The organism is Streptomyces sp. NBC_00203 (assembly GCF_045206325.1).
Taxonomy (GTDB): domain Bacteria; phylum Actinomycetota; class Actinomycetes; order Streptomycetales; family Streptomycetaceae; genus Streptomyces; species Streptomyces lutosisoli.
Genome location: NZ_CP108126.1, coordinates 743002 through 856076 on the forward strand (window position 1 = coordinate 743002; position 113075 = coordinate 856076).

At 69.7% G+C, this 113075-nt stretch carries 105 protein-coding genes and 2 pseudogenes (2 of these 107 only partly in view); 40 read left to right on the forward strand and 67 right to left on the reverse strand.

What is annotated here, in order from left to right:
• Both OG975_RS03670 and OG975_RS03675 read left to right on the forward strand, forming a co-directional pair.
• A protein-coding gene (locus OG975_RS03670) for a sodium-dependent transporter (protein WP_406327376.1) crosses the window boundary here: on the forward strand, positions 1-729 show its 3' portion. 324 nt of this gene lie to the left of the window's left edge; the window shows 729 of its 1053 coding nt (coding positions 325-1053); its start codon lies off the left edge, out of view; it ends in the stop codon at positions 727-729.
• Positions 730-801: 72 nt separating this feature from the next.
• The gene (locus tag OG975_RS03675; RefSeq protein ID WP_406327377.1) at positions 802-1512 is read left to right on the forward strand and encodes a dienelactone hydrolase family protein; all 711 of its coding nucleotides are present in this window, start codon (positions 802-804) and stop codon (positions 1510-1512) included.
• Positions 1513-1625: 113 nt separating this feature from the next.
• Here the strand turns inward: OG975_RS03675 and OG975_RS03680 are convergent, their stop codons facing one another.
• The 4 genes and pseudogenes from OG975_RS03680 to OG975_RS03695 form a co-directional block, all read right to left on the reverse strand.
• The gene (locus OG975_RS03680) at positions 1626-2324 is read right to left on the reverse strand and encodes a hypothetical protein (protein WP_406327378.1); all 699 of its coding nucleotides are present in this window, start codon (positions 2322-2324) and stop codon (positions 1626-1628) included.
• 1443 nt (positions 2325-3767) lie between these two features.
• Positions 3768-4841: a sugar ABC transporter substrate-binding protein gene (locus OG975_RS03685; protein ID WP_406327380.1), complete on the reverse strand. Its 1074-nt coding sequence runs from the start codon at positions 4839-4841 to the stop codon at positions 3768-3770.
• Positions 4842-4877: 36 nt separating this feature from the next.
• Positions 4878-5622, reverse strand: a pseudogene (locus tag OG975_RS03690) (SDR family NAD(P)-dependent oxidoreductase).
• A complete protein-coding gene (locus OG975_RS03695; RefSeq protein WP_406327381.1) occupies positions 5595-5813 on the reverse strand; it encodes a hypothetical protein in 219 nt (72 codons plus the stop codon). The pseudogene OG975_RS03690 and the gene OG975_RS03695 overlap by 28 nt, the downstream one beginning before the upstream one ends.
• Positions 5814-6104: 291 nt before the next feature.
• On the opposite strand from OG975_RS03695, the gene OG975_RS03700 reads away from it, so the two are divergent.
• On the forward strand, positions 6105-6542 hold the full coding sequence (locus OG975_RS03700) for a hypothetical protein (protein ID WP_406327382.1): 438 nt from the start codon (positions 6105-6107) through the stop codon (positions 6540-6542).
• A 411-nt stretch (positions 6543-6953) separates the two neighbouring features.
• The gene (locus OG975_RS03705; protein ID WP_406327384.1) at positions 6954-7265 is read left to right on the forward strand and encodes a hypothetical protein; all 312 of its coding nucleotides are present in this window, start codon (positions 6954-6956) and stop codon (positions 7263-7265) included.
• 169 nt (positions 7266-7434) lie between these two features.
• Here the strand turns inward: OG975_RS03705 and OG975_RS03710 are convergent, their stop codons facing one another.
• The 7 genes and pseudogenes from OG975_RS03710 to OG975_RS03740 all read right to left on the reverse strand — a co-directional run bounded on the left by OG975_RS03710 (position 7435) and on the right by OG975_RS03740 (position 14704).
• A complete protein-coding gene (locus tag OG975_RS03710) occupies positions 7435-8340 on the reverse strand; it encodes an aldo/keto reductase (protein WP_406327385.1) in 906 nt (301 codons plus the stop codon).
• 21 nt (positions 8341-8361) lie between these two features.
• Positions 8362-9729 (reverse strand): phospholipase, encoded by a 1368-nt coding sequence (locus OG975_RS03715; protein WP_406327386.1) that lies wholly within the window; start codon positions 9727-9729, stop codon positions 8362-8364.
• 91 nt (positions 9730-9820) lie between these two features.
• Positions 9821-10708, reverse strand: coding sequence for a glycoside hydrolase family 19 protein (locus OG975_RS03720; protein WP_406327387.1), 888 nt, complete (start codon positions 10706-10708; stop codon positions 9821-9823).
• A gap of 276 nt (positions 10709-10984) precedes the next feature.
• The gene (locus tag OG975_RS03725; RefSeq protein WP_406336134.1) at positions 10985-11809 is read right to left on the reverse strand and encodes a hypothetical protein; all 825 of its coding nucleotides are present in this window, start codon (positions 11807-11809) and stop codon (positions 10985-10987) included.
• A gap of 3 nt (positions 11810-11812) precedes the next feature.
• Positions 11813-12628: pseudogene (locus OG975_RS03730) on the reverse strand (family 43 glycosylhydrolase); the annotation flags it as partial.
• A 242-nt stretch (positions 12629-12870) separates the two neighbouring features.
• A complete protein-coding gene (locus tag OG975_RS03735; protein ID WP_406327389.1) occupies positions 12871-14193 on the reverse strand; it encodes an aldehyde dehydrogenase family protein in 1323 nt (440 codons plus the stop codon).
• Between the two features lie 100 nt (positions 14194-14293).
• Complete coding sequence (locus tag OG975_RS03740; protein ID WP_406327390.1) at positions 14294-14704, reverse strand: MarR family winged helix-turn-helix transcriptional regulator; 411 nt, start codon at positions 14702-14704, stop codon at positions 14294-14296.
• 114 nt (positions 14705-14818) lie between these two features.
• Between OG975_RS03740 and OG975_RS03745 the strand changes: the two genes are divergently transcribed.
• The 6 genes from OG975_RS03745 to urtE all read left to right on the forward strand — a co-directional run bounded on the left by OG975_RS03745 (position 14819) and on the right by urtE (position 21027).
• Positions 14819-15931, forward strand: a complete 1113-nt coding sequence (locus tag OG975_RS03745) for a substrate-binding domain-containing protein (protein ID WP_406327391.1) — start codon at positions 14819-14821, stop codon at positions 15929-15931.
• A 280-nt stretch (positions 15932-16211) separates the two neighbouring features.
• Positions 16212-17435 carry an urea ABC transporter substrate-binding protein gene (gene urtA / locus OG975_RS03750; RefSeq protein ID WP_330302324.1) on the forward strand — a complete coding sequence of 408 codons (1224 nt, stop codon included), beginning with the start codon at positions 16212-16214 and terminating at the stop codon, positions 17433-17435.
• A 64-nt stretch (positions 17436-17499) separates the two neighbouring features.
• Complete coding sequence (gene urtB / locus OG975_RS03755; RefSeq protein WP_406327392.1) at positions 17500-18396, forward strand: urea ABC transporter permease subunit UrtB; 897 nt, start codon at positions 17500-17502, stop codon at positions 18394-18396.
• Complete coding sequence (gene urtC / locus OG975_RS03760; RefSeq protein WP_406327394.1) at positions 18393-19508, forward strand: urea ABC transporter permease subunit UrtC; 1116 nt, start codon at positions 18393-18395, stop codon at positions 19506-19508. Before urtB ends, urtC begins: the two co-directional genes overlap by 4 nt.
• Complete coding sequence (gene urtD, locus OG975_RS03765; protein WP_406327396.1) at positions 19505-20335, forward strand: urea ABC transporter ATP-binding protein UrtD; 831 nt, start codon at positions 19505-19507, stop codon at positions 20333-20335. Before urtC ends, urtD begins: the two co-directional genes overlap by 4 nt.
• Positions 20335-21027, forward strand: a complete 693-nt coding sequence (gene urtE, locus OG975_RS03770) for an urea ABC transporter ATP-binding subunit UrtE (RefSeq protein WP_330302328.1) — start codon at positions 20335-20337, stop codon at positions 21025-21027. The genes urtD and urtE overlap by 1 nt, the downstream gene beginning before the upstream one ends.
• 1 nt (position 21028) lies before the next feature.
• On the opposite strand, the gene OG975_RS03775 is transcribed toward urtE, so the two are convergent.
• Both OG975_RS03775 and OG975_RS03780 read right to left on the reverse strand, forming a co-directional pair.
• Positions 21029-22228, reverse strand: a complete 1200-nt coding sequence (locus OG975_RS03775) for an RNA polymerase sigma factor (protein ID WP_406327398.1) — start codon at positions 22226-22228, stop codon at positions 21029-21031.
• On the reverse strand, positions 22228-22581 hold the full coding sequence (locus tag OG975_RS03780) for a YciI family protein (RefSeq protein ID WP_330302330.1): 354 nt from the start codon (positions 22579-22581) through the stop codon (positions 22228-22230). The genes OG975_RS03775 and OG975_RS03780 overlap by 1 nt, the downstream gene beginning before the upstream one ends.
• A gap of 117 nt (positions 22582-22698) precedes the next feature.
• Between OG975_RS03780 and OG975_RS03785 the strand changes: the two genes are divergently transcribed.
• Positions 22699-23781, forward strand: a complete 1083-nt coding sequence (locus OG975_RS03785; protein ID WP_406327399.1) for an acyl-CoA dehydrogenase family protein — start codon at positions 22699-22701, stop codon at positions 23779-23781.
• On the opposite strand, the gene OG975_RS03790 is transcribed toward OG975_RS03785, so the two are convergent.
• The 3 genes from OG975_RS03790 to OG975_RS03800 form a co-directional block, all read right to left on the reverse strand.
• A complete protein-coding gene (locus tag OG975_RS03790; RefSeq protein ID WP_406327401.1) occupies positions 23771-24913 on the reverse strand; it encodes an LLM class flavin-dependent oxidoreductase in 1143 nt (380 codons plus the stop codon). The genes OG975_RS03785 and OG975_RS03790 overlap by 11 nt on opposite strands.
• Positions 24914-25023: 110 nt before the next feature.
• On the reverse strand, positions 25024-25578 hold the full coding sequence (ssuE, locus tag OG975_RS03795) for an NADPH-dependent FMN reductase (protein ID WP_406327402.1): 555 nt from the start codon (positions 25576-25578) through the stop codon (positions 25024-25026).
• A 227-nt stretch (positions 25579-25805) separates the two neighbouring features.
• Complete coding sequence (locus OG975_RS03800) at positions 25806-25889, reverse strand: putative leader peptide (RefSeq protein ID WP_369265308.1); 84 nt, start codon at positions 25887-25889, stop codon at positions 25806-25808.
• A 498-nt stretch (positions 25890-26387) separates the two neighbouring features.
• Here OG975_RS03800 and OG975_RS03805 point away from each other — a divergent pair, with 498 nt between their 5' ends.
• Positions 26388-27119 carry a DUF4142 domain-containing protein gene (locus tag OG975_RS03805; protein WP_406327404.1) on the forward strand — a complete coding sequence of 244 codons (732 nt, stop codon included), beginning with the start codon at positions 26388-26390 and terminating at the stop codon, positions 27117-27119.
• A 17-nt stretch (positions 27120-27136) separates the two neighbouring features.
• On the opposite strand, the gene OG975_RS03810 is transcribed toward OG975_RS03805, so the two are convergent.
• Positions 27137-27604 carry a hydrolase gene (locus OG975_RS03810; RefSeq protein ID WP_406327405.1) on the reverse strand — a complete coding sequence of 156 codons (468 nt, stop codon included), beginning with the start codon at positions 27602-27604 and terminating at the stop codon, positions 27137-27139.
• Entirely contained in the window at positions 27588-28448 is an 861-nt protein-coding gene (locus tag OG975_RS03815) for an MBL fold metallo-hydrolase (RefSeq protein ID WP_406327406.1), read from the reverse strand. The genes OG975_RS03810 and OG975_RS03815 overlap by 17 nt, the downstream gene beginning before the upstream one ends.
• Before the next feature lie 67 nt (positions 28449-28515).
• Here OG975_RS03815 and OG975_RS03820 point away from each other — a divergent pair, with 67 nt between their 5' ends.
• Together OG975_RS03820 and OG975_RS03825 are read left to right on the forward strand one after the other, a co-directional pair.
• Positions 28516-29118 carry a TetR/AcrR family transcriptional regulator gene (locus OG975_RS03820; RefSeq protein ID WP_406327407.1) on the forward strand — a complete coding sequence of 201 codons (603 nt, stop codon included), beginning with the start codon at positions 28516-28518 and terminating at the stop codon, positions 29116-29118.
• Positions 29119-29294: 176 nt separating this feature from the next.
• Complete coding sequence (locus OG975_RS03825) at positions 29295-29735, forward strand: SPW repeat protein (RefSeq protein WP_327426352.1); 441 nt, start codon at positions 29295-29297, stop codon at positions 29733-29735.
• Positions 29736-29869: 134 nt separating this feature from the next.
• Here OG975_RS03825 and OG975_RS03830 read toward each other — a convergent pair whose 3' ends face one another.
• Complete coding sequence (locus OG975_RS03830) at positions 29870-30637, reverse strand: ArsR/SmtB family transcription factor (protein ID WP_406336136.1); 768 nt, start codon at positions 30635-30637, stop codon at positions 29870-29872.
• A gap of 144 nt (positions 30638-30781) precedes the next feature.
• On the opposite strand from OG975_RS03830, the gene OG975_RS03835 reads away from it, so the two are divergent.
• The gene (locus OG975_RS03835; RefSeq protein ID WP_406327408.1) at positions 30782-31297 is read left to right on the forward strand and encodes a hypothetical protein; all 516 of its coding nucleotides are present in this window, start codon (positions 30782-30784) and stop codon (positions 31295-31297) included.
• On the opposite strand, the gene OG975_RS03840 is transcribed toward OG975_RS03835, so the two are convergent.
• Positions 31294-33567 (reverse strand): molybdopterin-dependent oxidoreductase, encoded by a 2274-nt coding sequence (locus OG975_RS03840; RefSeq protein WP_406327409.1) that lies wholly within the window; start codon positions 33565-33567, stop codon positions 31294-31296. The genes OG975_RS03835 and OG975_RS03840 overlap by 4 nt on opposite strands.
• Before the next feature lie 203 nt (positions 33568-33770).
• On the opposite strand from OG975_RS03840, the gene OG975_RS03845 reads away from it, so the two are divergent.
• From OG975_RS03845 to OG975_RS03855, 3 genes are read left to right on the forward strand one after another with little or no spacing between them, the layout of a single operon-like run.
• Positions 33771-35045 (forward strand): aminoglycoside phosphotransferase family protein, encoded by a 1275-nt coding sequence (locus OG975_RS03845; RefSeq protein ID WP_406327410.1) that lies wholly within the window; start codon positions 33771-33773, stop codon positions 35043-35045.
• Positions 35045-35629: a GNAT family N-acetyltransferase gene (locus OG975_RS03850; RefSeq protein WP_406327412.1), complete on the forward strand. Its 585-nt coding sequence runs from the start codon at positions 35045-35047 to the stop codon at positions 35627-35629. The genes OG975_RS03845 and OG975_RS03850 overlap by 1 nt, the downstream gene beginning before the upstream one ends.
• Positions 35626-36168, forward strand: coding sequence for an AAA family ATPase (locus OG975_RS03855; protein WP_406327413.1), 543 nt, complete (start codon positions 35626-35628; stop codon positions 36166-36168). The genes OG975_RS03850 and OG975_RS03855 overlap by 4 nt, the downstream gene beginning before the upstream one ends.
• 19 nt (positions 36169-36187) lie before the next feature.
• On the opposite strand, the gene OG975_RS03860 is transcribed toward OG975_RS03855, so the two are convergent.
• Positions 36188-37642 carry an APC family permease gene (locus OG975_RS03860; protein ID WP_406327414.1) on the reverse strand — a complete coding sequence of 485 codons (1455 nt, stop codon included), beginning with the start codon at positions 37640-37642 and terminating at the stop codon, positions 36188-36190.
• Between the two features lie 212 nt (positions 37643-37854).
• Between OG975_RS03860 and OG975_RS03865 the strand changes: the two genes are divergently transcribed.
• Both OG975_RS03865 and OG975_RS03870 read left to right on the forward strand, forming a co-directional pair.
• A complete protein-coding gene (locus tag OG975_RS03865; protein WP_406327416.1) occupies positions 37855-39036 on the forward strand; it encodes an ROK family protein in 1182 nt (393 codons plus the stop codon).
• A 173-nt stretch (positions 39037-39209) separates the two neighbouring features.
• Positions 39210-41948, forward strand: coding sequence for a glycosyl hydrolase 2 galactose-binding domain-containing protein (locus OG975_RS03870; RefSeq protein WP_406327417.1), 2739 nt, complete (start codon positions 39210-39212; stop codon positions 41946-41948).
• Positions 41949-42045: 97 nt separating this feature from the next.
• On the opposite strand, the gene OG975_RS03875 is transcribed toward OG975_RS03870, so the two are convergent.
• Positions 42046-43494: a hydrolase gene (locus OG975_RS03875; RefSeq protein ID WP_406327418.1), complete on the reverse strand. Its 1449-nt coding sequence runs from the start codon at positions 43492-43494 to the stop codon at positions 42046-42048.
• 227 nt (positions 43495-43721) lie between these two features.
• On the opposite strand from OG975_RS03875, the gene OG975_RS03880 reads away from it, so the two are divergent.
• Together OG975_RS03880 and OG975_RS03885 are read left to right on the forward strand one after the other, a co-directional pair.
• Positions 43722-43985 (forward strand): GlsB/YeaQ/YmgE family stress response membrane protein, encoded by a 264-nt coding sequence (locus OG975_RS03880; RefSeq protein WP_327426363.1) that lies wholly within the window; start codon positions 43722-43724, stop codon positions 43983-43985.
• Positions 43986-44214: 229 nt separating this feature from the next.
• Positions 44215-45096 carry a GNAT family N-acetyltransferase gene (locus tag OG975_RS03885; protein ID WP_406327420.1) on the forward strand — a complete coding sequence of 294 codons (882 nt, stop codon included), beginning with the start codon at positions 44215-44217 and terminating at the stop codon, positions 45094-45096.
• A gap of 252 nt (positions 45097-45348) precedes the next feature.
• On the opposite strand, the gene OG975_RS03890 is transcribed toward OG975_RS03885, so the two are convergent.
• The 4 genes from OG975_RS03890 to OG975_RS03905 form a co-directional block, all read right to left on the reverse strand.
• Entirely contained in the window at positions 45349-46260 is a 912-nt protein-coding gene (locus OG975_RS03890) for an NAD-dependent epimerase/dehydratase family protein (protein ID WP_406327421.1), read from the reverse strand.
• 108 nt (positions 46261-46368) lie between these two features.
• The gene (locus tag OG975_RS03895) at positions 46369-47145 is read right to left on the reverse strand and encodes a GNAT family N-acetyltransferase (RefSeq protein ID WP_406327422.1); all 777 of its coding nucleotides are present in this window, start codon (positions 47143-47145) and stop codon (positions 46369-46371) included.
• A gap of 123 nt (positions 47146-47268) precedes the next feature.
• Positions 47269-48117, reverse strand: a complete 849-nt coding sequence (locus OG975_RS03900) for a fumarylacetoacetate hydrolase family protein (protein ID WP_406327424.1) — start codon at positions 48115-48117, stop codon at positions 47269-47271.
• A gap of 123 nt (positions 48118-48240) precedes the next feature.
• Positions 48241-48906, reverse strand: coding sequence for a carboxymuconolactone decarboxylase family protein (locus tag OG975_RS03905; protein ID WP_406327426.1), 666 nt, complete (start codon positions 48904-48906; stop codon positions 48241-48243).
• A gap of 104 nt (positions 48907-49010) precedes the next feature.
• Here OG975_RS03905 and OG975_RS03910 point away from each other — a divergent pair, with 104 nt between their 5' ends.
• Together OG975_RS03910 and OG975_RS03915 are read left to right on the forward strand one after the other, a co-directional pair.
• A complete protein-coding gene (locus OG975_RS03910; RefSeq protein ID WP_406327428.1) occupies positions 49011-49841 on the forward strand; it encodes an IclR family transcriptional regulator in 831 nt (276 codons plus the stop codon).
• Positions 49842-49978: 137 nt separating this feature from the next.
• Positions 49979-50410, forward strand: a complete 432-nt coding sequence (locus OG975_RS03915) for a DUF4259 domain-containing protein (RefSeq protein ID WP_406327429.1) — start codon at positions 49979-49981, stop codon at positions 50408-50410.
• A 134-nt stretch (positions 50411-50544) separates the two neighbouring features.
• On the opposite strand, the gene OG975_RS03920 is transcribed toward OG975_RS03915, so the two are convergent.
• The 6 genes from OG975_RS03920 to OG975_RS03945 all read right to left on the reverse strand — a co-directional run bounded on the left by OG975_RS03920 (position 50545) and on the right by OG975_RS03945 (position 56404).
• The gene (locus tag OG975_RS03920) at positions 50545-51873 is read right to left on the reverse strand and encodes an MFS transporter (protein WP_406327431.1); all 1329 of its coding nucleotides are present in this window, start codon (positions 51871-51873) and stop codon (positions 50545-50547) included.
• Positions 51874-52176: 303 nt separating this feature from the next.
• Positions 52177-53127: a catechol 2,3-dioxygenase gene (locus tag OG975_RS03925; protein WP_406327432.1), complete on the reverse strand. Its 951-nt coding sequence runs from the start codon at positions 53125-53127 to the stop codon at positions 52177-52179.
• 9 nt (positions 53128-53136) lie between these two features.
• On the reverse strand, positions 53137-54222 hold the full coding sequence (locus tag OG975_RS03930) for a 4-oxalomesaconate tautomerase (protein ID WP_406327433.1): 1086 nt from the start codon (positions 54220-54222) through the stop codon (positions 53137-53139).
• Positions 54219-54923 carry a 4-carboxy-4-hydroxy-2-oxoadipate aldolase/oxaloacetate decarboxylase gene (locus OG975_RS03935; protein WP_406327435.1) on the reverse strand — a complete coding sequence of 235 codons (705 nt, stop codon included), beginning with the start codon at positions 54921-54923 and terminating at the stop codon, positions 54219-54221. The genes OG975_RS03930 and OG975_RS03935 overlap by 4 nt, the downstream gene beginning before the upstream one ends.
• A 2-nt stretch (positions 54924-54925) precedes the next feature.
• On the reverse strand, positions 54926-55675 hold the full coding sequence (locus OG975_RS03940) for a PIG-L deacetylase family protein (RefSeq protein ID WP_406327437.1): 750 nt from the start codon (positions 55673-55675) through the stop codon (positions 54926-54928).
• Positions 55676-55753: 78 nt separating this feature from the next.
• Entirely contained in the window at positions 55754-56404 is a 651-nt protein-coding gene (locus OG975_RS03945; protein ID WP_327426382.1) for a GntR family transcriptional regulator, read from the reverse strand.
• Positions 56405-56631: 227 nt separating this feature from the next.
• On the opposite strand from OG975_RS03945, the gene OG975_RS03950 reads away from it, so the two are divergent.
• The gene (locus OG975_RS03950; RefSeq protein WP_406327439.1) at positions 56632-57066 is read left to right on the forward strand and encodes a cupin domain-containing protein; all 435 of its coding nucleotides are present in this window, start codon (positions 56632-56634) and stop codon (positions 57064-57066) included.
• Between the two features lie 109 nt (positions 57067-57175).
• On the opposite strand, the gene OG975_RS03955 is transcribed toward OG975_RS03950, so the two are convergent.
• The 6 genes from OG975_RS03955 to OG975_RS03980 form a co-directional block, all read right to left on the reverse strand.
• Entirely contained in the window at positions 57176-58030 is an 855-nt protein-coding gene (locus OG975_RS03955) for a carbohydrate ABC transporter permease (protein WP_406327441.1), read from the reverse strand.
• On the reverse strand, positions 58027-59007 hold the full coding sequence (locus tag OG975_RS03960; protein WP_406327442.1) for a carbohydrate ABC transporter permease: 981 nt from the start codon (positions 59005-59007) through the stop codon (positions 58027-58029). The genes OG975_RS03955 and OG975_RS03960 overlap by 4 nt, the downstream gene beginning before the upstream one ends.
• A 21-nt stretch (positions 59008-59028) precedes the next feature.
• Positions 59029-60345, reverse strand: coding sequence for an ABC transporter substrate-binding protein (locus OG975_RS03965; RefSeq protein WP_406327444.1), 1317 nt, complete (start codon positions 60343-60345; stop codon positions 59029-59031).
• A 62-nt stretch (positions 60346-60407) separates the two neighbouring features.
• Positions 60408-61718, reverse strand: coding sequence for a neutral/alkaline non-lysosomal ceramidase N-terminal domain-containing protein (locus OG975_RS03970; RefSeq protein ID WP_406327446.1), 1311 nt, complete (start codon positions 61716-61718; stop codon positions 60408-60410).
• The gene (locus tag OG975_RS03975) at positions 61715-62971 is read right to left on the reverse strand and encodes a neutral/alkaline non-lysosomal ceramidase N-terminal domain-containing protein (RefSeq protein ID WP_406327448.1); all 1257 of its coding nucleotides are present in this window, start codon (positions 62969-62971) and stop codon (positions 61715-61717) included. Before OG975_RS03975 ends, OG975_RS03970 begins: the two co-directional genes overlap by 4 nt.
• 26 nt (positions 62972-62997) lie before the next feature.
• Positions 62998-63633 (reverse strand): carboxymuconolactone decarboxylase family protein, encoded by a 636-nt coding sequence (locus tag OG975_RS03980; RefSeq protein ID WP_406327450.1) that lies wholly within the window; start codon positions 63631-63633, stop codon positions 62998-63000.
• Between the two features lie 238 nt (positions 63634-63871).
• Between OG975_RS03980 and OG975_RS03985 the strand changes: the two genes are divergently transcribed.
• Positions 63872-64822, forward strand: coding sequence for an alpha/beta hydrolase (locus OG975_RS03985; protein ID WP_406327452.1), 951 nt, complete (start codon positions 63872-63874; stop codon positions 64820-64822).
• A 135-nt stretch (positions 64823-64957) separates the two neighbouring features.
• Here OG975_RS03985 and OG975_RS03990 read toward each other — a convergent pair whose 3' ends face one another.
• From OG975_RS03990 to OG975_RS04010, 5 genes are all read right to left on the reverse strand, one after another.
• Positions 64958-66028, reverse strand: coding sequence for an Ldh family oxidoreductase (locus OG975_RS03990; RefSeq protein ID WP_406327454.1), 1071 nt, complete (start codon positions 66026-66028; stop codon positions 64958-64960).
• Between the two features lie 20 nt (positions 66029-66048).
• A complete protein-coding gene (locus OG975_RS03995; RefSeq protein WP_406327455.1) occupies positions 66049-67758 on the reverse strand; it encodes a thiamine pyrophosphate-dependent enzyme in 1710 nt (569 codons plus the stop codon).
• A gap of 13 nt (positions 67759-67771) precedes the next feature.
• Positions 67772-68632 carry an amidohydrolase family protein gene (locus OG975_RS04000; protein WP_327426390.1) on the reverse strand — a complete coding sequence of 287 codons (861 nt, stop codon included), beginning with the start codon at positions 68630-68632 and terminating at the stop codon, positions 67772-67774.
• Between the two features lie 131 nt (positions 68633-68763).
• Positions 68764-69972: an L-2-hydroxyglutarate oxidase gene (gene lhgO / locus OG975_RS04005; RefSeq protein WP_406327456.1), complete on the reverse strand. Its 1209-nt coding sequence runs from the start codon at positions 69970-69972 to the stop codon at positions 68764-68766.
• Positions 69973-70014: 42 nt separating this feature from the next.
• Positions 70015-71463 (reverse strand): aldehyde dehydrogenase family protein, encoded by a 1449-nt coding sequence (locus tag OG975_RS04010; protein WP_406327457.1) that lies wholly within the window; start codon positions 71461-71463, stop codon positions 70015-70017.
• 239 nt (positions 71464-71702) lie between these two features.
• Here OG975_RS04010 and OG975_RS04015 point away from each other — a divergent pair, with 239 nt between their 5' ends.
• Positions 71703-71990 (forward strand): putative quinol monooxygenase, encoded by a 288-nt coding sequence (locus OG975_RS04015; RefSeq protein WP_406327458.1) that lies wholly within the window; start codon positions 71703-71705, stop codon positions 71988-71990.
• Between the two features lie 51 nt (positions 71991-72041).
• Here the strand turns inward: OG975_RS04015 and OG975_RS04020 are convergent, their stop codons facing one another.
• The 12 genes from OG975_RS04020 to OG975_RS04075 form a co-directional block, all read right to left on the reverse strand.
• Complete coding sequence (locus OG975_RS04020) at positions 72042-73082, reverse strand: methionine synthase II (cobalamin-independent)-like protein (protein WP_406327459.1); 1041 nt, start codon at positions 73080-73082, stop codon at positions 72042-72044.
• Between the two features lie 3 nt (positions 73083-73085).
• The gene (locus OG975_RS04025; protein ID WP_406327460.1) at positions 73086-73583 is read right to left on the reverse strand and encodes a heme-binding protein; all 498 of its coding nucleotides are present in this window, start codon (positions 73581-73583) and stop codon (positions 73086-73088) included.
• Positions 73580-74365: an alpha/beta fold hydrolase gene (locus OG975_RS04030; protein WP_406327462.1), complete on the reverse strand. Its 786-nt coding sequence runs from the start codon at positions 74363-74365 to the stop codon at positions 73580-73582. The genes OG975_RS04025 and OG975_RS04030 overlap by 4 nt, the downstream gene beginning before the upstream one ends.
• A 50-nt stretch (positions 74366-74415) precedes the next feature.
• The gene (locus OG975_RS04035) at positions 74416-74787 is read right to left on the reverse strand and encodes a VOC family protein (protein ID WP_327426397.1); all 372 of its coding nucleotides are present in this window, start codon (positions 74785-74787) and stop codon (positions 74416-74418) included.
• Positions 74784-75554 (reverse strand): fumarylacetoacetate hydrolase family protein, encoded by a 771-nt coding sequence (locus OG975_RS04040; protein ID WP_406327464.1) that lies wholly within the window; start codon positions 75552-75554, stop codon positions 74784-74786. Before OG975_RS04040 ends, OG975_RS04035 begins: the two co-directional genes overlap by 4 nt.
• A gap of 6 nt (positions 75555-75560) precedes the next feature.
• Positions 75561-77009 carry an NAD-dependent succinate-semialdehyde dehydrogenase gene (locus OG975_RS04045; RefSeq protein WP_406327466.1) on the reverse strand — a complete coding sequence of 483 codons (1449 nt, stop codon included), beginning with the start codon at positions 77007-77009 and terminating at the stop codon, positions 75561-75563.
• Between the two features lie 70 nt (positions 77010-77079).
• A complete protein-coding gene (locus OG975_RS04050; RefSeq protein WP_406327467.1) occupies positions 77080-78000 on the reverse strand; it encodes a VOC family protein in 921 nt (306 codons plus the stop codon).
• A 98-nt stretch (positions 78001-78098) separates the two neighbouring features.
• Complete coding sequence (locus OG975_RS04055; RefSeq protein WP_406327469.1) at positions 78099-79010, reverse strand: LysR family transcriptional regulator; 912 nt, start codon at positions 79008-79010, stop codon at positions 78099-78101.
• 260 nt (positions 79011-79270) lie between these two features.
• Positions 79271-80224, reverse strand: a complete 954-nt coding sequence (locus OG975_RS04060) for a sugar ABC transporter substrate-binding protein (RefSeq protein ID WP_327426402.1) — start codon at positions 80222-80224, stop codon at positions 79271-79273.
• Between the two features lie 84 nt (positions 80225-80308).
• Complete coding sequence (locus tag OG975_RS04065; protein WP_406327470.1) at positions 80309-81325, reverse strand: ABC transporter permease; 1017 nt, start codon at positions 81323-81325, stop codon at positions 80309-80311.
• On the reverse strand, positions 81322-82857 hold the full coding sequence (locus OG975_RS04070; protein WP_406327472.1) for a sugar ABC transporter ATP-binding protein: 1536 nt from the start codon (positions 82855-82857) through the stop codon (positions 81322-81324). The genes OG975_RS04065 and OG975_RS04070 overlap by 4 nt, the downstream gene beginning before the upstream one ends.
• Positions 82858-82895: 38 nt before the next feature.
• On the reverse strand, positions 82896-83453 hold the full coding sequence (locus tag OG975_RS04075; protein ID WP_406336138.1) for a carboxymuconolactone decarboxylase family protein: 558 nt from the start codon (positions 83451-83453) through the stop codon (positions 82896-82898).
• Positions 83454-83686: 233 nt separating this feature from the next.
• Between OG975_RS04075 and OG975_RS04080 the strand changes: the two genes are divergently transcribed.
• The gene (locus tag OG975_RS04080; protein WP_406327474.1) at positions 83687-84091 is read left to right on the forward strand and encodes a cupin domain-containing protein; all 405 of its coding nucleotides are present in this window, start codon (positions 83687-83689) and stop codon (positions 84089-84091) included.
• Between the two features lie 90 nt (positions 84092-84181).
• Here the strand turns inward: OG975_RS04080 and OG975_RS04085 are convergent, their stop codons facing one another.
• Positions 84182-85036 carry a LysR family transcriptional regulator gene (locus OG975_RS04085; RefSeq protein WP_406327476.1) on the reverse strand — a complete coding sequence of 285 codons (855 nt, stop codon included), beginning with the start codon at positions 85034-85036 and terminating at the stop codon, positions 84182-84184.
• 69 nt (positions 85037-85105) lie between these two features.
• Here OG975_RS04085 and OG975_RS04090 point away from each other — a divergent pair, with 69 nt between their 5' ends.
• On the forward strand, positions 85106-86017 hold the full coding sequence (locus OG975_RS04090) for an EamA family transporter (protein WP_406327477.1): 912 nt from the start codon (positions 85106-85108) through the stop codon (positions 86015-86017).
• A 79-nt stretch (positions 86018-86096) separates the two neighbouring features.
• Here OG975_RS04090 and fusA read toward each other — a convergent pair whose 3' ends face one another.
• Both fusA and OG975_RS04100 read right to left on the reverse strand, forming a co-directional pair.
• A complete protein-coding gene (gene fusA / locus OG975_RS04095) occupies positions 86097-88196 on the reverse strand; it encodes an elongation factor G (RefSeq protein WP_406327479.1) in 2100 nt (699 codons plus the stop codon).
• A 369-nt stretch (positions 88197-88565) separates the two neighbouring features.
• On the reverse strand, positions 88566-90572 hold the full coding sequence (locus tag OG975_RS04100; protein ID WP_406327480.1) for an RICIN domain-containing protein: 2007 nt from the start codon (positions 90570-90572) through the stop codon (positions 88566-88568).
• A gap of 247 nt (positions 90573-90819) precedes the next feature.
• Here OG975_RS04100 and OG975_RS04105 point away from each other — a divergent pair, with 247 nt between their 5' ends.
• Together OG975_RS04105 and OG975_RS04110 are read left to right on the forward strand one after the other, a co-directional pair.
• Positions 90820-91569, forward strand: a complete 750-nt coding sequence (locus OG975_RS04105) for an MBL fold metallo-hydrolase (RefSeq protein WP_406327482.1) — start codon at positions 90820-90822, stop codon at positions 91567-91569.
• A gap of 96 nt (positions 91570-91665) precedes the next feature.
• Positions 91666-92178, forward strand: a complete 513-nt coding sequence (locus OG975_RS04110) for a hypothetical protein (protein ID WP_406327484.1) — start codon at positions 91666-91668, stop codon at positions 92176-92178.
• Positions 92179-92254: 76 nt separating this feature from the next.
• Here the strand turns inward: OG975_RS04110 and OG975_RS04115 are convergent, their stop codons facing one another.
• Positions 92255-92467 carry a DUF4287 domain-containing protein gene (locus OG975_RS04115; RefSeq protein WP_406327485.1) on the reverse strand — a complete coding sequence of 71 codons (213 nt, stop codon included), beginning with the start codon at positions 92465-92467 and terminating at the stop codon, positions 92255-92257.
• A 134-nt stretch (positions 92468-92601) separates the two neighbouring features.
• Positions 92602-93459 carry a GNAT family N-acetyltransferase gene (locus OG975_RS04120; protein WP_406327486.1) on the reverse strand — a complete coding sequence of 286 codons (858 nt, stop codon included), beginning with the start codon at positions 93457-93459 and terminating at the stop codon, positions 92602-92604.
• Between the two features lie 196 nt (positions 93460-93655).
• Between OG975_RS04120 and OG975_RS04125 the strand changes: the two genes are divergently transcribed.
• Entirely contained in the window at positions 93656-94198 is a 543-nt protein-coding gene (locus OG975_RS04125) for a GNAT family N-acetyltransferase (protein WP_406327488.1), read from the forward strand.
• 135 nt (positions 94199-94333) lie between these two features.
• On the opposite strand, the gene OG975_RS04130 is transcribed toward OG975_RS04125, so the two are convergent.
• Positions 94334-94996, reverse strand: a complete 663-nt coding sequence (locus OG975_RS04130; protein ID WP_406327489.1) for a chaplin — start codon at positions 94994-94996, stop codon at positions 94334-94336.
• Positions 94997-95264: 268 nt separating this feature from the next.
• Between OG975_RS04130 and OG975_RS04135 the strand changes: the two genes are divergently transcribed.
• The 3 genes from OG975_RS04135 (at position 95265) to OG975_RS04145 (ending at position 99223) form a co-directional block, all read left to right on the forward strand.
• Positions 95265-96833, forward strand: coding sequence for an alpha/beta hydrolase (locus OG975_RS04135; RefSeq protein WP_406327490.1), 1569 nt, complete (start codon positions 95265-95267; stop codon positions 96831-96833).
• A gap of 166 nt (positions 96834-96999) precedes the next feature.
• On the forward strand, positions 97000-97515 hold the full coding sequence (locus OG975_RS04140) for a DUF4232 domain-containing protein (protein WP_406327491.1): 516 nt from the start codon (positions 97000-97002) through the stop codon (positions 97513-97515).
• 139 nt (positions 97516-97654) lie between these two features.
• A complete protein-coding gene (locus OG975_RS04145) occupies positions 97655-99223 on the forward strand; it encodes an FMN-binding glutamate synthase family protein (RefSeq protein WP_406336139.1) in 1569 nt (522 codons plus the stop codon).
• 46 nt (positions 99224-99269) lie between these two features.
• Here OG975_RS04145 and OG975_RS04150 read toward each other — a convergent pair whose 3' ends face one another.
• Both OG975_RS04150 and OG975_RS04155 read right to left on the reverse strand, forming a co-directional pair.
• Positions 99270-100532, reverse strand: coding sequence for an arginine deiminase (locus tag OG975_RS04150; RefSeq protein WP_406327492.1), 1263 nt, complete (start codon positions 100530-100532; stop codon positions 99270-99272).
• Positions 100533-100580: 48 nt separating this feature from the next.
• Positions 100581-101999: a basic amino acid/polyamine antiporter gene (locus OG975_RS04155; protein WP_406327493.1), complete on the reverse strand. Its 1419-nt coding sequence runs from the start codon at positions 101997-101999 to the stop codon at positions 100581-100583.
• A gap of 129 nt (positions 102000-102128) precedes the next feature.
• Here OG975_RS04155 and OG975_RS04160 point away from each other — a divergent pair, with 129 nt between their 5' ends.
• Together OG975_RS04160 and OG975_RS04165 are read left to right on the forward strand one after the other, a co-directional pair.
• Positions 102129-103223: a chemotaxis protein gene (locus OG975_RS04160; RefSeq protein WP_406327494.1), complete on the forward strand. Its 1095-nt coding sequence runs from the start codon at positions 102129-102131 to the stop codon at positions 103221-103223.
• Between the two features lie 69 nt (positions 103224-103292).
• Positions 103293-104306, forward strand: coding sequence for a Gfo/Idh/MocA family protein (locus tag OG975_RS04165; RefSeq protein ID WP_406327496.1), 1014 nt, complete (start codon positions 103293-103295; stop codon positions 104304-104306).
• Between the two features lie 20 nt (positions 104307-104326).
• On the opposite strand, the gene OG975_RS04170 is transcribed toward OG975_RS04165, so the two are convergent.
• The 3 genes from OG975_RS04170 to OG975_RS04180 all read right to left on the reverse strand — a co-directional run bounded on the left by OG975_RS04170 (position 104327) and on the right by OG975_RS04180 (position 108136).
• Complete coding sequence (locus OG975_RS04170; RefSeq protein ID WP_406327498.1) at positions 104327-106357, reverse strand: phosphocholine-specific phospholipase C; 2031 nt, start codon at positions 106355-106357, stop codon at positions 104327-104329.
• 220 nt (positions 106358-106577) lie between these two features.
• Positions 106578-107024 carry an ester cyclase gene (locus OG975_RS04175; protein WP_406327499.1) on the reverse strand — a complete coding sequence of 149 codons (447 nt, stop codon included), beginning with the start codon at positions 107022-107024 and terminating at the stop codon, positions 106578-106580.
• 41 nt (positions 107025-107065) lie between these two features.
• Positions 107066-108136: a medium chain dehydrogenase/reductase family protein gene (locus tag OG975_RS04180; protein ID WP_406327500.1), complete on the reverse strand. Its 1071-nt coding sequence runs from the start codon at positions 108134-108136 to the stop codon at positions 107066-107068.
• A 116-nt stretch (positions 108137-108252) separates the two neighbouring features.
• Between OG975_RS04180 and OG975_RS04185 the strand changes: the two genes are divergently transcribed.
• Both OG975_RS04185 and OG975_RS04190 read left to right on the forward strand, forming a co-directional pair.
• Positions 108253-108933 carry a TetR/AcrR family transcriptional regulator gene (locus OG975_RS04185; protein ID WP_406327502.1) on the forward strand — a complete coding sequence of 227 codons (681 nt, stop codon included), beginning with the start codon at positions 108253-108255 and terminating at the stop codon, positions 108931-108933.
• 319 nt (positions 108934-109252) lie between these two features.
• Positions 109253-110719, forward strand: a complete 1467-nt coding sequence (locus OG975_RS04190; protein ID WP_406327504.1) for a PP2C family protein-serine/threonine phosphatase — start codon at positions 109253-109255, stop codon at positions 110717-110719.
• 32 nt (positions 110720-110751) lie between these two features.
• Here the strand turns inward: OG975_RS04190 and OG975_RS04195 are convergent, their stop codons facing one another.
• Positions 110752-112248, reverse strand: a complete 1497-nt coding sequence (locus OG975_RS04195) for a hypothetical protein (RefSeq protein WP_406327505.1) — start codon at positions 112246-112248, stop codon at positions 110752-110754.
• Positions 112249-112481: 233 nt separating this feature from the next.
• Between OG975_RS04195 and OG975_RS04200 the strand changes: the two genes are divergently transcribed.
• On the forward strand, positions 112482-113075 hold the 5' portion of the coding sequence (locus OG975_RS04200; protein WP_406327506.1) for an aminoglycoside phosphotransferase family protein. Its footprint extends 549 nt past the window's final position; the window shows 594 of its 1143 coding nt (coding positions 1-594); it begins with the start codon at positions 112482-112484; the stop codon falls past the right edge of the window.

Genomic DNA, 113075 nt, shown 5'->3' on the forward strand with positions numbered 1-113075 from the left:
GCGCTGCGGCAGTCCCCCGACAGTGACGGGGGCAGCGGTCTGGTCGCGGCGATGATCCTGATCGTCGCCATGCCCGTGGCGGCCGGAGCCACCGTGTGGACCAGCAAGGGGGACGGCGACCAGCCGACGACGGTCGGCCTCGTGCTGGCGTCCACTCTTGTCAGTCCCCTGACGATCCCGGTCACCATGACGGCTCTGTGCCCGCTGCTGAGCGGCGAGTACGCGGCGACACTGGCCGGAACGGCACAGACAGCGGGAAACAGCTTCGCGCTCACGGGGGTCCTGTTGCCCTGCGGCGCCGGAATCCTGTGCCGGCTCGCGCTGCCCCACCGGCTCATGGACCGTCTGCTCGGCGCGGCGGTCCCCGCGGCGATGCTCGGCTCGCTGCTGCTGACGTACATCAATGCCAGCGGTGTCCTCGGCCCCTTCGTCAGCCATCCCGAACCGGTGCTGTTCGTGGCCGCGCTGGCCGTCGCCGCCACGGTGTGCGGGCTGTCGTTCACTCTGGGCCGGATCACCGCCCGGGTGCTGCGTCTCGACGCGCCCGCCGGTGCCTCCGTCACGCTGGCCTGCGGGATGAACAACAGCAGCGCCAGCGCGGTCCTCATCACGACGACGCTGCCCGACCGGCCGCATGTGCTGCTGCCGGTCCTCGCCTACAGCCTGCTGCAGAAGGTGGCGGCGGGCGTGGTCGTGCGGGCCGGGCAGGGGCGCCGTACGCGCGCATGACATCGTGGAGATCGACTCGGGGCCGGCCCGCCGCGCCCCACCTGACGCTGCCTCCACAGGAGTTGACTGACAATGTCCGAGCTGCCGAAGTCGACCGGAGCCCCCGCCCATCAGAACGTGACGTTTCCCAGCGCCGGGGGCACCGCGCACGGCTATCTGGCGCTGCCGCCTTCCGGGCAGGGCCCCGGAGTGATCGTCATCCAGGAGTGGTGGGGCCTGACCGACCACATCGCCAATGTGGCGGACCGGCTCGCGGCGGAGGGCTTCGTGGCCCTCGCGCCCGACCTGTACGGCGGCAATGTGGCGCACGACAGCGGCGAGGCCTTCCGCATGATGAAGGAACTGCCGGTGGCGCGCGGTGTCGAGCTGCTCTCCGGTGCGGTCGACCATCTGCTGGCTCTGCCCGAGGTCACCTCGGACACGGTGGCATCGGTCGGCTTCTGCATGGGCGGCGGCTTCGTCGTCTACCAGGCCGCGGCCGACCCGCGGGTCAGCGCGGCGGTCCCGTTCTACGGCGTGATCCAGGGCGAGCTGCCCGACTTCTCCGGCCTGAAGGCGCAGATCCTCGGTCACTACGGCGAGCTCGACACGAGTATTCCGAAGGAGAACCTGGAGCAGCTGAGCGAGGCGATCCAGCAGCAGTCCGGCATCGCCCCGGACCTCCGCCTCTACCCCGCCCAGCACGCCTTCTTCAATGACGGCCGCCCGGCGGTGTACGAACCCGAGTCGGCCGCGCGGGCCTGGGAGAGCACGGTGGCCTTCCTGCACGAGCAGTTGGGCTGACTGCGTCGTCGGCCGGCCGCCCTCCCCACGAGATCCGTCGGGGGCGGGTGGCGGCCGTACCGTCTGCTGAGCGGCTGGACCGTCGATCGCTCCGGAACGTTCCCGGATTCCTCTCAAGGACTGGTCGTACCGGCTTGCTCTCGTGCTGCGTCGAGGCTCGTCAGCAGCGCATCGAGGTCGTCTCCATGGCTGTCGGAGCCGGCGATCACCTCGGCGACGTGACGTCGCACGTTTCCCTTGCAGTCGAGCAGGCTGCTGTCAGAAACCAGGTCGGCGTAGCGGACCAGAATCTGTGCCGCTTCAGGGGGCGACATGAAGGCCACTGTCCCGGCGCTGTGGAACGGGCGGGTCTGGCCTTCGCGGTAGGCGATCTCCGCCCGGTAGATCCTCGTGCGCCCCTGCTCCTTCTCGTAGCCGTCCTCCTTGTCCGGCTCGCCCAGGGTGAACCGGACCGCTTCGGCTTTCCCTGGCGGAATCTGGAAGGACCTGCTGAGAAGTGTGTCGGCCCCGGCCCTGTCCGAGCCCTTTGCGCTGTCCGAGCCCTTGGACTTGTCCGGGCCCGTATCAGGCAACACCACGTCGAAGTTGCCGGTGACGGAAACCTCTCCTCCTGTGGGCGGAAGGTCCGGCGAGCAGGGCTCGCGTGCCAGGTAGACGGCCTTCACCGTGATGCGGAAGTCGGTCACCACAGCCACCAAGTCGCCGTTGTTGCGCAGTGTCAGCAGGACACTGACGCCCTTGGTCGTGGTGCGCTTCACCGTGCTGCTCTCGTCGGTCCGCAACGTCGCCGGAATTCCCGACGTCTGCTCCACGGCCAGTGACAGGGACTCAAGCCCTGGCCTGGGCCGTGTGTCGGCCTCCCAGGGGTTGGGCAGCCACCCGAAGACCACGCTGGTGAAGGCCAAGGCAGCGGCACTTCCAAAAGCCACCAGTGCTGTCCTTATGGAAGGGGAACTGCCCGTCTGCCGCTGCCCGTCAGCGGCTTCCGGCTCGTCCGGCGCACCACTCGATTCCCCCATGTGCGCCCCCCTGCGCAAAACACCCGTGACGGCAGTGTGGCGGTCTCCCGGTGAGGTGCACCAGGGCACACCGGGTGAAGGGCACAGGACGGTCCGGACAGGTAGCACGGGCGGGTAGACGGAGGCTAGAAGGCACTACGGTGACGCGGGTGACACCCCGAACTCCGAACGCCGAGGGCCTCATAGCCGATATCCCTGCCCTGGGGACGTATGCCCGTAGAGCTACCCTGCTCCGCCCGACCGCAGGTGACCCGGGGCTGCTCGACAGCTGCGTCGCAGGACCGTTTCTGTGGCCCGCCGACGAAACCTGGCCCGTGTGCCGGGGGCCGCACCTCGTCGAGGTGCGAGAGGGGCTCTCCGAGGCAGAACGGGAAGCTCTGCAACGGATCAACCGGAATATGCGTGCACGCCACGCCGGGAAGCCGGATGCGGCATGGGAGATCAGCAAGGAGGAGGCCGGTCTCCAGTCCCGGATCATGGACGGCGCCGGCGCGCTGGACATGGTCACGTGAGAGCGGATCCGTCGCGTACCGGTCACGTCTAGAAGTTACGTGGAATCACTGGCGAGGCTAGTGGCCTCTCACGGGGACCCACGGACTGGCCGGGACGAAGCCGCGAACTGCTGCGGATCCAGGAACTGCTTGCGACCGGTGAGCCCGCGTTCGTCGTGGTGACCGGTGAGCCGGGCATCGGCAAGTCCCGTCTACTGTCCGCGTTCCCGCCTTGGCACCCGCCGGTGTACCGGTGCTGTCGGGGCGGGCGCACGAGCGGGAGAGCACGATGCCCTGGGCGCTGGTCTCGGACGCGCTGGACGGCGTGGAGGACATCGCCAGCGGTGCGGGGGCCGGGGGCTTCGGCTGGGTCATCGGGGTCGAGTGGCACCAGACGCTCCGCCGGATCCGCTGGAGGCGGGAGACCACAGGCTCCTCAGGGGTCCTTTTGCTGGATGACGTGCACTGGGCCGATGCCGTGTCCGTCGAGTTCGTCGACTACGTGGTTCGGCATCCGATGCCGGGCAGCCTGCTCACCGCGCGCACGGACCGGCTGCCCGCGCTCGTGGAGCAGTCCCTGGGCTGTGCGGCCGTGCTGGTGGCGCGCCTGCCGCTGGGGCCGGTCGATCCGGTGTACCGGCACAACGTGGCCTGGCTGGCCGGGTACCGGCACCCGCGGCACAACGGCTGGCAGCAGTTGGTCGCGGCGTTCCAGGAGGGTTCGCCGAGCGCACGCCGTGCGAGGTCAGCCGAGGTTGTTGCCCCAGAGGGACGTGTCGTCGCTCTTGAGACTGGGAACCCCACCGTAGGTCCCGCCGTCCGCGGTCACCAGCGGTGCGGACAGCTGGTCCTCCAGCACACCGTCGCGGACTTGGACGATCGTGCTGTCGTGGTCGGTCTTGCCGGGCTTGAACGTCTTGCCCTCGATCGCCGCCTTCAGGTAGTAGAGGGCGTACTTGGCGTAGAGGTCAGCGGGCTGGGAGACCGTGGCGTCGATCTTGCCCTCGGCGATGTCCTTGAGCTCCCTGGGGATGCCGTCGTTGGAGACCACGAACACATGCTTCTTGTCCTCCGGGCCGACCAGCAGACCCTGCCGCTTGAGCACCTGCAGGGTGCCGGAGAGCGCGGAGCTGGCCTGTATGTAGACGCCCTTGATATCAGGGTGGGCAGTGAGATCCGTCTGCAGCTTCTGCGCCGCGACCGCCCCGTCCCAGTTGGTCGCCTCCCCGAAGACCTTGATCTTGGGATAGTTCTCCTTCATGCACTCGTTGAACCCCTCGGTGCGGTCCCGGCCATTGATCGAGGCAAGGTCGCCCTGGAGCATGACGACCTTGCCCTCGCCGCCGAGCTTGGTGCCGAGGAACCGGCAGGCTTTCACTCCGTACGCGCGGTTGTCGGCGCGCACCACCATGTAGACGTCGCCGGTGTCGGGACGGGTATCCAGGGTGACCACGGGGATCTTCTGCGCGGCCAGCTGCTGGAGGGTGGGCGCGATCACGGCGGTGTCCTGCGGGGCCATCGCGGCGCCCTTCACCCCGTGGATGATGAAGGTCTGTGCGTTGGCGGCGAGTTTGGCGACGTCGTTCTCCGAGTGGGTGGTCTTCAGCTCTAGGCCGAGCTCCTTGGCGAACCGCGGGGTGTACTTGATGTACGCGTTCCAGAAGTCGGTGTCGGAGCGGGGGTAGTCGACGCCCACCACCGGGGCACCGTCCGCGTCGACCCCCGAGTCGGCACCGGAGCCGCCGCAGGCGCTGAGCGCGGTGACGGCGAGGGCGGTGACGGCGCCGAGGCCGGGATATCTGAGGCATTGGGTCTTCACGGCTGGTTCTCCATGCGGACGGTTTCGTGCGGGAGGTCAGGCGCGGGGCCGGATCCGTAGTCCGTGTATGCCGCCGTCGACGGCGAGATCATTACCTGTGGTGGAACCGGAGAGCGGGCTCGCAAGGTACGCGATGGCGCCGGCGGTGGTGACACGTCGGCCCATCGGCTGGCGGGCGCCCAGGGCTGCGCGTCGGCCTCGGGGTCGGCTGCGCGGTCCAGCAGACGGCCGATCCACGGTGTGTCGGCGGTGCCGGGGTTGGCACAGTTCACTCGGATCCCGGAGTGCACGAGGTCGGCGGCGGTCGCGCGGGTGAGGGAGAGAATCGCGCCCTTCGTCGATGAGTACAGGGCCCGGTCGGGCAGCCATGCAGTCGCGGCGATTGAGCAGGTGTTGACGATCGCCGCGCTCCGGGAGCGGCGCAGATGCGGCAGAGCGGACCGGGACACTCGCACGATGCCGAAGACGTTGACCTCGAAGACCCGGCGCCATTCGTCGTCGGTGTTGCCCCGATGGAGCCCTGGGCGCCGATACCGGCGATGTCGACCAAGATGTCGATGCCGCCGAGCCGCCGTGCGGCCTCCTCGACCGCCGCCCGTACGGCCAAGTCGGCCACGTCGCCCGGTATGCCGGCCAGCGGTGCGGGCACGTCGTCGGGCCTCAGGTCGAGGCAGGCGACACGGGCCCCGCGGGCGGCGAGCAGCCGCGCCGTGGCCAGTCCGATACCTGATGCGCCACCGGTCAGTACTGCCGTCAGCCCGGCATACTCCGACGCGCCCATGCTGTTGCCTCCGTCTTCCAGACTAGGCCGTCGGGGCGGCGATGAGCGGTCAACGATGCCGGGTGGAGTTCGGCGCTGATGCCGGGGCGGTCCGGGCTGAAAGTAGCCGTCGCGGATGCGGGCCGGGCGGCGAAGTTCTCGTGCAGATGGTCGATGTACTCGATCATGCGGTTCTCGGTGCTGCCACGCATGGCCACATAGTTGAACATCGCCGGGTGGTGCACCATCTCGCACAGCCCACGCCCTGTAGGGTGCCAGAAGTCACGCGCCGCCTCTGATCAGGTAATTTGTCGCGCCTGGCGATCACGGCAGGCCGGGACCGCATGGCGTTGCCCGTGTTCTACCTGGTCTTCCTCCGGCTCCTCAGTCTGCTCCTGCCGCTCTCGCGATCGGAGGAGTCCAAGGATCGAACCGCTCACGCTGCGCCACGAAGTCTCGATGCTGCGCCGCCAGCCACGCGGGGCAACACCCCCGGGAGCATCGTGAAGACCATTCTCGTCAGCGTCGGCACCGGCTGTATCGGCCTCCAGACGGCTAGGGAGTTCGTCGCCCGCGGCAACCGTGTCGTCCTCCTCAGCCGCGATCGACGCAAGGGCGCGGAGGCGATCCTTCGGCGACGCGGGCGACCGGGCATCGCTCATCCCGGTCGACCTGTTGACCCACGACGGCGCACGGACGCCGCCCAGAACGTCCTCGCGGTACAAGACCGCTTCGACGCGAACCTGCACTCGACCGGTGTGCTCGCCTTCAAAGAAATGCGCACGGCGGACGGACTCCACCCGTTCTTACTGGGCCGGCCCACCGCGCGGGTGGTGGTGATCGGTGAGGACCTGGGGCGTTCCGGGGCGAGGGTGCCACGGACCTCCGCCACGCTAGGAGCAATATCCGGCGAATCCATGGCATGTCCATGCTTTGACTGACAGCGGTTGCTGTTACGGCCGAACGCGCTCCCTTGATCTCAATGACCCTGCCTCGGTGATGCGGGCCAGGGTCGACGACGGCCAAACCGCCGTCAACGCATTCCCCGTCGGCTCACCGACATCCCCACCCGCAGGCCCCACACGACGGGAGCTCGGCCGCCAACCCGGGAGTGCTGCAACTTCACGCCCGGGACGTGCCGGCGGCCGCGCGGCCGGAGGGCACGGATGTGCTGCAGGTGCTGTGGTGCCCCAGAGATCACAGCGGCCTTCCGGGGCAGTCGGACTACTGGGGACCCGCGGTGGAGATGCGCTACCGCTCGGCCGCGACCGTGTCGGCCGTGCTGAATCCGCCCGTGCCCGACGACATCGGCGGGCGCTGCACGCCACTACTGCGTACTCGATCCGGTCGAGGTGACCGATCTTCCGGACCAGGACGAACTGCCCGCGGAGCTCCTCGCCGCGGCAGAGTCATGGGCAGAGCGGCACGGCGTCGAGTGCCATCGCGGCCTCGCCTGCCATGAAGGGTGGAAGGTCGGAGACTGGCCGAGCCGGCACCTGACCGACCTGGTGCCGGTCAACTGTTCCTGCGGAGCCACGGCACGGCTGTTCCTCACGATGGACAGCGGTGGCGACCCGGGGGCGAACGTGGGCCGGTTCGGTGAGCTCTGTGGCTTCACCTGTCCGGCCCATGCCTCGCATCCCCACCGCCTGAACATCCAGTAGCCGGAGGTGCCGGGCACGAAGCCCTCACAGACATACGTGAACCCGACAGACGTACTTCTGGGAGACATCCTTCCCCCGCACGGGAGTTACCTGACAGTAATCCCCGGTGATTTGACGCGCGGCGCCACTCAACCCCCTTCGCCCACAGGGAGTTCCAGTGCCGCTCTCCTCACTGCCCCCGCGTGTGGAGCGCGTCGAGGCCGGCCATCTCGACGTCCGTGAGCCGCAGCGCGCCGGCGGCGACGTTCTCGGTGAGGTGGTCCGGGTTGCCGGTGCCGGGGATGGCGAGCACGTGCGGGCCCTGCTGGAGCGTCCAGGCGAGGCGGATCTGCGCGGGGGTCGCGCCGTGGGCACGCGCGACGGCGAGCACCTCGTCGTCGGCGGTGTCGCCCGGGCCGAGTGCGCCGCCCTTGCCCGCGATCGCGAAGAACGGCACGAACGCGATGCCCTGTTCACCGCAGGTGCGCACGAGGGCGTCGGTTCCGGGGTCCGGGGAGTCGAGGCCGTACTTGTTCTGCACGCTCACCACCGGCGCGATGGCCAACGCCTCGGCGAGGTGCCGGGGTTCGACATCGGAGACGGCGAGGTGCCGGATCAGCCCCGCGTCGCGCAGTTCGGCCAGCGCGCCGAAATGCTCGGCGATCGAGTCCTGCCGCATACGGCGCAGGTACACCACGTCGAGGTGGTCGCGGCCGAGCTGGCGCAGGTTCTCCTCGACATGGCCGCGCAGGTCCTCGGGCCTGGCCGAGGTGCCCCACTCCCCCGAGTAGTCGCGGAACGGCCCGACCTTGGTGGCGATGACCAGCTCGTCCGCGTACGGGGCGAGCGCGCTGTTGATCAGTTCGTTCGCGGAGCGCAGCGACGAGAAGTAGAAGGCCGCGGTGTCGATGTGGTTGACGCCCAGCTCGATCGCGCGGCGCAGCACGGCGATCGAGCGGTCGCGGTCGCTCGGAGTGCCGTGGTGGAAGGCCGCGCTGCCCGTCAGCCGCATCGCGCCGAACCCGATGCGGTTGACGGTGAGATCTCCAAGGTTCCAGGTGCCCGCGGCTGCCGCGGTGATCTTCTCTGAGGTCATCGCGGCAGTTTCGCACAGGTTTTACGGATACGTGTATGTGTTCAGGGCGCTCACAGCCGCTGCCGGGTCGCCCAGGTCGTAGCGGTCCACGGCGAGGAAGTTGGGCTTCTTGCGGGCAGCCGGCTGACAGAACCGCTGAGCCCGGTCGGCGAGTTTCGTGTTGTCCGTCGTGGCGGTCGAGGTGATCGTGGCGTCGCGGAAGTGGTTCATGACGAAGAGGGGGCGGAAGCCGGTTTCGGTGCGGGTCAGCGGGATGTTCGTGTCGGCGCCGTACCAACGGCTGTAGCAGGACCAGTCGGAGGAGCCGAGGCCCGAGCCCATGGACCAGTAGTTCTCCACGGTCCAGTCACGCTGGTACATCACTCCGAAGCTGTCCCGGGTGAGGCCCGCGGACTCGTCGGAGGAACGGCTGTGGTCCGTGAAGATCAGCAGCCGGTGGCCGGCGGCCAGCAGGTCGGCGAGTTTCGGCCAGCCGTTCTGGCGTACGCCGGTCTGGTCGGGACGGTAGAGGACGTCCGACAGGCCGTTCACGCGGGCGAGTTCGCCGCGCAGGACGCCCGGGTCGACGTAGTCCTCCAGGAAGACGGTGACGAACTGGTCGGGGTGCTGTTTGAGGAAGTCGACCATGCGCTGGAGGTCGACCCAGAGCGCGACCGGCCTGCTGACGAGGGTGCAGCTGTTGTGGCAGAGGATCGCGCCGTCGGAGGTCTGGTGGATGTCGAGCATGAACCCGCGTACACCGTCGGCGAGTTGCTGGTTGATGCCGCGTGTCTGGTTCGGCACCAGGTTCACGAAGGGCGGGGCGAAGCCGCCGTCGACGCCGTTGGCGAAGGCGTTGTGGGCGGTGAGGAACGTGACCTGGTCCAGGGTGCGTTGATCCTGGGAGGGCATGGGTCTGGTCGCGGGTGTGACCGGGGTGAGGTACCAGGCGGCGAGGCTTCCCGCCGAGCCGATGACCAGCTGGGCGGGGTAGTTCGAGCCGGAGGGCTTGGCGGCCACCGTCAAGTACCGGTCCGCGCCCGGGTCCTTGAGGGTGTACTGGTCCGCTCCGGTCGGCGCCAGTTGCCACCCGGCGTCGGCACTCGTACAGGCCACGGTCCTGGCCTGGTCACCGGAGCGGCCCAGACAACTGCCCGCCGTGTCGGTGCTTTCCAGGACGTACGAGGATCCGCTCGCCCGCAGTGTCCACTGCTGGTGGTCCTCGTTGCCCTTGGGGTTGTGCTGGACGACCGCTCCCCCGCTGTCGGACGCGTTCAGTCCTGTGGTCGCGCTCTGGACGTAGTACGCGCCGGCGCCCGGGACTTCGGCGGCCCGGGCGGGCGAGGGAGCGGTGAGGAGGGTGCCCAGTACGGCGGTGGCGGCGAGCAGGGAGCGTGCGGTCGGTCTCATGGTCACGGGGTCCCTTCCTGTGGGGAGTCATGAGCATGCCACGCCAGGGTCCCGCCGGCGCCGATGCGGCCGCCACGCGCCAGTGCGGGCGTCAGCAGTACAGGTTGGCGCCCGCCGTCGTACCGAGGATCTGCACGAACCGCTGATAGGCGTCCACGCGGCTCTGCACCTGCGCCGGGTTCTTGCCGTCGCACTCAAGGGAGCCGTTGATGCTGCGGATCGTCTGGCCGAACCCCGCGCTGTTGACCATGGCGTTGTGGCCGGTCATCGTGCCGGGGCCGGTCTGGGTGTTCCAGTACCACAGGCCGGTCTTCCAGGCCACGGAGGCGTCGTTCTGCACCAGGTAGGGGTTGTTGAGGAGGTCGATGCCGAGCGCGTCGCCCGCCGCCTTGTAGTTGAAGTTCCAGCTGAGCTGGATCGGGCCGCGGCCGTAGTACGCGGACTGGCCTGCCGGGCAGCCGTACGACTGGCTCCAGTCGCAGTAGTGGGAGTAGTTGGCGGTGTTCTGCTCCACCACGTACACCAGTCCGCCGGTCTCGTGACTGACGTTGGCGAGGAACGCCGCGGCCTCCTGCTTCTTGACCGTGTCGCTGCCGGTGTTGGCGAACGCCGGATAGGCGCTCATCGCCGCCCGCAGCCCGCTGTAGGTGTAGAAGGAGTTCCGGTTCGGGAACATCTGGTTGAACTGCGCTTCGCTCACGACGAAACCGTCGGACGGTGTGGAGCCGCCGTCGCAGGCGTACGGATCCCAGTACCAGGTGCTGATGGTGGGGTCGTAGCCCGGGTTGTCGTGTTCGGCGATGTAGGTCTTGCCGTCGGTGTACCGGACGATGTTGCCGGTGACGTAGGACTTGCCGGCCACCCAGCTCGGGTAGCTCGAACAGGCGGCGGCGGAAGCGCTCGTGGCCGGCAACAGCGCCGGTACGGCGGTTCCGACGACGAGTGCGGCCATGAGGGCGGAGATGTGGCGCCTCGACACGGGATCAACTCCTTCGCGGAGCACGGCCGCACCCGAGACAAGGGCAGAGCGAAACAGAGCCTTGAGCGCACGCGCCGGCAGAGCCGGCCACGGCGTCGGGGGCGGCCGCGGTGGGGGGTGTGGAGGCACACTCAACCGCTTTGGTCTGTACCAGTCAAGGGTGTAGACCAGTCAGATCTGACAACGTTGGCAGCGAAGTGCGGGGAGCCCTGCGGCGGTTGGGCGACCTGCCGTCGGCCCGGACAGACCGACGTGTACGTCACCGGCCTCGGGAGCTCAGGTGGTCAGGTAAGTGGCCCGGCCGAAGTCGGCATGGTGGCCGTGCCCGTTGAGGTCCCACACCCACAGGCCGACGAACGCGCCGGTGAAGCCGAGGGAGCGGATCTGGTCGCCGTCGAACTCCTCGGCGTGTTCGTCGGACAGCACGGTCGCGTCGAGCGCGGGTCCGAAGGACTGCCAGCCGGACCCGGTGTCGAGGCGGAATCGCAGACCCGGACCGTCGAGGTCGAGCCCGAGGTGGAGGCGTGCGAGGTCTCCGAGCGCTACCCGATGGGTGGTGTCGACCGTGGTGCGGCCTCGGTCGCGGGCGGCCAGGCGGACCACCGCGCTGCCGTCGTCGTCCGCGGTGACGTACAGGTAGTACCAGTTCCGGGTGTTGTAGTAGGCGGTGATCCCGGCCAGGTGCTGGAAGCCGCGCGGCCGGTACTCCATCGTGGCCTCGAAGGAGCAGCGCGCCGCGGTCACCCTGCGGGCCACCAGGCTCGGGCCGATCAGGCTCTGCGGTGAACGGCCTCCGCGTACCCGCAGATGGGAGGGGCGCTCGGTCAGCGAGAGCCAGTCGGGGGTCGCGGGGCGACGCAGCGTCGACCAGTGCGGGGCGAGTTCGGAGTGCGCGAAGTCGTCCGCGTCCCTTTCGTGCTCGTCTCCTCCGGTCTCATCACCTCCGCGCTCGCCCTGTCCCTGGTCGTCAGGGGATGCGCTCTCCGATGCGGGGGCGGCGTCCGGAGCCGGTACGAGCAGTTGAGGCAGGCCGGTCTCGACGCGCGGCCACCCGTCGTCCGTCCAGGTCACGGGGGCCAGGGCGGTTTCCCGGCCCAGCACGCAGGGGCCGTGCGTGCCGACGGGCCGGGCGGCCAGGTAGGCGAGGTACCACTGGCCGGATCCGGTGTGTACGAGACTGCCGTGACCGGCCTTCTGCAGCGGGAGTTCGGGGTGGTCGCGCGCGGTGAGCAGGGGACCGTGCGGGTCTCGTTCGTACGGCCCCGCCAGTGAACGCGAGCGGGACACCGTGACCTGGTGCAGATAGCCCTAGCCGCCGTCCGCGGTGAGCAGGTAGTACCAGGGGCCGCGTCTGTAGAGGTTGGGGCCCTCGATCCAGCCGGCCTGGGGTCCCAGCGCGATCGGGACGGGCTCGCCGACCAGACCGCGGGCGGTGCGGTCGTAGCGGGTGGCTTCGAGCCCGGCCGAGCCGCCGTGGCCCGGCCGCCAGTCGTGGACCAGGTTGAGCAGCCAGCTGTCGGGCCCATCATGGAAGAGGGACGCGTCGAAGCCTCGGGAGTGCAGCAGGACCGGCTCGGACCATGGCCCTTCGATCGAGGGCGCGGTCACCAGGTAGTTGGGGCAGTCGGTGAACCCGCCCGCGTACGTGGACACGTTGGAGTAGACGAGGTGGAACAGGCCGTCGGCGTGGCTCAGGTTCGGGGCCCACACACCGCCCGAGTCCGGACAGCCCGTCAGGTCCAGCAGTGCCTCGCTGTCGAGCGCGCCGCCCAACGGCCGCCAGTGCGTCAGGTCTTGCGACGTGTGCAGCCGGACGCCCGGGTACCACTCGAAGGTCGAGGTCGCCAGATAGAAGTCCTGGCCGACGCGGAGCAGCGAGGGATCCGGATGCGATCCGGGCAGGACGGGGTTCCGGATCATGCGGGTGGAGTTCACCGGCGTACGCGATCTCCTTCGTGCCCGATCTGCCGGGTACCCCGGTCGTAGGCAGCGAATTTAGTGTCGAGCACCTTCGCGAGCAACCGCTTCCCGAAGCCGCCGGGGACCCTCCGTCCGCCTCCGGTGTGGTGGCACGCCAACCCGTCGTGGCATCTGTGACGCTTCGCCGCCACGACGGGTGGCTACCGGTTCAGCAACAGCCGGTACGGAGGCGGCCGCTCGGCTCAGCCGAGCGGCTTCTCCAGCACCGCCTTGCGGTGGCTGAACGTCTCGATGGAGTAGCGGCCGTGGTAGTTGCCCATGCCGCTCTCGCCGACCCCGCCGAACGGCAGGTCGGAGACGGTCAGATGGGCGAGCGGCAGTCCGAAGCCGAGGCCCCCGGAGGAGGTCTCGGCGGCGATCCTCTCCCGGGTGGTGTCCGACTCGGTGAAGACGTACAGCGCGAGGGGCTTGTCGCGGTCGTTGATGAAGCCGATGGCCTCGTCGAGGTCCGCCACGGTGACGATCGGGAGGATCGGGCCGAAGATCTCCTCCTGCATGACGGGCGACTTGGGGTCGACGTCGGCGAGGACGGTCGGCGCGATGTACTTGGTGGCGCGGTCGCTGGCGCCGCCGGTGACGGTCCGGCCGGAGTCGAGCAGGGAGCTCAGCCGGTCGAAGTGCCGCTCGTTGACGATCCGCCCGAATTCGGCGGACTGCTGCGGCTCGGTGCCGAAGAGTGTCTCGACGGCCTGGGCGAACTCGGACTCCAGGGCGCGGGCGGTCGCGGGGTCGGTGAGGACGTAGTCGGGAGCGACGCAGGTCTGGCCGGCGTTGAGGAACTTGCCGCGCGCGAGGCGGTCCGCGACGACGGCCAGGTCGGCGTCACGGTCGACGAACGCCGGGGACTTGCCGCCCAGTTCGAGGGCGACCGGGGTGAGGTGCTCGGCGGCGGCGCGCATCACGATGCGGCCGACCGTGCCGTTGCCGGTGTAGAAGATGTGGTCGAAGCGCTCGGCCAGCAGGGCCGTGGTCTCCGGGATGCCGCCCTCGACGACGGCGACCGCGTCGGTGTCGAGGTACTGCGGCAGCAGCCGGGCCACGACGGCCGAGGTGGCGGGGGCCAGCTCGCTGGGCTTGACGACCACCGCGTTGCCCGCGGCGAGCGCGCCGAGCATCGGTGTGAGCAGGAGTTGCAGCGGATAGTTCCAGGGGGCGATGACCAGGACGACGCCCAGGGGGTCGTACTGCGTCCAGGCCGTCGCGTCGTCGCCGAGGTGTGCCGGGACGGGGGCGGACTCGGGGCGCAGCCAGCCGTCGAGGTGTTCCAGGGTGTGGTCGATCTCGCGCACGGTGAAGTTGATCTCGGTGCGGAACGCCTCGGTGGAGCTCTTGCCCAGGTCCGCGTGGAGGGCGGCGGCGAGGTCCTCGCCGTGCGAGGTGAGCAGCTCACGCAGGCGGCGCAGCTGGTCCGTACGCCATTCGACGGGCTTGGTGCGGCCGGAGCGGAAGGTGGCGCGCAGCCGGGAGACGACGTCGGCGGGCTGCTCGGGGGCGGAGTTGTTCACGGTGCCTCGCTGGTCGGAGTAGCTGGATGTATATGCCAACTTTATGTGCGGCCAGATAAATTCCGGGCACACGGAAACTACTTTCCGCGATGATCCAGCTTCAGAGAGTGTTCTCGGCGCTCGCCCCGTCGAGCGTGTCCACCAGGCGGCCCAGCAGGGCCCGCAGCAGCTCGTCGTCGCCGTCGCTCAGCACCGGCCGGCGCCCGCGGACCTCACGGTCGAGACGCCGCCAGTACGTCTGGCCGCGCGGGGTGAGGTGGGCGAGGATGCGCCGCCGGTCGAGCGGGTCGACGCGGCGGTGGACGAGGTTCTGGTCGACGAGATGGTCGACGAGCTTGGTCAGCGTCGCGGGCGGCAGGAAGGCGGCTTCGGCGACCGCCGTCATGTGATGTCCCTGGCCGTCGGAGAGCAGGGCGAGCACCCGCCAGGCGTCGAGCGAGCAGCCGTCCTCGTCGAGCACCGCCTGCAGCCGGCGCGCGGCCAGCCGCTCGGCCCGCGTCAAGAGCTGCATCAGATCCTGGGGCTGACGCGGAGATGGGGTGGGCATCCTGCTCCTCGGTCCAGGGGGATGTACATGGTATGAGACAGATTGGAGTTCACCCGGCGGACCCGAAATCATGACGTCATGTTCCGGCACGATCCGCCTTCGCCCGACTGGTTCACGGCAGACGACTCCGTGCTCAGTGTGGCACTCGTCTTCCCGATGCAGGGGTCGGCCGGGATCTTCGGACCCACCTGTGAGCTGTGCGCGCAGCTGGCCGCCGAGGAGGTCAACCGCGCGGGCGGCGTCCTCGGCCGGGAGCTGCGGCTACTGCCCGTCGACGGCGGTGGAGCGCCGCGCGAAGTCGCCGACCACGTCAAGGCGTTGGTGGACCTGGGAGTCGTGCAGGGCGTCACGGGCTGGCACATCTCCTCGGTGCGGCAGGCGCTGGCGCCGAGGATCGCGCACCGCGTGCCGTACGTCTACACCGCGCTGTACGAGGGCGGGGAGCACACCGCCGGCGTGTTCCTCACCAGCGAGACACCACGCGATCAACTGCGGCCCGCCATGGGCCTGTTGGCGCACGAGCGGGGGGTGCGCCGCTGGTTCGTCGTGGGCAACGACTATGTGTGGCCCCGGCGTACGGCCCGGGCCGCGCACGCCTACGCGCGCGACTCGGGCGGGAGCGTCCAGGGGGAGGTCTATCTGCCCCTGGGTACGCACGACTTCGACGCGGTGCTGCGCCGGATCGAGCGGTCGGACGCGGACGCCGTGATCATGCTGCTCGTCGGCAGTGACGCGGTGCGCTTCAACCGGGCGTTCGCCGCGGCCGGGCTCGACGCGCGCTGCCTCCGGCTGAGCACGCTGATGGACGAGAACATGCTGATGGCCAGCGGACCGACGGCCACCGTGGACCTCTACAGCACCGCCGGGTTCTTCGCCTCGCTCGCCAACCAGGACACCCTCGACTTCCACGGCCAGTACGCCGGACGGTTCGGTGTCGAGGCACCGGCCCTGGGCAGCCTCGGCGAATCCTGTTACGAGGGCGTGCTGTTGCTGGCCGCGCTCATCGGCCGCGCGCGGACCCTCGACATGTCCGCGATCGGGGCGGCGGCCGAGACGGTGTCGTACGAGGGCCCGCGCGGTCTGCTCCACCTGCGCGGCAGCCACGTACGCCAACGCATCTATCTGGCACGGGCGGACGGCGTGGACTTCGACGTCGTCGCGCAGCTCGATCTTCACGAGTCCCGCCCTTGACAGGGCCACTCCCCCGCCAAGATACTTCCCACAGGAAGTAATTAGAATGCCTCGGGCGAATTGTGAATTCAGGTGACGAATTCCGCCCCGGGCATTTTTTGTTGCCCCGCGAAAGCCCCATGAAAGCTTGATGAGAGCGGGAAGATACCGCCGGGAAAGTATCGCGAAACACCCTGGAAACAGGGTGACTTGAGGCTGTGGACCGCACTTCAGGAGGTTGTCTCCTCCACAGCCCGAGGGGGTTCTTTTGTCCAGCGGTTCCAGTATTCTCCGACGCCGGATGGTGGCCGGTGCCGCCGCGCTCGCGGCGGTCGTCGCGCTCTCCGCGTGCGGCGCCAAGACCAACGCGGGCGGTACGTCCGACAAGGCCGCCCAGGCGGACGTCAGCGGCGACACCGTCAAGGTCGGCCTGCTCAACTCGCTGTCCGGCACGATGGCGATCAGCGAGGTGACCGTACGCGACTCACTGAAGCTGGCGATCGACGAGATCAACGCCTCGGGCGGAGTGCTCGGCAAGAAGATCAAGCCGATCAGCGAGGACGGCGCCTCCGACTGGCCGACCTTCGCGGAGAAGGCACAGAAGCTGATCAAAGAGGACCGGGTCGCGGCCACCTTCGGCTGCTGGACCTCCGCCAGCCGCAAGGCCGTCAAGCCGGTCTTCGAGAAGAACAAGTCGCTGCTCTTCTACCCCGTGCAGTACGAGGGGCTTGAGGAGTCCCCGTACATCTTCTACACGGGCGCGACCACCAACCAGCAGATCATCCCGGCCCTCGACTACCTCAAGAGCCAGGGCAAGAAGAAGATCTACCTGGTCGGCAGCGACTACGTCTTCCCGCGCACCGCCAACAAGGAGATCAAGGCGTACGCGAAGGCCAACGGCATGACGGTCCTCGGCGAGGACTACGCCCCGCTGGGCTCCACGGAGTTCAGCACGATCGCCAACAAGGTGAAGGCGTCCAAGGCGGACGCGGTCTTCAACACCCTCAACGGCGACTCGAACGTGGCCTTCTTCAAGGAGTACAAGTCCGCGGGCCTGACCGCCAAGAGCATGCCGGTGGTCTCGGTGTCGATCGCCGAGGAGGAGGTCAAGTCGATCGGATCGCAGTACCTGGCGGGCCAGTTGACGGCCTGGAACTACTACCAGACGACCGCGGGTGCGGCGAACACCAAGTTCGTGAAGGCCTACAAGGCCAAGTACGGCCAGGACAAGCCGACCAGTGACCCCATGGAGGCCGCGTACACCTCGGTCTACCTGTGGAAGGCGATGGTCGAGAAGGCGAAGTCCTTCGACCCCGAGAAGGTGAAGGCGGCCTCCGACGGCATCACCTTCGACGCTCCCGAGGGCAAGGTCACCGTCGACGGCGCGAGCCAGCACATCTACAAGACCGCCCGCATCGGCAAGATCGGCTCCGACGGTCTGATCAAGCAGGTCTGGGACTCCGGCAAGCCGATCAAGCCGGACCCGTTCCTGAAGGGCTACTCCTGGGCCTCCGGCCTCTCCTGATCACCCGTCACGCGGGGGCCTCACACGTCGAGGCCCCCGCGTCCCGCCTCCCCGGAGCCGCCGCATGACCGTGATCCTCGGGCAGATGTTCACCGGTGTCAGCATCGGTGCCGTTCTGCTGCTCATCGCGCTCGGCCTCTCGCTCACCTTCGGCCAGATGAATGTCATCAACATGGCCCACGGCGAGTTCATCATGGCCGGCGCCTACACCACCTATGTACTCCAGAAGTCCATTTCCAGCGCAGGAATTTCACTGATCGTCGCGCTGCCCGTCGCTTTTCTCGTCTCGGGTGCTCTCGGCGCGCTGCTGGAATGGCTGCTGATTCGCCGCCTGTACCTCCGTCCCCTCGACACGCTTCTCGTCACATGGGGCGTTTCGCTGATGCTTCAGCAACTCGCCCGTGACATCTTCGGCGCGCCGAATGTGCAGACCCGCGCGCCTGACGTACTCACCGGGCACATCACCGTCATCGGCGGCGACGACCCGCTCACCTTCGCCAACAACCGGCTGTTCATTCTGGGGCTGGCGATCGCGGCGGTCGTGGCACTGTCGCTGACGCTGCGGCTGACGCCGCTCGGGCGCCGCATCCGCGCCGTCGTGCAGAACCGGGACCTGGCCGAGGTGTCCGGCATCTCCACCGGTCGCGTCGACCGCACCGCGTTCTTCATCGGTTCGGGGCTCGCCGGAGTCGCCGGGGTCGCGCTGACGCTGGTCGGTCCGATCGGGCCCACGATGGGCACCAACGTCATCATCGACGCTTTCCTGGTGATCGTTGTCGGCGGTATCGGCCAGCTCAAGGGCAGTGTGATCGTCGCCTTCGTGCTGGGTGTGCTCCAGTCCGTCCTGGAGTACTCCACCACCGTCAGCGTCGCGAAGGTGCTGGTCCTCGTGGCCATCGTCGCGTTCCTCCAGTGGCGGCCCCAGGGGCTGTACACGCTGCGCACGAGGAGTCTCGTATGACCACCACCACTCCTGTCGCCACGAGGACGAAGCAACTCACCGGCGTCAAGGGCCGGTTCGCCGCGACGCGTACGGCGGCCGGTTTCGCCGCGGGTGCCGTCGTGCTCTTCGCCGTCGCCCCGCTCGCACTCTCCGACTTCCGGCTCGGGCTGCTCGCCAAGTACCTGTGCACGGCCATGGTCGCGGTCGGCATCTGTCTGGCCTGGGGCCGCGGCGGGCTGTTGACGCTCGGGCAGGGGGTGTTCTTCGGGCTCGGCGGCTACGCCATGGCGATGCATCTGAAGATCGCGGACGCGGGTCCCGGCCAGGTCCCCGACTTCATGCAGCTGTACGGCACCGCCACCGAACTGCCGTGGTGGTGGCGGCCGTTCGCGAACCCGGGCTTCGCGCTCGCGGCGACCGTACTGCTGCCGATGGCCGTCGCGGCGATCCTCGGGTCGTTCATCTTCCGGCGCCGCGTCAAGGGCGCGTATTTCGCGATCCTCAGCCAGGCGCTCGCCGCGGCCTTCGCGATCTGGCTGATCGGCCAGCAGGCCACGACCGGCGGCACCAACGGTCTCACCGACATCCAGGGCTTCTTCGGCTACGACCTCAACGACCCGGTCAACCAGCGGATGGTGTACTTCGTCATCGCCGCGGCCCTGCTCCTGCTGATCGCCCTGGCCCGCCAGCTCATCCACAGCCGCTACGGCGAACTCCTGGTCGCCGTACGGGACTCGGAGGAGCGGGTGCGCTTCCTCGGCTACAACCCGGCGAACGTGAAGCTCGTCGCGTACGTGGTGGCGGCGGGCATGGCCGGGCTCGCGGGCGCGCTGTTCGTGCCCGCGGTCGGCATCATCTCCCCCGCACTGATCGGGATCGTGCCGTCCATCGAACTCGTCATCGGCGCCGCGGTCGGCGGGCGGGCGAGCCTGGTGGGCGCGGTGCTCGGCGCGGTCGGCGTCGCCTGGGCCAAGACGGCACTGTCGGAGGAGTTCCCCGCGGCCTGGACGTACTTCCAGGGGCTGCTGTTCATCGTGGCCCTGGCGTTCCTGCCGGGCGGTCTCGCCTCACTGGTGGGGATCGTGCGGCGGCGCAGGTCGAACCAAGCACTCGCTGGAGACGCGGCATGACTGAGCTATCGGGTATCGGGCCTTCGGGTCTCAAGTCTTCGGGCCTTGAGCCCTCAGGTCTGGAGATACGCCAACTCCGGGTGTCCTTCGACGGGTTCACGGCCGTCGACGGAGTGGACCTCGACGTACGCCCGGGCGATCTGCGCTTCCTCATCGGACCGAACGGCGCCGGCAAGACGACCCTGGTCGACGCGGTCACCGGCCTGGTGAAGGCGGAGGGATCGGTGCGCTTCCGGGGCGAGGACATCCTCGGCCGCAGCGTGCACAGGATCGCCCGCTCGGGGATCGGCCGGACCTTCCAGACCGCCACCGTCTTCGAGGAGTTGACGGTCCTTCAGAACCTGGACATCGCGGCGGGCGCGGGCCGGGGCGCGCTGACCATGCTGCGCCGCCGCAAAAACGTTCCGGAGTCCGTCGCGCGCGCCCTGGAGACGGTGGGTCTGACGGACCTCGCCGACAGCCCGGCCGGGACGCTCGCGCACGGCCAGAAGCAGTGGCTGGAGATCGGCATGCTGCTCGTGCAGGACGTACGGCTGCTGCTGCTCGACGAGCCGGTCGCGGGCATGAGTCACGACGAACGGCAGGCCACCGGCGAGCTGTTGGAGCTCATCAGTCAGGAGCGCACAGTGGTCGTCATCGAGCACGACATGGACTTCATGCGCTCCTTCGCGCGCAGCGTCAGCGTGCTGCACGCGGGCAAAGTGCTGAGCGAGGGGACGGTGGCCGAGGTGCAGGCGGATCCGAAGGTGCAGGAGGTGTACCTCGGGCACACGGCCGCCGAGGAGGTACGCGACACCGCGGCCCCGGCCGCCGTACAGGAGGCGTGATGCTGGAGATCGACAACGTCCGCGTCGGCTACCACCGCAGCACCGTCCTGCACGGGGTCACTGTCGAGGTGCCGAAGGACGGTGTGGCCGCCGTGCTGGGACACAACGGCGCGGGCAAGAGCACCCTGCTGCGGGCGGCCGTCGGACTGCTCACCCCGCAGAGCGGCGCCGTCCGCCTCGACGGCGAGGACATCACCCGCCGCAAGCCCCATGAGCGGGTGGCGCGCGGCATGGCCTACGTCCCGCAGGGCCAGCAGGCCTTCCCGCACCTCACGACCGCCGAGAACCTCCAACTCGTCGCGGACGGGCGCAAACGCGGCAAGGAGGCGATCGCCGAGGCGCTGGACCTGTTCCCCGCGCTGCGCGCGCTGTCGACCCGCCGCGCGGGACTGCTCTCCGGCGGTCAGCGCCAGCAACTCGCCATCGCCCGCGCCCTGGTGACGGAGCCTCGGATCCTCCTTCTCGACGAGCCCACCGAGGGCATCCAGCCTTCCGTCGTCGCCGAGATCGAGGAGACGATCCTCGCCCTGGCCGCCCGCGGCGGCCTCTCGGTGCTCCTGGTCGAGCAGCACGTCGGCTTCGCGATGCGGGCGGCGCAGCGCTACTACGTCCTGGAGGCCGGCCGGGTCACCTCGTCCGGCGAGGGCGGACAGGACGCCGAACGGTCGGTCCGGGAGGCACTCAGCGTCTGACTCAGGCTGATGCGAGCGCGGCGCGCGTCCGTTCGAGGTAGGCGCGCTCCGCCGTGCTCTCGGTGAGCGCGATGGCCGCCTCGTAGGCCTTCACGGCCTCGCTGCGACGGCCCAGACGCCGCAACAGATCCGCCCGTACGGCGTGGAAGGCGTGGTAGCCGTCCAGGTCGAGCGCGTCGACGAGAGTGAGGGCCCGCTCCGGCCCCTCGACCTCGGCCACCGCGACGGCGCGGTTGAGGGCGACGACCGGGCTGGGGGCGAGGGCCATGAGCTGGTCGTACAGCTGGAGGATCTGGCCCCAGTCCGTGGCGGCCGCGGTCGGGGCGTCGCTGTGTACGGCGTTGATCGCGGCCTGGATCTGGTACGGGCCGGGCTGGTTGCGGCGCAGGCACTGGCGTACGAGTGACTGGCCCTCGGCGATCGGTTCGCGGTCCCACAGGGAGCGGTCCTGGTCCGGGAGGAGGACCAGGTCGCCGTCGGGTGTCGCGCGGGCGGGCCGGCGGGACTCGATGAGGAGCATCAGCGCGAGCAGGCCGAGGGCCTCGGGCTCGTCCGGCATGAGTTCGGCCAGGAGACGGCCCAGACGGAGGGCCTCGGCGCAGAGGTCCTCACGACCGCCGTACCCCTCGTTGAAGATGAGGTAGACGACCGCCAGCACGCCCGTGACGCGGTCCGGGAGGTCGGCGTCGCGCGGGATGCGGTACGGGATACGGGCGTCGCGGATCTTGGCCTTGGCCCGCACGATCCGCTGGGCCATCGTGGGCTCGGGGACCAGGAAGGCACGGGCGATCTGCGGAGTGGTCAGTCCGCCGAGGAGTCTCAGGGTGAGGGCGACCTGGGCCTGGGTGGCGAGTGCGGGGTGGCAGCAGGTGAAGATCAGACGGAGCCGGTCGTCGCGCACGGGACCCTCCTCGGGCGGTTCGTCCTGCGCGTACAGCTGGGCGGCCTCGGCGTGGCGGGCCTCTCGCGTGGACTCGCGGCGCAGCCGGTCGATGGCCCGGTTCCGGGCGGTGGTGATGATCCACCCGGCGGGGCTCGGCGGTATGCCGGTCTCCGGCCACTTCCGCACGGCCGTGGCGAAGGCGTCCTGGACGGCTTCCTCGGCGAAGTCGATGTCGCCGAGGAAGCGGATGAGGACGGCGACCGCGCGGCCGTATTCCGCGCGGAAGACGGCCTCGATCTCCGCGGCGGTGGCCGTCATCAGTCCTCGGCCTCGTGCATGAACGGCCGCACCTCGATGGGGAGCGTGGTCGCCAGCGTCGCCTTGCGGCCCCAGTCGAGCGCCGCGTCGAGATCGGGGGCCTTGATCAGGCAGATCCCGCCCAGGTACTCCTTGCTCTCGGTGTACGGGCCGTCGGTGACCAGGACGTCTCCGTCCCTGGCCCGCAGCACCGTGGCCGTCTCCGGTCCGTGCAGTCCTCCGGCGAACACCCAGGCACCGGCTTCGCGCAGCTCCGCGTGGAAGACATCGAGGTTGTGCATGATCTCTTCCAGGACCTCGGGCGCGGGCGGTTCGCCCTGCGGCTGCATCACGCTCAAGAGGTAGTACTTCATGAGGTGTCCTCCTCGGTGGTCTCTCATTCCCGGTGGTCTTCACTGACTACACGAACGCGGGACCGCCGGATCGACACACGCCACGACGACACACGACGACAGTGGGAGATTCCTTCGATGACCACCCCACCGCATCCGCTCGTCGCCCGGGCCCGGCAGCTGGCGGCCGAGGTGCTGGCGCCCCAGGCGGAGCGCGTGGACCAGGAGGGCGTGCCCGCGAGCAGTATCGAGGCGGTCAAGCGGTCGGGGCTGCTCGGGGTGAGCGCGCCGGTCGCGTACGGCGGGGCGGCGGCGCCGGCCTCGGTGGCCCGGGAGACCGCGGAGATCCTGGCCGGGGCGTGCTGCTCGACATGGTTCGTGCAGACCCAGCACCACACGCCGGTGATGACGCTGGCAAGAAGTGAACTCCCGGTGAGGGAAAGGCTGTTGGGACCCCTCTCGAAAGGGGAGCTGCTCTCCGGGGTCGCCTACGCCCAACTGCGCGCCCATCCCCGTATCCCGGTCCGGGTCACGCGAGAGCGCGGCGGCTGGCGCTTCGACGGGACGGTGCCCTGGTACACGGGCTGGGGGCTCAATGACGTGATGCTCCTTGCGGGGGTGACGGACGCGGACGAGGCGCTGTTCGCGTTCGCCGAGGCACGCGAGCAGCCCGGTCTGCGCCCTTCCCCTCCGATGCGGCTCGCCGCGCTCACCGCGTCCCGGACCGTTTCGCTGGAGCTGGACGGTCTGTGGCTGCCCGAGGACGCGGTCGCCCTGCGCACCCCGTACGAGATCTGGGCGGCCACCGATCGCCCGAAGAACACCAACGCCTCACCGGCCGTCTTCGGAGTCACGGCGTCGGCGCTCGATCTGCTGGACTCGGTGGACGGCGATCCCGCCGCGAAGGAGGCCGCGCGCGTGCTGCGCGCCCGCCTCGACGAGGTACGACGGCAGGCGTACGCGCTGGCCGATCACCCCGTACCGACTGAACGGATCGAGGAACGACTGGCGTCCAAGACACGGGCGTACGACGTCATGCGCGCGGCCACGACCGCGGCGGTCGTGGCCGGTGGCGGGCGGTCCATGGACCTGGGCAGCCCGGCGCAGCGGCTGGCCCGGGAGGGGATGTTCCTGCTGGTGCAGGGGCAGACGGCCGAGGTGCGCGGCGCACACCTCGGTGCGCTCGGCTCTCTCGGCTGTCTCGGCTCGCTCAGCTCGTGAAGGGCACCTGCGCGGCGGGCACGGGCGCGGGCGCGAACGGGTGCTGCCACAGACCTTGCGCGGCAAGGCGCGGCAGGACGCCCTCGCCGAACCAGTACGCCTCCTCCAGGTGCGGATAGCCGGAGAGCACGAACTCGTCGATGCCGAGGGCGTGGTACTCCTTGATGCGCTCCGCGACCTCGTCATGGCTGCCGACCAGGGCGGTGCCCGCGCCGCCGCGGACCAGGCCGATCCCGGCCCACAGGTTGGGGTGGATCTCCAGGCGGTCGCGACCGCCGCCGTGCAGCGCGAGCATCCGCTGCTGACCCTCCGACTCGCTGCGCGCGAGCCCGGCCTGGACCGACTTCACGGTCTCCGGGTCGAAGCCGTCGAGGAGCTTGTGCGCCTCGGCCCAGGCCTGCTCGGAGGTGTCGCGGGTGATGACGTGCAGCCGGATGCCGAACCGGAGGGTACGCCCCTCCTTCGCCGCCAGCCCACGGATCCAGGCGATCTTCTCGGCGACCTGGGCGGGCGGTTCGCCCCAGGTGAGGTAGACGTCGACGTGGCGGGCGGCGACTTCTCCGGCGATGGGCGAGGAACCGCCGAAGTAGACCTCGGGGACCGGGTCGGGGACCCTGGCGAGCTTGGCGTCCTCGACCTGGAGGTGTTCGCCGGCCAGGTCGACGGTCTTGCCGTCCCACAAGTCCCGCACGATCTGGAGGAATTCGCCGGTACGGCGGTATCGGGCGTCCTTGTCGAGGAAGTCGCCGTAGGCGCGCTGCTCGTGGCTCTCGCCGCCGGTGACCACGTTGAGCAGCAGCCGACCACCGGTCTGCCGCTGGAAGGTGGAGGCCATGTGCGCGGCGAGCGTGGGCGAGACGAAGCCGGGGCGGAAGGCGACCAGGAACTTCAGCCATTCGGTGTGCTGGCTGACCATCGCGGTGGTCAGCCAGGCGTCCTCGCACCAGGCGCCCGTGGGGGTGAGCGCACCGACGAAGCCCAGGTCCTCGGCGGCGCGGGCGATCTGGCTCAGATAGGCGACGGTCGGCGGCCGGTCCCGGCCGGAGGCGGTGGCAGGGGTGCCGTGGCCGCCGCCGACTACATGCCGGCTGTCGCCGTTGGTGGGCAGGAACCAGTGGAAGGTGAGGGACACGGCGGCGTTCTCCGATCATGGGGGCCGGTGGGCCAGGGCGTTACAGGAGGCCGTGACGGGGCGGCTTGGTGCCGCTCAGCGCGCGACGGCCGATGCGCCGGCGGTCACGGTCACCCCGCCGCGGCCAGCAGGGACGTACGCCCCAGGGCAGCCGAGAACTGGTCGACGACCTGGGTCAGGGCCTCGGCTGTGCCCGGTGCCACGGTGACGCTCCCGTCCTCACCCGTGGTGATGTCCTTGTCGAGGGTGAACCAGCCCTGGACTATGTGCGCCGCGCCCATGGAGTTGAGCACCGGGCGCAGGGCGTAGTCGAGGGCGAGAACATGGGCGGTGCTGCCTCCGGTGACGAGCGGCAGGACGGTCTTTCCGGCGAGGGCGTACTGCGGGAGCAGGTCGAGCAGGGCCTTGAGCACGCCGGAGTAGGCGGCCTTGTAGACGGGGGTGCCGATGACGACGCCGTCGGCGCGGGCGAAGAGTTCGGTCGCCTCGACGATGGCGGGGTGGGTGAAGTCGGCACCGAGCAGTGCCTCGGCGGGGATCGTGCGGACGTCGAGCGGGATCACCTCGTGGCCCTGCGCGGCGAGTCGGGTGTCCAGGTGGCGCAGCAGTCTGGCGGTGCGGGAGGAGACGGAGGGGCTGCCGGAGACGGACAGGACGGTGGCCATGAGCCCTCTTTCATGAGGTACGGAATCTGTCGCGGATTCAGCCGGGGGCACGCACAACTCCCGGCATGCGGAACAAGGGCATGACGAATTGAGGCCCGGCAATTCACAGCGAATGCGGGCGGCGAAATGGGTGCGGCGGGCAAGGCAATGGGTCTAGGCGCGCCGTGCGGGGAGAGAGCACCGGGGGCGAACCGGCCCGTGCGAAGGGGGCCCTACCGTCGGGATCGTCAGGCTTCGCGACAACAGAAGGAGCTGGAGACACGCGCGAGGTCGACATGGCGTCGTCGCGTGAGGTCCAGTCGCGTCTTCATGTCGCCGATGGTCGCAGCCCCCGGTCCGGACCGTCAAGGAATGGCCGACCGGTCTCGCATCCCGGACCGCCGAGTTTCACGAAGGCGTCATAGGGAAACCCTTGAACGCGGCGCGAGTTCATCGGCAATCGGCTGCGGTGCGAATTGAGCAGCTGGAATACATCGCGGCGGTCACCCGGCTCGGCGTCGATCTGCTGGAAACTTCGAGAGCACCGAACTGCCGTGTGGGCGACCGGTGTTGTACGTACGCCCGGACCGTCCCCCGGCCTCACTGGGCGCGGTGTCGGCGTCCGGCCTCCTCGACGGGCGAGAGCCGCTGGGCACCTGCCGGCCGCGCGATCGGGCGCCACGGATTTTACCCGGAGTAAAGATTTCCCTCGCGCGTACGACCGTACTGGTGGGCGTCCGAACCACCCGTACCGGATCCATCGGCACCGGATCCACCACGCGGCGGCGCAGAGCGACCGGCTCTGGGCTGCCGCCCCGCCAGGAGGCTCAATGCGCATCGCTCGGAACGTGGGAACCCTCTTCGTGGCCGGCGCGTTGAGCATGACCATCGCCGCACTCGCCTACCCCGCCGTGCTCGGGTTGCAGAACACGGCCAGCTCCCCGACGCGCGTCATCGCCCATACCTCCTCGGGCCCGTTGACCGAGGCCGACCGCGACTTCGTCGTCAAGGTGCGCGCGGCCGGACTGTGGGAGTACCCCTCCGGGCAGCTGGCCCTGCAGAAGGGCACCACCCCGGCGGTCAGGACCGCCGGTCAGCACCTGGTCAAGGGCCATGCCGCGCTGGACGCCACCTGCCGCAAGGTCGCCACCCAACTCGGTATCACCCTGCCCAACAAGCCGTCGCCGCAACAGCAGGGTTTCGTGGCGACCTTGAGCGGGGACAGCGGCAAGCAGTTCGACAACGACCTCGCCAACATCCTGCGGGTGACCCACGGGCAGATCTTCCCGGTCATCGCGAAGATCCGGGCCACGACCGAGAACACGCTGGTACGTCAACTCGCCGACCAGGCCAATGACACCGTGCTGGACCACATCACGGTGATGGAGAAGACCGGGCTGGTCAACTTCGATCAGGTGCTGTTCCAGGAGACCAAGAACCCGAATCTGCCCGCGCAGGACGTCACGCCTCCGGTACCGCAGCAGGGCGAGCCGACCGTCGTGCTCAGTCCGCCCGCGGACGGCGCCTCGGCTTCCCTGTCGCCCACACCGACGGTGGGATGAGCTGACGCCCTCTTCCGTCAGGCACGTCCGGGCCGTACGCGCTTGAAACCCAGCAGGGTGCGGTAGCGCTCCCGAGCGGTGAACTCTTCCAGGGTCCAGACGGCCGGACGGCCCGCTTCCCTGCACAGGTGAAGGATCTTCCCCTCCCCCGCGGCCACCCCGACGTGGGCGCCCCACGCGGTGTCGTCGGCGTTGAAGAGGGCCAGGTCCAACGGCCTGGGAACGCGTACCCGCTCGGTGAGTTCGGTGTCGGCCCACAGGTCGCTCGACCGCCACGCGGGAATGTCCAGGCCGAAGTGGCGGAGCACTTCGTAGGCGAAGAACTGGCAGTTGGCGCCCTCGGTGAGGCCCGGCTTCTCGGCTACGGACCGTGAGCCGGGAAAGCGTCGGCCGACGTACGGCGTTGTCCAGACCGGCTCGGGCAACCGCAGCGGCAACTCGCCCTCGCGCAGTGTCGGCAACTCGCCCTCATGCAGCGTCGGCATCTCGTCCTCCCTCGGTTCCCGCATCCCTGCCTCCGCCCGTGAACCGTGCCAGTTCCCAAGGGTCGTGCGCGCTGAAGACGTCGACCTCGTCGCCGTGCAGACGCACAAGTTCCCGCAGACGGGCATGGTTGCCGAGCCGCAGCGCCCTGTCCACCTCGGTGATCTGCTGGAGGACGTCCATGCCGGGGTGGCCCTGGGGTCGGTCGGGATCGATCTCGCGGTGGAAGTAGTAGGCGTCGCCGCAGTGCAGGAGCCATCGGTCCGGAGCCTCGACAGCGATCGCGCTGTGGCCGGCGGTGTGGCCGCCCAGCGGAACGAGCAGGATGTCCGCGTCCAGGCCCTCCAGAGGGCGGACCGCGTCAAAGCCGAACCAGGGGTCGCCCTGGGGCCGCGCGTACGTCACCCAGTGCGGCCGGTGCGCCCACTGGGCCGGGCGGTAGCGGAGCCGGTCCTCGGGGTGGGCGCCGGGTGCCGCCATCGCCGCGCGGTGTTCGGCCTCGCTCAGATGGACCTTGGCCCAGGGGAAGTCGGCGAGGCCTCCCGCGTGGTCGAGGTCGAGGTGGCTGAGCACGATGTGCCGGACGTCCTCGGGGCGGAACCCGAGCGCGACGACCTGGTGCAGCGCGCTCTCGCCCAGGTCGAGGACGGGCTGGGCCCGGCCGAGGAACTCCGCGCCGAGGCTCTCCTCCGGCCGCGCCACATCGGCCGTACCGATGCCGCTCTCGACCAGGACGAGTCCGTCGCGGTCGGTCTCGACGAGCAGGCAGTGACAGACCGCGGGCAGGCTCCCCTGCTCGGTGTCGATCGTGCGCATGGAACCGCAGTTCAGGTGGTGGATCTTCACAGTGCACCCCTTAGATAACGAACGATCGTATGCTAAGTGCGAACGGTCGTTAGGTTAAAGTGGGTGCATGAGCCCGCGCAAGTCCGTTGCCGAAACTGCCGCCACCCGCGACCGGATCATCGAGAGCGCCCTCGCGCTGGCCTCCGCGGAGGGCCTCGAAGGCCTCACCATCGGCCGGCTCGCGACCGATCTGGAGATGAGCAAGGCGGGGGTGATCGGCCACTTCGGTAGCAAGGAGGCGCTGCAACTCGCCGTTCTGGAGGCGGCGGTCGAGCGGTTCCGGCTGCGGGTGCCGGCGCGCGCCGTGGGCGCCAGGCCCGGTACCGAGCGGCTGGCGCGCGCCTTCGACGAGTGGATCGACTACATGGCCGGGGGCGAGGGCCACGGGGGCTGCTTCCTCACCTCGGTGGCGACCGAGTTCGACGGCCGCCCGGGCCCGGTCCGCGACGCGGTGCTGGAAGCGCTCGCCGCGTGGTCGGCGTACGTCGCGTCGGAGCTGAACACCGCGGTCGACAACCGCGAACTCCCGGAGCGCACGGACGTGGACCAGCTCGTCTTCGAACTCAACGGCGTTGCCCTGGCGGCCGATCAGTCCATCCAGCTGCACCACGATCCGCGGGCACCCACGCGGGCCCGGCGCGCCATCGCCCGCCTGCTCATCGCCCCCTGAGGCGACCCTCTTCGGCCCCGCGGAGCGGCGGAGCGCATCACTCATGTCCCTTCGGACCCGCCGGCTCTACACATAAAGAAGAAATAAGCGCAGAATGGATGTACGCGGCGCTTACCGCATACCGCACCGGACGCGGTCGGGCCGTGGAGATCGAGAGCGATCGAAGGAGACGAGTCATGGCCAACGTCTCGCACCCCAGGGGTGACATCACCAGCCACCCCGATGTATCCGAAATGCGGGCTCGGTATGACCGCATGGTCGGTGGTCGCGATGTGGCGCTCGTGGACGGGCCGGTGTTCCTGCTCGGTCTGTACTGCGCCGTATCCCCGTGGATACTCCACTACTCGACGAGCCAGCCCGCCCTGGTGACCCACAACCTGGTCATCGGCATCGCGATTGCCGTGCTGGCCCTCGGATTCACCGTCACGCCGGAGAGGATGTACGGCCTGAGCTGGGCCATCTGCGCGATCGGCACGTGGATGATCATCTCGCCGTGGATTGTCGGCACCAGCCCGGACACCGGAGTCGTCCTCAACAGCATCATCATCGGCGCGCTTGCCGTGGTGCTGGGGGCGATGTGCGCGGTCACGGCGACGAAGAGCACTCCCCGGGCGTAGACCCGGCAGCCCGGAAGGAAGCGGAAGGAAACAGAAGGAAGTGGCGGAAAGCAACGAAAGCTGAAGGCGAAAGCTGAAGGCGAAAGAAGTCGGAGGCCGGCCCGCCCCGCGCGGACCGGCCTCTCCTTGGCAGTTCAGCGGTTCGGCACCAGCCACGGCTCCTGCGGCAGCGGGCTGCCGGTCTCGATGAAGGACTTCAGGTTGGACAGCACCGCGGCCCAGCCGGCGGCGGTGTCCCGCCGCATGTCCTCATGGGCCAGGTCCTCATGGGTCACGGTGAGCCGGACGATGTCGCCGTGCGGCTGGATGTCGAAGGTGGCCCGGGAGTACTTGTCCTCCTGACCCTCCTCCTCGGGCGCGGCCCAGGTGGTCACCAGCCGGGTGGGACGGTCGCTCTCCACGACGGTACCGACCACATCGGCGATACCCGAGCCATCCGCACGCCGGTGTTCCCAACGCGAACCGGGCTTCCAGTCCGAGACATTGCGGTGGCCCCAGTAGACGGCGGTCAGGTCGGCGTCGGTCAGCGCGTCCCAGACCTTCTCGGGTGTGCTCTCGATGTAGATGGCGTACACGAAGCTCGGTTTGCCGGCCATGGTTTCCTCGGCTCGTCGCTTGAGGTCGCCGAGCACGCGCAGCCGCGGGCGCTCGAACTTGTCGATCCACCGCTCCTGGATCTCGTGGAGCGGCACCGGATTGAGGTAGTGCAGCTTCTCCCGCCCCCGGCGCACGGTACTGACGAGGTTGGCGGCCTCCAGGACGGCGAGGTGCTGCGTCACCGACTGACGTGTCATGTCGATGCGCTCGCACAGCTCACCGAGCGTCTGACCACTGTGCTCGTGCAGCCGGTCGAGGAGCCGCCTTCGTGTCCCGTCGGCCAGCGCCTTGAAGACCTGGTCCATCGCAGAGTCGTCGTCTGATCGCACGCCCCACGTTATGCAGGCAATCACTTGCATGTCAAGGATGCCACCGCCACTGTGGACCCGTCGGCCTCAAGATTCACAAGACGCACAGGAATCCGGGCGCCGTGAAGCTAGCCTCACCGCATGGATGGGTCTCTGATGCTGAACCTGCTGGCCCTCGGGGTGTCCGTCACCGCCCTGGCCACCTCGATCGCGATGTCGCGCGGACAGCTGCGACTGGCACACAACTCCAACGTCCTGCCGATCATCATCGACATGTTCAAGGAGACACGCAGCCCCGACTTCCTGCGATCCGTCGAGTACATCCGCACCGAACTGGATCCGCAGCACCCCCATCACGACGGCTACCGGAACCTGCCGCCAGAACCGAAGGAGCACATACGGCGCGTCGGACAGTTCTACGACGACGTCGGGAAGCTGGTCGCCCACGGGGTCGTCGACGAGCATCTCGTACTCGGGTCCTACAGCGTCAACGTCCAGAGAATGTGGGAGGCACTGAGCCCCTACATCTACAACGAGCGGGCCCTGCACGGCACTTTGACCATGACGTACTTCGAGGATCTCGCGGCTCGCGCCAAGCAGACTCCCGGACCGGCCATCCACAGCGCACTCGATCTCCGGCGCCTGCCGCCCGCCTAGGACAGGGCCTGGACCGGGCCCAGGGCCTCCAGGCGCGCCGGAACATGCTTGTGCCACGGGGTTCCGGCCAGCCAGTCACGGTGGTGGAGGGAGGTGAGGTCGTTGGGGGCGACCCCCACCGTGCCGTGGTCGGGGTGGTCGACACCGAGGCCGTTGGGCAGGGAGATATGGCCCTCGCGCATCATGTCGGTGACCTCGACGACCACGTGGGCACTGCCGCGTTCGGTGTGCAGGCGGGCCGCGGACCCGGTACTCAGGCCGAGTCGGCCGGCGTCGGCCGGGCTGACCCGCAGGGCACCCTCCGCGTCGCGGCGGCGCCAGGTCGGGTCACGGTAGATGGTGTTGGCGGTGAAGGAGCGGCGCTCGCCCGCCGAAAGGACTAGCGGGTACGCGTCACTGGTGAGAGAGCTCTCGGGACTCCCGGGGTCCACCAACTCCCGCAACTTCTCGATCAGCTCGGGAACCTCCACCGTGAAGCGGCGATCGGGTCGGCGCACATAGGCCCATACGTCGTCCCAGTCGTCGACCGTGAAGGTGACCCCGGAGGGCGTTGCCGCGATCGCGTCGAAGAGGGCGTCCCCATCGGGGAATCCGGCGCGGCGCACGGCGTCCGGGTACGTCATCGCGCACAGCTGGGCCAGTCCCCACACCGGCGCCGTGGCGCGCCGCCCTTCCGGGAGCGCGGTGCCGAGTGTCTCGTACAGGAGGTACGGGGCGAGACCGAACAGCGTCGGGTCCTCGCCCACCGCGGCGAAGAAGGCCTGACCGAACGCGGCGCGCGAGGTGTGGGCCGCCTTGGTGAGGGTGGTCAGGAGTCCCTCGTCGGCGGCGCCCAGGCGGCGCAGCAGCCGGGCGTAGATCTCGGGTTCCGGGAGGGTGCCGGGCAGCGGGTCGAGGACGGGCGGGCGGAGCTGGAAGGCGTTGTGCGGGAACTCTGTGTTGAAGAAGGTCGCCTCCCACTTCTCGAACTGGCTGGCCGCGGGCAGGACGTAGTCGGCGCGCCGGGCGGTCTCGGTGAGCGCCACATCCACGACGACCACCAGGTCGAGGGCGTCCAGCGCCTCGGCGAAGGCGCGTGAATCGGCAAGCGAGTGGGCCGGGTTGGCGCTCTCGATCCACATCGCGCGGAACCGGTCGGGGTGGTCGGTGAGAATCTCCTCGGCGATGGAGTTGCACGGCACCAGACCCGAGATGATCTTCGCTCCGGTGACCGGGGTACGGCGCCCGCGACCGGACTTCCCGCTGCCGCCGGCGAGTGCGGCGAAGGCGGAGTGCAGGAACATCGTGCCGGGCCGCCCGAAGTTCCCGGTCAGGATCCACAGCAGCTTGTTGAGATACGACACCAGGGTGCTGTGGGGTGCCTGCTGGACGCCCAGATCCTCGTAGGTGGCGACGCTCGCGGCCGTCGCGATGCGCCGTGCCGCCGACCGCAGCAGCTCCTCGTCCACTCCGCAGCGGGCCGCGTACTCCGTCACCGGTACGCCGGCCAGCGCGTCGAGCACCGAGGCGGTCCCCGTCGTGTGCGCTTCGATGAACTCGGCGTCGCACAGGTCCTCTTGGACGATGACGGCGAGCATGGCGGCCAGGCACCACGCGTCCGTGCCCGGCCGTACCTGGAGGTGGTAGTCGGCGAGCGCGGCGGTCTCGCTGCGCCGCGGGTCGAGGACGATCATCGAACGGCCGGGGTCCTTGGCGAGGGCCCGCAGGGTCGGCCTGGCCCGCGGAAAGCTGTGCGACTGCCAGGGGTTCTTGCCGAGGAAGACGACGACCTCGGCGTGCTCGAAGTCGCCCTTGGTGTGGCCTCCGTAGAGCTTCGCGTCGACCCACATCTCGCCGGTCTTCTCCTGGGCGAGCGCGTTGGAGAAGTACAGGCTGCCGAGGGCCGCCTGGAGCGCCTTGGTGTGCAGGCCGCCCAGGTGGTTGCCCTGGCCTCCGGCACCGTAGAAGAAGATCTTGTCGCCGCCGTGCTCGTCGCGCACGGCCATGAGCCGCTCGGCGATCTCATCGAGCGCGGTGTCCCAGTCGATCTCCTCGTACGTCCCGTCGGCGCGGCGGCGCAGCGGGGAGGTGAGCCGGTGGCGGCCGTTCTGGTAGTGGTCGAGGCGCAGGGCCTTCTCGCAGGTGTAGCCGGCCGAGGCGGGGTGCCTCTTGTCGCCGCGGATCCGGGCCAACCGCCGCCCGTCCAGCTGGACTTCGATTCCGCAGTTGCACTCACAGAGGATGCACGCGGAGGTCTGCCAGGTCTCTTGTCCGGTGTCGGCCACGCTCATCGGCTCCTCACGCCCAGCGGGTTCCAGTGAGTCCTGTGTCTGCGCTCTGTATCTGCGCCCTGCGCCTGTGCCGTGTGTCGGCGTCCTGCTGTCCCGCCGACAACTTACTGGACGGTAGCGCCGTCAGTCCTATAGAGCAACCCACTTGGCGGAGGCCCGGAATTCGCTCGCCGACGACAGCCGTAGCCCCTCACACTGGCGCCGTGAGCCGAACCGTGAGCGTATGGGTGACCTCGGGCGGGGACTTCCTCGGTGTCGCCGGACCCTTCCCCGTGGACATCCCCTGGTGGTCGGAGGTGGAACCGGTCATCGGCCATCTGGAGGGGCTGCTCGGCGTTCCGGTGCTGGTCCTGCGTCTCGTCGACGTCGACGGCGGTGCGGGCGGACGGGACGGCCATGTGACTTACCACGCCGAGGCGTTGGCGCGCCCAGCGCCGGGACTGCTCGACCGACTCCCCGTCGATCAGGGCCTGTTGAACGGTCCCCAGGTGTTGCGTGCGCCGTGGGCGCGGGCCGACGGTCTGCGCGACCTCCTCGCCTGGGCGACCGACACGCTGGCCGCGGCGGGGCGGCCGGTGACCGGTCCGGTCGAGCAGCGCCGTACGTGGAATCTGGCCGGGCTCTTCCGGCTGCCCACGGCGCGGGGCACGGTCTGGCTCAAGACGACACCGCGCTTCGCGGCCGACGAGGCCACGGTCGTGGGCGCGTTCGCGCAGGTCGACCCCGGTCTGGTCGCGACCGTCCTCGGTTCCGGCGAGCACCGCATGCTGATGGAGCACATCCCCGGCGAGGACTGCTGGCAGGCGTCGTCCGAGACGGTCGCCGCCGTCATGGAGCGCTTCGTGGCGGCGCAGACGGCGCTGGCTTCCGCACCTTTGCCCGGCATCCGGGACTGGCGTGCGCCGGTTCTCACCGCACAGCTCCAGGAGCTGCTCGACGGACCGGTCGCGCGGGAGCTGGACGCTCAAGAGGTCGCCCGCGCACGGGAGTTGATGAACCGCTGGGACCTCCTCGCCGAGTGCGGACTGCCCGACACGCTCGTGCACGGCGACTTCCATCCCGGCAACTGGCGCGGTGACGGTGGCGCACCCGTGGTCGTGGACTTCGCCGACGCCCACTGGGGCAACCCGGTCCTGGACGGACTGCGCGTCCACGACTTCCTCCCCGAGTCGCGGCGCGCGCGGGCCGCCCGCGCCTGGATAGACGCCTGGAAGGCGCGGGTCCCGGCCGCCGATCCGGCGCGCGCCCTCGCCCTCGCCGAGCCACTCGCCCATCTCACGTACGCCGTCCGCTACCAGGAGTTCCTCGACGGCATCGAGCCTTCGGAGCGGCGCTACCACCAGGGGGATCCGGCGGACGAGATCCGCGCGGCGGTGCGGTGCGCCGAGCAGCCGAGCCCGTACCTCGGCGCCGCCCCGGACCTCGGCCCCGTGAGAACCTCTTGGCCGGCAGCCGCCCCGCACGGCAGGATCAACTGATGGACAGCCGACCGACGTTCGACGTTCCCAGGCCGCTGCGCATCGAGGGGCTGGGGCTTCAACTGCGCGAATGGTCCGCCGACGACATGGCGGACCTTGTCGCGATCTACGACGATCCCGAGATCGACCGGTGGACGCCGGTCGCGTCGCCGTTCGACACCGAGGCCGCGCGGGCGTATCTGGCCGCCGCCGAGCAGAAAGGTGCCGAGGGGCAGGTGGTGCAGCTGGCCATCACCACGGACGGCGGGGCGCCGCGGGGTGAGATCCTGCTGTTCCGCAGCGCGGCCGACGAGCGGGACGTCGAACTCGCCTATGGCGTAGGGGCCGCGTACCGGGGCCGGGGGCTCGCAACCCGCGCGGTCCGGCTCGCGGTGGACTTCGCGAAGGGGCGTGCCGCGGTGCGGCGGGTGGTCCTGTGCATAGAGGACGGGAACGGGGCGAGCGAGGCGGTCGCCAAGGCCGCCGGGTTCGCGCTGACCGACGACGCACCGGTCGTTCGTGAGGCGAAGGGCCGGGTGGTCGTCCTGCGGACCTGGAGCCATCTCGAAAGCGACGACATCGCGGGCGAAGGGCGCCCCCGGTGACCCGCGCGGAGGTCCTGCTCATCGGGGGCCGCGCGGGCGTCGGCAAAACGACCGTGGGCTGGGAGATTTCGGCGCAACTGCGTGCCGCGGAGGTCGCCCACGCGGTGATCGAGGGCGACTACATGGGTCACGTGCACCCCGCGCCGGAGGGCGATCCGCACCGCGCCGCCGTGACCGAGCGAAATCTGCGGGCGGTGTGGGGGAACTTCGCCGAACTGGGCTACCGGCGCCTGATCTACACCAACACCGTGAGCGTGCTGGACCAGTCGACGGGCCTGTTCGAGCGCGCGTTGGGAGGAGACGTACGACTCGTACGCGTGCTGCTGACCGCCACCGACGAGATCACCGCCGAGCGGCTCAAGGGGCGGGAGATCGGCTCCGAGTTGAAGCGGGAGATGGAGAACAGCGCCCGCAAGGCACGGCTGTTGGACGAGCGGGCGCCCGCGGACACCGTGCGGGTGGCGACCGACGACCGCGCGGTGACCGACATCGCGCGTGAGGTCGTGGCCGCCACCGGCTGGATGTCCGCCGGTTCCTGAAGAGGGCGGCACCGCCGCGTCACGTCCCGGCGGGCTCCGTTTCCGGAGTCGGCGCGGTCAGGTACTCCTCGCTGAGCTCCTTCGGCCCGAAGGGCCATACCTTCTCCAGGCGCGCCCAGACGACGAAGGCGACGCAGCCGAGGGCGAGCCAGGCAAGGGACCATTCGATGGGGTGGCGGCCCGGGGAGTTCTTGTCCGCGTATCCGTAGATGGTGAGCCAGCCCGCGAGCGCGAGGAAGCTCGGTACGGGGTAGAGCCACATCCTGTACGGGCGGCGCAGGCCCGGCTGCCGCTTGCGCAGCACCGAGAGGGCGACGATCTGGGCCAGCGCCTGGACGATCACCATGACGGTGGTGAGCAGCTGGATGAGCGTGGCCAGGTCGGTGTGGCGGCCGATGAGGAAGCCGATCGCCGTGATGACGCCCATGGTCGCGAGGCCCAGCATCGGGAAGCGGTGCTTGGGGTGCAGCTTGGCGTAGGGGCGGAAGAACACACGGTCGCGGGCGGCGTCGTACGGCACCCGGGACCCGCCGAGCAGTCCGGTGAAGACCGAGGCGAACGCCGTGATGAGGATGAGGACCGTGACGGTGTCGGCGGCGCCCTTGCCCCAGGTCTCCTCCAGGACGGCGGACGCCACGGATGTCGAGGCGATGTCCCCCGGATCGGTCATCCGGCGCCAGTCGATGACGCCGAGCGTGCCGATCTGCAGCAGCAGGTAGATCGCCATGATGCCGAGGATGGAGAAGATGATGGACCGGGGCAGGATGCGGCCCGGGTCCTTGATCTCGGCGCCCATGTACGCGGTGGTGTTGTAGCCGAGGTAGTCGTAGATGCCGATGGTCAGGCCCGCGGCGAAACCGAGCCAGAAGTGACCGCTGGTCAGCTCGAAGGCGTGCGCCGGATAGGTGAAGGCCAGGTGGGCGCTGAAGTCGGTGGCTGCGGCGAGGATCACCAGGACGACCGAGGTGATCATGACGGCCCACATGACCGCGGTGATGCGGGCGATGTGCTCGATGCCGCGCCACAGCAGGATCACCACGAGGGCGACGATGCCGAGCCCTATGAGGTCTCCGGTGCTCCTGCCCATGTCGGGGGCCAGGTAGCCCAGGTACTGGACGAAGCCGACCACGCCGGTGGACATGATCAGCGGGATGAAGAGCATGGCCGTCCACACGAACAGGAACGGCATCAGCCGTCCGGTGCGGTACTGGAAGGCCTGGCGCAGATAGACGTAACTGCCGCCGGAGCCGGGCATCGACGCGCCCAGCTCGGCCCAGATGAGCCCGTCGGCGAGTGCCAGCAGGGCGCCGGCGACGAAGCCGATGACGGCCTGCGGGCCGCCGAAGGCGGCGACCATCAGCGGGATCGTCACGAACGGTCCGATGCCGCACATCTGGCTCATGTTGATGGCGGTGGCCTGGAACAGGCCGACGCGACGGACGAAACCGCCCTTGGGTGGCGGGCTGCCGGACATGGGGCCTCCTGAAGCGGGACGCGGGGAGAGGTATGTGATGACGGCCGGCCTCAGTGGCGACCGACGGACGAAAGGCGGCGGATCAAGGGCGGCGGGTGACCGGCCGACGCTGGGCTCCCCTTGGCTCGCCCGGCGAGGCTGACTGGGCGATAAAGTTAAGGAGCCTTACTAGATGCGTCAAGAGGGTGTCATGAATGCGTGAGAATGGTGCGATGCCCGCCAGCGACGCCGCAGAGCAGCCCGAACAGCCCTGGAACCGCCGGCGGCTGCGCAGCACCAACGAGCGGTTGCTGCTCGACCGGCTGCGCACCGGCGGCGCCGCCTCACGCGCCCAGCTCGCCCGCGAGACAGGTCTGTCCAAGCCGACGGTCTCCAGCGCGCTCGCGGCCCTGGAGGAGGCCGGACTGGTCCACGAGGTGGGCACCCACACACCGGAGCGCGGCCGGGTCGCCGTCCTGTACGCCCCCGATCCCGCGGCCGGTTACGCGCTCGGCATCGACATCGGCCGCGGCTGGCTGCGCGTCGCGGTCGCCGATCTCGACGGCGCGGTGGTCGCGCGGGCCGACGTACGCAACCGGGCGCGCACCTCCGGCGCCATGGCCGACCTGGTGGTCGCCACGGCCCACCAGGTCGTCGCCAACTCCGGTGTCGGCGCGGACGAGGTGGCCCACGCGGTGGTGGGCACGCCGGGCGTGTACGACGAGAAGCAGCGCCGGGTGCGGTACGCGATGCATCTGCCCGGGTGGGGCCGCGCGGGCCTGTTCGACCGGATGCGCGAGGAGCTGGGCATCCCGCTGGAGGTGCACAACGACGCCAACCTCGCGGCGCTGGGCGAGTACACGTACGGAGTCGGTGCGGGCAGCCGGCTGTTCACGTACATCATGATCGGCACCGGTCTCGGCATGGGTGTCGTCAGTGAGGGGCGGCTGTTCACGGGGGCGCACGGCGGGGCCGGGGAGATCGGGTTCCTGCCGTGGCCGGGGCAGCAGAAGCCGGAGACCCTGGAGGACGCGGTGTCGGGTGTGGCCGTCGTCGAGGCGGCGCGGCACTTCGGGATGACCGGGCAGCTCACCGCGAAGGCCGTCTTCGACGCGGCACGTGAGGGTCATCCCGCGGCGGTCCAGGCGGTGCAGCTGGAGGGCGAGCGGATCGCGCACACGGTGGCCGCGGCAGCCGCGGTCCTCGACCCGGATCTGGTGGTCCTCGGCGGGGGTGTGGGCCACAGCGTCGATCTGCTTTTGCGTCCGGTGCGCGAGACCCTGCGCGCCCTCACTCCGCTGCGCCCGAAGATCGTGCCCAGCCGGCTGGGTGAGGACGCGGTGCTGCTCGGTGCGGTGGCGACCGCGCTGGGGACGGCGCGTGATGTGGTGTTCGAGCGGCGGTCGGCTTCCTGAACGGGGCGAACTCCCCGGTCATGGTCGCGGCGGTCGGCTTCAGGAGCGGGGCGCGCGCCCTGCGGTGATTGACATGACTTACTCAGCCACCTAGCTTGTGGGCCCAGTTAGTAAAGGTTCCTAACTTGCAGAGTCGATGCGCGGATGCTCCCCCACCTCCCAAGGAGACCACCGTGTTCCACCGCCCTGCCTCACGACGGCGCTGCGCCACGGCCGCCGTCGCCCTGGGCCTCCTGTACACCCCGTCCACGAGCGCGTGGGCCGGAGCCGAGGACGAGAGGCCGATCAGCGCGCCGGTCACCGCGCCGGGCGCCAAACTCACCGCGGTGGCCTCCGCGCCGGGCAGCACCACCGCGCTATCGGGCTACACGATCCAGTCGACGGCGAAGGTCACCGACTCTGCCGCGGTCCTCTCCTCCCCCGGCTACCCGGCACGCGGCTGGTATCCGGCCGGCTCCCGCTCCACGGTCCTGGCGGCGCTGCTCGCGAACGGGAAGTACGCGGACCCGTTCTACTCGGCCAACCAGCAGAAGATCCCGAAGGCAGACTTCACGGTGCCCTGGTGGTACCGCTCGGACTTCACGGTCACGGACACCTCCGAGCGCAGCTACCTGGACTTCAGCGGGGTGATCTCGGCCGCCGACGTCTACGTCAACGGCCATCGGGTCGCCAAGGCCGCCGACGTGACGGGCGCCTACACCCACCACGAACTCGACATCACCTCGCTGGTGCGGGCGGGCACCAACACGGTCGCCTTCCGCATCCAGCCCAACACCCCGAACAAGAACCTCACCATGGGCTGGATCGACTGGCTGCAGCCGCCGCCCGACGAGAACATGGGCATCGTCCGCGACGTCCTCGTCCGCCGCGGCGGCCCGGTCGCACTGCGCGACGCACACGTGGTGACCAAGCTCGCCGTCCCGTCACTCGCCTCGGCGGACCTGACGGTCAAGGCGCAGGCACGCAACGAGACGGGCGCCGCCGTCACGGCCACGGTCTCCGGCACCATCGGATCGACGTCCTTCACGAAGACCGTCCCGCTCGCCGCGCACCAGACGAAGACGGTCACCTTCGCACCGGCCGACTCCCCCGGCCTGCGCCTGAAGTCACCGAAGGTGTGGTGGCCCGCGGGCATGGGCGGCCAGCCGATGTACGGCCTCGACCTGACCGCCTCCGTCGCCGGCACCCCCTCGGACACCACGCACGAGAGCTTCGGCATCCGCGAAGTGAAGGCCCCGCTCAACGCCGACGGCGCCCGGCAGTACAGCATCAACGGCCGCAGGCTGCTCATCAAGGGCGGCGGCTGGTCACCGGACGAGTTCCTGCGCTGGGACCGCACCTATGTCGAGGACCGGCTGAAGTACGCGCTCGACCTGGGCCTCAACACCATCCGCCTGGAAGGGCACATCGAACCGGACGAGTTCTTCGACCTCGCCGACCAGTACGGCATCCTCACCCTGCCCGGCTGGGAGTGCTGCGACAAGTGGGAGGGGCAGGTCAACGGCAGCGAGACGGGCGAGAGGTGGACCGCGGCCGACTATCCGGTCGCCAAGGCGTCGATGGCCGCCGAGGCCGCCCGGCTGCGCGACCACCCGAGCGTCATCTCGTTCCTCATCGGCAGCGACTTCGCCCCGGACGCGACGATCGAGAAGAACTACCTGGCCGCGCTGAAGGCGGCCGACTGGCCGACGCCCGTGGTCGCCGCCGCCTCCGACGGCTCCTCGCCGGTTTCCGGCAGTTCGGGCATGAAGATGACCGGCCCGTACGACTGGGTCCCGCCGAACTACTGGTACGCCAAGCGCGAGGGCGGCGCCACCGGCTTCAACTCCGAGACCAGCGCGGGCCCCGACATCCCCACACTCGACACCCTGCGCCGCATGATGTCCCCCACCGAACTGGACACCCTCTGGAAGAACCCCGGCACCAAGCAGTACCACCGCTCGCCGTCCTCGACCTTCGCCACCCTCAAGCTCTACGACGCCGCCCTGACCGGCCGCTACGGCGCACCGACCGGCCTCACGGACTACGTACGCAAGGCGCAGCTCGCCCAGTACGAAAACGTGCGCGCGCAGTACGAGGCATACGGGCGCAACGCCACCGACTCCTCGCAGCCCTCGACCGGGGTCGTCTACTGGATGTTCAACAGCGGATGGACGTCACTGCACTGGCAGTTGATGGACCGTTACCTCGACCAGGGCGGTGCCTACTTCGGCGCCAAGAAGGCCAATGAGCCGCTGCACATCCAGTACTCGTACGACAACCGCTCGGTCGTCGTGGTCAACAACCGGCACGCGTCCGCGTCGGGTCTCAAGGCCCGGGTCACCCTCTTCAACACCGACGGCAGCCAGAAGTACGACACGACGGCGACCGGTGTGAGCGTGGGCGGGGACGGGGCGCGCCGCACGGCGCTCACGGTGCCGTCCTCGGTGAGCGGGCTGTCGACGACTTATCTCGCACGCCTGATCCTCACCGACGCCCAGGGCAAGGAGGTCAGCCGCAACGTCTACTGGCTGTCGACGAGGGCCGACACGCTCGACTGGGCCAACACCGACTGGTGGTACACGCCGACGACGAGCTACGCGAACCTCAAGGGGCTCAACTCGATGGCGCGGGTGCCGGTTTCGGCTTCGGCGTCGACCTCCGTGGGCCCGGACGGCATTTCCATGACAACGGTCACCGTACGGAACACCGGGGCCGGGAAGACGCCGTCTCTCCTCACCGATGTGCACCTCGTGGACGCGAAGGGCAAGCCGGTGCTGCCGGTTCAGTGGTCCGACAACCAGGTCAGCCTGTGGCCCGGCGAGTCGATGACGCTGAGGGCCACGTACCGGACGGCCGATCTGCACGGGTCGGCGGCTCGGGTGCGGGTCTCGGGGTGGAACACGGCGGAGATGACGGTTCCGGCTCCGTAAAGCACGTCGGGCGCGCACAGCACGTCAGCGCCTGGAGCAGGAGGGGCGGGCCCGATTCCGGGCCCGCCCTCTCGCTCAGCTCGTGCTCAGCTCCTGCTCAGCTCACGTTGAGCGCCGTGTCGTCGATGACGAACGACGTCTGGAGCGTGGAGCCTTCGGTGCCGGTGAACTTGATGGTGATCGTCTGCCCGGCATAGGTGGTGCCGAGGCTGAAGGTGCGCTGCGTGTACCCCGAGGCGGCGTTCAGGTTCGAGTACGTGGCCAGGGTCGACAGCACCGTGCCGCTGCTGTTGACGACCTGGGCCTTCAGGGTGTCGTACGCCGTGCTGGTGGTCGTCTCGGCCGTGTCCACGTGGAGGTAGAAGCTCAGGGTGGCCGAGCAGCCGGACGGGACGGTGACCGCCTGGGAGAGCGTGTCGGTGTTGGCCGAGCCGTAGCCGTTCAGCCAGGCCTTGTACGAGCCGGTGCGGGCGGCCTCGCTGCTGCTGTTGGTGATGACGCCGCTGGTGGCGGTCCAGGACGTACTGCCGGACTCGAAGCCGGGGTTGGCGAGCAGCTGGGCGGCCGTGCAGGTGCCGCCACCGCCTCCGCCACCACCGCTGCTGCTCGCGCCGGCGAGCCAGTCGGTGGCGTTCAGGGCGAGCGCGGCGTTCGTGGCGCCGGTGTCGTTCCATCCGTCGTACAGCGTGTTGCCGGACTGGCCGGTGCCGTCGTCGATCGGGGAGCTGTCGCCCCAGAAGGCGACGCGACCGCTGCCGAAGGTGCTGGTGGCGAAGAAGGCGCCGGTGTTGCCGGAGTAACCGGTCCGGTAGAGCAGGCCCTTGACGGCCGAGTTGTCGGCGGGCTTGAGCGTGGCCGTCGTACCGCTGGCGATGAGGCTCTTGGTGACCGTGCCGAACGAGCCGTGCAGGATCGCGTTGGTGCTGTCGCTGATGGCGCTCGGGTAGTCGGAGCTGATGCTCAGCGAGTCGATGGAGAAGCCGAACGGGTCGGTGGAGTCGACGCTGTTGTTGGTCATCAGGTCGTTGAAGATCTCGACCGCGTCGTAGCCGTCGTTGTTGCGATCGGCGCCGGTGTGGTCGGAGACCATGAAGAGGCCGCCGCCGTTCTGCACGAACGTCATGATCGCGGTCTTCTCGGCGGTCGTGAAGAGCGTGTTGGGCTCGGGCAGCACCAGCTCGTCGAAGTTCGACAGGTCGGTCGCGGCCGAGCCGCCGTAGGTGAGGCTGGAGCCCGAAGGCAGCGTCTTGAGGCTGTAGTTGCCGGTGTTCTGCAGGGCTACGCCCCAGGAGGAAAGGGCGCCGGTCCAGTCCGTCTCGGAGGACGGGGAGGAGTCCTGGCCGAGCGGGTCGGGCTGGCTGGTGGAGATGATCCAGTCGGCGTTGCCGGCCGTCTCGGCGTGACCGTTGTCGAACAGGACGCGGTGCGTGGTCGCCGCGTGCGCGGGAGCGGCGGTGGCCGCCTGGACGGCCGCGCCCGTGACAAGCAGTCCGAACACGGCCAGCGCCGTGGTGAGTCTGTGGCGGGATCTTCTGAATCCGAGCATCCGGCGAACCTCCGTGAGGGGTGGGGAGAGGCGGTGCGGGCGCCAAGTCTCCGCGCGTAGAACGGTGGTTGGCCGTCTTCCGCGCGACAGATTCTTGAACGGTACATGTCGAAACGACGGCTGAACAGGAGCGGCACCGGAGCGCATCCCGGGGCGCGCGAAGCGGACTGCCTCCGCGCCCAGGGGGCAGATACATAACTGCGGGGGACCGACAAAGAGGGGCGGAGATGGAGATCTCAGGCATCATCAGTGCCATCCTCATCGGCATCATCATCGGCGTACTGGGCAGGCTCGTCGTCCCGGGACGCCAGCGCATCGGCATCCTCTGGACGATCGGCGTCGGCATCGTGGCCGCGTTCGTCGGCTCGGGGATAGCCGCCGCGTTCGGCGTCGCCGACACCAAGGGCGTCGACTGGATCGAGTGGCTCATCCAGATCGGCCTGGCGGCGCTGGGCGTCGCGGCGCTGGACCGGGCGAGGGTGCGCCGCTGACGCGCCGAGCAGAGGCGTTCGCGGACAGCGGTTGCGGATCCGCATCCCGTCCGGGTGGCGATGCGGGTACGGATCCGGGTGCCCATGCGGGTGTGGATCCCGGCGCCGACGCGGATGCGGATGTGGGCCGGCGTGTCTCTGTGCCGGCTCAAATCCGTTGCGGGCGGCGCGCCGGTGCGGCTAGGTTCTGCGGGCTTCACCCCCGCACACCCGACACCACGGAGAGACCTTGCCGCCGCGCATCACGCCGCTGACCGATCCCGAGCCCACACCGTCGAGCCGCCGCCTGGCCTGGCTGGCCTCCGGCACCGAGGGAGCCCCCGTGGGCTCCGCCTTTCTGCGGTTGTTCACCAAGGAGGGGCAGGATCATCTGGCGGAGCTGGAGGTCGCCGTACACCCTGCCGAGCGGCGGCAGGGTGTCGGCGGCGCTCTTCTGGACGCGGCGGTCTCCGCGGCGCGGGACGAAGGGCGGCGGTCACTCGTCGCGCAGGCCGAGACCGGCTCCCCCGGCGATCTGTTCCTGGCGGCGCGCGGCTTCCGCCGGGTGCTGGCACTGACGTACGCACGACTCGTGCTGACCGACGTGGATTCCGCGCGGATCTCCGAGATCGCCGAACGGCCGTATCCGGGCTACGAGTTGACGCACTGGGACGGCGCCGTGCCGCCCGGGCTGGCGCAGACCTTCGCCGACTCGCGGCGCGCCATGGACGACATGCCGATGGAGGGCACCGACTACGGGACCGTAGCGTGGGACGTGGAGCGGGTCCTGTCGGTGGCCGAAACCATCGCGAAGCGCGGGGAGTTGCTCCACACGGTCGCCGTGGTGGACCGCTCGGACGGTTCGATCGCCGGCTTCTCCGAACTCGTCGTTCCGGGCGACGGCCGGGGTGACGGCCAGCACTACGGCACCGGCGTGCTGCCCGAGCACCGCGGTCACGGCCTCGGACTCTGGATGAAGGCGGAGTCGATCCGGCTGGCGCGGCGGACGTATCCCGAACTCGGCGGCCTGCTGACGGACACCGCCGACAGCAACGCTCCTATGCGCTCCATCAACGACGCGCTCGGCTATCTGCCCACGCACGGGGCGGTGGAGTACCAGCTCGATCTCTGAGCGAGCCGGATGCGCGGTGCCGGATGCGGAGTGCTCAACGCCACGAGTGGGTCCAGGCCCGCCGACGTGGCTCCCCCTCGACAGCCGGCGGGCCTGCCGCCTCGACCGAGCGCCTGGCGCGGGAGAGTCGAGCGCGACGGGAGGCAGTCCCTGGGACGGCTTGCGTCCACACCCTCAGCATGCCGTCCCGTACCCTCGCCCGCAGGGGGCCGGTTGGCCCTCGACTCCGGGCCGTTCGGCCCCGTTTGTGTGTCAGGCGGCTGCCTTGAGCGCGGCCAGTCCGTCGTAACTGGACGGGTAGGCAGGGGTCCAGTCCAGCTCCCGCTCCGCCTTCGCCGCGGACACCCGCATGGTCGTCCGCATCATGACGTGCGCGTACGACATGGGCTTCAGCAGCCACAGCGGTACGGTCATCGGCTTCGGCAGTCCGAACTGCTGGGCCGCGGCGCGGACATGGGCGGCGAATCCCAGCGGGGTGCGGTCGACGATGTTGTAGGCCTGGCCGGGGCGGCCGTGTTCGACGGCGGCGGCGACCGCGCTCCCGGCGTCGACGAGGTCGATCCACGGCAGGACCCGGCCCTGGTCGTCGGCCACGGGAAGCTGCCGCTTGCGCAGCATGGGCAGAATGGCGTCGGTGCCGCCGGGGCCGTAGAAGAGTCCGAAGCGCAGCGCGATTCCCTCCAACCCGCTTGCCTCGAAGGTGAGTTGTTCCTTGATGCGCATGGCCGCGATGTGCTGTTCCAGCTGCGCGGTGGCGCCCTTCGGGCCGAAGGTGTCGTCCTCGGTGATGACGTGGTCGCCGTGGTCGCCGTATCCGTACCCGAAGACCATCGACTCGGCGACGAGTCGCCGTGCGCCGGTGGCCCGCGCGGCCTCGATGAGGTGGACGGTGCCGTCGGTGCGCAGCGCGTTGGTCTCGTGCATGTCGCGGTGGCGCAGGGGCGCCTTGCGCAGGGCGGTGGCGGCAAGGACGACCGTGTCGAAGTGCCGCCCGTCGACGGCACGCAGCAGCGCGTCGCGGTCCATCAGGTCGGCCTGGACCCCGTTGGCGGGGCCCCGGCCGAGGCCGGTGACCTTGTGGCCCGCGTCGGTCAGGGCCCGGGTGATGTGCCGGCCGAGAACTCCGCTCGCGCCGGCCAGGAGGATGCTCTGGTTCGTCGTCATGACGATGCGACGGATCGAGCGGGCCGGGATGTGACATCGGGCCTGAAAATCTTTCCGGGCGTCACTGTCCGCGCAGGGGCGAGCACCGTCGGACATACGGCCCGGGCGTCACCGCGTATACACGTAGGGCGTCGTCGTGGTCAGCGGCTGGAAGCCCAGGCGGGCGAGGATGGGGCGGCTCTGGCTGGAGGCGTCGACCTGGACGTAGCGGTAGCCGCGCTCGGCGGCGACGCGGGCGCGATGGGCGACCAGTGCGCGGTAGATGCCCCGGCCGCGCCAGGCCTCGACCGTGCCACCGCCCCACAGTCCGGCGAACCGGGTGCCTGGCAGGAGTTCCATCCGGGCCGCGCTGACCGGTGCGTCACCGGCGAGGGCCACGACGGCGACGACCGTGTCCGCGTCGCCGGTGAGCTGGGCCAGCAGCTGGTGACGCAGGCGCGTGCCGTCGGTGCCGAAGGCCTGTTCATGGACCTCGGCCACGAGGTCGACACCCGCGCGGTCGGTGACGGGAAGCAGCCGTACGCCCTCGGGCGGCTCCGCGTCGAGTGTCAGATCGCCCAGCTCGGCGACCATCAGGGTCTCCTCGGGCTCGGCGGTGAATCCGGCGGTCCGCAGCCGGTGCCCGAGGTCCTCCGGCTTGTCGTGCCCGTACAGCTTCCATTCGAACTCTCGCCCGAGGTCGGAGAAGTACCTGACCTGCTCGGCGATCGCCGCGTCCGCGCCGGCCCCGTCCAGGTCCGACCAGATCACCCCGTTCCAGCCCCGCTCGGCGCCGACCTGGCGCACTACCTTGCCGACGCGCTCGACCCGGGCATCCGGGGCGTCCGGCCGTGCTCCTTCCCGCATGTCCCGATCGAACAGAGCCAGTACCGCAACGTGATCCATGGGCTCACTCCAGCACCCTGGGGCGGCTGGGGCAACGCATATGAGGTAACCCACAGTGAACCGATGGCCCAAATACTCCCTGTTCTCGATCTCGGGGCACTACGGCACGCCCCATGACACGGTTCAGGCCGCGGGTCCCGTGAAGTACTGGCGCAGTTCGCCGATGCCGCCGATCCGGCTGACGAGTTCGTCGCCCTCGGTGAGATAGCGGGGCGGGGTGCGGCGGTTTCCGACTCCGGCCGGGGTGCCGGTGAAGATCAGGTCGCCGGGGAGGAGTCGTACGACGGCGGAGAGGCGGGCCACCAGGTCCGGGACCGGGAAGATCATGGACTTGGTGCGGTCGTGCTGGACCGCTTCGCCGTTGAGGAAGCCGGTGATCTCCAGGTCGTCGGGGTCGTCGAGTTCGTCCGGGGTGACCAGCACGGGGCCGGTGGGCCCGAAGCCGGGGAAGGACTTGCCGAGGCTGAACTGGGCCGGTTTTCCCTGGAGTTGGCTGACACGCTCCGAGAGGTCCTGGCCGACGGTGAGCCCGGCCACGGCGTTCCAGGCCTGTTCCTGACTCACTCCGTGGGTCTCCCGGCCGATCACCGCGACGAGTTCGACCTCCCAGTCCACCTTGCCGGGAGGCAGGGCGACGGTGGTGCGCGGGCCGGTGACGCAGGTCGGGAACTTCGTGAAGACCAGGGGCTCCTCGGGTGGCGTGAACCCCGCTTCGGCGGCGTGCGGAGGGTAGTTGAGCGCGACGGCGAACACCTGCCGGGGCCGCGGCACGGGCGCCTGGAGGGCAGCCGGGTCCACTGCCATGTCGTACGCGTCTTCGGGGAGGCCGGCCGCCCAGTCGCGCAACGCCGGCCACTTCTCCAGCAGGGCCATCGGGTCGGACGGCAGCCGGTGCTTCGAGGCGGTGGCGACGTCCGCGGCCCGGCCGCCGCGCAGCAGGACGGCCCGGTCCGCGACGACAGCGAGCCTCACCGGTCCGCCCTCTGCCGTACGGAAGTTCCGTGGCCCCCGGCCTCCAGTCTGCTCGGGCGTCCATCGTCAGCGGTGACCAGCATCATCGGGGTCTGCCTCCCTGTACTTTCACTGAATGAAACCTCACTTCACTCCATGAACTCGGTCGAGTATTGGGGCACCCTGACGGCCTGTCAAGGTCCCGCCGGATGCCGGGACGCGACGGCATTCCCCGAGGCCGGATTCGGGTCGTTCACCAGCGAAGACGCGCAGTTGGAGGGCGAGCATGGCGTAGTAGCCGACGAGCACCGTCAGTTCGAAGAGGCCACGCTCCCCCAGTGCCGTCACCGCGGCGTCGTACTCCTCGTCCGTCAGCGCGCCCGAAGTCGCCAGCGCGGTCGCGGCGCGCAGTGCCACACCCTCGTCCGCGTCCGCGAGTTCGGGCAGTCCACCGGCGCGCACGGCGGCCATCTCCTCGTCGGTCAGACCGCAGGCACGCCCCACCGCCTCGTGGGCCTCCCGCTCGAAGTCGCTGCCCCAATGGGCCGCCACCGCGAGAATGGCCAGCTCCCGGACGCGGTCGCTCAGCACGGAGTTGTAGCGAACCGCGGCACCGACGGCCTGCACGCGCAGACCGACCGGGGGGCTCAGCAGCATGGCGTTGAAGGGGCCCCGCAAGCACCCTTTCTCGTCGACGAGCGCGAACGCCTGCGGTCCGGCGGCCCGGGGGCCGCCCGTGATGGCCCGATAGACCTCAGCCTGCTCGTCGGTGAGTTCGTCCGGAGTCATTCCGGCCAGCCGGTCGGTCATCGGGCGCCCTTTCCACTGACGAACCTCATGTGATACCTGCTTCCATGGAATGAAAGTGCCAGCCCAACCTTGCTGAACCCTGTGCAGAAAGCGAGCCGTCCGTCGTGCCCCCGCGCAAAGAGACCCGCAGCGAGTCGCCGCCCACTCCCGCCGACCAGCCCGCGCCACCGAAGCGCGGTTACCAAGTGGAGGCGCTGGCCAAGGGGCTTCGCCTCCTCGGACTCTTCTCGGAACAGCGCCCGTCGATGAAGCTCTCGGACATGGCCGCCGAGACCGGAGTGCCGCTGCCGACAGCGTTCCGCATGGCCGCCACGCTGGTGGGCGAGGGGTTCCTGGAGCAACTGCCGGACGGCGCCTACCGACCGGCGTCCAAGGTGCTCACCCTCGGTTTCTCCGCCCTGCGCGGCCTCGACCTCGTACAGCTGGCCGACGCCCCCTTGCGCAGGCTCGCCGAGGCGACGGGGCAGACGGTCAACCTGGGCACTCTGTCGGACGACCGTGTGCTGTACCTGATCCGGCTGCGCAACACCGACCTGGTGACCGCCAACATCCAGGTCGGCTCCCGCCTTCCGGCGGTCCGTACCTCGATCGGCAAGGTGCTGCTCAGCGGCCTCGAGGACGCCGAACTCGACCGGCGCCTGACGGACGCGTCCTTCGCCGGGGCGGCGGGACCTCACGCCGTCAGGTCGGAGGCCGAGCTGCGGTTCGCCCTGACCGAGATCCGCAAGCAGGACTGGGCACTTCAGGACGAGGAACTCGCGTACGGGCTGCGCTCGGTGGCCGCGCCCGTCCGGGACGCCTCCGGCGCGATGGTGGCCGCGGCCAATGTGGCCGTACCCGCCATGGAGTTCCCTCCGTCCCGGCTGGCGGACGAGCTGCTGCCGCCGCTGCGAGAGACGTGCCGGGAGATTTCCCGGCTCCTGGGCGGCAGTTGACGCGACTGACGCCGGGAGGGCGCAAGACCCTCCGTCCCCTGGTGCTCCCCGGTGCTCCCCGCGGAACACCGGGGATCGTGCGCCGTTGTCAGTGCCTGCCGGCAGGATGCCCGGACATCACACGAGCAGGAGCGATCATGGGAACCTGGGACGTCGGACCCTTCGACAACGACACCGCCGCGGACTTCTCCTACACCCTCGACGAGGCAGCCGAAGGCGAGCGGGAAGGCATCATTCGCGCGGCGCTGGTCCGCACGGTCGACGCCCACGGTTACCTCGACCAGGACATCTCGGTGGAGGCAGTCGCCGCGGCGGCCCTGGTCGCCGCACAGTGCCCCGCAGGCGAGCCCATCACCACCGCCTACGGGCCGGACCTGCCCATCCCCGAGCTCCCTGCCGACCTGCGTGAACTCGCCATCCTCGCCCTCGACCGAGTCGTCGCCGAGCCGTCCGAGCTCATGGAACTCTGGGGTGAGAGCGACAAGGGCGGCCCTTGGCGAGCGACCATCTCCGCGTTGCGGAACGCTCTCCTGCCACCGGCTCCGGGAGAACAGCTCAGTCTGATCTGACGCCCCCTGATCTGGCACACCCTGTACGAGGGCTCAGAGGCCGGTACGCGTACGCGCACCGGCCGTATACACGCACGCGCCCGGGCCGGGCCCCCTCAGGCCCTGCCCAGACGCGTGTCCCTCGCCCTTCCGGATCAGCCGGTGGGCGTCAGCTCCTGCTGCTGCGTGGTGCTCTGCGGCTCCGCCGAGTGGACGCGGCGCAGGCCGGTCAGGCTGACCATCACCATGGCGAACACGCCCGCGATGGCGAAGGCCGTGAAGCCCGCGGTGGTCGAGCCGGTGGCGAGCAGCTGGCCGCCGAGCCACGGGCCGAAGACGGCACCGAAGCGGCCCATGCCGGAGGTCCAGCCGACCGCGGTGGCGCGGTTGTCGTCGTCCGAGCGGTGCGCCACGGTGGCGTAGATCATCGCCTGGGCGCTGAAGAGGAACATGCCGGTCAGGAAGACGACGGTGTAGGTGAGCGGCAGCGCCATCTTGATGCTGAGCGAGTAGATGCCGATGGCGGTGGCGCCGAACCAGATCGCGGAGATGCGCGAGCCGCCGAACTTGTCGGTGAGCCGGCCGCCGATCAGCATGCCGACGATGCCGCCGAGGTTGATGACGATGACGAAGCCGATCGAGGAGCCGAGGTCGTAGCCGTTGGCCTTCATCAGCGAAGGCAGCCACTGGGAGACGCCGTAGACCAGCAGGAGGCCGCCGAAGGAGGCCAGCCAGAAGAGCAGGGTCTGGACCCACTGGCCACCGCGGAACAGAGCGGTGAGCGCGCTGAAGCGTTCGGTCGCGGCCGGGCGCTCCTTGTCACGGGCGGCCAGCTCGACGCCGTAGCGGTCGGCGAGCGCCTGGGCGTCCGCGGTGCGGCCCTTGGCCTGGAGGAAGGCCATGGACTCGGGCAGGAACTTGATGGCCAGCGGGACACCGATGAACAGCGGGATCACGCAGATCCAGAAGGAGACGCGCCAGTCGCCGGTCCACAGCGCCACGAAGCCGGCGACGATGCCGCCCGCCTGGTGGGCGGTCATCAGGGAGCCGACGATCAGGGCGCGGCGACCGCGGGGGGCGTACTCGGTGACCATGGTGATGGCGCTCGGCAGCAGGCCGCCGAGACCGAGGCCCGCCAGGAACCGGCCGAAGCTGAACATGCCGAGGCTGGAGGCGGAGGCACAGACGGCGGAGGCCAGGGAGAACACCGCGGTCGACACGATGATCGTCTTCTTGCGGCCGACCCAGTCGCTGACGGTGCCGGAGGACAGGGCACCTATCAGCATGCCGAAGGTGGCGTACGAACCGACGTCGCCGGCCTTGCCGGGGTCGATGCCGAGGGCCTTGGTCTCCATCATGTGCGGGAGCACGGAGCCGTAGATGAACATGTCGAGGCCGTCGAAGAGGACGACCAGCCAACAGAGGCCGACGACAAGCGCGGCCATTCTGCCGCCGCGAGCGGGCAGGGCGAGGGAGGAGGACATCGTTGTTTCCTCTCGTCCAGGAAGCGTGGGCCCTGGAAGGGGGATCGGTGAGGCGGGTCGACGCGGCTCGTGCGGCTAACCCGATTGTGCCCCAGACGCTAAGGATTGAGTTCGAGAGTGTCAACGGTTTTGTCAACAATCTTAGAAACGATCCGGCCACCGTCGCGACGGTGCCACAAGCAGCTGAAGAACAGGTGAAACGGGCGTGGGCGGCACAAAGTGATGCGCCGCCCACGCTTATACGATGGCTTGTTTTGTTCGCTCAGATGACCAGACGGTCACCAGCGGGCACGGCTCAGCCGGTCAGCAGACCGGCGGCGTGCCGTGGGTGTGGAAGGACTCGATGGTCTTCAGACCCCAGGCCTGGCCCTTCTTCCGCTCGTCCTCGGTCCAGGTGACCAGTGGCCAGTCGGGGGCCAGGACAAGGCGGGTGAGCGGGTTGCACAGCTCGATGCGGTTGCCGCCCGGCTCATAGACGTACAGGAAGAACGTCTGCTGGATGGCGTGCTTGTGCGGGCCGGTCTCGATGAACACACCGGTGTCGATGGCGAGGTCGGCGGCGCGCAGGATGTCCTCGCGCGTGTCCGTGGCGAATGCGATGTGGTGCAGGCGTCCGTTCGAACCCGTCCAGTCCTCGGTGTAGACGATGTCGTACGACTTGCTGCTGAAGGTCAGCCACTGAGCGGCGATCTTGCCGGTGTTGAGCTGGATCTGCTCGGTGGGGCGGGCCCCCAGCGCGTCGCGGATGAAGTCGCCGTTGGGTGCGACGTCGGAGGCTAGGAAGTTGACGTGGTCCAGGCGGCGCACGCCCACCCCGTGGCCGGGCTTGGCCTGCGGCTGGTTCTTCAGGCCCGGCTTCAGATGCTCCGGCGCCTGGTACCACTCGCTCTCCCAGTACAGGGCGATCTCATGGCCGTCGGGGTCGGTGGTGACGTAGAGCGGGCCGATACCGGGCTCGTCCTCGACCCAGCGGCCCTGGCCGCCGGAGCTCTCGATCTCCTTGACCCGTCGCTGGAGGGCTTCCTCGCTGGAGGCGCGCAGGGCGGTGCGGCGGATGCCCGATGTCGTATGGGCGGTGAGGGTCAGACTGTGATGCTCGTAGTCGTCCCAGGTCCGCAGATAGACCGAGTCTCCGGAGCGGCCGTTCTCGGTCAGGCCGAGGTACTCCGTGAAAAACCAGACACTGGCGTCCAGGTCGGGGGTGAGCAGTTCGACGTGCCCGATGTGGGCGATGTCGCCAAGCGGCGGGGCCATGAGGCCTCCTTAATGGTGATGTGCGGCTCCGGCCGGCCGGGGGAAGACCGTGCCGTCGAAGATCTTTCGGGCGGTGCGTACGACGGCGGTGCGCCGGGCCACCGGGGCGCCGTCAGGGCCGTACTCGATACCGGCCTCGATGTCGAGGAACCCCGTGGGGTGCTCGATGCGCAGCCGGTCCCCCCGCTCGGGCAGGCGTGCCATGGCCTGTCCGACGCCGCCCTCCACCCGTAGCCCGGCGGCGACGCTCGCGGCGCCGAGGACTCCGATGGAGGTGTGGCAACGCACCGGAATGAAGGTGCGGGTCATGACGGCGCCGTCGTCGCGCGGCGGCGCCAGCAGGGTGAGCTTGGGCACGGTGGCGCTCTCGACGTCACCAAGGCCCATCAGCTTGCCCGCCTCCAGCCGGATCTCCCGGAGCCGGTCGGCGAGGGTCAGGTTCTCCTCAAGGTCCTTGGGCGCCTCATAGCCCGTGACATCGAGGGAGGAGGCCGCGATCAGGACGGTCGGCATGCCGTTGTCCACGCAGGTCACCGGGGTGTCCGCGACAAGGTCACGGGCGTGGCCGGTGGGCAGCAGCGGACTGCTCCCCTGCGGGAACTCGATCACGACCGGCGCCGCGGTCCCCGGCACTCCGGAGATCTCGGCGGAGCCGGTGTACACGACGCGTCCGCCCTCGGTGGGGAAGCTCGCGACCGCGAGGTCACCGGTGTTGACCATCCGGATCCGTACCGACGTCTGCCCCTCGCCCGGGGCGACCAGTCCGCGTTCGACGGCGAACGGGCCGATCCCGGCGAGGATGTTGCCGCAGTTCTGACGGTCCGACACCTCCGCCCTGTCGACGACGACTTGGAGGAAGAGATAGTCGACGTCCGCCTCGGGGTGGGCCGAGGCGGAAACCACGGCCACCTTGCTGGTCAGGGGGTGCGCCCCGCCCAGGCCGTCGATCTGGCGCGGGTCGGGGCTGCCCATGACACGCAGCAGCAGGTCGTCGCGTTCGGCGGCGTCGGCGGGCAGGTCCCCGGCCAGGAAGTAGGCGCCCTTGGAGGTGCCGCCGCGCATCAGCATGCAGCGCACCTCCTCGGGCCCGGTCACGACCCGGCTCCGGTGTACTCCTCGTACGTCTTGTACTCGACGCCGAGACGCTTGAGGGTGTCGCGCAGTCCGTAGCGGTCGAGACCGAGCTGTCCTGCGACGAAGGCGGCCCGGGTGGCGGCCTCCTTGGCCTCGCGGGCCTCGGACTTCTCCGCGATCTCGCGGGCCTTCTCGCGTGGTACGACCACCACACCGTCGTCGTCGGCGACGAGCACGTCACCGGGCCGGACGACCTGGCCGTCGATGGCGACCGGCACATTGACCGACCCACCTGTGGCCTTGACGGTGCCCTGCGAGGAGACGGCGCGGGACCAGCCGGCGAAGCCCATGTCCCGCAGTTCCTGGGTGTCGCGGATGCCGGTGTTGATGACGACGCCACGCACCCCGCGCTGCTGGAGCGCGGTGGCGAAGAGTTCGCCGAACAGGCCGTCCGTGCACGGCGAGGTGGTGGTGACGACCAGGATGTCTCCCTCGCCGCACTGCTCCACGGCCGCGTGGATCATGAGGTTGTCGCCGGGCCAGCTGAGCACGGTGACCGCGGTGCCCGCGACCCGTACGCCCTGCTGGACCGGGCGGATCTCCGGCCCGAGGAGACCGGTGCGGCCCATGGCCTCGCTGACGGTGGCCACGCCGAAGGCGGCCAGCGCCTCGACGTCCTTGGCGTCCGCCTTCGGGGGGTTGGTGACGATCACGCCGCCCATGGTTATGCCAGCTCCTTCGCGATCTGCGGGTACGGACGCATGTACGCCTCGGCCATGGTCTTGTGGGCCAGGCCCAGGTTCGGACCGGCGTTGCGCTTGAGCTGGACACCGCGGCGGACGGCGAGGTCGGTGTAGTAGTCCCACAGGTGCTGCTGGGCGCCGAGGCACTCCATGGCCTTGCGCTTGGTCTCCCAGACCTCGGTGATGTCGAGAAGCACCTCGGGCTTGAAGCCGCTCATCTCGGGCTGGTGCGGCTCGAAGTAGAAGACCGGCGGGGCACCGATGATCTCGCCCGGGCCGGGGTAGCCGATGGCCTGGGCGAGGACGCGGGCCTCCAGTGCCATCCGGTTGGCGGCCGGGTGGTCGCCGTTGTAGGGGTCCTCGACCGGGTGGGTGAGGACGACGTCCGGCTGGGTCTCGCGGTAGACGGCCACCAGCTGCTCGGTCAGCTCGGCGGTGGCGGTCAGCGGGTAGTCGCCGGCGTCGAAGAAGCGGACCTCGGCGCCGAGGGTGGCGGCGGCCTTCTCGGCCTCCTCGCGGCGTATCGCCTTGATCTCCTCGAGCTTCTTGCCCTCGCGCCACGCCTTGGCCGACTCGCCGCGCTCGCCGAAGGTCAGGCACGCGATGGTGACCTTCTCACCGCGGGAGGCGGCCAGGGCGATGGCTCCCCCGGCCCTCCACACGAAGTCCCCGGCATGCGCGGTGACGACCAGCGTCGATCGTGGGGTGGCGGGCGCTTTGCCGTGCGTCATTGCAGAAATCTCCTTGGTGGACAGATGCGCGCCCGCCTCGGCCTCGCCCGTCGCACAGCGCGTCAGCCGCGCGGTACGTCAGTCGCGCAGCGCGTCGATCACACTGCCGAGGTGGACGCGGACGGCCGCTTCGGCCGCCTGCGGGTCCCTGGACTTGATCGCTTCGATCATGTCCAGGTGTTCACTCAGGGACTGCTGGGCACGCCCCGGCCGCAGGGCCAACTGGAAACGGTGGCGCACCAGTTGAGCGTTGAGGCGCTCCAGGAGCTCCACGGCCACCTGCTGACCGGAGAACTCCCTGATCCGGGCGTGCACTTCGTGATTGAGCTCGGAGTACGTCACCGGCTCACCGTCGGCGACCGCCTTGGACATCGCCTTGCCCAAGTCGCTCAGCTCTGCGAGCTGTTCATCGCTGGCCGCGACGGCCGCCTTGGCCGCGCACAGTCCTTCGAGGGCCATGCGGCACTCGGTGATGGCCACTGCTTCCTCGACCGTCACCACCCGCACCCGCGATCCGCGGTTGCGGATCCGCTCGACCAGTCCCTCCGATTCCAGCTCGATCAGCGCCGCCCGGACGCTGGCCCGAGTGACATCGAACTGCTCGGCGAGTTCGTTCTCCACCAGCCGCTGGGCCGGTGCCATCTCGCCTTGCAGGATCGCCTGCCGAAGCCGCACCAGTGCGTGCTGCTTGGCCTGCTCTCCGGTGCCTGGACGGGCTTCCTTCTGCATTGCGCCCTCCCTGAGTGAGTGCCTGTCGAACGTAAATCTAGACCAACAAGATTGTCAACAATTTTGTTCGGCATGTTGCCGACATGCTTCATCCGTCACATCGATACGACCCCATGTTCCACTGACGCCGATGGTGTCGATGTGACCAAGTCCGGGAATCCCTCGGTTCGGTTACGTCACACTCCACGAAGAACGCCGACTCGTCGTCCGCTGAAGGGACTTCACGTATGCGCGCGCTGCTCCGCTCCGGGCTGGCCACCACCGCGGCCCTCTGCCTGTCGCTCGTCGCCGTCCCCGCCCACGCGACTCCTCCCGGACCGGGGGTCAGCGGCAGGATCATCGCGCAGACCACCGTCGACGGCACCGACTACACACTCCGGGAGATCACCATCCCGCCCGGCCAGGCGACCGGCTGGCACTACCACGACGGAACCCTGTACGCCTACGTCAAGCAGGGCACCCTGAGCCACTTCGACTCGACCTGTTCACTCGACGGCCGCTACCGGGCCGGCGCCTCCCTCACCGAGCCTCCCGGTCCCGATCACGTCCACATAGGACGCAACCTCGGCACCACCCCGCTGGTCCTGGACGTCCTCTACGTCCTGCCCCACGGCGCGCCCTTCTCCGAGGACGCCGCCAACCCGGGCTGCGCGTTCCAGTGACCGACCGTGCGTGACGTATGGCGGAGTGTCACCGGGGCACGAAAGGCGGCCTTGGTCCGGGCGAGCCGCCCGGACCAAGGCCGTGATCACACCGACAGGTGCGGGGTGGTCAGCCGGTCACCCCGCCTTCGGTGAGGCCGCCCAGGACCCGGCGCTGCAGGACGCCGTAGACGGCCAGCAGCGGGAGGCTGGTGAGGACGACATGGGCGAAGACCAGATTCCAGCGCACTCCGTGTGTGGACGATGACGCGAACTGGAACAGCGTGAGGGGCAGGGTCGCCCGGTCGGATCCCTGGAGGAGGAAGAGAGCGAAGTAGAAGTCGTTCCAGACCGAGATGATCAGCATGACGGCGCCGGTGAAGAGGATGGGTGCCAGCAGCGGGAGGATCATGCGCCGGTAGATCTGCCATCTGCCGGCGCCGTCGATCTCGGCGGCCTCCTCGAAGTCCACGGGCAGGGTGCGGATGAACCCGGCGGCGAGGAAGACGACGACGCCGAGCCGGGTGCCCGCGACGGTCAGCATGTAGCCGAGGCGCGAGCCGTTGAGGCCGAACTGCGTCAGGACGTAGATGGTCGGGATGATGGCGGGCGGCAGGACGATCGACAGCGCCGAGCCGTAGTAGGCGAACCGCAGGGAACGCGAAGTGGAGCGGGCATAGGACCAGGCGGCCATCGAGCCGAACAGCAGCACCGCGAGGATGGTGGGTACGGCGACGAGGGCGCTGTTGCGCAGTCCGACGAGGTACGAACCCTGGTCGATCACCGTCGAGTAGTTGGCACCGGCGTTCCAGTGCCGCGGCCAGCTCATCGACAGCACGCTGGCGTCGCCCTCGGTCTTGAAGGAGTTCACCAGGAGCAGCCAGAACGGCAGGACGATCCATGGGACGGCGAAGAGAGTGAGCAGCAGATACCGCGCTCCGGTCCGCAGACGCGGACGGCGCACGCCGACAGTGGTTCCGGTCACATCTGTACCTCCCGTCGGCGCAGCCAGCCGATCAGCGGGACCGCGGTCACGATGACCATGAGGGTGATGACGAATCCCAGCGCGCTCGCCGTGCCGAAGAAGCCCTGCCCGTACTGGTTGTAGACGGCGACGTTCAGCACGGTCGTCGCGTCGCCCGGTCCGCCCCCGGTGGTCGAGAAGACGACGTCCAGGGCGCTGAACGAGCCGACGAGCGTCACCACCACGTTGAAGGTGAACGAAGGGGCGAGCAGGGGGAACTTGACCGACCGGAAACGGCGCCAGGCTCCCGCTCCGTCCAGCGTCGCCGCCTCGATGACGGACCGGGGTATCCGGTTGAGTCCGGCGATGTAGACCAGCGTGACCAGCCCGGTCCACTTCCAGGCGTCGACGGACGCGACGGCGACGAGCGCCGAGGTGTCGTGCCCCAGCCAGGCATAGTGGTGGCTGCCCGGGAGCACCGCCGTGAGGAAGGCGTTGACCGGGCCGTGCGGGCTGAGCGCGGCGGCCCAGATGTATCCGGCGGCCAGCGGCGAGATGAGCACGGGGATGAAGAACAGCGAGCGGAACACGGTGTTGACGCGGTTCGTCTGCTGCAAGGCCGTCGCGAGGGCCAGGCTGACCGCGTTCTGTACGACCATGGAGACGGCCGCGTAGATCACCGTGACCCTGATGGCGTGGCTGAGCGTGCCGAGTTCGTCGAGCAGCCGGAAGTTCGTCAGACCGGTCCACCGGATCGTGTCGCTGTATCCGGTCCACTGGAGGAACGCGAACACGCCGTTGGCGACGAACGGGACGGCGAAGAAGACGAGGACCAGCACGATCGAGGGCAGGGCGAACAGGTAGTGATACAGCGTCCGGCGCGCACGGCGGCGGGGTCCTGGCCGGCCGGGCGGCCCACTCTCCTGGGAGAGTCGGTCGCCCTGCTCGACGAGCCCCCTGGTCCGTGACGGCCCGGTCGGCTTTTCCAGGGACTTCATTCTCTGATCGGCCGCCTCGGGTCAGTTACCGGCCGCCGCGGCGGCCTGGAGGTAGTAGGTCTGCATCTTGTCGGCCACCTGCTGAGGGCTCTGCTGACCCGCGAGCAGCTTGGCCGACTGGGGGCCGAAGTTGCCGGAGCCCGGTATCTGGGAGTTGAACGAGAGGGTGGCGCCGTCCTCGTACGCCTTCTGAGCGTCCTGCATCAGGCCCTGCAGTTGGGGAGTGGGCGCGCCGGACAGTGTGGGAATGGTCTTCGCCTCCTTGACGTAGTCGGCGTAGCCGTCGCCGGTGATCCACTGGATGAAGTCGGTCGCGGCCCGTTCCTTCTTCGTGTTGCCGGTCTTGGGCACGTAGTACGTGCCGAGGGGGCTGGGCGAGTAGTTGGCGACCGCCTTGGTGGCGGAGACCCCGACGAAGCCCACGGCCTTGTCGACCTTCGCCGTGTCTCCGCCCGCGTCGGCGTTGAGCAGGGCGATGCTGTCGGTGTTCTGCGCCACCATCGCGGCCTTGCCGCTGAGGACTGCCTTGAGGGAGTCCTCCCAGGTCGCCGTGGCCGAGTCCTTGTTGAAGCATCCCGATGTGCGCAGGGAGTCATAGGACTTGAGCCCGGTGACGAACGGCCCGTCGGAGTCGCTGAGTTTGGCCTTCTTGCCGAGGATCGACTTGTCGTAGGCCTCGTTCACGTTGTACTGGCCGAGGTAATTGAAGGCGCTGAGGACCTGCTGGGACCAGCCGGAGCCGCCGGCCTCGAAGATCGGTGCGACATCGGGCAGCTTCGACTTCAGGGTCTTGCAGTAACTCGCCAGATCCGCGTAGGACGTGGGCGGTTGCAGACCGGCCTTGGCGAATACCTGCTTGTTGTAGAAGACGCCGAACACGGAGGGCATGCCGATGGTCGCCGCGTAGACCTTGCCGTTGACGCTGCCGGAGACCTCCGCGAGGTGCCCTTCCTTCTTCACGAACGGGAGCGCGCTGAGGTCGGTCATGTTCTGCGCGCCGTTCAGGGAGAGCAGATCGGTCTGGTTGCCGTGCCATTCCAGGATGTCCGGCCGCGCTCCGGTGGCCCACTTGGTCTGGACGGTGGTGGGGAAAGTGCCCGGCGGGATGTCGACCAGGGAGATCTTGTTGCCGGAGGCCTTTTCGTAGGCCTTGTACAGGCTGAGCAGTGCGGGCGAGTCCGCGGTGTTGTGCCAGAGCGTCAGGGTGACGCCCGTCGGTGCCGGCCCTTCGGTGTTCGCGGCACTCGGCGTTCCGCCGCCACTGGAGCAGGCGGTCAGGGTGAGAGCGAAGGCGAGGGTGGCGCCGTACACGGCGAATCTCTGCTTGGACGTCTTCATGGATTCGTTCCTCTTCCGGAATGTGGACAAGAGGGGCCTGGTCAGGGCGTGCTTCCGCCCTGTCAGGGCTTGTTGTGGACCGTGTGCAGCGTGTCGAGGATCTTGGCGGTGACGGTCTCGGCCGCGCCTTTCGCGTACCTCGAGTTCATCGCCCCATAGGTGATCCGGTCGTAGTCGCGCGCGTCCGCCATGTACTTCGCCGCGCCGTCGACCATGGTCGCCACCATGGTGTTCGGGAACGGCGAGTTCTCTTTGACGTGGAGTCCGGACGTGCTGGACAGCTCGGCCTGGACGCCGGCGAGCACGATGTCCCCCAGCCGCACCACCACGACGGGGGCGTCGGCCATGCCGTCCGGGCGGTACGGGTAGTCCCTCGTCGGGCGCAGATCGCTCAGGCTCGCGGGCGGGACCTGTGCGGGCACTTCGACATGGGTGTGGATCACGGCCAGGGTTCCCTCGGCGGGGGCCGTGGTCCGGATGCCCTCGCCGACCCGTACGGCCTCGGCGCCCAGGCGTTCTCCCAGCAGGTCGACCAGAAGGTGTCCCGCTTCATGGGCGTCGGTCCGTGCGCGGGCTCCGTCCCGGTCCAGGGTGTGCCGGTTGGCCGTCAGGTAGGGCGCCTGGTCGCCCGCCGCACCGACGAGGAAGAGGGCGACGGTTCCCTCGCCGTACTGGCGCTCGACATGGCCGGTGGCCGCGCCCGCGAGGTCGGCGGAGACCAGCCTGCCGCCGTCCCGGGTGACGGACTCGTGCAGGACCGACGACTGGACGGCGTAGTTGATGAGCAGGGCGATCGGCCTGCCCTCGGTGTCATCGACGCGCACGACACCGACGCTCCGGTCGCAGGGTCCGCTCTCGTCCGCGCCGAGCCACCAGCCGTCCGCCGTGAGCACGTTCCTGTTGACGTTCGCGTGGCACACCCCGCTCCCGAACCCCAGCCGTGCGGGGCGCAGTTGGCGTACGGCCTCCTCGGCGGCACGGTGCACCGCCGCGAGGACGGCCTGCCGTACGGCTTCGTTCTTGGCCGCCGCCTCGCCGTTCAGCCGCGCGGCGGGCAAGACGTGCGGTGCGCAGAAGGTGTGACTCGCGGCGATGACGACGTTCTCCTCGGCGACATCGGCCGCCCGGCCGATGAGGTGCTTCATCTCGTCGAGGAGCTCGTCGAAGACGGAGGTCAGATCGACCACGGCGAGGGCCACACGTTGGGTGCCGTCGTCGAGGAGTACGACCCTGGCCCGGAGCTTGTCGCGCTCGGCGGTGAAGCCGTCCACCGGGTAGACGGACGCGGGAATGCCGATCCCGCGCTTCCCGGCTCCCGCCAGGAGAGTCGTGCCGGCCGCCTCGACGGCGAGGGGCCGGTCCGGCGCCGTCATCGCGCCCGTGCCCTGATCATGTCGACGACTCCGTCGACGATGCCGTTCTCGGCGTAACCCCGTTGGACGGGGCAGCCGTTGACCTCGAAGGTGCGCCGGTCGTAGGCGGCGTCGTCGGTGAGGTAGCCGATGCGGTCGTTCGCGAGGGACATCAGGATGGTGTTCGCGAGAGGTGACTCCTTCCTCAGGCGCCGGTAGATGTCGGTGACCACCTCGCCGGAGACACCGGCGAGCGCGACCTCGTTGATCGTGAGGAGTGCCAGGCGCAGGTCCACCGATGCGACCTTCTCCTGCCTCATGTCGGCCATGACGTCCACGCCTTCCTTCATGGGGCAGGCGAGGACGCGTTCCTGAGCGCCGATGCGGGCATGTGACGTCAGGTGCCGGATACGGCCCGCCACCCGGACGGCCTCCGCCCCGACGACGAGTCCCTGGGCCTCCATCGCCTCATAGGCGGCGGGCCACTCCTCCTCGGGTGCCCCGAACGCCTTGTCGAGGGCGATGCGCGGAGCCTGATCCCCGACGGGTCCGAGGGTCCACAACGCGACGGCGTCACCGCCCAGTTCGCGTTCTATGTGGCGGGTCGCAGCGCCCGCGAGGTCGCCGCTGACCTCGCCGGTGCCGAGGGTGACGGTCGAGTGGACGGCGTAGTTGACGACGACGGCTATCGGCTCGCCGCTCCGGGTCTCGAACTTCAGCACCCAGACCGTCTTGTCGGACGGTCCGTCGGGGTTGAAGCCGAGCACCCACTTGCCGTCGACGTACTCGTCCCGGTTGACGTTGACGTCGGCCGTGCCCGTGCCCAGTCCGAAGCGGGCCGGCCGCGACGACTCCCGGGCCTGCTTCAGCGCGGCGAACAGTTTGTCGTAGACCTCGGCGGTGTAGGCCGCGGACTCGGGACCGCCCTCGTGGGCCAGCGCGCCGGGTGAGACCAGCCCGATCCTGGGCGCGTTGTGGCTGTGCGTCGCCGTGATGACGATGTGGTCGAAGGGGATGCCGAGCTCGCGCTCGATCCGCTCGCGCACCGGCGTCATGTCCCCGGCCTCGATGAGGTCGGCGGAGACCAGAGCCACCTCCCGCATCCCGTCGTCCAGGACCAGGACGCGGAGAAACAGGGGGTCGTGCACGTCCGTGAAGGAACGTCCGCCCATGGGATTGAGGTTGGTCAGATCCGCGGGCGTGATATCGACTTTGGCGACTCCGGCTCGCAGATTTCCGGGTTCCAATACACACTCCTGTGAATGCTTGTTCAAAGCCTGGACTTTTTCGGAGGACTGACTTACAGCGCGTCCCGAACCGCCACGCGCGTGAATCCCTCGATGTCAGGAAAGGGCGGCTCGCGGTCGGGCTGGAGATCGACCTGGAATGCGTTGAGCACCATGGCGAACATCGAGAAGCAGCCGAGGGCGGCGAGCAGGTCGACCAGTCCGCGCTCACCGAAGCGTTCCAGCGCTTCGGCGTAGGTCTCGTCGCCCACGAAGTGGTGCTCCAGCGCTTCGGTGGCGAAGCGGTGGAGCGCCCGTTCGTCCGCTTCGCTGAACTGCGGGTCCTGCCGGTGCGCGAGGCGACGCAGCGCGGCGGGGTCGAGTCCGGCGTCGATTCCCTTGTCCACGTGGGCGTTCCATGAATGCTGGGCGTCGCAGTGGCGCGCCGCGATCAGCAGGGTCAGTTCGCGCAGCCGGAGCGGGAGCGCGGAACTTCGGGTGCAGTACGTTCCGAGTTCCTCGACAAGTTCACATAGTTCCGGACTGCGGAGAAATGCTGTGAACGGGCCTTTCACTCCGCCGCGTTGATTCACCATGCGTTCGACGAGATCCGCCTGCCGCGGATTCAACTCGGTCAGCGGCCTCAGACGCATGCGCACCTCCGTAAAGACGTGATCGGCGGGGTATGCATGAACACTGTTGAAAGGCACGTTGCTTGTCCACGGCGGTGACCGGATTCAGAGGGTTCCCCGCGCAACATTAGATTTCACATCCGAGCGGGCAACGCACCCTTGCGGCCCGGGCGTTCGAGCGTCTGCACCAAGTTCAGGGAGCTGCCCGAGCATGACCGCAAGCGCCTAAGAAGATTCGGCCGCCCGTGCTAGCATCACCCCACCAATCGCCAGGAATCCTGTTGATTGACGGACGCGGCTCGACGAACGGAACCGTATGTCTCTCCTCGCCCGGCCCGCGGTGGCCTCCTTCGCCGCCAAGTCGATGCAGCGTCTTGCCCTGATGGCGGACCGGCGCCCGAGCGGCCGTGGTTCCGCGGCCGCTTCGCATGACCGCCTCCCCGAATTCCCGCGCACCGTAAGCGAGTTGACGGTGCCGACGTCGTTCGGACCGGCGCGTGTCGTGGTGTACCTGCCCAAGAGCGAGGGTCCGCCTCCGCCGGTGCACGTCAACTTCCACGGCGGCGGCTACGTCCTGCCCCTGACGGAGCTCGACGATCCGCTGTGCCGCTGTCTCGCCGCGGAGGCGGGGGTGGCCGTGCTCAACGTGGACTACGTCGTTGCCCCGCAGCACCCGTTTCCCGCCCCGCCGCGACAGGCGTTCGAGGTCGTCCGGTGGATCGCCGGGCACGGCGGCGAGCACGGCTGGGACGGCAGCCGGCTCTCCGTGGGCGGACAGAGCGCCGGCGGCGGTCTCGCCGCGGCCGTGGCCCGTCAGGCTCTTGAGGAGGGCGGGCCGTCGATCGCGCTCCAGGTTCTCCACTACCCGCCGCTCGACCTCGTGACGAGCGCCAAGGACAAGCACGCCGCCATCGCCAAGCCGCTGCTGCGCCCGTGGATGGCGGAGGTCTTCGACACCTCGTACGTGCCGGACCCGCGCGAGCGCGCCGACCGGCTGGTGTCGCCCGCCCATCCGTCGGACACCGCCGATCTCAAGGGCATCGCCCCGGCCCTGGTGATCACGGCGGCGTTCGACCTCCTCAAGGCGGAGGGCGAGCGGTACTCCGAGCGCCTTCAGCAGGCCGGAGCCCTCGTCGAGCACCATGACGTACCCCAGGCCGATCACGGGTACGACGGCAAGGACGACGGGAAGGCGCGGGAGGTCTACGCCCTGATCGCACGGCATGTGCGGCAGGCCCTCAACGCCGAGGAGCCCGACGCCGGTTGAGCGTCGGGCTCCCTCAAGGCCGCCGCAGCGGCTGGGCCTGCCTGAACGGACGAGGCGGCCTGGGCGCCCGCCGCACATCGGACGCCCCGGCCGTCTGCCCCTCCATCCCCCTTCGTGGAGTCTGTGCCAATCCCTCTACTGGGCCTCGGGCGGCGTGATGCCGAACCTGCCCGCGCTCTCCGTCAGTTCACGCCACACCTTCGGCGCCACGGGCACCCCCTTCTCGGCCCGCTGCACCGCCACGGAGGCGCTGCGCTCGCCGGGGTAGAACACACCCTCCGCGCCGTCCGCCGGCGCCAGCCCCTTGAGGGTGCTCAGCGTGCCGTCGACGGCCGCGATGAAGCTGTCCGCGTCGCCGAAGGCCGCCGGGTCGATCGCGATGAGCAGGGCGTTCTGGCGGTGCTTGCGGCCCTGGGGATCGTCGGAGTGGAACCCCGCGAAGATCGGTGCTCCGACCAGCACGCTGGTGAGCAGCTCGAAGGCGAGCGACATGCCCGACCCCTTGGCGCCGCCCAGCGGCAGCGGCATGACCGCCATCGAAGGGTCGGTGGTGGGAGTGCCGTCCTCGGTGGCGGCGGCGCCCTCGGGCAGCGGGGTGCCGCTCGCCTTGGCCTGGCGGATCTTGCCCAGGGCGATGGTGGCGGTGGCCATGTCGAGGAGCAGCGGGGCGTGCGCCTCGGCGGGTACGGCGATGGCGAGCGGGCTGGTGGCCACGGCGGCGCCCTTGACTCCGGTGTAGCCCATGTTGGGCATCCCGGCGACGAAGGCGATGCCGACCAGGCCCTGCTCGGCGATCTTCGACACGTAGTAGCCGATGGCGCCGGTGTGGACGGTGCGGCGCACCCCCACGGCGGCGATGCCGGCCGCCCTGGCCCGGGTCACCGCCTCCTCGGCGGCGGCGCTGAGGGCGACCGGGCCGGGCGCGCGGTCGGCGTCGAGGACGGCGACGGCGGACGCGCCCGACTCGACCTTGATCTCGGGCTTGGCGTTGGCCACGCCCTTGGCGAGCAGCTCCAGGTAGGCCGGAACGCGTGCGATGCCGTGGGAGTCGACGCCGCGCAGCGCGGCCCAGACGAACACATCGGCGGTGGTGGCCGCGTGCTCGGGGCTGAGACCGCCCTTCTCCAGGAGAGCGGCGGCGAAGGTGCGCAGGTCCTCGGCGGGGACAAGGACCTTGCCCGGCTTGGGCGTTGGGGTGTCGGTCATGGTGGCGGGAGCCTCCTGGGTCAGCGGGTGACGAGAACGTCGACGACGGCGGTGGTGCCCTCCGCCACAGCCTTGAGCGCGCGCTCCAGGGCGGGGGCGAGCGCGTCCGGCGCGTCGATGGTCTCGGTGTGCATGCCGAACGGCTCGGCGAACTGCGCGAGTCGGGGCAGCCGGTGCAGGTCGGTGCCGAGCCACTCGCCGGTGTCGGCCGCCGCGCCGTCGGGGTAGAACCTGCGGTGGTTGAGGTTCATCGACTTGTAGACGCGGTTGTTGAAGACCACGATCAGCACCGGCAGCCCGTACGCGTTGGCGGCGTCGTACGACTGGATCACCGGGTTGTAGGTGAACGCGCCGTCGCCGATCGTGAGCACCACGGGCCGGTCCCCGGCAGCGAGTTTGACGCCGAGAGCGACCGCCATGCCCTGGCCGAGCCCGCCCTGCACATAGAAGTACGAGTCGGGGTCGGAGGTCAGCGCATGGCGCTTGACGACGCGGCTGTGCGTGATGGTCTCGTCGACGACGATCGCGTCCTGCCCGTCGAGCAGCTTGCGCAGCGTCGCGGCGACGAGCACCGGGTCGATGCCCTCCGCCTGGGCCGCCTTCGCCTCGGCCGCGGCGATCGCGGCCTGCTCGTCGGCGTGCCGCTCGTCCTGGGCCGCGCGCCGCGCGGTGACGGCGGCCACGTCGAGATCCTTGGCGCGCTTGGCGAGCTGGCGCAGGGTGTTGGCGACGTTGCCTTCCAAGTACCTGTCCGCGAACAGGACTTGGTAGACGACGTGCGGGCGCTGCGGCACCTCGTCGATGACGACGATCTGCGCCTTCGACGGGCGGCGCGACGGCGGGTAGAAGGGCGCCCGGCAGTTGACGAGGAGGATGAGGTCCGCCTCGTCCATCCACGGGCCGATGTCGCTGCCCGCGTGCAGCGGGTGGGTGCGCGGGAAGTTGCCGCACACGGCCGAGTCGGGCTCGACGACCGGGATGTTCCACGCCTCGGCGAAGGCGACGAGTGCCTCGAAGCCGCCCGCCTCACGGCCGGCCGTCTCCGTGACGATCACGGGGTTCTTCGCCTCGCGGATCATCTGGGCGACCGGGTCGACCTCTTCGGGCGAGCTGTGCGTGGAGCCCGGCGGCACGATGGGCTTGGCCTCGCGGCCGTCCCACTCCTCCAGCAGGATCTCCAGCGGGATGTTCAGGTACGCCGGGCCCGCGGGGGCCCGCCAGGCCAGTTCCGCCGCCCGCGTGATCATCGTGGGCAGGGTGTGGACGCTGGCGGCCTCGTTGGACCACTTGGTGAACGGCTGGGCGATCTGGTGCGGGCCGCCCACGATCGACAGGTTGCGGTACCACTGGCCGCCCGGGTCCTGGCCGGGGCCGTCGCCGTAGGTGGTCGACTCCGAAGAGGTCACCACCATCGGAACGCCGGCCAGGAGCGCGCCGTGCACCGCCATCGAACCCTGGAGCAGGCCGGGGGCCGCGTGCAGGAGCACGGCCTGCGGGCGGCGGGTGACGAGCCCGTAGCCGGTGGCCATGCCGACCGCCACCGTCTCGTGGGTGAGGTCCAGGTACTCCGGCGCGGGCTCACCGTCACGGTGGCGCCGGGCCAGGGACTCCCAGACCGGGGCCCATTCGGACCCCGATGAGCAGAAGATGTAGTCGGCGCCGACGGCGTTGAAGGCGGAGACGACGGCGTCACCGCCGTCGACGCCTGGAGTGTTCTTGGTGTCCGTCATCTCTCTTGCTTCCTCAGCCCTCGATCGGCCAGTCGAGGACCTCGCTGATGCCGCGGCCCATGATCCACTCAAGCTCTTCGGGCGTGAAGTCGTAGTGCTTGGTGAACTGCTCGACGGTGTCGGTGTACGTGATGCCGTGGCCGAGCAGGCGGGTGATGTCGGTGCCGTAGAAGCAGCGCTCCGGGCCCATCTTGTCGACCATCTCGCGCACGTACTGCTCGATGTTCTTGTTCGGGAAGGGCTGCGTCGAGTAGCCGGGGAGGGCCGAGACCTTGACGTAGATGTTGGGGTGCTTGGCCAGGTCGGCGGTCTCCGCCACCCAGTAGCCGATCGCGTCGTCGACGCAGCGGGCCATGATGCCCATGTGGTCGATGATGATCTTCAGGCCGGGGTGCTTGGCGGCGATCTGGCCGAGCTCACGCTTCCAGATCGGGGCGTGCACCATGGTCGGGACGGCGAGCTCCTCGGCGACCGGCCAGTACCAGTCGTTGGTGCCGTCGATCATCCAGTTGCGGTCCTGCGGCCGGTGGAAGGTCAGCCGGGTTCCCTTGATGTACGGGTTCTGCGCGAAGTCCTTGAGCATCGCGGTGCCCTCGACCTCGTTGTCCTGCGGGACGCGGGCCATGATGCCGAAGCGGTCCGGGTGCGCCTCGCACGCTTCCAGCGCGTAGTCGATGCGGTTGCCCTCCCAGGAGGGGGGCAGGATCAGCGCCCGGTTGATGCCGGCCTCGTCCATCAGCTCCAGGGCCTCCTCGTAGGAGAAGGCCTCCTCGCGGTGGCCGTTGAGGCGGATGCGCTCCCGCGCGCCCGGGACCCAGGGGCGGTCCGGGGTCTCTTCCTTCCAGATGTGGATCTGGGTGTCGACAACGAACATGTCTTCAACTCTTTCTGCCGAAGGGGGTGGTGAGGTGGTGCGGAAGGAACGCTAGGCGGGTCGTGAGGCCTTGCCGAGCCCTGGGGATGCAAGCAGTACTTGCGCGGAAGTGCGCTCTACGCAGGGCATTTTCAGGTTGCGCGGGCGTCGCCGAAGACGGCGCCCGCGATGTGCTCGGCGATCGCCATGGAGGCCGTGGCGGCCGGCGAGGGCGCGTTGCGGACGGCGGTGATCCGGCCCGTCCGGTGGATGCGGAAGTCGTCCACGAGCGTGCCGTCCGGGTCCAGCGCCTGGGCGCGTACACCGGCCCCGCCGCGGACCACGTCCGCGACCCCGACGCCAGGGACGTACAGCTTGGCGTCCTTCATGAAGGCCGCCCTGGACAGCGAGCCGCGGTATTCCTTGATGCCCGTTTTCCAGTGCTGGGCGGCCATCTTCCACGAGCCGGGGTAGGCGGCGAGCCCGGCGAGGTCCTTGAGTGAGACGCTGCTGAGTCTGTAGCCCTCCCTGGCGAGTGCCAGGACGGCATTGGGGCCGACCTCCACCGAGCCGTCGACGCGCGGTGTGAAGTGCACGCCGAGGAAGGGGTAACGCGGGTCCGGGACCGGGTAGATGAGCCCGCGCACCAGGTCCGTCCGCTCCGGCCTGAGGAGCATGTACTCACCCCGGAAGGGGATGATCTTCGGCTCCTTCTTGTCCTGGGCGAGCTTGGCGACGGCGTCCGAGTGCAGGCCCGCGCAGAGGATCAGCCGGTCGACCCGGATCCTCTCCTGCCCGGAGCCCACCTCGATGCCGCCCGGGACATTGGTGATGGAGGTGACCGGGAAGCCGAGTCTCACCTCGCCGCCCGAGGCCTCGATGTCCTTGGCGAACTCCCGGGCGATCGCCGGGTAGTCGGTGATCGCGGTGCGCGGGGAGTGCAGGGCCGCGATGCCGCCGGCGTGGGGTTCGAGCTCCTTGATCTCCTCCTTGGAGATCTTCCGCAGATCGGGTACGTGGTTGTTCCGGGCCCGCTCGTAGAGGCTCTCCATCCGGCCCAGCTCGTCCTGGCGCACCGCCACGACGAGCTTGCCGATCTCCTCGTACGGCAGTCCCCGGTCCTGGCAGTACTCGCGCAGCACGGATACGCCCCGTACGCACAGGTCGGCCTTGAGGCTGCCCGGCGCGTAGTAGATCCCGGCGTGCACCACGCCCGAGTTGTGCCCGGTCTGGTGGGCGGCGACCTCCCGCTCCTTCTCCAGCACCACGACACGGGTGCCGGGGCGGCGCAGGGCGATCTCGCGGGCCGTGGCCAGACCCACGATGCCGGCCCCGACGATGCCGATCGTCTCGTCAGCCATCGGCTTCCTCCTCATCCTCGCTGAAACCCGTCCTCAAGAGCGTCAGGCACCGAAGTGGATGGCGACAGTCTTGACGCGGGTGTAAAAGCGCAGGGCCTCCTCGCCCTGCTCCTTGAACGGCGACCCGGAGTCACGGAAGCCGCCGAAGGGGTGGTGGACGTCCCAGCCGGAGGTGGTGGTGTTCACGGCGATCTGGCCGCACTCGGCCTCGTCGGCGAAGCGGTACGCGGCGCCGAGGTTCTGGGTGAACACGGCGGCGGCGAGGCCGAAGACGGAGTCGTTGACCGCCTCGACCGCCTCCTCGAAGGAATCCACCGGGCGCAGCGCCACGACCGGTCCGAACACCTCCTCACGCCAGATGTCCAGGTCCCGGGTCACGTCACCGAGCACGGTCGGATTGACGTAGCAGCCGTGGCCGAGGGCCTCGTCCACCGGCTGGTCGCCGCCGGCGAGGACCGTCGCGCCCTGCTTGACGGCGCGCTCGATGTCGGACACGACGCTGTCGCGCTGCTTGGCGCTGACCAGCGGCCCCATCGTGGTGCCCTCGGCGAGGCCCGGACCGACGCGCAGCGCGGCGGCCTCGGCGAGCAGCAGAGCAGTGAACTCCTCGTACACCGGCCGTTCGACGATGACCCGGCTGGTGGCGGTGCAACGCTGCCCGGCCTGCGCGAAGCCCGCGGCGACGACGGCCTTGGCGGCGGCGCCCAGATCGGCGTCGGCGAGGACCACGGTGGCGTTCTTGCCGCCGAGTTCGCCCTGGAAGCGGACGTTGCTGTTGGCGAGTTGGGCGCGCAGGGTCTCGCCGACCTCGTTGCTGCCGGTGAAGGTGAGCGCGGCGAGGCGCGGGTCGGAGAGCAGCGGCTCGGAGATCTGCGCGCCACGGCCGGTGACCACGTTGAGGACGCCGGCGGGCAGGCCCGCGTCATGCAGGGCGCGGGCGAAGTGCAGGGCGGCCTGCGGGGTGTCGGTGGCCGGCTTGAGTATGGCCGCGTTGCCGGCCGCGAGGCAGGGCGCCAGCTTGCGGGCCGGGGTGATCAGCGGGTCGTTCCACGGGGTGATCGCGAGGACGATACCGAGGGGTTCGCGCTGGTGGTGGGTGCGGGTGTCCGGGCGTACGTCGTGTATGAGCGTGCCGTAGCCCTGGCGGGCGATGCCCGCGTAGTACTCCAGGAAGTCGGCGGCCTTGATGGTCTCGCCCGTCGCCTCGGCGCGGGTCTTGCCCATCTCGGTGGCCACGTCCTCGGCGATCTGCTCGACACGCTCGCGCAGCAGCCGGGCCGCCTCGGTCATGATCCGGGCACGCTCGAAGGGGCTGGTGCGCTTCCAGACGGCGAAGCCCTGCTCGGCGTGGTCGTAGGCGCGGGTGACGTCGGCGGCGCTCAGCGCGGGAACTCGGGCGACGGGGATGCGCAGGTCGGAGGGGTCGTGGACGTCGATCCACTCGCCGGTCGCCACCCACTCTCCGCCGGAGAGCGTTTCCAGGGTTCGCATGAAGATCACTTCTCTCGTCTGCCGCGGTGCGGGGCCGCGGTGAACCAGATGGACGGCCGTGGGCCGGATCGGACCGGATCGGACGGGACGGCCAGGGGTCGGAACGACAACACACGACAGAGGGGCCGGGCGACCAGCCCCGCGGCGGCAGACATAGCTTTCGCTCCGCGCAGGTCGCTCATCAGGGGATTCATGCTGGAATCGGCGGGCATCGCCGCACATTCATCCGGAGGAAACACATGGCATTCGCTGTCGTCGCCCACTACCGGTGCGCACCCGCCGACGAGGCGACCGTACGCGCCGCGCTGCTGAAGATGCGCGACCTCACGCCGACCGAGCCCGCGAACCTCGCCTACGAGGTGCACGCGGAGGTCGACCAGCCGGGCTCGTTCGTGCTCTACGAGCAGTACACCGACCGTTTCGGCTTCGAGGCGCACAAGGCGGCGGACCACTTCGCCGAGCTCATCCTGGGGTGCGTGCTGCCGCTTCTGACGGAGCGGACCGTGACCTTCGCCGAGGTCCTCTGAGGCCCCGCCGGGAAGCGCGGTCGCGCTTCCCGGCCCCCCGTTGACCAGGGGTCAGAACTCGTTGCCCCAGCAGTAGCGGGCGAGGGTCTCGATCAGGACCAGCTTGCGCCGCTGGTCCTCGGCGCCGAGCAGCGGCCCGGTGGCCGAGTCGGCGAAGCCGCGGGACGGCGCGAGGGCCATGTCCTCGATGTCCTTGAGCTCGGCGCCGGCGTCGATGCGGGCCATCACCGTGTCGAGGTCCTCGAGTTCGGGAGCGGTCGCGTCCACGACGCCCAGGCACGCGTCCCGGTCCTCCGGCAGCGCCCTGAGCAGGTCGAGTTCGGCCGCGGTTCCCTTGTCGTACGGCAGGATCCAGCGGTCCGCCGGTACCTCGCCGTACAGGCGCTCGGCCCGGGCCCGGTCCACCGCGGCGGGCGCCTGCCAGCCGGGAGAGACGCCGATCCGGACACCCTCGGGGCGCTCGTCCAGGCGTACCGCCAAGGCCTCCACGGCCAGCGCGTCCTCGAAGGACAGTGCGCCGGCGGCGGCCGGGTCCGCGGCGATGTGGCCGAGGAGCAGCGGGTTGTTCAGCTGGATCAGGCGCACGCCCCGGGAGACCAGCAGCTCGATCTCCGCGTGGATGATCTCCGCCAGGGCCTCGCCGAGTTCGCGGGCCGAGGCGGGGCCGCCCGACGCCGCCAGCTCGGGCTCGAAGGTGGTGGCGGCCAGGTAGGCCGGGGACGGCAGGGACGCCTTGGGGGCGATCACCGTCAGCTCGGCGAGCCGGCCGGCCCAGTCGGCCAGCAGCGGGCCGTTGGCCTTCGGCAGGGACTCCGCCACCCAGCGGGGCAGGCCGTCGGGGGTCTTCTCGTCGGTCCGCCGGAAGCCGGAGACGCCGTCGAAGACCGCGCTGCGGAAGTCCTCACGGGGGAAGTCGCCGTCGGTGACGACCGTGGTGCGCAGCCTGCGCTGGTAGGCCACCACCTCCTTGACCGCCTCGAGTTCGGCCTCGGCCAGGGCCTCGGTGTCACCCGCGGCTCGGGCCGTCAGGAGCGTGGCCGGGCGGATCAGGCTGCCGTGGTGGTCGATGCGGTAGTTGAAGGTATCCGCCATGGTTCAGGCCCCCTTCTCGGTGTTCTCCGCGTGGTCCGCGTGCTCCGCCGGCTTGCCCGCGACGCCCCAGGCGGCGAACTCCAGCTCGTAGCCGAGGGATTCGAGGACGTCGTCGGCGACCTGCTGGTCCTCGTCCGCGGTGCCGCCCGCGATGCCGAGGCCGCCGATGATCTCGCCGTCCTTCTTGATGGTGACGCTGCCCTCGGCGGCCATGATCGGCAGGGCCGCGCCGGGCAGCTGGGAGAGCTGGGAGAAGAAGACCGGCTGGCTCTCCTGCCACTTCTTCAGCATCTTGCCGGGCCGCTGCATCACGGCCGCGGTGTAGGCCTTGGCGCGGGCGATGTCCGGGGTGAGGGGACGCGCCCCGTCCGAGCGGCGGACACTGATGACGAAGCCGCCGGCGTCCACCACGGCCACGCTCACCGCCTTCCCGAGCGACTGGGCGCGCTTCAGGGCGGCGTCGACGATCTCTTCGGCGGCGTCGAGGGTGAGGCTGCTCATGCGGTTTCCTTCTGTGCGGTGAGGGTGCGGCGGAGGTCGGCGACGGCCGCGTTGTACTGCTCGGGCGTCTCCCAGTACATGGAGTGCGGGCCGTCCTGGACGATCTCCAGGTGCGAGCCGGCCAGCAGCTCGTGCGCGCGGGTCACGGTCTTCACGCTGAGCACCGCGTCCTTCTCACCGGCCAGGAAGGCGACCTTGACGCCCGAGTTCTGGATGTCCTCCAGGGACGGGCCGTTGGTGTCGAGGTTGCGCAGATCCTGCATCTTGGCGACGTTGAAGGTGCCCATCTGCTGGAAGAGGAAGGTGAGATCGGCCCGTTCCTGCTGGAACTTCTTGGTGAGCAGGCGGTCGATCACCGGCAGCTTGACGGCCTCGGCGCGGTCGGCGGCGGCCAGTTCCTTGAGCTCGGGGTGGCTGATGCCGCCGAGCGAGTGGCCGAGGACGACGGAGCTCACCCGCTCGGGGCGCAGCAGACCGGCGCGCAGCGCGGCGACGGAGCCGATGGACTGGCCGACGAGCATGACGTCGGTCAGGTCCTCCTGGTCGAGTACGGCGATGAGGTCGCCAGGGAAGTCCTGGCCGTCGAATTCAGGCATGGACGAGTCGGACTTGCCGAAGCCGCGCAGGTCCACGGTGACGACCGTGAACTCATCGCGCAGCGCGGCTACTTGCTGCCACCAGATGGCGTGATGGCCACCACTGCCGTGCACGAACAGGATCGCCGGACCACTGCCGTGGCGCTCGTAGTAGATGGAGGTGCCGTCGGAGTCGGCGATGGGCATGGGGGTGAACTCCTCGTGGTACGGGGAAGTGAAGTCCTTGCGGTGCGCGGTCAGTTGGGGCGCTTGCCGTGCCAGACCAGCTCGATCATGGTGTGGTCGGGGTCGTGGATGTAGCAGAACTTGGACTGGTTCTCGGGGCGCTCGATCGGGCGGGTGTGGCGGATACCCAGCTCCTTGAGGTGGGCGAGGAAGTCGTCCCAGTCGTCGACCTCGACGGCGAAGTGATAGGGCGCCATGCGCTCCATCTCCTCGACCGGGGTGAAGTGCAGGTCGAAGTTGCCACGGGTCATCAGCACCACACGGGTGTTGGACTTGGGCATGATCCGCTTCATCCCGAAGACCTTCGCGTACCACTCGGCGGTCCGGTCGGAGTCGGTGGTGGGGAAGTTGACGTGGTGGATGTAGCGGGGTGCGTTGCTCATGCGTGTTTCCCTTCGGGATGTACGGGGTTGGAGAGCACGCCGATACCGGTGATCTCGACGTCGACGGTGTCGCCCGCCTCGATCTGGCAGGTGGACTCGGCGCCCATCCACAGCACGTCACCCGGGTGCATGGTGATGTGCTTGGTGATCTCGACGATGTAGTCGAAGGGGTCGAAGACCATGTCGCCGGTCGGGAACGAGGCGCGGACCTCACCGTTGACGCGAAGCGTGGTCGTCTGGGCCAGAGCGTCGACGTCGGTCTCGATCCAGGGCCCCATGGGCTTGAACGTGTCGCTGTTCTTGCTGCGCCAGAACGTGCGGTCCTCGTGCTGCCAAGTGCGGGCGCTGACGTCGTTGCCGATCGTCCAGCCGAAGACGGACTTGCGGGCTTCCTCGTGGGTGGCGTTCCGCAGGGTGCGGCCGATCACCGCGACGAGTTCCGGCTCGGCCTCGAACCGGCCCGCTACCTCTTCCGGCTTCACGATGGGTGAAAGGTGGCCGGTCAGCGCGTTGTTGGCCCGGTAGCCCACCTCGGGGCGGGAGGGGACCTCGGCGCCGGCGTGCTCGATGTGCCGCGGGTAGTTGAAGCCGACGGCGTAGAACACGGGCGGTACGACGACGGGCAGCCAGGTCGCGGTGGCGCGCGGCACTGTCCCGATGACGGTGGGGTCGCCGTCCAACGGGGACTCGGACAGCAGCTCGATGTCCTCCTCCCCCACGCGGCCCCACACCGCTCTTCCGCCGACCGAGACGCGGGTGTACTTCATGGCGCCTCAGCCCGCCAGCAGGTGGGAGACACGCTTGGTGATCAGGTAGGCGTCCAGGGCCTCGGGCCCGCCCTCCCTGCCGTAGCCGCTCTCCTTGACGCCGCCGGAGGGGGCCTCGCTGACGGAGCCGCCGCAGTGGTTGACGGAGAGGATGCCGGCCTCCAGTTCGTTCGACAGCTTCTCGGCGGTGGCGGCGGACTCGGTGAACCCGTAGGCGGCCAGCCCGTAGGGCAGGGCGTTGGCGGTCGCCAGCGTCTCGTCCAGGTCGGTGAACGGCACGATCGGCGCCAGCGGGCCGAAGGGCTCCTCGTGCAGCACGTCCGCGTCCGCGGGGACGTCGGTGAGCACGGTCGGGGCGAAGAAGTAGCCCTCCCGCTCCAGGCGTTGACCGCCGGTCAGCACCTTGGCACCGCGGCTGACGGCGTCGGCGACCAGGCGCTCCATGGTCTGCAGCCGGCGCTCGTTGGCCAGCGGGCCCATGGTGGTGTCCGCGTCGAGGCCGTCGCCGACGGTGACCGCCTGGGCGACCTTGACGAACTCGGCGGTGAACTCCTCCACGATGCTCTCGTGGACGAAGAAGCGGCTCGGGGAGGTGCACACCTGGCCGGCGTTGAAGAACTTCGCCTGGGCGGCCTTGCGGGCGGCCTTCACCGGGTCGGCGTCCGCGCACACGATGACCGGGGCGTGGCCGCCCAGCTCCATCAGGGTCGGCTTCATGACCTCGCCCGCCTTGGCGGCGAGCAGCTTGCCGACCGGGACCGAGCCGGTGAAGGCGACCAGGCGGATCTTCGGCGAGGGGATCAGATGGGCCGAGACCTCGGCCGGCTCGCCGAAGACGAGGTTGAGCACACCGGCCGGCAGCCCGGCGTCGGCGTAGCAGGCCACCAGCGCGGCGGCCGTGCCCGGGGTCTCCTCGGACGCCTTGATGACGATCGAGCAGCCGGCGGACAGGGCGGAGGAGAGCTTCCGGTTCGGGCCGCCCACAGGGAAGTTCCACGGCACGAAGGCGGCCACGGGGCCGACCGGTTCGCGCCGCACGGTGAGCAGGGTGCCGGGCGCGGACGGGATGATCCGGCCGTAGGCGCGGCGGGCGTCCTCGATGTGCCAGCGCAGCGTGTCGGCGGTGCGCAGGGCCTCGGTGGTGCCCTCCTTGAGGGGCTTGCCCTGCTCCTGGGCCATGATCCGGCCGATCTCGGGGGCCCGCTCGGTGATCAGGTCGGCGGCGGCGTGCAGGATGGCGGAGCGCCTGGCGATCGGGGTGTCGCGCCAGGTCCGGAACCCCTCGGTGGCCGCGTCGAGGGCGCGGTCGAGGTCGGCGATGGTGGCGAGGGGTACTTCTCCGATCACCTTCTCGGTGGCCGGGTTCACGATCGGGGCGGTACGTCCGGTGCCGCCCTGGCACCACTCGCCCGCGATGTACATGCGGACGGCGGGGTAGCCGTGGTCGGAGGTCATGAGTGGGTGCCCTCTCAGGCTGGCGTGTGAAGCGAAATGGGGTCACCCGGCGGAAGGCCGGGGAGGTCGGTCAGGAGGCGGGGGCGTCCTGCTGGTCGCGGTTGGTGCGCAGCGCCCAGATGTGGTGGGGCGGTGTGGTCTCGTGCACGCGGGTCTCGTACGAGTCGTCGACCCGGTCCATGTCGGCGGCGTACTCGACCCGCCCGCCGCAGGGCGCGTGCACGAACCGGAAGACGTTCGAACCGACGGTGTGGCGGCCGAGCCTGCGGGCCTCGCGCCAGCCGTGGTCGATCATGTAGTTGCCGCCCTCGATCACATCGTCGAAGCCGGGAACCTCGTACGCGATGTGGTTGACGCCGGCTCTGTCGGGTCGGTGACACAGCAGCATCGTGTGCTGGTCCTCGTCGCCCGGCGCCTGCATGAAGACACCCATGGGCTCGACCACGTCGGTGGGCCGGAAACCGAGGCGCTCCACATAGAACGCGACGGCCTCCTTCCGGCCCTCCTTGAGGATGTTCAGGGCGACATGGCACATGCGCAGGGGGTGTACGCGGGTGATCGGTTCCAGGGCGGTGTTCCAACGGCTGACGCTGCCCAGCGCGTTGGCGGTCCGGGGGGCGAAGACCGCGGGCTTGGGCCGGGCCAGGGTCAGACCGACCCCGAAGCCGGTCTCGTCCACGGTGTGGAACACACCGGCGGCATCCTTCTGGACCGCGCGGTCGCGGCCTGCCGCCGCCGCCAGCCGCTCCAGCTCCTGCGAGGTGTCGACGCCCCACACCACCTCGCGCAGTGTGGGTCCGGCTTCCAGTGGCGGCGGCAGCAGCGGGCCGGGCTCGGTGTCGAGGTGCAGGGTCTGCCCGGTGAGCGTCTCGAACACCGCGTGCTCGTCCGTCTGCTCCACCAGGAAGAGCCCGAAGTCGTCGAAGAACCGGACGCATTCGTCGAGATCCTCGACGCTGTAGGTGACCGATTCGATTCTCTGGATTCCCATGGGCTCCTCGTTTCGCGGGTCGCCTGGTGAGCGTAGATTTCGGGTCGCGGCGGCCTCAATGCTCCAGGCTCGACAGAATGTGCAATCGTTTCTTGCGGCTACGGCCGGATGGCCGGAATGGGATTCTGCGAGAACCAAGTGGTGAGGAAGTCCAGGAATACGCTGATCTTGCGAGGGGTGTCCTGCCCCGGGCCGTAGATCGCGTACAGCGGACGCTCGGGCACCGCCAGTTCCGGCAGCAGCACCTGAAGAGCGCCGGAGACGAGGTCGTCGTACGCCGGACGCTGCGGCAGCAGCGCGACGCCGCGCCCGTGCACGGCCGCCTTCTGCAGGGCGAGGTACGAGTTGGACGAGAAGGCGATGTTGCGGATCTTGTGCAGGGTGGACGCGTGTCCGTGGCCGATCCGCCAGACCGGGTCGTTGACGTGCACGAGGCAGTCGTGGTGCGCGAGACCGTTCGGCTCGGTGAGCGGCCCCGACCGCTTCAGGTAGTCCTCGGAGGCGCACAGCACGAAGGGCAGCGAGGCGATCTTCTTCAGGCGGACGCTGGAGTCCCTGAGGTCGCGGGTGTGGAATGCGACGTCGAATCCGCTGTCCAGAAAGTCATAGGTCCGGTCGGACATCCCGCCGAGTTCGAATCGGACCTGGATTTTCGGATGCGCGGCGGAAAACGCGGCGATGGCGTCCCCGAGGTCGAGGCTGCCTATCCATTTGGGACAGATGATGCTGAGCGTCCCTTCGGCGCGGTCGTGGAGATGGGCGATGCCGGCGTCCTCGGCCTCGATCTCCTCCAGGATGCGCGCGGCGAACTCCGCGTAGCGCTGCCCCGGCTCAGTGAGGCTCACCGAGCGGGCGGTGCGGTTGACCAGCCGGACGCCCACCTGCCGTTCCAGCTCGGCGACGTGCCGTGACACCAGGGAGCCGGACGAGCCCAGCTTCTTGGCGGCTCCACTGAAGCTGCCGGCCTGCGCGACCGTGACGAAGCTGTGCATGAGGAGCAAGCGGTCCATGTTTCCTCCGGAGGCCCACGACTGCCAGGGGTGGGCCCCGGCGGCGTTGCCGGTCGTACGAGTGTGCGGATGGTGCGCCCGCCCGAGGGTGGGCCTCACGGCGGTCGGTGCAGGGGGTCGCGCAGGGCCGGAATGTCCTCGGTGGGGGGTCTCCCCACTCGCGCGAAACCGAGAGTGGGCAGGCTCTACCAGGACATTCCAACGATGCGGCGGACGGGCGGCTCAGGACGCTGTGAGGCAGGCACCGTTCCCCAGGTCGGCTATGACTTGGGGCAGTACTGGGGGGCCTTGGTCAGGTTGTCCTTGGTGACCAAGAGAAGAGGAATGTTGGCAATTTTGTCAACCTTTTTCTTGTCCAGCAGACCGATCGCGTTCTTCACCGCCGTCTGGCCGATCGTCATCGCCGAGTTGGCCACGGTGGCGGAGAAGCGGCCGTCCTTGACGGCGGCCAGGCCCTCGTCGGTGCCGTTGGCGGTCACGATCTTGACGTCCTTGGCACCGGCGGCGTCGAACGCCTTGCGGACGGCGAAGGCCATCTCCTCGTTGGCGACGAAGGCGTAGTCCAGGTCGGGGTGGGCCTGGATCATGTTCTCGGCGACGTCCTGCGCCTTGGCGGGGTTGAACATGCCGGGCTGGTTCGCGACCACCTTGGCGTTGGCGGGCAGGCCGCCCTTGAATCCGCCCACGAGCAGGTCGGAGGCGGCGCCGGGGGCACCCGCGACGATGCCGACCTGCACGTTCTTGCCGGCGGCGTCCGTCCCGATCCAGCCGGCGTCCAGGCTGCCGACCTTCTTGAGGTCGACGACGGCCGCGCCGAGGATGTCGTTCACGTCGCTGGTGGCGACGGACGTCAGGTAGATCGGGATGTTGGAGGCCTTGGCCTTGGCTATGTCGCCCTTGAGCGAGTCGACGTTGACCGTCTGCACGATCAGCGCGCTCACGTTGCGGGAGATCATGTCCTCGATGTTGGACAGCTCGGTGCCGGCATTCTGGTGCGAGTTGGACGTGTAGACCTTGGCGTTCTCGGTCTTCGCCGTCTGCTCGACGGCTTTCTGCAGACAGCTGTGGAAGTTGGTGTCGCCACCGTTGACGAACCCGAGGGTGACGTCTCCGGAACCGGTCGAGCCGTTGTCCTTGCCACAGCCGCTGAGCACCAGGGTGCTGCAGGCGACCGCGGCGAACAGGGCGTAGCGGGAGCGAGCGGAAAGTCTCATGGTGAACCGCCTTTCATGATGGGGCTGTGAGCACGACGAGCCGTGAGCTCGACGAGCCGGGAGCAAAGACGAGGGGGGTGGTGATCAGTGCCGCGAGGAGCGGGCCTTGTTCATCTCGTTGGCGATGGCCGCGATGAGCAGCACGGCGCCGACGGAGACCGGCTGGTAGTTGCTGGAGAAGTCCAGGAGGTTGAGGGCGTTGGCCACCACACCGAGGAGCACCAGGCCGAGCGCGGTGCCGATCACGGTGCCGTAGCCGCCGGCGAGCGAGGTCCCGCCGATGACGACCGCGGCCACGACGGAAAGCTGTAGCGAGAGACCGGCGGTGCCGCCCGGGCTGCTGGAACCCAGCCGGGACAGCAGCATCAGACCCGCCAGCCCCGAGAGGGCGCCGGTCGTGGCGTAGAGCACGAGTTTGCGCGCCGTGACGTTGATGCCGCTGAGGCGGGCGACGTGCTCATTGCCGCCGATCGCGAAGGCGTCCCGGCCGAACACGGTGAACCTCATGACCAGGGCGGTGGCCACCAGCACCAGGACGGCCACGACCAGCAGGTACGGCACGCCGAGGATCTTGTTGTTGCCGAGGGCGAACATCCGGGTGCCGATGGAGATGGTGTTGCCGTCGTGCACCAGGAGGGCGACGCCGTCGAGCAGGGTGGCCGACGCCAGGGTCGCCACGAACGGTGCCACGTTGGTGAACGTCACGACCAGCCCGTTGACCAGTCCTATGGCCGTGCCGAGCAGCAGCGCGACGATCACCGCGTAGGCGGTGGGCCGGCCGTCCGCCAGCAGCTTCGCCGCGACGGCTGCCGTGACCGCGACGTTGCTGCCCATGGAGAAGTCCATGCCGCCCGCGGTCATCAACAGCGTGAGGCCGGCGGCGAGCACGGCGTTGACGCTCACCTGGCTCAGGATGTTGACGATGTTGCGGTCGGTGGCGAACGTGGAGGACTGCACCGCGGTGAAGACCACCACGATCGCCAGGACCGCGATCAGACCGGCGTGCGGCACGCTCCGCAGAGCGTCGAGCGAGAACCGGGACCGGGGTGCCTCGGGCGGGTCGGAGACGCCGGGGGCATCGGGAAGTGTCTTGACGCTCACTGCGGTTGACCTCCGAGAGCGGTGGCGACGAGCTCGTCGCGCGTGATGGTGGTGATGTCGTGAACGGCGACCGTGCGGCCGGCGCTGACGACGACGACCCGGTCGGCCAGCCGCATGACCTCCTCGGCGGAGGAGGAGGCGAGCAGTACGGCCACACCGCGCGAGGCGAGGTCGTCGACGAGGGTGTGGATGTCCGCCATGGCCGCGATGTCCACACCGTTGGTGGGGTCTTCGAGGAAGCACGCGACGGGCTCGGTCTCCAGCCATTTGCCCAGCAGGACCTTCTGCTGGTTGCCGCCGGACAGCGAGCCCACCGGCGGATTGCCGGTGAGGGCGACCACGCCGAAGCTCTCGCGCAGCGGTGCGGCCCGTCGGGCGAGTTCGGCGCGCAGATGCAGCCGCCGCCGTGCGAAGCGGTCGCCGGCCAGCATCAGGTTCTCGTCCAGGGACATGTCCGGGACGAGCCCCAGGGTCCGCCGGTCACCGGTGACGCAGCGCAGGCCGCTGGCCAGCGAGGCCGTGATACGGCCGAAGGGCACGGGGCCACCGTCGACGCTGAGTTCCCCGGCGTCCGGGCGCTGCCGCCCGGAGAGCAGGTCGAAGAGGCAGGACTGCGCGTCCCCGGCGGGGCCGAGGACGGCGACGATCTCGCCCTTGCGCACCTCGACGGTGAAGTCCTGGACGGCCCGGCCCTGGCTCAAGCCGCGCACGGCCAGCCCGATCTCGTCCTTGGGTGCGGGGCGGTCGGGGCGGCGTGAGACCACGTCCCGGCCCACCATGCTGCGGACCAGCCCGGCGGGATCCATCTCACCGGCCGGAGCGCTGGTCACCACTTCCCCGTCGCGCAGGACGGTGAGGCGGTCGGCGACGGCCATGACCTCGTCGATGTAGTGCGAGATGTAGACGACGGCGACGCCCTCGTCGCGGAGCGTGCGCACCAGAGCCCTGATCTGGTTCGCCGCCTCCGCGCTCAGGCAGGCGGTCGGCTCGTCGAGGATCAGGATCCGTCCACCGCGGCGCACCTCCCGCGCCACCTCGACCATGGTCTGCTCGGCGACGGTGAGGGAGCCCGCGGTGCGCTCCACGTCGATGTCGATGCCGAGGCCCGAGAGCGCCCGCTTCGCCTCGGACTTGAGCTCTCTCCAGTGCACGGCACCGCGCCGGGTCGGCAGATCGCCCATCATGACGTTCTCGGCCACGGTCAGTCCCATCGCCAGCTCGCGGCGCTGGGGAACCGAGGCGATGCCCTGGCGGCGGGCCTTGCGCACGGTCAGCCCGTGCTGGGCGTGCCCGTTGACCTCGATGGTGCCGCCGTCGGGCTGGTGCACTCCGGAGAGGATCTGCACCAGCGTTGACTTGCCGGCTCCGTTCATGCCCATCAAGGCGTGCACTTCGCCGGGGTACAGGTCGAGATCCACGCCTTTCAGCGCGGCCGCCCCGCCGAAGCTCTTGGTGACGCCTCGTACCCGGACCACGGCCTCGGGCGTCGTACCGGCACCGCCGTCGGCCGTAGTCGGTGTCCTGGGTGTCACAGCGGTGCCTCCCTGCGTGTCCCGGTCCGTAACGGCTGTCACGGCCGCGGTCCGTCGGCGGCGACGCGCTCGTAGCCGCGGATGTCGGGGAAGGGGGGCTCGCGGTCCGCCTGGAGGTCCACCTGGAAGGTGTTCAGGCACATGCCGAGCATCGTGAAGTTGCCGAGCGCACCGATGGTGTCGACCAGGCCCTTGGAGCCGAAGTGCTCCAGCGCGCGGGCGAAGGTCTCGTCCGAGACGAAGTGCTCCTCGAGGATCTCCCGGCAGAACTGGTAGAAGGCCTGGTCGGCTTCGTTGTCGAAGACCGCCTCGCGCTTTTCGGCGACGGCCTTGACGGCGGCCTCCGGGATGCCGGCCTCGATCGCCTGGTGCACATGCGCGTTCCAGGAGTACTGCGCGTCCCAGTTCCGGGCGGCCATCAGCAGCGTGAGCTCACGCAGGTGCTTGGGGAGGCTGCAGTCGAAGCGGGCGAAGGCACCGAGGGACTCGGCGCGCTCGCACATCTCCGGGCTGTGCAGCCAGACCCGGAACGGGCCACGGACGGCGCCGCGCCGGCCGGCGATGCGGGCGGCCAGTTCCTGCTGGCGCGGATCCATTTCGTCATCGGTGAGAACGGGGAGCCTCATGTGGCCGATACCTGCCTTTTCTTTCCGGCGTGTTTCAGGCACGTACTGGGAAGCCGTGCGATGCCAGCCGACGGTACAGCCGGGTTCGAGAAGCTCACCCCTCCGGTAGTGCAAGGTAAAACTGCACGCCAGAGAGCACCCATTTACGCGGGCGCAACCTAACGTCGGTCGACGCATCACCGTTGATTGGAGAGGAACTCCGGATGACCACGATCATCAAGGCCGCGTCCGTGCCCCTGCTCGACCGCGGCGGTTCCGTCGTGACGACTCCGCTGATCACGACGTCGTCGGCGGGCGGGGAGAACCGGATCACCAGCGGGATGAGCGTGTATCCGGTCGGTTCCGGGGCGCCGTTGCACTCGCACAACTGCGACGAGCACGTGACGATCCTCGAAGGCGAGGCGGAGGTGGTGGTCGACGGCGAGGTGACGAAGCTGGAGCAGTTCGACACCACCTACGTTCCGTCGCCCATCCCCCATCTGTTCAGGAATATCGGCGACCGGCCGCTGCGCATCCTGTGGGTGTACTCATCTGGCCATGTGACGCGGACGTTCACCGAGACCGGCAAGACAGTGGAACACCTTTCGGACGCGGACCAGATGGGCTGAGCCGGTGTTGAGGGCAGTCGATGGGAGCTGCCCTCAACACCCTTTCCTCAAGGCATCACTGACCAGGCATCAGGGACTTCCGGCCACGGGTCACCCCTCGCGGTACAGCTCGGAGAGGAGCTCTATCGCGGCCGGGGCGGCGGGATGCGCGTCGTCCCGCCACCAGGCCAGCCGCACCGCGATCGGCTCGGCGTCGCGCACCGGCCGGTAGACGATGCCGGGGCGCGGGTACTGGTTGGCGGTCGACTCGGCCGTCATGCCCACGCAGCGGCCCGTGGAGATCGCGGTGAGCCAGTCGTCGACATCGTGCGTTTCCTTGGTCACCGGGCGGGAGTCCGCCGGCCACAGGTCCGTCGTGGTGGTGCCGGTCCTCCGGTCGACCAGCAGGGTGCGTCCGGCGATGTCGGTGAGTCCGACCGAGCGGCGTACGGCCAAGGGGTCGTCGGAGGCCATGGCGCACAGCCGGCGTTCCAGTCCCACGATGGCGGAGTCGAACCGCCGGTCGTCCAGTGTCCTGCGGACGACGGCCAGGTCGCACGCCCCCTCCGCGAGTCCGGCTGTGGGGGAGTTGACGCGCACGAGCCGCAGGTCCGTCTCGGGGTGCGCGTCGGCCCAACGGCGCTGGAAGACCAGTGTGTGACGGCCGAGTGCCGACCAGGCGTACCCCATCCGCAGCGCGGCGTGACCCGACCTGGCCTCCTGGACCAGGTCGTCCACCTCGCCGAGCACCCGCCGGGCCTGCGCCACCACGCGCAGCCCGGTCACCGTCACGGTCACCTCGCGGGAGGTGCGCCGCAACAGCCGTACCCCCAGGGCGCGTTCGAGCGACGCCAGCGTGCGGGACACGGCCGCCTGGGAGACGCCCAGCACGATGGCGGCGTCGGTGAACGTGCCCTCGTCGACGATCGCGACGAGACAGCGCAACTGCCGCAGCTCCACATCCATGACTGAAGCGTATAGATAAACCGCTGGATGCATTGTGCGCAAGAGGTGTCCCCGTCGCACCATCGCGGCATGGACGCAACGCCCACGACCACAGCAGCACCCGCGCTCCCGAAAGTCCCGGTGCCGTCCGGTACCCGGCTCGCAGGCCGGCGGCTCGCTGTGGCCACGATGTTCGGCAGCGGCCTGTCCAACCAGACCGGGGCCGCGATCGGCTCGCTCGCCTTCCCCACCCTCGGACCTGTCGGTGTCGTCGCCGTACGCCAGTACGTCGCCGCGATCGCCCTCGTGGCCGTCGCTCGGCCCCGGCCGCGCACCTACACCTGGCGGCAGTGGTGGCCGGTGCTGCTGCTGGCCCTGGTGTTCGCGGCGATGAACCTGTCCTTGTACAGCGCCATCGACCGCGTCGGCCTGGGGCTCGCGGTGACCCTGGAGTTCCTGGGCCCGCTGACGATCGCGCTGGCCGCCGCACGGCGACAGGTGGACGCGTGCTGCGCGGTGATCGCCGCGGCCGGCGTCGTCACCCTGATGCGCCCCACGCCCTCCACCGACTACGTCGGGATGGCTCTGGGGCTTCTCGCCGCCACCTGCTGGGCGTCGTACATCCTGCTCAACCGCACGGTCGGGCGACGCATCCCCGGAGTGCAGGGTTCGGCGGCCGCCGCCTGTCTCTCCGCCCTGGTGTTCCTGCCGGTCGGACTCGTGATCGCCGTCCGGAATCCACCGTCCGGCGCGGCTGTCTGCTACGCCGTCGCCGCGGGCGTCCTCTCCTCCGCCGTGCCCTACCTGGCGGACCTGGTCACCCTGCGGCGCGTGCCCGCGCAGACCTTCGGCCTGTTCATGAGCGTCAACCCGGTTCTCGCCGCCGTGGTCGGGTGGATCGTCCTGGGCCAGCACCTCGGCTGGATCGAGTGGACCGCCATCACGGCCGTGGTCTGCGCCAACGCGCTCAGCATCCTGACTTCGCGTGCGTCAACCTCCTGACATCGCGTCCGTATGAGCGCCGCCCAGCGTCGCACGCCAGGACGGCCCCGCCCTCGGAGGGGCGGGGCCGTCGTCGGAGCTACCGGGCCGGGGTCCCATGGGACGCCGGGCTCGGTGCCGGGGCGTAGCCGGTGGGGCGGGTGGTGAAGACTCCCCGGCCCTGGGTGCGGCTGCGCAACCGGGTCGCGTAGCCGAACAGTTCGGCCAGCGGCACGGTCGCGGTGATCACCGTCGCGCCGACCCGGGTGAGCGAGCCCGAGACCCGGCCGCGCCGTGCCGCCAGATCGCCGAGCACCCCGCCCACGGCGTCGGCGGGCACGGTGACGGTGACCTCGACCACCGGTTCCAGGAGCACCATCGCGCTGGCGCGCAGTGCCTCGCGGAGCGCCAGTCGGCCGGCCGTGCGGAACGCCATCTCCGAGGAGTCCTTCGGATGGGTCGCCCCATCGGTCAGGGTGACGCGCAGCCCGGTCACCGGGTGACCGCCGAGCGGTCCCTCGGCGAGAGCGTCCCGGCAACCGGCCTCCACCGCGCGGACGTACTCCTGCGGCACCCGGCCGCCCACGACGGTCGAGCGGAACGCGAAACCCGTCGCGCTCCCGTCGGCGCCGCTCGGATCGGCCTCCAGCGGCTCGACGTCGAGGACCACGTGGGCGAACTGACCAGCGCCTCCATCCTGTTTGACGTGCCGGTACACCAGCCCCGACACCCCGCGGGCGACCGTCTCCCGGAAGGCCACCTTCGGCCGGCCGACACCGATCTCCAGCCCGTGGGCGCGCCGGATCTTCTCCACCGCCACCTCCAGATGCAGCTCGCCCATGCCCGACAGCACCGTCTGGCCGGTCTCGGAGTCGGTGCGGACGACCAGCGAGGGGTCCTCCTCGGCCAGGCGTGCCAACGCCGAGACCAAGCGGTCGGTGTCGGTGCTCCTGCGCGCCTCGACCGCCACGGAGACAACCGGATCGGCGACGGCCGGCGGTTCGAGGAGCAGCGGCGCCGTGGAGGCGCACAAAGTCGCCCCCGCGCGGGCCGACTTCGGCCCGATCAGCGCGACGATGTCACCGGCCACGGCGCGCTCCAGCTCCGCGTACCGGTCGGCCTGGACGCGCAGAATCCGGCCGATCCGCTCGGTGCGTCCCGCGCCCACGTCCCTCACCGCCTCTCCCTTTCCGACTGTTCCGGAATACACGCGCACATACGTCAGCCGCCCCGTGGCTGTCGCGTTCACCTTGAACACCAGCCCCGCGAACGGCTCCGCCGGGTCGGCGGCCCGCTCGTGCACCGTGCCGTCGTGCGTACCGCGTACCGCCGGCACGTCCAGCGGCGAGGGCAGATAGGCCACGGCGGCGTCCAACAGCGGCTCGATGCCGCGGTTGCGGTAGGCCGAGCCGCACAACACCACCACGCCCTCGCCGGTACGGGTCAGGTCGCGCAGCGCGGCGGCCAGCGTCGCCGCGGAGACGGTGGACCGGGCGCAGAACTCCTCCAGCGCGGCGGGGTGGAGTTCCGCCACCGCTTCCTCCAGCAGCCCGCGGCGCCGCTCCGCTTCTTGGCGCAGGGCTTCCGGTACCGGTCCCTCCTCGACCGTTTCGCTGCCGTCGGCCCAGACCAGCGACCGCATACGCAGCAGATCCACCACGCCGGTGAAGGTGTCCTCCGTCCCGATCGGCAACTGGACGACCAACGGGGCCGGATGCAACCGCTCCCGGATCGACTCGACCGCGGTGTCGAGGTCGGCACCGGCGCGGTCCAGCTTGTTGACGAAGGCGATCCGCGGTACGCCGTGCCGGTCGGCCCGCCGCCACACAGACTCGCTCTGCGGCTCGACGCCCGCCACGGCGTCGATCACCGCGATCGCGCCGTCGAGGACACGCAGCGAGCGCTCCACCTCGTCCGAGAAGTCGACGTGGCCCGGTGTGTCGATCAGGTTGATCCGGTGGCCGTCCCAGGCACAGCTGACGGCGGCGGCGAAGATGGTGATCCCACGGTCGCGCTCCTGGGAGTCGAAGTCGGTGACGGTCGTGCCGTCATGGACCTCGCCACGCTTGTGGGTGGTCCCGGTGACGTACAGGATCCGCTCGGTGACGGTGGTCTTCCCGGCGTCGACGTGGGCGAGGATGCCCAGGTTGCGGACGGCGGTCAGCGGGTTGGTGAGGTGACGGTCGAGGTTGGTGCGCACGGCCCATGGCCTTTCGGGGTGATCCTTCAAAGGGCGGCGCGATTCCCGGACGAGGGGCCTGTGGTCAGGCGCTGATGAGACGTCCGCGGCAGGCAGCACACCGCATCGAGAGGTGCGGAGGCGGCAACTGACAGGCGGAGATCAGAAGTTCGTCGCGGGCATCCGGTTCCGGCCGCGCAGCCGGCACCGGACGCGCGGAGACACCAGGATCACCTCGAACTGTGACCGGGGAACGACGACAGCGGTGCGGTAACGCACGGCCCGGCTCCCCTCACTCGTCACGACGCGCACCGCCGACAGGGGCGGCGCGCGCTTTCGTGGCGAGTGTAGGGAACCTGGCGCGTGCGGCGCACCGGAATTAGTGGGGGCTCAGTTGCGGGTCCACTGCTGGTTCGTTCCCCCGTTGCACGACCACAGGTCGATCAGCGCTCCGTTCGCCGTGCCGTTGTTGTAGACGTCGAGGCACAGGCCCGAGACGTTGTTGGTGATGGTGCCGTTGGAGTTGACGGTCCACTTCTGGTTGGTGCCGCCGTTGCAGTCCCAGAGGACCACCTTGGTGCCGTTGGCGGTGCCGCTGTTATAGGCGTCGAGGCACTTGTTGCCGTAGACGACGAGTTCGCTGCGCGAGGTGTACGTGAACGTCTGGTTCTGGCCGCCGCCGCAGTCCCAGAGTTCGGCCTGGGTGTTGTTGGTGATGGAGCTCTTGAAGAAGTCGAGGCAGCGGCCCGACCCGGTGCCGACGACCGCCGTGCCGTTGGTGCCGGGGATGGCGCGGACCGCGACGGCGTCGATGTCGGGTGCCGTGCCGGACGTCCCGAAGGTCAGCGTGTTGGAGCCCTTCGCCAGACTGGCCAGAACGGAGACCGTGCGGTACGTGGTCGACGACCCGGTGGGCGGGAAGGCGAGGGTCTGTGTGTACTGGCCGTTGACCTGGAGGGTCGCCTTGCGGGCGGTGGAGCCGCTGTTGGCGTAGGTGATGTCGACGAGCTTGGTGCCCGCGGCGGCCGTGGTGACCCCGGTGAACGTCGGCGTCGTGGCCGAGGTCGTGTCCTCGTACGTCGTCCCCGAGCCCTCCGTGCCGGAGACGGTGAGCAGGACGCCCTCACCGGCGGGCACGCTGGTGGTGTAACTCGTCGTGTACGAACCGGCGTTGGAGGCCGACCAGACGTTGCGCACCGCGGCGGAGGCCGTGGTCAGACCCATGTCGGCCCAGCGGGCGGTGATGTTCGCCGCTGCGGACGTACGGTTGAGCAGCAGGACCGCGCGCTTGCCGGTGCCGGAGAGGATCTTGCTGTAGACCTGCAGCCCTGTGCTGTCCTCGGCGACCTTGACGCCCTGGAGTCCACGGGTGTCCTGGTCGATGGCGATGACCTCGGAGTTGGTGAGGATCGAGGCGGTCGTCGAGCTCATGGTGGCGAGGTTGTTGCCCGCGAGCAGCGGTGCGCCGGAGATCGCCCACAGGCCCATGTGGGTACGGTTCTGGGCGGCGCTCAGACCGGTCATGCCGACCGTCATCATGTCCGGGTCGTTGTAGTAGCCGGTGTGCTGGGCGGCCGGGTGCAGCGACTTGTCGAAGTTGGCGAGGATGCTCGACATCGTCGGGTTGTCGGGGTAGTAGACGATGTCGGTGCTGGTGCGCCACATGTCACCCGTGCCGGCGGCCCAGTTCCAGGGGTTGCCGGTGCCCCACTCGCACAGCGACAGGACGAGCGACTTGCCGGTGACGGCGGTCGCGGCCACGTTCGCGTCGCGGATCGCCTTGTACGTCGTCTCCTGGTCGAGGCCCTCGACGTTGCCTCCGCACCAGTCGATCTTGAGGAAGTCGAAGCCCCAGTTCTGGAAGGTCTCCAGGTCCTGCTGGTTGTGGCCCTCCATCCCGGTGTTGGGCGCGGCGGGCGTCGTCGAGGGGGTCGGGTAGTAGTAACCGCAGCCGTTCTTCCCGGCGTCGGTGTAGATCCCGGCCTTGAGGCCCTTGCTGTGGATGTAGTCCACGATGGCCTTCATCCCGCCGGGCCACTTGGCGGTGTCGACGGTGATGTTGCCGCTGCTGTCGCGGGTGCCCAGCCACCAGCCCTCGTCGATGTTGACGTACTTGTAGCCGGCGGCGGCCATGCCGGACGAGACGAGGGCGTCGGCCTGGGCCTTGATGGTGTCGTAGTCGATGACGCTGGCGAAGGTGTTCCAGGACGCCCAGCCCATCGGAGCCGGGTTGACCCCGATCTGGGTGGTGCTGACGGCGGTCGGCTCGGCCGGGAGCGGCGCGGCGGAGCGCCCGACTCCGGCCAGTCCGGCGACGGCGAGGCACAGGACGGCGCACTGAACGGCTGCGCGCCTCAGGAGGCCTCTGAGGCGCGCGGTGTGCGAATGGGGGGACATGCGGCTCTCCCTTGAGCGGTTTGTTCGCAGACTCGAACAAAAGTCAACGAGACTCGCCATATGGGAGCCGCCATTCCGGAGGCGCGTCAAGTACCTTGCCGACAGCGCCCGTTCACGTTCGGCCAGTGCCGTCGGTGAACGCGCCAGGTGTCCGAAAGGGCGCCGGCCGAGCCGCCGTGCGCACGCGATACCTTCGCCTCACACGGCCCGACCCGGCCGGGGAAAGATCTCAAGCATCGGGATGGTCATGCGCGAGGACGCGATCGTTGAGGCCGCCGCCGGAGTTCATCTGGTGCACGGCAGCAACACCAACTGGGTGATCCTGACCGACGGCGACGCCGTCACCCTGGTCGACACCGGATACCCCGGCGACCGGGAGGAAGTCCTCGCGTCGCTGGACGCGCTGGGCCACTCCCCCGAGGCCGTCAGCGCCGTACTCATCACGCACGCGCACAACGACCACCTCGGTTCCGCCGAGTACCTCAGCGGCACCTTCGGCATCCCGGTCTACCTGCACGAGGCGGAAGTGCCGCACGCGCGCCGCGAGTTCCTCCACCAGGTGAGTGTGGGGCAGGTCATGCGCCAGGCGTGGCGCCCCGGCGTGCTGCCCTGGGCGTTGCACGCCATCAAGTCGGGCGGCACGGCGGACGTCCGCATGACCCGTCCCGAGGCGTTTCCCGCGGAGGGGCCGCTCGACCTGCCGGGCCGTCCGGTGCCGGTGCACACGCCCGGCCATACGCCGGGGCACTGCGTCTACCATCTGCCGGACGCCGGAATCGTGATCTCCGGTGACGCCCTGGTCAGCGGCCATCCCACCTCACGGATCCGGGGTCCGCAGCTGCTGCCGGCGATGTTCGACGCCGAGCGCGCCGGGGCCCTCGCCTCCCTCAAGCGCATCGAGGCCCTCTCGGCGGACGTCCTGCTGCCGGGCCACGGTTCCGTGCACCGCGGTCCGGTGCACGAGGCGGCACAACGCGCGCAGGAGCTGGCCGGCTGACGCCACCCGGCCCGACCGACACCGCACACGCAGGCCTGGGCGCTGCCTCCCCTGACGCGTTTGTCGGTTCGCACAGACCGTCAATAGATTGACCCGATGGGCCTTTTCGACAAACTGACCGGAACCAAGCACCCCAGCGAGGGTGTCGCACCGCGTGCGGCCGACGACGTCCGGGCGGCGCTGCTCGGTCTGGGCGGTCCGGACGTGCCGTACGCCGTGCGCAACGGCATCCCCTCCGAGGGCGCCGACCTGGTGGCGGAGTTGCGGATCCGGGACCCTGCCTGGCGCACCTTCTTCGTCCGGACCCAGGTGAGCCGGACCCTCAAGATCCGGATGCGCCTGGTTCCAGCGACCCACGAGGTCCGTGCCCTCGACGAGCAGTGGGAGGTCACCTGGGTCGGGGACACGCCCAGGCTGGCGCGGTCGCGCGAGTACGGCCGTGGGCAGGTGACCACGGTGTCCCGGGACTGGACGGTCGAGCGGGGGGCCGACGGCCGCCCGCGGATGACGGAGGTGTCCCACTTCGACCCCGCGGAGATGAAGGCCCCCTTGCGGGACGCGGTCCTCGGCGCGGGTTGGACATGGCGCGGAGTGGTGTTCAAGCTGTGACCGGCCCGGTGGGACGCCGATGCGCCTTGCCGTCGCGGCGCCCCGCAGGCGGTCGGTCACACCTCCGTCGGGCGGCTCACTTCCCGCTGTCCTCGGCGAGGGTGTGCGCCACGAGGGCGCTGGCATGACCGTGTCCCAGCCCGTGCTCGGTCTTGAGCCATGCCACGAGTTGCATGTGCCTGGTGAGCGGTGAGGAACGGATGAGTTCCTTCCACTCGGCGATGGGGCGGCCGTACTTCTTCTCGATCGAGGGGAAGTAGCTGGCCGGGCCCTTCACGGTTTCCGTCATGTCGTGTTGTCCCTGTCCATCGAAGCGGAGCCGATCCTGGCGCACTCGTCGCGCCTGCCCATATGACCGCGGAGGGCGCGGGAACTCATCGGCCCTCCGCGGACGGGTTCCCACGCCCGCGACGACGGGCGGCTCTAGCCGAGCTCCAGCGTCGTGACGCCGTAGACACGCTCCTGGGCGAACGGCCTGACCGGTCCGGTGTACATGCGGGCCGTTTCGAAGGACGGGGCGAGGCCGAGTTCCTCGACCAGGGCGATGCCCGCCGTGTTCGTCTCCGGGACGTCGATGGCGACCGCGCTGCCCGCGGCGTCGGCGGCCAGCGCGGAGAGAAGCGCCCGGGCGTCGTCGGCTGTGTCCGCGAACAGCGGACCGATGCGCAGGGAGTCGCGGGCCGGGCGGATCACCCCGTAGCCGGTGAGTTGCCCGTCGTCGGCGAGGCGGACGAAGGTGCGGTGCTCCGGGCCGGTCAGCCAGCTCTCCACGAACGCCGGCCGGTCCGCTGGGCAGCAGGCACTGTCGTACGCCGTGACCGCCGCGAAGTCCGCCTTCTCGGCGGGCCGGACTCCCGGCGGCGTCTCCCCCACCGGGGCCACTCCGCCGAAACGGACCGTGCGATGGGCGAGTTCGAAACCCGACTGGCGGTAGTTGTCCTGCTGCGCGACCACCCCGTCGAGGCCGACGGTGCGGCCGCCGGCATGGGCGAGGGCGGTCTTCCAGGTGGTGATGCCGTAGCCGCGCCCGCGCAGATCGGGGCGTACGAGGTAGAAGCCCAGGAAGGCGTAGTCGGCGCCGTAGTTGACCACCGAGATGGCCGAGACGGGCTCCCCGCCGATCCGGCCGATGAAGAAGCCCTCGGGGTCCTGGGCGAAGAAGCTCGCCCTGTCGGACAGCCCGGGATTCCATCCCTCGTCCGCCGCCCAGCCGCCGACCACCTTCCAGTCGTCGAGCGTGGCCTGGGTGACGACGAGGTCTTCGGGTCCCGGAGAAGTCATGTGGGCGCTCCATTCCATACGGGGTCGCGTCGTTGCGGTGGTCGGTGGCACCGGCAGCATCCTTCCCGATCTCCGTGCCGTTCGCAGCGGCAATCACCCGGCGTGGGAGGGGATTTGGCCAGGATCCCTCGCACCGGTGAGCCGGTCCCCCGGCTCCCGCGCCGCTGCCCGCGGGTCCGGCCTAGGGTTGCCGTTCATGAACATCGAACATGTGACACTGCGCCCGGTGGCCGAGGACGATCTGCCCGTCATCGAACGGTTTCTGACAGAACCTCAGTCATCTGCGCCCTTCCAGTGGTTCGGCTGGTGGGACCCCCGGCGCTGGCGGCGCCAGTGGGCGGAGAACGGTCTGCTCACCGACGACGCCGGCCAGCTGATGGTCGTGCGGGACGACGAGCGACTGGGATTCGTCTCTTGGCGGAAGATTGCCGCCACTCGAACCACGCACTACTGGAACATGGGTATCGCTCTGCTGCCGGAGGCACGCGGCAAGGGCGTGGGCACCGAGGCACAGCGGCAACTGGTCCGGTATCTCTTCGCCCACACCAACGTGGTGCGCATCGAGGCCGACACCGATTCGGAGAACATCGCCGAGCAACGCGCCCTGGAGAAAGTCGGGTTCACCCGCGAGGGCGTGCTCCGCAGTGTCGTGTTCCGCGACGGGCGGTGGCGCGACGGGGTGCGGTACAGCATCCTTCGCGATGACATTGACGCGGATGCGGACGCGTCACGCGGTTAGCCTCTGGGACGCCCTCGCACCTTCCCTTCTCAAGCAGAGGGGCTCGACCCGCTGAGCGCCACCGGGTGAGGGAGCCGAGGAGGCCCCACCGGTCACGAGCCCGGTGGGGCCTTCCGTCCTCGCTGGGCCAGTGGGTCAGCGCACCGCGACCGGTCGGAAGCGCCGGTAGAGAACGGCTCCGCCCAGGACCAGGGCCGCGCTCGCGGCGATGGCGGGCACTGTCTGGTCCGTGCCGGTGTGGGCGAGGGAGGCCATGGGCTGTCCCTGCGGGGCGTGCCGGGGCGCCGGGGGACCCGGGTGCGCCTTGGCCGGGGCGGTCGGCCTGGGGGCGGGCCCGACGGGGTGGTGGGGCAGGCCTCCGGAGATGTTCGTGGACTCGTTGCCGACGGACGCGTTGCCGAGGCCGACGACCGTCACCGAGTTGCCGGTGACGTTCACCGGGAGATGCACCGGAAGCTGTACGCCGTTGCCGGAGAGCACCCCCGGAGAATCCTTTCCGCTGCCGTGCGCGACGGCACCGCCGTGCGTGTCACCGGGCGCGACGGCCCCGCCGCCCTCGCTCTCGTTGGCGCAGCTGTTGCCCGCCGCCGGGTTGAGCAGCCCGGCCACGTTCACGGTGTTCCCGCACACGTTCACGGGAACGTGTACCGGGAGCTGGATGGTGTTGCCGGAGATCAGCCCGGGCGAGCCGACGGCGGTGCCGTCGGCCGCGGAGTCGGCGTGCGCCGGCATGGTCACGACCAGCGCGCCCGAAGCGGCGGCCGCGACGATCAATCCATTTCGGGTAACCCGTTTCATAGGTTCCCTGCCTTCCAGACATGGTCACGAGCACTCGCCCGCATGGCGTAAAACGCGGAAGAACCATCCGAGTTATGGCTTATCGGCCTTTCACCCCATCGAGCGTCATGGTTATCGAACTGGCGCAGCGGTTCGTACGAAAGATGCGGGCGCGCAGGATAAGGCATGCCGGCCCGTTCCGCTCGCCCAGAGGCGTGGCCCCTGACCTGTGCTTATCGTGATCCGGGGGGTATCGCCGGTCCACCGCCGGGGGTCCCTGGAGGCATGCATGCTGTCCGTGCACCAACGCTGCGCGTTCGCCGGAGCCGCGACCGCGACGCTGGCCCTGCTGGCGGCCGGGCTGCCCGCGGTGGCGACGGCCGCCGGCGGTCCGGACCTGTCCCGTTTCTACCGCCAGAAGATCAGGTGGGCGGCCTGCGAGGGCGAGAGCATGCCCAAGGACCTGCAGTGCGGGAAGGTGACCGTCCCGCTGGACTACGCGAACCCGGGTGGCGGAACGCTCGACGTGGCGATGGCCCGCTACCGGGCGACGGGCAGGTCGAGGGGTTCCGTGCTGTTGAACTTCGGTGGCCCCGGAGGCGCGGGAATCAGTGAACTCGCCCTCGGGGGCAAGGATTTCATGGGCCTGACGAACGGCTACGACGTGGTGACCTTCGATCCCCGCGGCGTCGGTCAGTCCTCGCCCGTCAGCTGCGGCGAGGGCGCCGACGAAGCCTCCGACGCGACGAGCGGCACCGTCGACAGCACTGATCCCCAGGCCGTTCTCAATGAGGTGAAGAAGGCCGCCGACCAATGCGCCAAGCACTCCGGCCCGGTGCTGCCGCACATCGGCACGGTCAACGCCTCCCGCGACATGGACGTGATGCGCCAGGCGCTCGGCGACAAGAAGCTCAACTACCTCGGCTTCTCGTACGGAACACGGCTGGGCGCGGTGTACGCGGCCCAATTCCCCAAGAAGACCGGCCGGTTGGTGCTGGACGGCGTGGACACGCTCACCGAATCGCTGTCCGAGCAGGGCCTGGTGGGCGCCGCGGGGCAGCAGACGGCCCTGGAGGACTTCCTCACCTGGTGCACGAAGGATGTGGGCTGCCCCTTCGGGCAGGATCCGCGCAGCGCACGACAGCAGGTCGTCCAGCTCGTCGACTCGCTCGACACGGACCCTGTCCCGTCGGACCTCGGCCAGCAGTTCTCCGGCCAGGACCTCGTGGGCGCCATCAGCCAGGCGCTGTACAGCAAGCAGCTGTGGCCCACCCTCGAAGCGGCCCTCAACCAACTGGTCCAGGACGGCGACACCCGCGGCCTCATGCAGCTGTCGGGAGGCGTCACCTTCCCCGGCGCCGCCGCGGGGGCCCGTCGGGACGGCGGACTCGTCGACGCGCAGGACGTCCCCATCGACAACCTCCCCGCCGCCCTGATGGCGATCGACTGCGCGGACGACCCCGACCGGCCCACCGCCGACCAGGTCACCCAGGACATCGACAAGATGCGCGCCTCGTACGAGGAGGCGTCCCCCGTCTTCGGTCAGTACCGGCTCACCCAGGTGCTGATGTGTTACGGCCGCCCCAAGGGCACCGACTACATCCGCGACAAGGTGCGCGACGTCCACACCCCGAAGATGCTGCTCGTCGGCACCCGCGGCGACCCCGCGACCCCATACCGCTGGACCCTGGAGACCGCCAAGCGGCTCGGTTCGTCGGCCGTCGTGCTCGACAACAAGGGCGAGGGGCACACCGGGTACGCGACCTCCAAGTGCGTGCACCGGAAGGTCGACGACTTCCTGCTGTACGGCTCCCTGCCGGACAGCGGCAGCTCGTGCGCGCCGGACGACGACACCTGAGTCCTGTGAGTCCTACTGGGGACCGAAGATGACAGAAAGGACGCGAACCGGTAACACGGACAAGTCGGGTACAACCTCTCGTGCGCCCCGGCCGTCACACTGGGCAGGCGTCGCCCTGACCCGGCGCGCCGCACCGTATGTGACCACACCAGGGGGAACACCACCGATGCGTATCCGAACCGTCCTCGCCCTTTCGACCGCGGCCACCGCGCTGCTCCTGGCCGTACCCCAGAGCGGCTCGGCCGCCCCGCAGCCCGCGCGGCCCGCGAAGTGCGCGGAGAAGGTCCTGGGGCTGCGGGCCGGGCAGTCCGCGGACCCCACCGTCGTCCACATCAGCGTGACGAACCGCTCCTCCCGCACCTGCACCGTCGACCGCATTCCGACGGTCACCTTCGGTGACCTCGACGGCGCGGCCCTGCCGACGCCCGCGGGTGAGAGCGGGCCGTACCGGATCGGCGCGGGCAGGACGGCGTACGCCGCCGTGCGGACGATCGCCGACCCGGCCGACCCGGAGGCCCGCCGGGTGGACGCGATCACCGTGTCCGCCGACCCGTCCCGCTTCGGGCGCACCTTCACCGCGCGCGAGCTGGGCGCCGGTGACGCCGTCCTGGTGTGGGAGCCGCTGACGACGTGGTGGAAGCCGTCCGTGGCCGCCGCGGACAAGGCACTGGACAACAAGTAGCCGCCGGCCCAAGTGCCCCGGTCGCCGTTCCGCGCGCGCGTCAGGCGTCCGCCACCTGATCGGCTCAACCGAGCCGCGTCCCACGCCCCGCGGAACGGCGGAATCCCTCCCCATGGATTTGACTCATGGGGTGCGCCGGATGCTCTTGCTGCTGCTCGTCGTCCTCGGTGCGGCCGGGGCGCTGGTCCTCGTGTGCGCCGTCTCGCCGTGGTGGTGGTGCGCGGCGGGCCCCCTGCTGGCCCTGACCGGGCTCGGCGCCTGGGACCTGGCGCAGCGCCGCCACGCGGTGCTGCGGAACTATCCCCTGCTCGGTCATCTCCGCTTCCTCCTGGAGGCGCTGCGGCCGGAGCTGCAGCAATACTTCGTCGAGCGGAACTTCGACGGACGCCCGTACGACCGAGAGGTGCGCAGCCTCGTGTACGAGCGTGCCAAGGGCATCGAGGCCGAGGAGCCGTTCGGCACCGAGCGTGACGTGTACGTGGACGGGTACGAGTACCTGGAACCGTCGATGCGCCCGGTCGACGTGCCGGACGAGCCGCCGGTGGTGCGCGTCGGAGGTCCCGACTGCACCCAGCCGTACGACATGGCCCTGCTCAATGTCTCCGCGATGAGCTTCGGGGCGCTGTCCTCGAACGCGATCCTGGCGCTCAACAGGGGCGCGGCGCTGGGCCGTTTCGCGCACGACACCGGTGAGGGCGGTCTGTCGGAGCACCACTTGCGGGGCGGCGGCGACCTGATCTGGGAGATCGGCACGGGGTACTTCGGCTGCCGTACCCCCGAAGGGGGCTTCGAGGCACGGGAGTTCGCCGACAAGGCGGCACTGCCCGAGGTCAAGTGCGTCTCGCTGAAGCTCTCCCAGGGTGCGAAGCCGGGCATCGGCGGGGTGCTGCCCGGCGCCAAGGTGAACGCCGAGATCGCCCGGGCGCGCGACGTTCCGGAGGGTGAGACGGTGATCTCACCGCCGTATCACCAGGTGTTCTCGACCCCACGCGAACTCGTGCGATTCGTCGCCCGCATGCGGGAGTTGGCGGGCGGCAAGCCGACCGGCCTCAAGCTCTGTGTCGGCTCACGCCGCCAGTTCCTGGCGGTCTGCAAGGCGATGCTCGCGGAAGGCGTCACGCCCGACTTCATCGTGGTCGACGGCTCGGAGGGCGGAACGGGGGCCGCTCCGCTGGAGTTCGCCGACAACATCGGTACGCCGCTCACCGAGGGGCTGATCACGGTGCACAACGCGCTCCTCGGCACCGGGCTGCGAGACCGTATCAGGATCGGCGCGAGCGGCAAGGTCGCCACCGGCACCGACATCGTCAAACGGCTGGTGCAGGGCGCGGACTACACCAACGCGGCCCGCGCGATGATGTTCGCCGTCGGCTGCCTCCAGGCCCAGCGCTGCCACACCAACACCTGCCCGGCGGGCGTCGCGACGCAGGATCCGCGCCGGGTCCGGGCCCTGGACGTGGCCGACAAGTCCGAGCGCGTCCACCGCTACCAGCGGGCGACCGTGCGCAGCGCGAGCCGGATCATGGCCGCCATGGGGGTACGGGATCCGGGCGACCTCACACCGCATCGCCTGCTGCGGCGTACGGACCCGACGACCGTACGGTCGTACGCGGAGCTCTACGAGTGGCTCGCGCCCGGCGTCCTGCTCGCCGAGCCGCCCGCGTCCTGGGCCGCGGACTGGGCGGCGGCGCATCCGGACACATTCTGAACGTCCTGAACGCGCTGGGCGTTCTGGGCGTTCTGCGACCGGGGCTTCAGAACTCGACGGCGTCCCGCACGATGGGGCAGGTCATGCAGTGGCCGCCGCCCCTCCCCCGTCCGAGTTCTGCTCCGACGATGGTGATGACCTCGATCCCGGCCTTCCGCAGCAGCGTGTTGGTCTGGGTGTTGCGGTCATAGGTGAACACCACGCCGGGCTCCAGAGCGACCGCGTTGTTGCCGCTGTCCCATTGCTGCCGCTCGGAGGCGTACACGTCTCCGCCGGTCTCGACGACCCGCAGCTCGGACAGGCCGAGCGCCTTCGCGACGACGTCGGTGAAGGGGCGCGAGCCCTCGTCGGTGAGTTCGATGCCGGGGGCCTTGTCGCTCGGGCGGAGGGAGAAGGTGTGGACCGCGTCCATGATGGTCGGGTAGAGGGTGACCAGGTCGCGGTCGGCGAAGGTGAAGACGGTGTCGAGGTGCATCGCGGCGCGCAGCTTCGGCATGCCGGCGACGATGACGTGCTCGGCCGCCCCGTTCTGGAACAGGGAGGCCGCGACCTGGGTGATGGCCTGGCGCGAGGTCCGCTCACTCATGCCCATGAGCACGATGCCGTTGCCGACCGGCATGATGTCACCGCCCTCGAACGTGGCCTGACCCCAGTCCAGTTCGGGGTCGCCCCACCACACGGTGGAGCCCGCGAAGTCCGGATGGAAGGTGTAGATCGCCTTCATCAGGAGCGTCTCGTCGTGCCGGGCGGGCCAGTACAGCGGGTTGAGCGTGAGGCCGCCGTACAGCCAGCATGTCGTGTCGCGGGTGTAGAGCGTGTTGGGCAGCGGCGGCATCAGATATTCGCGTACGCCGGTCGACTCGCGGGCCAGCGCGAGATAGCCGGAGCGGAAGTCGTCCGGGAGATCGGCGGTGGCCAGACCGCCGATCAAGTACTTGGCGAGCCGGGCGGGTTCGAGGGACTCCAGGAAGGCCCGGGTGTCCTCGATCAGGCCGAGTCCGACCTGGTTCGCGATGATCTTCCGGTCCAGGAGCCAGTCCCTGGCCACGGGGAGCGCCATCGTCTGGGCGAGCAGCTCGTGCAGTTCCACGACGTCCACGCCGCGCTCGCGCAGCTTGTTGACGAAGTCGGCGTGGTCGCGCTGCGCGTTCTCCACCCACATGACGTCGTCGAAGAGCAGGTCGTCGGAGTTGGTGGGGGTGAGCCGGCGGTGCGCGAGTCCGGGCGCGCACACCAGCACCTTGCGCAGTCTGCCGACCTCGGAGTGGACGCCGTACTCCGGACGGCTCGTGGTGTCTTGACTGGTCACGGTAGGCCTTTCTCCAGATCGGAGACGGACAGGTCACAGACGGACGGGTCAGAGGCTGATCCAGCCCACCGCCAGGGCGACGATCCCGAGGATCGCGCCGGCGATCGAGACGGCGAGGATGACGAGTTCACGGGGCGAGAACAGCCGTCTGCCCTGCTCCCGCCGGGCCATCACGAACAGGGCCGTGGCGGGCGCGTAGATGATGAAGGAGACGAGGAGGTACTTCAGCCCGGCCGCGTAGAGCAGGAACGCGGTGTAGACGGTGGCGAGTGAGGCGATGACGAGGTCGCCGCCGAGACGCCCTCGCGCGATCTTCACGGCGAAGGCCGCCGCCAGCAGGAACGGGATCAGCGTCAGCGCACTGGTCAGATCCAGCGCGAAGTTGAACGCGTCGTCCGAGAACAGCGTGACGACCAGCACGACTTGGGTGAGCAGGGTCGTCATCAGCAGCGCGGGCACGGGCACGTCGGCCGCGGTTGAGCGGCCGAGGAAGCGGGGCATGTCCTCGTCCTTGGCGGCGACGAACAGCACCTCGGCGGACATCAACGTCCAGGCGAGATAGGCGCCGAGCACCGAGACGATCAGGCCGACGCTGACGAAGACCTGGCCCCAGGTGCCGACGGCGTGTTCCAGGACCCCCGCCATGGAAGGCTGCCGCAGCTCGGCGATCTCGCCCATCGGCATGATCCCGTACGAGACGATCGTGACCGAGGCGAAGACGGCGAAGACGCTCAGAAAGCCGAGGACGGTGGCCCGGCCGACGTCCTCGCGGCGTTTGGCGTGCCGGGAGTAGACGCTCGCGCCCTCGACTCCGAGGAACACGAAGACCGTGGCCAGCATGGTGCCCTTGACCTGCTGGAACAGAGAACCGGCGTAGTCGGCGCCGCCGAAGTTCTCGGCGAAGACATGGGGGTTCAGGTAGAAGAGCGCGAGGATGATGAAGACGAGGATCGGCACGATCTTGGCGACGGTGACGATCCGGTTGATGGCCGCGGCCTCCTTCACCCCTCTGCGGATGAGGAAGAAGAACGACCACAGGCCCACCGACGAAAGGACGATGGCGAGGACGGTGTCGCCGTCGCCCAGTGCCGGCGCGATCGCCCCGATGGTCGACATGATGAGCACCCAGTACGTCACGTTGCCGACACAGGCGCTGGCCCAGTAGCCGAAGGCCGAGAAGAAGCCCAGGTACTCCCCGAAGCCCGCCTTCGCGTACGCGTAGACACCCGCGTCGAGGTCGGGTCTGCTGATCGCCAGCCGCTGGAAGACGAAGGCGAGCATCAGCATGCCGGTGCCCGCGACGGCCCAGGCGATCAGGGCGCCCGCGACGCCCGTCTCCTGGGCGAACCGGCTGGGCAGCGAGAACACCCCCGCCCCGACCATCGAGCCGACGACCATGGTGGTGAGCGTCAGCAGGGTGAGCTTGGCGGCGGGCGGCGCCTGGGTTTCCGCGTCGACCTGCGTCATGGGCGTCCTACGGAGACGGGCATCGTCGTACGACGCACGATGCGGAAGAACGTCATCTGGCGACCCGAGCGACACTAACAACCAAGTGCTCCAAATGCCCGATAAGAGAATCGGTTCTATGGTGCTGGTATGGAGCACGCACTCAGCCCAGCGACCCTCACCGAGCTGCGCAGGCCGCGGCCCTATCCGGCGGTGTCCGTGTTGACGCCGACACACCGCCGTGAACCGGACAACGCTCAGGATCCGGTCCGGCTGCGCAATGTGGTGGCCGAGGCCAAGAAGCAGCTGGAGGCCGATCCCTCGGTCACCCGCGAACGGCGTACGGATGTCGTCGACCAGCTTGAGCGGGCCCTGAGGGAAGTCGATCTGGCGCACGCCGAGGACGGCCTCGCGATCTTCGCGGCGCCCGGCGAGCACCAGGTCTGGTCACTGGCCCGCACCGTGCCCGAACGCGTGGTGCTCTCGGACACCTTCCTGACCCGCAACCTGGTCGCCGCACAGGCCTCCGAGCGGCCGTTCTGGGTGCTCGCGGTCTCCGCCGACCGGGTCACGCTGTGGAACGGCGGCGCGGAACATGTCGTCGAGGACGACTCCGGCGGCTTTCCGCTGAGCCGGGACCGCGAGAACTTCGACGCCGAGCGCCAGGAACAGATCGGCGACATGCCGAGCACCTTCCGCGACGAGGGGATCCGGCGCTTCCTGCGCGACGCCGACATCGCCATGAGCGCCGTCCTGCGCGAGCAGCCGCGACCGCTGTACGTCACCGGTGAGACCGCCGCGCTCTCCGCCCTCGACGAGATCGGCACCGTCACCAAGGACGCGGCACACGTCCAGCACGGTGGCCTCGCGCACGGGACTCCCCAGGCCGTATGGCAGGCGGTGCGTCCGCTGATCAGCGCCGAGGAGAGGAAGCACACCGACGAGGTGGCGCGGGAACTCGTCACGGCCCGCGGACGCAAGGAGTTCGCCGCCGGAGTCGACGAGGTGTGGCAGAACGCGACCGAGGGCCGGATCCGGCTGCTCGCCGTCGAGGAGAACTACCGCGTGACGGTGCGCGACGGCGGCGACCATCTCGTCCCGGCCGAGAGCGGTGACCTGGACGCCCGCGAGGACATCGTCGACGAGATCGTCGAACAGTGTCTGGAGACCGGGGCCGAGGTGCGCTTCGTCCCCGACGGCAGCCTCGGGGACGCGAAAGGCATCGCCGGGGTACTGCGCTACTGATCTCTCCGGCCGACAATCGGACCACATGGATCACATGGACCGGGCTGTCGGCGGAGAGGTGCGGAGCGCGTGAGTGAACTGTTGGGTGTGGCGGTCCTGGGTGCCGGACACATGGGAGCCGACCATATACGTCGGATCGACCATGTGGTGAGCGGTGCTCGGGTCGCCGCGGTGGCGGATCCCGAGACCGGCCGGGCCAAGGACGCCGTGGCCGGGATCGACGGTGTCTCGGTCCATGCCGAGGTGTCGGCGGCGCTCGACGCACCCGGCGTACAGGCGGTGCTGATCGCCTCCCCCGGACCCGCGCACGAGGAAGCCCTGCTCGCGGCCTTCGAGCGCGGCCTGCCGGTGCTGTGCGAGAAGCCGCTGGTGCCGGAGTCCGCGGGCGCGCTGCGGGTGGTGGAAGCCGAGGCGCGGCTCGGCCGGCGGCTGACCCAGGTCGGGTTCATGCGCCGGTACGACGCCGAGTATCAGCGCCTCAAGTCCCTGCTGGACAGCGGGCGGCTGGGCCGTCCGCTGATGCTCCACTGCACGCACCGCAATGTCTCGTCGCCGCCGGACTTCACCTCGGCGATGCTGGTCAACAGCTCCGTGTCGCACGAGATCGACGCGGCCCGCTGGCTGCTGGGCCAGGAGCTCACGGCAGTGAGCGTGCTGCGCCCACGGCCGTCCTCGGATGCCCCGGCGGGCCTCATCGATCCTCAATTCGTGCTGTTCGAGACCGCGGACGGCGCCCTGGTCGACGTCGAGGTGTTCGTCAACTGCGGCTTCGGCTACCAGGTGCGGTGCGAGGCGGTCTGCGAGTCGGGGAGCGCCCGAATCGGGGACGAGCACACGATGGTGGTGACCTCGGCGGCCGGTGCGTACGAGGAGGTGGCGCAGGACTATCTCGTACGGTTCGCCGACGCCTACGACCGCGAGGTGCAGGCGTGGGTGGACGCCACCCGGGCGGGCCGGGTCACCGGGCCCAGCGCCTGGGACGGGTATGCGGCGTCCGCCGTCGCCGAGGCGGGGGTCCGGGCGCTGGAGGACGGCGGCCGGGTGACCGTCGAACTCGCCCCGCGCCCGGACCTCTACGCGTGATCAGCCGTTGACGCTCATGCTCAGCCGCTGACGCTCGCCGCGCCCGTCTCGATGTGCCCGGTGAACCGGCGCGACCAGCTCGCGTCGGAGTCGACGGTGATCGTGAAGTCGTACCAACCGTCCTGGTATGCCACCGCGTTGAAGAAGTCCTCCGTCGAGCCGCCCGCGGCGACGGTGTACGTCCAGGGCCCGTCGCCGCGGTAGTGGTTCGAGGTGATCGTGAACTTCACCGAGGACGCGGAGGAGTTGGTCATCATGAAGTAGATGGCCGTCTTCCCTGTGCCGGGTTCGGTCGCGTAACGGGTGCTCACCTCGGCCGACTTGCCCGCCAGCGTCGCGTCGCCCTTGAAGCGGCGCAGGAAGCGGTTGGGGCCGGTCATGGAGATGTCGTACTTGCCGTCGCCGTACCCCGAGCCGATGCTGAAGTAGTCGGAGGCGGTGCCGCCCGCGTCGACCGTGTACTGCCACGGCGTGGTGTCGCGGTAGGCGTTGGGGTGGACCGAGAAGTGCGCGGCGCTCTTGGCGGGGGTGCCCTGGTTGGCCATGGTGAACCAGGCGAGGATCTTGCCGCTCGCGCCGAACTCCAGGTGGTCCAGGTGGCCGCCCGGCTGATACGGCAGGGCGCGGGCGGGCCGGGTGCCGGACTCCTGGGCGGGCAGTGTGTTGGTGGTGGGCACCGGGTTGGGCAGCGGGCCGCAGGTGCCGTACCCGATGACGCTCGTCGCGGGCAGCGAGGCGGCGCCGTACACCGGATGCGCGAAGTCGAAGACGCCGGTCAGGTCGCCGGTGACCTTGCGGCGCCAGGCGCTGATGTTGGGGCATGCGGCGGGCTTGCCGAGGGCGTTGGTCCAGGTCTCCAGGAAGCGCAGGACGGAGGTGTGGTCGAAGACCTCCGAGGAGACCCAGCCACCGCGTGTCCAGGGCGAGATGACCAGCATGGGGACGCGGAAGCCGAGGCCGTACGGAACGCCGTTCAGGAACTCCCCCGCCGTGCCTGCGGGCGGCGCCGGGGGCGGGACGTGGTCGAAGAAGCCGTCGTTCTCGTCGTAGTTGAGGAACAGGACGGTCGAGTCGAAGACGTTCGCGTCCGCGGCGAGCGCCTTGTAGACCAGGTCGACGAAGTGGGCGCCGTCGCCGGGCGGGGCGTAGGGATGCTCCGAGAAGGCCTGGTTGGCGACCACCCAGGAGACCTGGGGCAGGGTGCCCGCGAGGACGTCGGCCTTGATGGCGGCGGCGATGTCGTCGGGCGTGGAGCCGGTGACCTTCGGCACGGAGGCCATGCCGCGGTCGTACAGCGGGTCGCCCGCCTTGGCCGAGGCGAACTTCTTGAAGTAGGCGCAGCCGTTGTCGCCGTAGTTGTCCTGCGCGTTCTGGTAGACCTTCCAGGTCACCCCGGCCGCTTGCAGCGCCTCGGCGTAGTTCTGCCAGGTCAGTCCGGACTCGTCGCCCCCGTCGTAGCTGGAGCCGTCGACCTTGCCACTCCACAGGTACGTACGGTTGGGGCCGGTGGCGCTGAGCGAAGAGCAGAAGTAGGCGTCGCAGATGGTGTAGTTGTCGGCGAGCGCGTAGTGGAACGGAATGTCGGAGCGATCGAGGTAGCCGAGCGAGCGTACGTTGCCGACGCCCGAGACCCAGTTGTCCAGCCGCCCCTTGTTCCAGGCGGAGTGCTGCGAGGACCAGGAGTGCGGAAGGTCGCCGCTGCACTGGGCGAGGGTCTCGCCGTCCTTGCCGCCCGCGGCAGGCGTGGAGCTGAGCTTCCACGGGTACTGTCTGCCGCTGCCGTTCGGCTGGTTGAAGACGGAGTTGCCGCCGGACAGGGTGATGCCGCTGCGGTCGTCGAAGCCGCGGACGCCCTTGAGACGGCCGAAGTAGTGGTCGAAGCTGCGGTTTTCCTGCATGAGGATGACGACGTGCTGTACGTCCGAGATCGTGCCGGTCGCCGTTGCCGCGGTGTCGGCGGCCGCCGCCGGACGCGAGCCGACGCCCATCGCGGCGCCTGCCGCCACGGATGCGCCGAGCCCCACAAAGCCTCTTCGGCTGATCGGTGTCATTCGCCCGCCCTCGTCACTGGAGTGCCCCTGCGGCACACCGCGCGCAAGCGTGCACGGGGTGATCGTCAAGGTCCATACCTGTGTGGTGAGGCGCGGGTGAACAGCGGTCGAACCTCGCCGAGTGGACGGATCCGACGCGTCTGTGGCCTTCTGCTGCCCCGGCGCGACCGCACGGCACCGCGCGAGCGGGATCCGGCGCGAGGCCGCCCGTGACACCGCGTCAGGCCGCGGTCGGGAGTTCCCGCAGCCCGAGTTGCTGCACCAGCAGCAGGCTGTCCGCGTTCGCCCAGTACTCGGCGAGCAGGCCGTCCGCCACCCGGAGCGTGTCGGTTCCCGTGAACGCGACCTCGTTGCCGATCGCCTCCTCGGGAGCGCCGGGGAACCCGCCGCGATAGGTGCCCCGCGCCTGCCAACGGACCACGAGGTACTCGTCGGTGGCGATCGGTCCGACCTGGATGCTGAAGGTCAGGTCGCTCAACAAGGTGTGGATCCCGGCGACCCACTGGTTCAGCCCCTCCCGGCCGTGGATCTCGTCCCCGCCGGATCCGGTGATCGGCGCCGCGTGGGCGACGAAGTCGGGGGCGATGATCTTCTCGGTGAGCGAAAGATCGTTGTTCCAGAGCTCTTTCCAGGGCTCGACGAGTGCGGCGTTCTCCTGCGCGGACATGGGTTTCTCCTGGTGTGTGCCGATGCCGGAACGAAGGGATGTCACTGGGCGTGGGGCGCGTCCCGGTCCGGGTCGGGCACGAGGATCACCTTGCCGGTGACGGTGCCGGACTCGGCCAGCCGCATGGCTTCCGCGGCCCGGCCGAGCGGGATGCGGGCCGCGACCTGCGCGGTGATGGCGCCGTCGGCGAGCAGGGCGAAGACCTGGCCGAGGTCGGTACGCAGGCGCTCGTGGAAGGCGGCCGAACGGCGCTTGCCGGCCCAGATGTTGTAGAAGTGCGTACGCCGGCCATTGGGCAGGAACTTCCAGAGGAACAGCCGCCCGACGAGCTTGAGGATCGGCAGCTTGGAGGATCCGGCGATGTCCCGGGTGGCCGCGCTGCCGTACGAGACGAGCGTGCCGCCCCGGGCCAGCAGCCCGAAGGAGTCGACGATGCCCTCGCCTCCCACGTGGTCGAAGACGGCGTCGACGCCGCCCGGCGCCAACTCCCGCACCCTGGCGGGCAGATCGGGCGCGCGATAGTCGACCGGGGTGGCACCGAGCGCGCGCACCGCGTCGTGATGCCGGGGCGAGGCGGTGCCGATGACGCGGATGCCGGCGTGGGTGGCCAGCTGCACCAGCGTGGAGCCCACACCGCCGTTCGCCCCGTGCACCAGTACGGTCTGGCCCGCGCGGACCCTGGCGATACGGTGCAGCATCTGCCAGGCGGTGATGCCGTTGACGACCACCGTCTCCGCGTCGCCGGGATCCAGCGTGCCGGGGACCTCGACGAGATCGGTGACGGGCAGTACGACCCGGCTGGCCCAGCCGCCGACCTTGGTCAGAGCGGCGAAGCGCCGGCCGACCAGTGACGCGTCCACCCCCGCGCCGACCCGGACCACGACGCCGACCAGGTCGTAGCCCGGCACGAAGGGGAACGGCGGCTGGTCGTAGTACTTGCCGCGGCGCATCTGCTGCTCGGCGAACGACACTCCGGAGGCCTCCAGGGCGAGGACGACCTCACCTGCGGCGGGCTGCGTCGCGGGGCGCACACGGATCTCGAGGCCCGAAAGTTCCACGACTCCCGGGAGGACGACTTCGGTCACCACATCGGCCACAGTCTCCGTGCCCATGCCGGTCAGAGCTCCTTAGTTATTGCTTCTCGTGTTCGTGATAGGTTCTAACAAGAGCTTGCTCCTCTATATTCCGTAAGTCAAGGGCCACCCGAGAAGACGAAGAAGGCGACGACATGGCGGCAGAGAACCGGACGGAGCCCGGCCTGCGCGATCGGTTCCGCGCGCAGGTACGGCAGGAGGTCAAGACCGCGGCACTGCGACAGCTGGCCGAGGGAGGCCCGGAGGCGCTGTCGCTCAACGCCATCGCCAAGCAGGTGGGCATGACGGGGCCCGCGCTCTACCGCTACTTCACCAACCGGGACAGCCTGCTGACCGAGCTGGTCATCGACGCCTACGGGGACCTGGCGTCCGCACTCGCCCGCGCGGCCGACGCCGGCGCGACGGACGCGGCCGTCCGCCTGACCGCGGTCGTCCGGGCCTTTCGCGCCTGGGCGCTGACCGAGCCACACCGCTACCGGCTCCTGTTCCGGGCGCCCCTCCAGGGCTATGACGCACAGTCCACGAGCCTGGTCGAGGCCTCCCAGCCCGCCATGACCGTCGTACTGGAGGTGGTGGGCGCCCTCGCGAAGCCGGACACGGCGGTTCCACAAGGCCCGGCGGTCCAGTTCCGGGAGTGGATGAAACGGCACGGAATCGAGGACGTGCCGGAGGCGGTCGCCGCGCGAACCACCATGCTGTGGGCGCATCTGCACGGCCTGGTGAGCCTGGAGATCGAGGGCAACTTCAGCTCGATGGGTATCGACCCGGCCGCTCTCTACGAGACCGAGGTGAAGGACTTCGTGCGCTCACTCTGAGCCCCGGCTCGGCCCGATCCGCGTTTGACGGATCCCACAACGGAGCAGGCTTCGCACATATGCCCCTCGAACAGAGGACTGAAGGGCGGGCACGCGCATCCGGCAGACCATCAAGTCACGTACGCCGTCTACGACTTGACCATGTCGGACGCGTACCGAATCGGTCCCACACAGCCGGTCCATGAGGACTGCGGCATATGCCAGAAGCACCACCGTATCGGGTGTTGCCAAATCCCTTACAGCGCGTCGCGGGCTGTGCAACAGTCGTAACGGTCCTTCCGTCAGCCTTGGTCGTACCGTCCCCGCATCGGAGTACGCAATGCCCTCCCATCTCTCTGCGGACCGCCCAGCCGCTCAGCCGCCCCAGCGCGGCACGGTCGACGCGCTCATTTCGCAGACGCGGCGGCTGCGCGGCGAGGTGGACGCCGTACGGCGTGACGCGCCCGCCGACGGCGAGGATCCGCAGGGACGCTGGCAGCGTGCGCTGTGCAATCTGGCGATGCATCAACTCAACGATCTCGACGAGCACTTGGGCCAGCTGCGGGACGGACCACCGCCTGTGCCCGTCCAACCCGCAGCCGTCCCCGCCGCCCGAGCCGTGCCGGCCGCATCCCGGCGCGGCTCCCTGCTGAGCCGGGTCGGCAGCGCCGAGTGGAACCTGCTGACGGACGAGGCCAGTTGGTCCGGTGAGCTCTATCAGATCCTGGGCCGCGATCCGGCCGCTCCCCCGCTGACGCTCGACGAACTTCCGTCGCTGGTGCTCGACGAGGACCGGCGGATGCTGACGGCGATGGTCACGGAGTGCCTCATCGACGCCAAGCCCATCGACGGGGAGTTCCGCATCACGCGCCCCGACGGCGGGGTGCGCACCGTGCACATGATGGGCGAGCCCGTGCTCGACGCCGACGGCAGCACCGCCTCGATGTGGGCCGTGCTGCGCGACGTCAGCGAACTGCGCCGCAGCCAGCGGACGGTGAGCGAGACCCGTGACTCGCTGCAGCGCGAGCGACACATCGCGCAGACCGAGCACCGGCTCGCGGTCGAACTGCAGGAGGCCGTGCTGCCGCCGTGGCGCGGTTCCCTGCGGTTCCCGCACGGGGGCCCCGGAACCCTCGACCTCGCCGCGCACTATCTCCCGTCGTCGACCAGCGCACTGATCGGCGGCGACTGGTACGACGCCCTCGAACTCCCCGACGGGGACACCCTGTTGAGCGTCGGTGACCTCACCGGCCACGGAGTCGCCGCGACCTCGGGCATGGCGATGCTGCTCGGCGCCCTGCGCGGTATGGCCGTGACAGGCACCCGGCCGGGCCAACTCCTGTCCTGGCTCAACCAGTTGCTCGACGCCTCCGTCCAGCCGGCTCTGGGCAGCGCCGTCTGCTGCCGCTACCGGCCCGAGACCCGCACCCTCAGCTGGGCGCAGGCAGGACACCCCGCCCCGCTGCTGTTCCGCAACGGGACGGGGCGCGCACTGCCGGCACCGGACGGCGTGCTGCTCGGGGCGACCTCGGGCGCCGTCTACGGGCAGGCCGAGGAACCACTCGAAGAGGGCGACCTGCTGCTCCTGCACACCGACGGACTGGTGCCGTGGCGATCAGGGTCCTCCCGCTCGGGAGCTGCCGAGAGTGGAGGAGGAGCGACGGCCGTCCAGAGGCTGCTCGACCTGGCCCCGCGCTTCGACGGGACCCGCACGGCCCAGGACTGTGTACGGATGGTTGTCGAGGAATTCGGCGAGACCGAGCGCGAGGACGACGCCTGCGTGCTCATCGCCCGGGTCGGCTGCTGAAGCCGATCCGTGTTGCCGACACGGGCCCCCCCTTACGCCCGCGCGCTGCCGCCCCGTGGCTTCAACGAGCCGTTGGGCAGGGCGAGTTTGATCTCCTCCCGCAGATCGTGGATCTTCGGATAGCTGGAGTACTCCCCGGTGAGCCGGTACATCTCGCGCAGCCGGTCCCAGGTGCGGTGGGACGAGTTGGATCCCATCGACGTCAGGGCCAGTCGCGCGTACCGGTCGGCCTGTTCGGGATCGTCGGCGATGAAGCAGGCCGACGCCAGGGAGATGTGGTCGAAGATCTTCGACCGTTCCCGCCCCGACTCGCGCAGCTTCAGTGCCTCCTTGGCATGACGCTGAGCGGTGGCCGCCGCGGACGGCTCGTGTTCGGCGAGGGTGCGATAGGCGAGCGCCTGCATGCCGTGCATGTCGGCCTCGTCGAACAGCTGCATCCAGCTCGGCGGTGGTACGTCGCCCCGGTCGGAGACGAACAGGTCCTCCGCCTGGCCCAGGGTGCGCCGCATGGCCTGGCCCTTGCCCATGGAGGCCTGTGCCCAGGCTTCGATGGTGTAGAGCATGGCCTGGGTGCGGGGCAAGGTCTCCTCGCCGGAACCGGACTTGGCGAGCTTCATGAGATCGAGTGCGTCGTCGGGCCGGCCCAGGTGCACCATCTGGCGAGCCGCTCGGGAGAGCGCCTCCCCGGCGCGGGGCCGGTCACCGCCCTCACGGGCCGCGTGGGCGGCGATGACGAAGTACTTCTGAGCCGTGGGCTCCAGGCCGACGTCGTGCGACATCCAGCCCGCGAGGACGGCCAGGTTGGCGGCGACGCCCCACAGGCGCCGCTGGAGATGGTCGGGGTGCCGGTAGGAGAGCATGCCTCCCACTTCGTTGAGCTGGCCCACCACAGCCTTGCGCTGGAGACCGCCGCCGCGGGCGGCGTCCCAGGCCCGGAACACCTCGACCGAGCGCTCCAGTTCCTCGATCTCCTGCGACCCGATGGGGGCGGCCTCGTAGCGGTCGAACCCAGCGGGGTCGGCGTGCAGGGGATCGTCGAATCGGGGAGCGTCGGCGGACAGCGTCGGATCGGTGTGCAGCCAGTCGTGCATAGCAGTGCTGAGTGCGGATCCCGCGGCGAGCGCGGCACCCGCGCCCACCAAGCCGCGTCGGTTGAGCATGAGGTCCATTCCCGTGAATTCGGTGAGGACCGCAGCAGTCCGCTCGGGCGCCCACGGCACTCCGTCGGGATGTTCCGCATTCCCGCCGCTCTGCCGTTTACCCATGCGCCCGTGCCGGACCAGACCGAGGTCCTCGATGGTCACGACACGGCCGAGATGCTCGGTGAACAGGGCCGCCAGCACCCGCGGTACGGGATCGCGCGGGATCTCTCCCATGTCGATCCAACGCCGCACCCGCGAGGTGTCGGTCGCCAGTTGGGGGTGGCCCATGGCCGCCGCCTGCCGGTTGACCATTCTCGCGAGTTCGCCCTTGGACCAGCCGGCGAGGCCGAACAGGTCCGACAGGCGGGTGTTGGGTTGTCCGTTCACGTCAAGCCCCCAGGTTCTCGGCTGATTTGACAGTAACCGCCTGTCAGTTGCTGAGCGACTATTCGCCAGGGTTCGCCAGGGTGCGCCAGATGGTGTGCCAGTGGGCATCGGGTGTCAGGTAGGAACGCGCCACCCCGACCCGGTTGCCTCAGGGACATTCCCCAGGGTGCACCAGGGCGGCCGGGGCGGGTAGCGCGGCAACTTGCAGGCACACGAAGGGATCTGTTTCGCCCATGTACACAGCATCGTCCTCCGTGTCCGCTCCGCCCCGGTCGCTGCACCCCCGCCCGGCGGGCAGCGGCCCCTACCTCGACCCCGCGCGCCCGGCGGCGGCTCCCGTGCTCGGCGCCGGCAGGACGCGGCGCGTTCCGGGGCTCGGCACCCAACCGCTCAGCGGGAGAATCGACTTGTCCGGCCCCCAGGGCGCGCAGCTGCGCACGGCGATCGCGTCGGTGCACCGGATCTGCCCGGAGTTCGCTCCGGTCCAGGTGCTGCGCCGCAGCGGACGCTCCGTGCTCCTGGTCGGCACGACCGGGCGCAGCACGGCCGTCGCCAAGTGTTTACTGGACCACTCCCCCGTCTGGGCCGAGCGGGTCCGGCATGAAATAGCGGCCTACCGCTCGTTCGTGCGGCACCGGCCACCGGTCCGGGTGCCCCGGCTGATCGCGGCGGATCCGGACAACTGCACCTTGGTGATCGAGCGAATGCCGGGCCGGGTGGCCGCTCTCCAGCGGCATCCGGCCGAGGCTCCGCCCCGCGCGGACATCCGGGCGGCGCTGGGCGCGATCTGCCGGCTGAACGCGTGGCGGCCACCGGCGGGGACGTTC

Excerpts from the sequence above, each read along its gene's own strand:
- OG975_RS03675 (WP_406327377.1), top strand. The coding sequence starts at position 802 with ATGTCCGAGCTGCCGAAGTCGACCGGAGCCCCCGCCCATCAGAACGTG.
- OG975_RS03695 (WP_406327381.1), bottom strand. The coding sequence starts at position 5,813 with ATGCGTGGCAGCACCGAGAACCGCATGATCGAGTACATCGACCATCTG.
- OG975_RS03710 (WP_406327385.1), bottom strand. The coding sequence starts at position 8,340 with ATGACCTCAGAGAAGATCACCGCGGCAGCCGCGGGCACCTGGAACCTT.
- OG975_RS03715 (WP_406327386.1), bottom strand. The coding sequence starts at position 9,729 with ATGAGACCGACCGCACGCTCCCTGCTCGCCGCCACCGCCGTACTGGGC.
- OG975_RS03740 (WP_406327390.1), bottom strand. The coding sequence starts at position 14,704 with ATGCAGCTCTTGACGCGGGCCGAGCGGCTGGCCGCGCGCCGGCTGCAG.
- OG975_RS03745 (WP_406327391.1), top strand. The coding sequence starts at position 14,819 with ATGTTCCGGCACGATCCGCCTTCGCCCGACTGGTTCACGGCAGACGAC.
- urtA (WP_330302324.1), top strand. The coding sequence starts at position 16,212 with ATGGTGGCCGGTGCCGCCGCGCTCGCGGCGGTCGTCGCGCTCTCCGCG.
- urtB (WP_406327392.1), top strand. The coding sequence starts at position 17,500 with ATGACCGTGATCCTCGGGCAGATGTTCACCGGTGTCAGCATCGGTGCC.
- urtC (WP_406327394.1), top strand. The coding sequence starts at position 18,393 with ATGACCACCACCACTCCTGTCGCCACGAGGACGAAGCAACTCACCGGC.
- urtD (WP_406327396.1), top strand. The coding sequence starts at position 19,505 with ATGACTGAGCTATCGGGTATCGGGCCTTCGGGTCTCAAGTCTTCGGGC.
- urtE (WP_330302328.1), top strand. The coding sequence starts at position 20,335 with ATGCTGGAGATCGACAACGTCCGCGTCGGCTACCACCGCAGCACCGTC.
- OG975_RS03775 (WP_406327398.1), bottom strand. The coding sequence starts at position 22,228 with ATGACGGCCACCGCCGCGGAGATCGAGGCCGTCTTCCGCGCGGAATAC.
- OG975_RS03780 (WP_330302330.1), bottom strand. The coding sequence starts at position 22,581 with ATGAAGTACTACCTCTTGAGCGTGATGCAGCCGCAGGGCGAACCGCCC.
- OG975_RS03785 (WP_406327399.1), top strand. The coding sequence starts at position 22,699 with ATGACCACCCCACCGCATCCGCTCGTCGCCCGGGCCCGGCAGCTGGCG.
- ssuE (WP_406327402.1), bottom strand. The coding sequence starts at position 25,578 with ATGGCCACCGTCCTGTCCGTCTCCGGCAGCCCCTCCGTCTCCTCCCGC.
- OG975_RS03800 (WP_369265308.1), bottom strand. The coding sequence starts at position 25,889 with ATGAAGACGCGACTGGACCTCACGCGACGACGCCATGTCGACCTCGCG.
- OG975_RS03805 (WP_406327404.1), top strand. The coding sequence starts at position 26,388 with ATGCGCATCGCTCGGAACGTGGGAACCCTCTTCGTGGCCGGCGCGTTG.
- OG975_RS03810 (WP_406327405.1), bottom strand. The coding sequence starts at position 27,604 with ATGCCGACGCTGCATGAGGGCGAGTTGCCGACACTGCGCGAGGGCGAG.
- OG975_RS03820 (WP_406327407.1), top strand. The coding sequence starts at position 28,516 with ATGAGCCCGCGCAAGTCCGTTGCCGAAACTGCCGCCACCCGCGACCGG.
- OG975_RS03825 (WP_327426352.1), top strand. The coding sequence starts at position 29,295 with ATGGCCAACGTCTCGCACCCCAGGGGTGACATCACCAGCCACCCCGAT.
- OG975_RS03830 (WP_406336136.1), bottom strand. The coding sequence starts at position 30,637 with ATGGACCAGGTCTTCAAGGCGCTGGCCGACGGGACACGAAGGCGGCTC.
- OG975_RS03835 (WP_406327408.1), top strand. The coding sequence starts at position 30,782 with ATGGATGGGTCTCTGATGCTGAACCTGCTGGCCCTCGGGGTGTCCGTC.
- OG975_RS03840 (WP_406327409.1), bottom strand. The coding sequence starts at position 33,567 with ATGAGCGTGGCCGACACCGGACAAGAGACCTGGCAGACCTCCGCGTGC.
- OG975_RS03850 (WP_406327412.1), top strand. The coding sequence starts at position 35,045 with ATGGACAGCCGACCGACGTTCGACGTTCCCAGGCCGCTGCGCATCGAG.
- OG975_RS03860 (WP_406327414.1), bottom strand. The coding sequence starts at position 37,642 with ATGTCCGGCAGCCCGCCACCCAAGGGCGGTTTCGTCCGTCGCGTCGGC.
- OG975_RS03865 (WP_406327416.1), top strand. The coding sequence starts at position 37,855 with ATGCCCGCCAGCGACGCCGCAGAGCAGCCCGAACAGCCCTGGAACCGC.
- OG975_RS03875 (WP_406327418.1), bottom strand. The coding sequence starts at position 43,494 with ATGCTCGGATTCAGAAGATCCCGCCACAGACTCACCACGGCGCTGGCC.
- OG975_RS03880 (WP_327426363.1), top strand. The coding sequence starts at position 43,722 with ATGGAGATCTCAGGCATCATCAGTGCCATCCTCATCGGCATCATCATC.
- OG975_RS03890 (WP_406327421.1), bottom strand. The coding sequence starts at position 46,260 with ATGACGACGAACCAGAGCATCCTCCTGGCCGGCGCGAGCGGAGTTCTC.
- OG975_RS03895 (WP_406327422.1), bottom strand. The coding sequence starts at position 47,145 with ATGGATCACGTTGCGGTACTGGCTCTGTTCGATCGGGACATGCGGGAA.
- OG975_RS03905 (WP_406327426.1), bottom strand. The coding sequence starts at position 48,906 with ATGACCGACCGGCTGGCCGGAATGACTCCGGACGAACTCACCGACGAG.
- OG975_RS03915 (WP_406327429.1), top strand. The coding sequence starts at position 49,979 with ATGGGAACCTGGGACGTCGGACCCTTCGACAACGACACCGCCGCGGAC.
- OG975_RS03920 (WP_406327431.1), bottom strand. The coding sequence starts at position 51,873 with ATGTCCTCCTCCCTCGCCCTGCCCGCTCGCGGCGGCAGAATGGCCGCG.
- OG975_RS03925 (WP_406327432.1), bottom strand. The coding sequence starts at position 53,127 with ATGGCCCCGCCGCTTGGCGACATCGCCCACATCGGGCACGTCGAACTG.
- OG975_RS03935 (WP_406327435.1), bottom strand. The coding sequence starts at position 54,923 with ATGGGCGGCGTGATCGTCACCAACCCCCCGAAGGCGGACGCCAAGGAC.
- OG975_RS03940 (WP_406327437.1), bottom strand. The coding sequence starts at position 55,675 with ATGACGCACGGCAAAGCGCCCGCCACCCCACGATCGACGCTGGTCGTC.
- OG975_RS03945 (WP_327426382.1), bottom strand. The coding sequence starts at position 56,404 with ATGCAGAAGGAAGCCCGTCCAGGCACCGGAGAGCAGGCCAAGCAGCAC.
- OG975_RS03950 (WP_406327439.1), top strand. The coding sequence starts at position 56,632 with ATGCGCGCGCTGCTCCGCTCCGGGCTGGCCACCACCGCGGCCCTCTGC.
- OG975_RS03960 (WP_406327442.1), bottom strand. The coding sequence starts at position 59,007 with ATGAAGTCCCTGGAAAAGCCGACCGGGCCGTCACGGACCAGGGGGCTC.
- OG975_RS03965 (WP_406327444.1), bottom strand. The coding sequence starts at position 60,345 with ATGAAGACGTCCAAGCAGAGATTCGCCGTGTACGGCGCCACCCTCGCC.
- OG975_RS03970 (WP_406327446.1), bottom strand. The coding sequence starts at position 61,718 with ATGACGGCGCCGGACCGGCCCCTCGCCGTCGAGGCGGCCGGCACGACT.
- OG975_RS03985 (WP_406327452.1), top strand. The coding sequence starts at position 63,872 with ATGTCTCTCCTCGCCCGGCCCGCGGTGGCCTCCTTCGCCGCCAAGTCG.
- OG975_RS03990 (WP_406327454.1), bottom strand. The coding sequence starts at position 66,028 with ATGACCGACACCCCAACGCCCAAGCCGGGCAAGGTCCTTGTCCCCGCC.
- OG975_RS03995 (WP_406327455.1), bottom strand. The coding sequence starts at position 67,758 with ATGACGGACACCAAGAACACTCCAGGCGTCGACGGCGGTGACGCCGTC.
- OG975_RS04000 (WP_327426390.1), bottom strand. The coding sequence starts at position 68,632 with ATGTTCGTTGTCGACACCCAGATCCACATCTGGAAGGAAGAGACCCCG.
- lhgO (WP_406327456.1), bottom strand. The coding sequence starts at position 69,972 with ATGGCTGACGAGACGATCGGCATCGTCGGGGCCGGCATCGTGGGTCTG.
- OG975_RS04010 (WP_406327457.1), bottom strand. The coding sequence starts at position 71,463 with ATGCGAACCCTGGAAACGCTCTCCGGCGGAGAGTGGGTGGCGACCGGC.
- OG975_RS04015 (WP_406327458.1), top strand. The coding sequence starts at position 71,703 with ATGGCATTCGCTGTCGTCGCCCACTACCGGTGCGCACCCGCCGACGAG.
- OG975_RS04020 (WP_406327459.1), bottom strand. The coding sequence starts at position 73,082 with ATGGCGGATACCTTCAACTACCGCATCGACCACCACGGCAGCCTGATC.
- OG975_RS04025 (WP_406327460.1), bottom strand. The coding sequence starts at position 73,583 with ATGAGCAGCCTCACCCTCGACGCCGCCGAAGAGATCGTCGACGCCGCC.
- OG975_RS04030 (WP_406327462.1), bottom strand. The coding sequence starts at position 74,365 with ATGCCCATCGCCGACTCCGACGGCACCTCCATCTACTACGAGCGCCAC.
- OG975_RS04035 (WP_327426397.1), bottom strand. The coding sequence starts at position 74,787 with ATGAGCAACGCACCCCGCTACATCCACCACGTCAACTTCCCCACCACC.
- OG975_RS04040 (WP_406327464.1), bottom strand. The coding sequence starts at position 75,554 with ATGAAGTACACCCGCGTCTCGGTCGGCGGAAGAGCGGTGTGGGGCCGC.
- OG975_RS04045 (WP_406327466.1), bottom strand. The coding sequence starts at position 77,009 with ATGACCTCCGACCACGGCTACCCCGCCGTCCGCATGTACATCGCGGGC.
- OG975_RS04050 (WP_406327467.1), bottom strand. The coding sequence starts at position 78,000 with ATGGGAATCCAGAGAATCGAATCGGTCACCTACAGCGTCGAGGATCTC.
- OG975_RS04055 (WP_406327469.1), bottom strand. The coding sequence starts at position 79,010 with ATGGACCGCTTGCTCCTCATGCACAGCTTCGTCACGGTCGCGCAGGCC.
- OG975_RS04060 (WP_327426402.1), bottom strand. The coding sequence starts at position 80,224 with ATGAGACTTTCCGCTCGCTCCCGCTACGCCCTGTTCGCCGCGGTCGCC.
- OG975_RS04075 (WP_406336138.1), bottom strand. The coding sequence starts at position 83,453 with ATGGATCCGCGCCAGCAGGAACTGGCCGCCCGCATCGCCGGCCGGCGC.
- OG975_RS04080 (WP_406327474.1), top strand. The coding sequence starts at position 83,687 with ATGACCACGATCATCAAGGCCGCGTCCGTGCCCCTGCTCGACCGCGGC.
- OG975_RS04085 (WP_406327476.1), bottom strand. The coding sequence starts at position 85,036 with ATGGATGTGGAGCTGCGGCAGTTGCGCTGTCTCGTCGCGATCGTCGAC.
- OG975_RS04090 (WP_406327477.1), top strand. The coding sequence starts at position 85,106 with ATGGACGCAACGCCCACGACCACAGCAGCACCCGCGCTCCCGAAAGTC.
- OG975_RS04100 (WP_406327480.1), bottom strand. The coding sequence starts at position 90,572 with ATGTCCCCCCATTCGCACACCGCGCGCCTCAGAGGCCTCCTGAGGCGC.
- OG975_RS04105 (WP_406327482.1), top strand. The coding sequence starts at position 90,820 with ATGCGCGAGGACGCGATCGTTGAGGCCGCCGCCGGAGTTCATCTGGTG.
- OG975_RS04110 (WP_406327484.1), top strand. The coding sequence starts at position 91,666 with ATGGGCCTTTTCGACAAACTGACCGGAACCAAGCACCCCAGCGAGGGT.
- OG975_RS04115 (WP_406327485.1), bottom strand. The coding sequence starts at position 92,467 with ATGACGGAAACCGTGAAGGGCCCGGCCAGCTACTTCCCCTCGATCGAG.
- OG975_RS04120 (WP_406327486.1), bottom strand. The coding sequence starts at position 93,459 with ATGACTTCTCCGGGACCCGAAGACCTCGTCGTCACCCAGGCCACGCTC.
- OG975_RS04125 (WP_406327488.1), top strand. The coding sequence starts at position 93,656 with ATGAACATCGAACATGTGACACTGCGCCCGGTGGCCGAGGACGATCTG.
- OG975_RS04130 (WP_406327489.1), bottom strand. The coding sequence starts at position 94,996 with ATGAAACGGGTTACCCGAAATGGATTGATCGTCGCGGCCGCCGCTTCG.
- OG975_RS04135 (WP_406327490.1), top strand. The coding sequence starts at position 95,265 with ATGCTGTCCGTGCACCAACGCTGCGCGTTCGCCGGAGCCGCGACCGCG.
- OG975_RS04140 (WP_406327491.1), top strand. The coding sequence starts at position 97,000 with ATGCGTATCCGAACCGTCCTCGCCCTTTCGACCGCGGCCACCGCGCTG.
- OG975_RS04145 (WP_406336139.1), top strand. The coding sequence starts at position 97,655 with ATGCTCTTGCTGCTGCTCGTCGTCCTCGGTGCGGCCGGGGCGCTGGTC.
- OG975_RS04155 (WP_406327493.1), bottom strand. The coding sequence starts at position 101,999 with ATGACGCAGGTCGACGCGGAAACCCAGGCGCCGCCCGCCGCCAAGCTC.
- OG975_RS04160 (WP_406327494.1), top strand. The coding sequence starts at position 102,129 with ATGGAGCACGCACTCAGCCCAGCGACCCTCACCGAGCTGCGCAGGCCG.
- OG975_RS04170 (WP_406327498.1), bottom strand. The coding sequence starts at position 106,357 with ATGACACCGATCAGCCGAAGAGGCTTTGTGGGGCTCGGCGCATCCGTG.
- OG975_RS04175 (WP_406327499.1), bottom strand. The coding sequence starts at position 107,024 with ATGTCCGCGCAGGAGAACGCCGCACTCGTCGAGCCCTGGAAAGAGCTC.
- OG975_RS04180 (WP_406327500.1), bottom strand. The coding sequence starts at position 108,136 with ATGGGCACGGAGACTGTGGCCGATGTGGTGACCGAAGTCGTCCTCCCG.
- OG975_RS04185 (WP_406327502.1), top strand. The coding sequence starts at position 108,253 with ATGGCGGCAGAGAACCGGACGGAGCCCGGCCTGCGCGATCGGTTCCGC.
- OG975_RS04190 (WP_406327504.1), top strand. The coding sequence starts at position 109,253 with ATGCCCTCCCATCTCTCTGCGGACCGCCCAGCCGCTCAGCCGCCCCAG.